Raw genomic sequence first — 114,682 nt, 5'->3', positions numbered from 1 at the left:
ATAGGACGTCGCGGATTCATTCCTCAGTAGCTCAATGGTGGAGCAATCGGCTGTTAACCGGGAGGTTGTTGGTTCGAATCCAACCTGAGGAGCCAAGTTATTCAATGAATAATTAAAAAGTATTCCATTGGAATATAAAATGCTGGTGACTGATAGCTGGTCGCTGGTAGCTAAAAATAAGGCCCTATGGTCAAGCGGTTAAGACATCGCCCTTTCACGGCGGTATCCCGGGTTCGATTCCCGGTGGGGTCACCAAATTTAATTAACAGTGAACAATGAATAATAAACAATTTTCAAAGAGTCACTGAGTATCAAAATATTGTAATGCGGCCTGGTAGTTCAGTTGGTTAGAATGCCAGCCTGTCACGCTGGAGGTCGACGGTTCGAGCCCGTTCCAGGTCGCCATTTTTACAAGTTGTAAGATATAAGTTGTAAGTTCTATGTAAAAGCGCAAGTCACGAAAAGTGACGAAATACTTAGAACTTAAAACATAGAACATAGAACTAATATGCTGGCATGGCTCAACGGTATAAGTAGAGAACCAAAATTTCGATTTTTGAAATTTTTTGTGAGTCACTTAGTTAGGCAAAACAAATATAGTGCATCATTATGGGATAGGTAGTAAATAATATAAGATATGCTGGCATGGCTCAACGGTAGAGCAGCTGACTTGTAATCAGCAGGTTGTAGGTTCGATTCCTATTGCCAGCTCCATTTTTTTATTTAAAGGTAAATTATTAATATAATGATATTTAACCCGGTGGGGTTCCCGAGTGGCCAAAGGGAACAGACTGTAAATCTGTCGGCTCAGCCTTCGATGGTTCGAATCCATCTCCCACCACCAAATAGCAATGAACAGTTAAAAGTGAATAGTAAATAATGAAAAGCATATAATAGAGATTCTTTATGGGGTCTCTTTTTTTATGTAATTGAATCTTTCACCCGTAAGACTTGACTCTAGCACTGATGACTGAAGACTGGCTGCTAGTAGCTAATGCGCCGCAGGCGCTATTCTTCTTATGTGGAAAGGGGAAAGTTGAAAGCGGAATTTAAACTCGTATATAGGCGAACACAATTCTATCATCTCACTATATAGGCTATCAATGATAATCTATAGGCTTTTACATAGAACTTATAACACCAAACTGTTTTACTTATGAAAGTGAGGGTATAAGTAAAATATAACACGAACAAGGGGAGGTTATAATATGAAAAATATTGCAATACCCATAGATGGTTCTGAAGGTTCAAAGAAAGCAATGGCAAAAGCAAAAGAGTTTGCAAGGGTTTTCAACTCTAATATTACTCTCTTAAATGTTAGAGAGATTCCTGTGCAAGAGGGATACTATAACAAAATAGAGGATTATTTAGCATTTGTTAACGAAATGTCCGAAAAGGTATTAAATGAAGGCAAGGAGTTCTTTTCTGATTTAGAATGCAATATAAATACAGTATCAATAGAAGGTAATGCAGCTAGGAGCATCGTCAAATATGTTGAGAATAATGATATCGATTTAGTTATTATTGGATCTGAAGGACTTAATGCTGATGGTATTAAAAGAGTTTTAATTGGTAGTGTTGCAAATAAAGTGCTTCATAGACTGAATAAACCTCTATTAATTGTCAAATAACACAAATAATTGATATTAAAAATGTGAATTTGGGGGGATGGTAATGAAAACTATTTTAGTAACTATTGATGGATCAGACTATTCTAAGAGAGCTATGCTAAAGGCAAAAGAAATTGCCAGAGTCTTTGATAGCAATATTATTCTTTTAAATGTTCGAAATACAATTATACCATATCTTGCATTTGAAGAAACTCAAAAATACTATCATATGTTAAAAGATAATTCAGAAACATTACTACAAGCGGCTAAAAAACATTTTTCTGATATGGAGGACAAAGTAGAACTAGTATCTTTAGAAGGCGATATTGCCACTGAGATAATCGATTATAGCGAAAATAATGATATTGATTTAGTAGTAATGGGATCTATGGGTTTAAGTGCTGGATTAATCCAAGGATTTTTATTAGGAAGTATTGCAAATAAAGTAGTTCACGGTATTAAAAAGCCAATATTAATTGTCAAGTAATTCTTTAGTCATCAGCCATCAGCCATCAGTATTCTAGGGCAGAGCTTTGTGGGTCAAAGGTTTAATAAGCTTGCATATTGCCAATGAGTTAAATAGGAAAAAAATAAAAGGGTTATAAAATCATTTTGATTTTATAACCCTTATTTTATTAACTGATATTTATATGTAGTTAAGTCTTAGACCTGTGAAACTGGACCCTAGTGCTGATGGCTGGCCGCTGGTTGCTTAATAGCTTACTCTACTATCCCACCTTCAACAACTACAGATTCAGGATCTACGGTATCACCATATACAGGTTTTAATGTAGCTTCATAATTCTTGTGCATGAAGTTTTCTTCCCCTAATTTTTTAAGCTCATCATTAACCCAATTTAATAGTTCTGTATCTCCCTTTTGTACTGCAGGTGCGATATAATCTTGGTTTCCAAGTTCAGTAATACCAGTTGTGAAACCTTCATTTTCAACAACCCAAGCAAATACTAATGTATTATCATGAGCTAATGCATCCCCACGTCCATCTTTTAAAGCATTAAATGCTTCTGTGTTTTGATCATATTTTATTAGTTCGATATCTGGGTGATTTTGAGTGAAATACATTTCTGCTGTTGTTCCTTTGTTGACAATCAGTTTTTTACCTTCTAATTGCTCTACATCTGTAATTACAGAACCATCTGGTGATACGATGCCTAAACTAACCTTCATATATGGATTGGCAAAATCAACAGCTTCTTTTCTTTCAGGAGTTACGGTAAAATTAGCCAATATGAGATCTACTTTTCCAGATTGAAGGTATTCAACTCTGTTAGCAGCTTCTGTGACTACAAATTCAACTTTTGATTCATCACCTAGTAGATCTTTTGTTATACGTTTTGCAAGATAAATATCGTATCCTTGATTTTCACCATTTTCGTCAATGTATCCAAATGGTGGCTTGTCTCCAAAGACTCCTATTCGGATTACATCATTTTCTTTGATTTTTTCAAGAGATGATAGTTCTTCTTCAGGTTGGCTACATGCCACAAATAAGCCTGCCATTAAGATCAAAATGAATGCTAAAGATATTAATTTGTTTTTTTTCATTTATTATTGCTCCTTTCATTATCAAAACTAAATGTATTTAAGAATTTTTGTGCTCTCTCTGTATTTGGATTTGTAAAGAATTCTTCAGGAGAAGCGATTTCTGCAATCTTACCTTTATCCATAAAGATGATTCGATCTGCTACTGCTCTGGCAAAAGCCATTTCGTGGGTAACAATAATCATTGTCATCCCTTGATTAGCTAATTCTAGCATAACGTCTAAAACTTCTCGAACCATTTCAGGATCTAGTGCTGCTGTTACTTCATCAAAGAGCATTATTTCAGGATTCATACAAAGTGCTCGAACAATGGCTACCCTCTGCTTTTGTCCACCTGAAAGCTGTCTTGGATAAGCGTCTATTTTGTCTATAAGCCCTACTCTTTCAAGAAGTTGTTTTGCTTCTTTTATAACGTCTTCTCTATTTCGTTTCTGTACTTTAATAGGGCCTAGCAAAACATTTTCTAAGATTGTCATATGAGGAAACAAATCATAACTTTGAAATACCATTCCAATCTTTTGACGTATTTGATGCCATTGAGTTTTGTCTAAGTTTATGATTTTGTTATCTAGTAAGATTTCTCCAGATTGAATCTCCTCAAGTCCATTGATACAGCGAAGCAGTGTACTTTTACCACATCCAGAAGGACCTAATACAACCACAACTTCACCTGAATGAACTTCTAAAGATATATCAGATAAAGCGACTAAATCATCGTATTTTTTGTGTAAGTTTTTAATTTGTAATAAGGGTTTCTGATCTTCTACACCCATACGTAAACCCCCTTTCATTTAAATTACATGCTTTGTTTACAAGTATATACATATTATTAATACGTAACTTAACTTTTATGCTCTCTTAGAAGAATGACCCCAAAGGCATACATAAACACTGATCGTTGATTGATGGTAGCTAAGCGAAGCGCCTAGCTTTGCCATTTTTCTTCTAATTTTCTAGAAAAAATAGTCACAGGATAACAAATAATAAAGTACAGGAAGAAAATAAACCCATAGACCCAAAGAGATGCAGTTGGGGTTTTTAAAATAGAGGACTCAATAATTTGCTGACCTATTTTTAATACTTCTATCACGCCAATTAAGACGGCTAATGAAGTAGTTTTAATCATGCGTGTAGCTAAATTAATTGCTGCCGGGACAAGCCTTCTTACAGCTTGAGGAATAATTATGTACCGATAAATTTGAAGGTCTGTGAGCCCTATTGCCTTACCACTTTCTTTCTGATGGACAGGAAGTGATGTTACGGCCCCTCTTACAATATCACCCATTTCAGCAGTTCCCCAAAGTGTAAACACAATAATGCAGACGACTTCTCCGTCTAAGTGAATGCGAAATGCTTTTGTCACACCAAAATAGAATATGAATAACCAAACGAGCAAAGGTATGATTCGGATGGCTTCTAGGTATATTCTACATAGAATATTGATTATTTTATTTTTTCTAAGCATTAGAAGTCCAAATGCAATTCCTAATACTGTTGAAAGGATAATAGAGACTAAGGCAATTCTACCTGTTATCAAGAGTCCACCAAGGAGGCGTTGCATATTGATTCCTTGAAATAAAACTCTAACGCCCAAATCCTGCATAGCGTATCCTCCTTTCTAGTAGAGTAATCCCTAGGGACATTGGCAGTAAAATAATCAGATATGCGATGACCAAAACCAGAAGTGCCTCATTGGTTTTATAATACATACCAATTAAATCCTTTGCCACAAACATTAAATCAGCTAGGGCGACTGCACTAAAAACGGAAGTTTCTTTTAATAAAAAAATCGCATTGGCGCCAATTCCAGGGATAGCTACAGCTATTGCCTGGGGTAAAATCACATAGCGTATTAATTGTGGATTCGTAAGTCCAATGCTCAAACCAGCTTCTATTTGTGTCTTACTTACAGCCTCTAGTCCACTACGAAAGGCTTCAGCCATATAACTGCCTCCTAAAAAAGTAAGTCCAATTATGGCACAAGTAGTAGACTCTAATTTAATGCCTAACTGAGGTAGCCCGTAATACAGGAAAAATAGCTGAATTAATAAAGGTGTATTTCTTGATAATTCAATATATATAGCTACTATTCTCTTAAGCCCCTTAACTTGGTAATATGTAATAATGCTGCATAATAAACCTAAGAGAAGAGACAAAACAATTCCCAATAAACCTATGACTAGAGTAACTTTCATTGCTTCCACATATAGAGGGATACTTTTTATAATAAATGGAACGTCCGTAAAATCCACCTCCTTAAGAAGATAAGTATAATAAAATTTTAGTTTATATTATTAAAGTATACGTGGATAATCCCTTAATGTCAATGGATTTGAACAAAAAAATATTAAACTTATTTGTTTAGTTGGCATTTTATTATTCTATAGTTTTTACAATTAAAATATAGTAAAATTGAATAGTCTATTAGAGTGTATTGACAATAATTGTTATTGATATTAGACTAAAATTAATAAAATAAAAATATATTATTACAATATATTTAGGCATCTTAAAGGAGACACAAGGATGGAAGATTATAAAAGCAAAAAAGATGCATTACAGAATGAATTATTAATCAGAAAAATGATAAAAGAGCATTTAGACATTAAAGATGAAGAACAAGTGAAGACTATGGAGAAGTTGTTTATCTACAATTTATTAAATTAATCTATTGGTAAATAATAAACATAAAATGATTAAGGGCAATTTATAAATAATACAGTTATATTTTAAGAGTAGCCGTATTGGCTGCTTTTTTGTATGTAAAATTTTTCTAAGACTCAATATGTAGTTGGTTTTCACTATAGAGTTTATAAAAGTTCTTGATATTATGAATTACTTTGTTTATAATTCAGTTTATATATTAAATTTTAAGGGAAATTTTGTGTAAAGGAGTAATGAAAGGAGTAATGAAACGAAAATTGATAGTATGATAAAAATTTAAAATTTTTTATTTGTTCAATTATGCAGCATTAGGACCTACAAAAGAAAAAAAATTTAGGAGAGTTGCTCAGTGATTGTTAAAATATCTGTAATACTTATATATCTATTATGTATGATTGTTAATGGTGTAATTAGTAGAAAGAAAATTGTCGATGCAGATAGCTATTATACTGGAGGGAGGAATGTAGGTGCAATAACCAGTGCTAGTGCATATTTAACTACATTTTTTTCTGCAGTAATGTTTAGTTTATGCGGTTCTTTGGGTTTTGAAATGGGTATAAGCGTTATGTGGATTGGAATTATGAATGCATTTATTACGGGTTTATTTGCTTGGACATTTCTTGCCGGACGTACTCGCCAATTGTCAGAAGATTTAGGAGTATATACATTGCCTCAGATAGTTGAAGCTCGTTTAAACTCACGTTTTTTAAGGATGTTCACGGCATTTGTTATTTTAGCATTCTTGATTCCATACTCTGCAAGTGTTTATCAAGGCATAAGCTTTATTTTTCTAAGATTGTTTGATATTCCTTTTGAGTACTGCATCATAGCTTTGGCAGTTGTTACTGCTTTGTATGTCGCTCTTGGCGGAAATTCAGCAATGATGTCTAACAGCGTAATTCAAGGGGGCTTGATACTTGTATGCGTTTTAATTTATTATATTGTTTTTTTCAAAAATGAAGCTATTGGAGGATTTAAAGTAGGATTACAAACTCTCGTTTCCCTTGAAGGCGGAAGAGATTTAGTTGCACTATTTGGAGGCAAAAATTTTTTAAAAGTTTTTGCTACGGTAATTCTAACAAGTGTAGGAGGATGCGCAACGCCACAACTAATCAGCAAATTTGTTTCTGTTGAAAAAACCCAAATTAAAGCTACCAGTATTATTGCGACTGTTGGTTGTTTGTTGATTGCAGGAGGAATGTATTTTGTTGGTGGTTTCAGCCAGATTTTTTTTCAGAAGGGATATCTAACTCTACCAGATACTACAGATAAAGTAATGGGTACAATCATGTATTTTATAACAAATGATTTCTTTTTTACTTTGATATTTATTATGCTTTTAGCCGCTTCTATGTCTACTTTAGCAGCCCTTGTCCTTACTGGAGCTTCAGCGCTCACAGAAGATCTGTTACCTGTTATATTTAAAAAATATAAATTAAGTGATAATAAAAAAATTATATTAGCACGTATCTTTAGTTCACTATTTATTGTGCTATCCGCGATTATGTCTATAATACCAAATTCTATCATATCTCTTATGTCCATTTCCTGGGGTATGATTGCATCCGTATGTATTGGTCCCTATTGGTATTGTGTGTTTTCAAAACATACTAATAAAATTCCAGCGGTTATTTCATCCATTTATGGTTTTATATTTATGTCAATAGGTGTAGGTATTTATGGCATGCCATCTGCATCAATAATTGCTTCTATATCAATATTAACAACAATAATGATAATGTTTGTTCTTGCATTCATTTGCGATAGAGTGGAAGCCAATAAGAAAGTGCAATGAGAGAAGTAATATAGAACAAATAGTGGATGCACCTTATGTATAAAAGGGGATGCAAAAGGCATCCTCTTTTTTTGTGATTGTACACTTATATTTAAGAAAACACTCATAAATCGGCGTACTATTCAAAGAATTTTAGAATATAAATGTTAAGAGGAGGTGTGAACTTTGATTGATGAATTGTTAACATTACAATCTTTAGCAGAATTCCCTGTATTAGTTTTATTAGTCGGGGTAATCACACAGATTACAAAACGTTTTATTGATTGGATTTTACTAAAATTTTTTGATATCATCTTTATGCCAACGGAGATTATATCCTATGTAATCTCCTTGTTATTGCTTTTATCTATTAGCTACGCAAGTGGGAGTTTTACAGATAAAACAACACAAGAATTGTTTGGAGTAATACTTTTAGACTTAATAAATGCTCTAATTGTATCAATGGCTGCAAATAAAGGTTATGAGCGAATTACGGACAAAGAAACCCTCATTTCAAAAATTCAAAAAAAGAAGTAGGCTGCGGTCTACTTTTTTCTTGAATGATTTTACGGATAATACATAAACTAAAATTCTAGAATCATTAGTTAAAGGGAGGAAGGATTATGGCAACTTGGAAAGATGACAATGAAAAAATGAATTTAACATTAAGGCAAGTTTTAAAGCAAATTGAACACGTCTATGATCCCAATTTTGATTTATGGAATGATTATGTATTAAACGATGAATTTAGTACAGATAACGAAGAATAAAAATTAGTTAGTACTTATAAAGCCAATATGTAGATTATTATAAAACTGCATATTGGTTCTTTAATTTACTTTTAATTTACACTATCTTAAAAAATAATATAAAAACATTGAAATACTTTTAAGTTTATGTTATTCTATTTATTGCAGATAAGTGCCGAAGTGGTGGAATTGGCAGACGCGCTGGACTCAAAATCCAGTGAGGTAACACTCGTGCGGGTTCGACTCCCGCCTTCGGCACCATTATTTTCAAAAGCTTTATTAGATTTAAAAAATAGTTTATATCACATAAAAAACAAATATATATAAAATAAGTAGAAGCCTTCTAAGTTAAAGGCTTTTTTTAGTTGTTAGCAAAGTTCGTTTTCTTGTTTTTACAGCAAAATTATTGAGCTCTTTTATACAATAAAACCATACTTCATTGTTTTAGATTTAGTGTTACCAAATACTTCTAGTAAGGAAATCTGAAAATCAATAAGAATAGTAAAAATAAGCACTCAAAAAAACATTATTATATCAATGTTGTCTGTCTTTTATAACTGTATGTGACTGCAAAAGAAAGAACTAGAATACTATGGAGCGCAGATGGAATAAAAGTCGATAAATTAAACAAGTTCATTAAATATGGTTCTAATGGAGGTACTACCGATGAAAAAAGTAGGATTTATATGTGTGCACAACTCCTGTCGTTCACAAATTGCAGAGGCCTTAGGCAAACATTTTGCCAGTGATGTATTTGAAAGTTATTCCGCAGGGACAGAAACCAAACCTCAGATCAATCAGGATGCTGTTCGATTGATGAAAGAACGATACGGCATAGATATGGAGGAAACTCAACATTCCAAATTAATTGATGAACTTCCACCTATTGATATTGTCGTAACTATGGGTTGTAATGTAGTATGCCCTTACTTGCCTAGTGAAGAAAAAGAAGACTGGGGCCTTGATGATCCTACGGGTAAAAGCGATGAGGAATTCATCGCGGTGATTAATACAATAGAAGAAAAAATCAAGGATTTAGCACAAAGATTAAAAAAATAAAAGCTAGTTTATTTAAAGTATTATTAGATGAAACCGGATTAAGAATTTTAATTTTGTTATACCATAAAATCCTTTGTGTATGTCAGTTGCAGGGAATAATGAGCGAATCGCAACCTAAAATTTGAAAGCATCTGGCAAAATTAAGAGATATGGGATTTGTTAAGCGTGAAAGGCAATCTCACTATTAAAATAAATTTTAAAATAATTGCTCACCTTGTTAAAAAATATTGAACAAATAAAGTTTATATGTTAAGATAAAGTTGTTACAGAAAGTAACGTAAATTGCTGCAAGAATGCAGCCAAAAGATAAACTAGAGCAGTCATTGATTGAAAGTTAAAATAAAAATTAAAAATAAGAGAACACGATGGAACCACGAAGGTACTGTCATCAGAAAGATGACGTATTTTGTGGTTCTTTTATTTTGAGGAGGTTATTATAGTGAAAACATTGTTAAAGGATATCGAATCCTATTGGTCAAAACGCTCTGTATCTTATTCAGATGGAATCAAAAAATGTTTAGAGGATGATAATAAAAAAGTTTGGATAAATGTGTTATTAGAAAATTTTCCAAAGCACGAAGGAAAGGAACTTAAAATACTTGATATTGGAACAGGTCCAGGATTTTTTGCTATTCTACTAGCTAAAGCAGGCTATGATGTAGTTGCTGTAGATTATACTGAAGAAATGTTAAAGCAGGCTGCAAGCAATGCAAAGGATTGTAAAGATAAGATTACATTCCGTCAGATGGATGCGCACTCTTTAGATTTTGACGATGAGTCCTTTGATGTTATTATTACTCGTAATCTTACTTGGAATTTAGAACGACCAGTTGATGCGTATACAGACTGGCATCGTGTTCTTAAAAAAGGTGGTCGTATGCTCAATTTTGATGCCAATTGGTATGGATATCTTTTTGATGACAATAAGGCAGAGCATAGTAATGTTGACATTGATAAACTGTACTGCGATTATCACTTTTATTCAGAGAGCGATATTATGGAGTCTATTAGTAGACAACTTCCTCTTAGCAGGTACCAAAGACCTCAGTGGGATTCAATGATTTTATTAAATATCGGATTTTCAAAGGTATTAACGGATACAACTATATATGAAACAACTTGGACAGAAGAGGAAATTGCACTCTACCCAGATAGTTTGGGCTTTATGATACGAGCAGAAAAATAATATAAATAATCATAATACGAACTTATTTGGCAAATAAAAAAGTGACTTAAAAGGAATGCAAAATGCTGGTAGCTGGAAACGATACCTAATTTGATTATTCAAAAGAGATAAGAATGAAAGGTGTTGTATTAAGGTTGGTTAGACATTAGCAACTGATAACAGATGCCAGCAGTTTTTTGCTTAAGGAGACAAAATGTGGAGATACATTGGAAAACGATTGATTCATCTTGTGCCTGTCATCATTGCTATCAGTTTTATTACTTTTGCATTAATGCAGACTGCTTCGGGGGATGTAATTGATGCAATATACGAAAACGCAGGAGGAACAGCATCAGAAGAAATAGTAGCTGCTAAACGAGCAGAATTAGGTCTTGAGAAGCCATTTTTAGTTCAGTATCTTAATTGGTTGGTGGGAATGCTAAAAGGTGATATGGGCGTGTCTTTTGTATCTGGAAGACCGGTATTTGAAACCTTTGTATCTAAATTACCCTTTACGATTTTATTGACGCTTTCATCCATTATTACTACTATAGTTATTTCTATACCCTTTGGCATTATATCAGCGGTGAGACATAATAGATTTACAGATTATTGCATTCGATTCTTTACTTTTATTGGAAATTCACTGCCAGGCTTTTTTGTATCTCTATTACTAATTTACTTCTTTTCGTTAAAATTAAAGTGGCTGCCTGTAATGGGGAATAATGAATGGAAAAGTCTAGTTCTACCTACACTAACCCTATCGATCTCTATGGCATCAAAATATACGAGACAAGTGAGAACAACGGTTTTAGAAGAATTAGGAAAACCTTATGTTATAGGAGCTAAAGCTAGGGGAGTAAAAGAAAGGACAATTCTCTTTGCTAGTGTATTAAGGGTATCCATGATTACTTTGGTGACATTAATGTCTTTATCAATTGGTTCTCTCTTGGGAGGTACTGCTATTATCGAATCCATTTTTATGTGGGATGGTGTAGGGAAACTAGCAGTAGATTCCATTATGATGCGCGATTATCCTATGATACAAGCTTATGTTGTTTGGATGGCTATTATTTATGTACTCGTAAATTTAATAACGGACATCTTATACCACTACTTAGACCCAAGAGTTCGACTAAATCAGGAGGAGTAGAATGGGTTTTGTAAAGAAAGATAGAACAAAACAATACAGGACAAAAAAATACAGAGGCCCAGTTAAACTTAAGTTAATTATCTTGATTTGTCTAGCCTTGACATTACTACTAGTTGCTCTTTTTGCACATAAAATAGTTCCCTATGATCCCTATGCACAGAATTTGTCTAATGCACTTCAGGCACCAGGAAAAGAGCATATTTTTGGAACAGATCGATATGGTCGCGATATACTTTCTCGGGTAATAATGGGATCTAGAGCTACTATTTTTTCTTCTTTATTATTATTAGGGATGATTTCGATTTCTGGCTCCTTAGTAGGAGTCATTTGTGGATATTTAGGTGGCAAATTCGATTCTTTTATTATGCGAATTTCTGATATTTTCTTAGCCTTTCCTGGAATGGTATTTGCCATTGCAGTAGCAGGTGTTTTAGGTGGAGGCATTATGAATGCAGTTATTGCTCTGGCGGTTATTTCTTGGCCTAAATACGCAAGACTGGCAAGAGGACAAGTACTCACTATAAAAAATATGCCTTATGTTCAAGCTGCTATTCTATCAAATAGTAGTTTTGGCAAAATCATTTTTAAACAAATTCTGCCGAATATCTTTGCCCCTATATTAATAACAGCTACATTAGATTTAGGTACAATGATTATGGAGCTCGCTGGATTATCGTTTTTAGGTCTTGGAGCAATGCCCCCAATGGCAGAATGGGGGTCAATGATGAGCAATGGACGCAGCATGATACAAACTTCACCTTGGGTTATATTCGCACCGGGTTTTGCCATTTTTGTTTCCGTAACGATTTTTAATTTACTAGGAGATACCATACGAGATGTTTTAGATCCCCAAAATTATAATGGAACTTCTGACATAAGTTTTTATTCTGCTACTATGGGTAAAGCCTCAACAATTTTCAAATACATGAAAGAGAGAGATAATAAAATGAAAATAATTAAAAGAATTATGCCCCTATTATTAGTAGCTATTATGATAGTAACACTGTTTACAGGATGTGGACAATCTTCAAACAATGAGGGAATCAGTGAAAAGCCTCAAGAGAAAGTATTTAATTACGGTACAACAGCATATGGACCTGAAATGGGAAATTCAGGGTTAAATCCTCACTTCGATTATTCAGGTTGGTCATCTGTTCGTTATGGTGTAGGTGAGACTTTGTTTAAATTTAATGAATCTATGGAAATTGAACCTTGGCTAGCTACAGACTATGAACAGATAGATGAGTATACAGTTAAGATTAATCTTCGAGATGATGTAAACTTTTCAAGTAGTAGAAAAATGGACGGACAAGCTGTAAAGGAATGTCTCGATAATCTTATTGCAGTTCACGATCGTGCTCCAGGTGACTTAAAAATCAAGGAGATCACTGCTGATGGTCAATCTATTACTATCGTTTCTGAAGAAAAAGTACCAGCACTACTTAATTATTTAAGTGATCCATATGGGGCCATCATCGATATGGAATATGGCGTTACAGAAGATCGTAATGTAGCGGGAACAGGTCCTTATATTGCAGAGAAAGTTTCTGATACTGAAATTAATTTAGTAAAGAATGAAAACTATTGGGGTGGAGAGGTGAAGGTAGACCGTGTAAATGTAAAGACTATTACAGATGGAGATACCCTTACTATGGCTCTTCAATCAGGAGAAATTGATGCAACTCAGGGGCTACCATATGCTAGCTATTCATTATTTGAAGATAATAACGACTATAAAATAAGTTCAACCAATACTTCTCGCGCATTTTTTGCTCAATTAAACTTTGATACACCAGCATTACAGGATCTTAATGTAAGAAAGGCCATTGCCATGGGTATTGACAAGGAAGGCTTTACTGAGGTGCTTTTAAATGGCAATGGTTCACCAGCTGTAGGAGTATTCCCATCTAATTTTAAATTTGGAAATGAAGCAGTTAAAGGGCCTACTTACGATGTTGATGCTGCGAAAAAGCGATTAGAGGAAGCGGGATGGAAAGATACCAATAATGACGGTTTTGTGGACAAGGACGGAAAAAATCTGACTATTAGATGGCTTACATATCCAGGACGCCAAGAATTACCACTCTTAGCAGAATCCGTACAGGCAACTCTAAAAGAAATTGGAATAGACGTTAAAGTAAACTCTACTGAGAATCATAGAGATTTTCTTGAATCCGGCAATTGGGATATCTATGCAAGTGCTTTTGTTACAGCTCCAACAGGAGACCCAGAGTATTTTTTTACAACTCACAGCTTAAAATCATCTGCTAAAAATCGAGGTGGCTATTACAATGAGGAACTAGAAAAACAAGCAGGAGAGTTGAGAAACGAATTCAATAAGGATAAGCGTTCCGATTTAGCAGTTCAAATGCAGCAGATTATCCTTGACGATGTGAGCTTTATATTTGCATCTCATCTACAGATGTCCTTTGTAATGAAGTCAAATATAACAGGGTTTGAAGCACATCCTTCAGATTATTATGAAATCACAGCAAACTTAGAGATACAGTAAACGAAGTCCGTGTTTACAGACACCTAATCTCCCACTTAGCTTTCTCCTCCCCTCTGAAAGCTTTAAGTGGGAGTATTCGTATTTATTCATGCAGAATAAATCAAGCAATGAAAAGTATTAGATGCCTTGGAGATGATCAAATGAGAGAAATATTACTTGCTATGAAGAATGTGGAAATCAGCTATAATGCTCGGCCTTATGTAAGGGATATAAGCTTTCAGGTAAAAGAAGGTGAAATCTTAGGAATCGTTGGTGAATCAGGAAGTGGAAAGAGCACGTTGATAAAAGCTGCTATGGGCCTACTGGGACCTACTGGAGCTGTAACAAAAGGTCATGTTTATTATAAAGGTGAAAATATCTTAGATTATAATTCTCAAGAGTTTCAAAATATTCGAGGCTATGAAATGGGAATGATTTTTCAAAATTCTGAAAGTGCTCTTTGCCCAGTTCGTACTATTGGCGATCAATTATATGAAAGTATGAGTCAACACAAAAAGATTACGAAAGAAGAAGCGAAGTCTAAAGGATTAGCGCTTTTAGATAAATTAAACTTTAAGGATGGAAATCGAATTTTAAAAAGTTATCCCTTTGAACTGTCTGGAGGAATGAACCAACGGGTAGGAATAATGATGGGCATGCTTTTAAAGCCATCCCTCCTTTTTGCAGACGAACCAACCTCTGCTTTAGATGTGACCATACAATTGCAGGTAATCCGAGAAATGATGAAAATGCGGGATGAATATGGTACGGCAATCGTGATTGTCAGCCATAATATCGGTGTTATTTCTTATATGGCAGATACCGTTGTAGTAATGAAAGAGGGAAATATTGTTGAATACGGAACGAAAGACCAAATTGTTTTTCATCCCCAAGAAGAGTATACAAAAAATCTTATCGAAGCAGTACCTAGAATCAGGAGGGAAAATGGTTGAATACAATATTGGAATTAAAAGACATAAGTAAAACCTTTACGAAGAAGAATACTCTCCACAAGGCTCTTGATGATGTTTCTTTTACAATGAAAGAAGGAGAATGTTTAGGTATTGTAGGTGAAAGCGGTTCTGGCAAGAGTACTGTAGCTAAAATAATAACCTGTTTAGAAAGACCAGATAATGGAAGTATTTATTTTAAAGGCAAAGACATTACAGGTTTAACACGGAAAGAACGGAAGAAACTGTACAAAAACATGCAATTGATTTTTCAAATGCCTGTAGATTCCTTTAATCCAAGAATTAAACTAGGATCTAGCATTATAGAAGGAATGCTCAATCAAGGAATCTCTAAATCAGATGCAAAGCTGCGGATGTATGGGTTCTTAGATTTGGTTGGTATACCAAGAGAATACGCTTTGAAATATCCACATGAAGTTAGTGGGGGTGAATGCCAAAGGGCAGCCATTGCAAGAGCTATCATGACAAGCCCTGACCTCTTAATTTGTGATGAAGTCACCAGCGCTTTAGATGTAACAGTGCAAAAGCAGATCATTGAATTGTTAGATAAACTAAAAAAAGAACAAAGTATGTCTTATCTTTTTATTAGCCACGATATCGCATTAGTACAGCAGTTTTGTGATAGGGTACTGGTCATGTATCAAGGTCAAATTGTCGAAGAAGGAACAGTCGACCAAGTAATCATGAATCCTAAGGAAGAGTATACGAAGAAGTTAATTGATGCCGTATTGTTGTAGAAGATGAACTTAAAATATATAAAACACACGAGTGATTAAATCCTCGTGTGTTTTGGTATATATATAAAAGTTCTTGACAAAATAAAGTAGGTCATGTAATCTATAATCACAGACACCCCCCTAGGGGTATAGTTATATAAATGATAATGAGGTGAAAATATGAACCAAAAGTTTAATGTAACGGGCATGACTTGTTCCGCTTGTTCGGCAAATGTGGAAAAGACAGTAAAAAAACTGGATGGGGTCAATTCTGTAGAAGTAAATCTACTTTCAAATAGTATGACTGTGGATTATGATGATGTCCATATAGACAAAACAGAAATCATCAAGGCTGTTGAACACGCCGGATATGGAGCTTCTATATTTGTGCGTGGAGCAAGTGCTGAAAATCAAAAAGAAAAGGCTATAAACCCCGTAGAAGAGGAAATAAAAGAAATGAAGCAACGTGTTATTATCTCCTTTGTCTTGCTAATTCCATTAATGTACGTGTCTATGGGGCATATGTTCGGTCTTCCTCAACCAGATTGGCTAATGGGACCTGAAAATGCTATTACCTTTGCGTTTATACAATTCCTGCTAACACTACCTATTGTGTACGTCAATCGCAAGTACTACCGAGTTGGCTTTAAAAGCTTATTTCATGGTACACCTAATATGGATTCACTGATTGCTATAGGCTCAGGAGCAGCATTAGTGTATGGGGTCTATGCTATTTTTAGAATTGGATATGGTTTAGGACATAATGATTTACACTTAGTACATCAATATACTATGGATTTATATTTTGAGTCTGCAGCAATGATCTTAGCGTTGATTACACTTGGTAAATTATTAGAGACGAGAGCTAAAGGAAAGACTTCTGAAGCTATTTCTAAGTTATTAGATCTTGCACCAAAAACAGCAGCTGTTATTCGCGATGGTCAAGAGACTGAAATTCCCGTAGAAGACGTAGTAATAGAGGATATTATAGTAGTAAGACCAGGTCAGAGCATTCCAGTAGATGGAGTGGTTATTGAAGGAAGTACAGCGATAGACCAATCTGCTTTAACAGGAGAGAGTATCCCTGTAGAGAAAAACGTTGGAGATAAGGTCATAGCTGCTACTATAAACAAAACGGGATTTTTCAAATTTAAAGCTGAAAAAGTTGGCGATGACACTACATTAGCACAGATTATTGAACTAGTAGAAGATGCAAGTTCATCTAAAGCACCTATTTCAAAATTGGCGGATAAGATTAGTGGAATCTTCGTTCCTGTAGTAATTGCTATAGCTATTGTAGCCACTATTGTGTGGTTACTTTTAGGGCAATCCTTTGAATTTGCCTTGTCTATAGGGATTTCCATATTAGTCATATCTTGTCCATGTGCTTTAGGTTTAGCCACACCAGTTGCCATTATGGTTGGAACAGGTAAAGGTGCATCAAATGGAATATTGATTAAATCTGCAGAATCTTTAGAAATTCTTCACACAATTAATACGGTTGTATTAGATAAAACAGGCACCATTACAGAAGGTAAGCCAGTGGTTACGGATATTATAACTATGAATGAAGAAACAGAAAAAAATCTACTGCAAATTGCAGCATCACTAGAAAAACCTTCAGAACATCCCCTAGCTGAAGCCATTGTTGAAAGGTCAAAAGAAGAGGGCATACTAGCAAAAGATGTTACTGAATTTGAGGCCATTTCTGGAAGAGGTATCGTTGGTAAAATTGATGAAAAAGAGTATATTGCAGGTAATTTAGCCTTAATGAGAGAGAAAAATATAGATGTAAGCACCTTCCAAGAGACCTCAGATAGCTTTGCTATGGAGGGTAAGACTCCCTTGTACTTTGCAGATAGTCAAATGCTTTTAGGAATTATTGCTGTAGCAGATGTAGTCAAACCTACAAGCCGTGATGCCATTGAGCAATTTAAAGCTATGGGAATTGACGTAGTAATGCTTACAGGTGATAATCAAAAAACAGCAGAAGCTATTAAAAATCAATTGCACATCGACCGAGTAGTTGCAGAAGTATTACCACAAGACAAAGAAAGAGAAATAAGAAGCATACAAGAAAATGGAAAAAAAGTTGCAATGGTCGGGGATGGAATCAACGATGCTCCTGCTTTGGCGAGAGCAGATGTAGGTGTTGCTATTGGAGCAGGTACAGATATTGCGATTGAATCAGCAGACATTGTACTAATGAAAAGCGACTTACTAGATGCAGTTACAGCTGTTCAATTAAGTAAAGCTACTATTAAAAACATCAAAGAAAATCTATTTTGGGCATTCTTCTACAATACCTTAGGAATACCACTAGCAGCAGGAGTATTCTATACAGCCTTAGGTTGGAAGCTAAACCCAATGTTTGGGGCAGCGGCAATGAGTGTGAGTTCTGTATTTGTTGTATCAAATGCCTTAAGATTAAAATTATTTAAACCAAAACACGTAAATGTAAAATAAATAAATAGGAGAGGTAAATTATGAAAAAGATTATAGACATTAAGGGAATGAGTTGCGAACATTGTGTTGCAAGAGCCACAAAAGCATTAAATAGCATAGATGGCGTAGAGGCAAAAGTAAACCTTAAAAAGAATAATGCGGTGGTACAACTAGCAAAAAATGTAGAGGATCAAGTATTTAAGGATGCATTAGAAGAAGTAAACTTAGAGGCTGTTTCTATTAAAGAAAAGAAGGGTTTATTTGGCTAAAAACATTAACGAACTAAAAAAGGAGAACAAATATGAAATCTGACAAAACAAAAGTGACTCGTCTTTTAAAAACTGCAAGAGGTCAGATAGATGGAATCTTAAAGATGGTTGAAGAAGACCGATATTGTATTGATATCTCTAATCAGCTGATGGCAGCGCAAGCTATTTTGCGAAATATCAACAGAGAAGTCCTTCACGACCACTTAGGAAGTTGTGTACACGAAGCCTTTGAAACAGGCGATCAACGTGAAAAAATTGAAGAGATTATGGCCATTATTGACAAATTGGCAAAATAATTGCCTGCTACCTAGATAATACAATATTAAGAATAAATTACACATAAAAAACAGCTTACAAATTGTCTTCTAAGCTGTTTTTTATTGTACGAAATCCCTACTTTTGACCATAGCTCCTGCTCAGCCATCCTGAATGCAAGCGAAGAATCTTGACCCGAAAGGAATACCTAAATGCTAATGACTAAAGACTAATGACCAGCGACTAATGCTTGCAGGCCTCTTCCTGTATATTAGGAAAGTCCTATTTTTGGCCCTAGTTCCTGCCCAGTCATCTTGAACGCAAGCGAAAGATCTTGACCCGAAAGGAATACCTAAATGCTAATGACTAAAGACTAATGACCAGCGACTAATGCTCGCAGGCCTCTTCCTGTATATTAGGAAAGTCCTATTTTTGGCCCTAGCTCCTGCCCAGTCATCTTGAGCGCAAGCGAAAGATCTTGACCCGAAAGGAATACCCAAATTCTAGTGACTAAAGACTAAAGCGCTCATCTTATTTGATATGCTCCTGCTCAATGTCATTTTAGTATAAGAATTGCAAGGAGAATGACTTTACTTGTATATTGTGGTAAAATTATCAATAAATACGTAGTAGAATGGTAAGACGATAATCTTTATATAGGGGGAAATCATGAAAAGAACATCTTTAGATAGTTGGATTAAAGAGAAGATTGGGCAAGTTTCAAAAGAGGAACTAAAGATTAAAGACCTTGAATCTTATCAGTTGAAAAGATTACGAGAAACACTACAGTACGTCAAGGAAAAAAGCAAGTTTTACAATAAATTGCTAAAAGATGTAAATCTAGAGAAAATATCTAGCTTAAACGATATATCTACTCTTCCATTTACAACATCAGAAGATATTAAAGAGCAAGGAACTCGTTTTATATGCGTATCTCAAAATGAGATAAATCGTATTGTTACACTACAAACCTCTGGAACCACATCCCACCCAAAGAGAATTTTTTTTACAAAAGAAGATCAGGATTTAACAATAGATTTTTTTCATAATGGAATGGCGACTTTAGTAGAGCCAGGAGATAAAGTACTAATCCTTATGCCGGGACAGAAACCTGGAAGCGTAGGAGATTTGTTAAAAAAGGGTTTAGAACGATTAGGAGTAGAAAGCTACATATACGGTCTAGTAGATAATGTAAATGAGGTACTTAAAATTATAACCGAAAAAAATATAAACTCTCTTGTAGGTCTTCCTCAGCAAGTTTTTGCTTTAGCGAAATACTACAAATATAATAAAAATACAGACCCTATTTCTCTTAAAAGTATTTTATTAAGTGCAGATTACGTACCAAATTCAATCATAGATGAGTTGAAAAAGGTGTGGAATTGTCAGGTATATGAACACTATGGCATGACTGAAATGGGACTAGGTGGTGGAGTAGCTTGCGATGCCTTTGAGGGTTATCATGTAAGAGAAGCAGATTTATACTTTGAAGTCGTAGATCCTACAACAAGACTTCCTGTGCCAAATGGACAATATGGAGAAGTAGTATTTACTACGCTTACAAGAAAGGGTATGCCCCTGATTCGCTATCTTACAGGAGATATTAGTAGAATAATAGAAGAACCTTGCCCTTGTGGCTCCCCTTTAAAGAGATTAGATAAAGTTTTGTACCGAATAGAGGAATGCATAAAATTAGAAAGTGAAAAGATTCTGACGATTACTCAACTAGATGAAATTTTGTTTTCTATTGAAGAGGTTATTAATTACGATGCTTATTTAACAAAATTAGGAAACAAAGAGTGCTTAAGCATTAATATAAGTTCCCCATTTTCTACAGGCGACTGCTTAAACAATGCGATTTCTAATAAACTGTTATCTTCAGCAACCTTTGGAGAACTGATTGAAAAGAAAAAACTTGTTTTAGATATTAAGAATAAATTTATAAGCCTTGACCAATCTGATGGTATGCACAAAAGGAAGGTAAAGGATTTGAGGGGTTAGAATCTGTGAAGGAGAAATTTCATATGGAAAGAAGAGTTTACCTTGCTAGACATGGGGCTTTAAATATTTTACAGGATAAAAAAACATACATAGGCCAACTAGATATAAAATTAAGTGAAAAGGGGATAAATCAAGCAGAAAGACTAGCTCTTATTTTTAAAGACATGCTCTTTACCAAGATTTATTGTAGTGATTTATTAAGAACAAAGACCACGGCTAAAATCATCGCAGAAGGCCATAATATGAAACCTATCATTGTAAAAAATCTCAATGAAATTCATTTAGGCGATTGGGAAGGTTTATGTTTTGAAGAAGTAAAAAAGAACTATCCACAAGAATTTGACAAACGGGGAAAGGATATTATCAATTACTGTATACCAGGTGGAGAAAGTTTTTTAGAATGCAGCAGTAGAGTCATGAAAGCTTTTAATGAAATCATATCAAGTACCCAAGGTAATCTTCTAATTGTAGCCCATGCAGGTGTAAATCGCATGATCTTATGCAATATATTAAATATCCCCTTAGAACAACTCTTTACTATTCCACAGGAATATGGTTGCTACAATATTATTCTTCAAAGAGAAGGGAAATTATCAGTAGAAGAAATAAACAAAACATGTTCATCGACAAAAACAAATCTATGTAGTAATTCCTTTTAAAAGCAAATACCTCGCCTTAAAAGCGAGGTGTTTTAATCTTACACTTTGAAATTCTTTAGATGGTTTGAGTAGTACTTTCAACAGTTATTTCTAAAGCAGCTCTTGCCCATTCAAATTTTTCTTTCGTCAGATCAAAATTAGCACCGCTCTTTATAAAATTTCCAGTTCCAGTAATTAAAAAACCTGTGCCTTTGTACATTTTTCCTTGAACTTCTCGACTTCCAATAGTTAATTTGATTTTAGAATTTGCTTCAATATTCTTTTCGGTTTTAGACATCCCAGCAGAGGGAATTAAGAGTTTATCGTCTTCGGTTACATAGATATAGCTGTTCCATGTATTTACCACATGAGGTTCATCTTTACCCTGTGTAACAATAGCCACTATGCCGTCAGATGGGTGAGATAGGACCTCTAGTAATTTTTCGTTTAGCATATTCAGGACTCCTTCTATTATAAACGATTAAGCAATCTCTTTTGCTATTTATGAGCGTCTACAATAGTATATGCTTTTTGGTACATTTCAATCAGCTAAAAGTACCCTTTTAATTTAGTAGTACATTACATGAATAATGAGAAGAATGGAGCGAATAAAGCTATCTTTTATAAATCATCTCATAGGAATATAGCCTGCTTGTTCGATGGATCTTTGACCTTCTTCGCTGAGTATCCATTCTAAGAATTGTCCTGCTGTACCCTCTTTATCGTCACTTCTTATAACACCATAATAATTGGTAGTAAAGGGGTAAGAACCATTTTTTAGATTATCTGATTGGGAAGAAATATTGTTTATTTTTAATACTTTGATATCCTCATTTTTGTACAAAGTATTAATATAATACTGATAAGTATACCCAATACTTGATTTGTTGTTTTCATATTCTCCAACGACTTCTACTAATTCTCCCATCCCTTGGATCACTTTAATTTTATTAGGTGGGAGCATTGTTTTTCCTTTCATGACTAGATTTTCCATGGCCGTTTGGCTCCCAGAGTTTTGCTCTCTTTGATAAGCAGCAATTTTTTCGTCATTACCGCCTACTTGACTCCAGTTGGTAATCTCACCAGAATAGATGCCTTGAATTTGTTCTACAGTCAAACTTTCTATAGGATTATCCTTATGAGTAATAAAAACAAAAGCATCATAACATACAGGGCGAGTAATCAATTGAATATTGTTTTCTTGGGCGAGTTGTAATTCATCCTGAGAAGGTTCTGTAGCCAAAATCAAATCTACAGGGTGATTTTCTTCCATAAATGTATTCGTAGAACGAATCATGCCTAAATGATTTGGCGTAGATAAAATTAAATTTTCGTAGGCTATGTGGGTTGTATTAAAGGCTACAAAATCATTTGCGTCTTGATCAGACAAACCTAAGTGCTGTCTCGCAAATTCGATTGCCATAGGAACAGCAACAGTTGAACCATCTAAACTAGGATACGTTCCATACTTTATTTCGTAGTATTTTTCTTCCTCATCATTTGTGCTCCAACTTCCTTTTACCTTTCTTTCTCCTAATTGAAACGAGCTATTGTCTACGAATTGACGCCAGTTTTGATCTCTTTTGACAATCTGATTGATTTGTGACCAGGAACCCGTTCGATCAGGTTCACCAGTGTATTTTTTCCAATAGTTTACGTATAAGACAATTGCGATGACAATTAGAATTACAAAAATAAGTAGCTTTTTTTTCATGACAATTCTCCTTTAATATTAGTGAGACGGTTATTGAAATGTTTTAATATTTTACATTATTATATCAATTTGTGTATTTTAATACAATGGATGATAAATTATTCTAGAATGCTAAGAGAGGTTTGTTTTTCGTTAAGGGAGTGTATATCGATCATTCTAAGAAAATTAAATGATTTCTAAAAAAATAAATTAAGCATCCTTAAGATGCTTAATTATCCACTACAGTAAAGGATACTGGCTTACTAGTGTCATCTAAAAGATTTTTCAGTGCAATATTCCAGGTATCTTCTTTCTCATTATATTTTATAGAACTGACACCATACAAATCCTTTTTAATTTCATCTGAAGTTAGGAGTTTGTGTAATGCCTCGGATTTCGTTAAGTCTGCACCTTTTGGTTTTTCTTGCTTCACGACCTCTACTTTTATGGCTTGTGATTGCCCGGGAAAAGATTCTGCCACCATATCAAACCACACCTCAACAAAATCCCCCTCCTTTATCTCAGATGGGGCTTCTGAAAACCAAATAGCATTATAAAATTCTTTTACTCCACCTATAGAACTAAAGTCTTGGGTGTCATCATCTACTATTAAAATCCTTTCGCCTTCTTTATCCATGACATAGCCTGTCATACTTTGGCTATCAGGATTTTCATTTTTAGAATTACATCCTACAAGAAGCGCCATAAGCACTAAAAGCATCAATAAATACCATTTCTTCATAACGATCTCTCCATTTCTTACTTAATTAGACGCCAGAAGTATAAATAAGTTCCAGTAAAAGATTATTTTTAACTTAATGGACCTATACTCAAAGATCTGAAGGTGAATAATAGAATGAGATTATAAAGGTGTTTGAATTTTGCAATATTATCCTATATATATGTATGAAAGGTGGGATTTTGATATGTATAAACTTAAAACAAAAGAAAATGACAATAATGTCAAAGAATTTATAGAAAAGGTTGAAAATGCAAAAAAGAGAGAAGATGCGTATAGATTACTAGAGATATTTACAGAAACTACAGGATTAGAGGCCAAAATGTGGGGCGATAGTATGATCGGATTTGGGTCATACCACTATAAATATGCTTCAGGACATGAGGGGGATGCCATGTTAGTAGGATTTTCACCACGTAAAGCAAAGTTTAGTTTGTATTTAGCACTAGAGGATGAAGAGATTGAGGAGCAAATAAAAGATCTAGGTAAGTTTACTGCTGGGAAAGCGTGTGTGTATGTCAATAAATTATTGGATATCAATATTGAAGTGTTAAGGAAGTTAATAAAAAGAACTGTATATGTGACAAAAGAAAGGTATCCAGAAAACATATAAGAATATAGCTATACATATATTTTTTAGTGGAATTTAGAGGTGGGAGTGATACTCAATTTATTTGTGTTAAGAGACAAGAGAAATTGAATCCTAGTATATAAAAAGAATTTGGAAAAAATCTTTCTTTAAAGTAGAATGAGAGTAAAGGGAAGGAGGATATAATGCAAAAAAAGGAAAGTGTTTCTTGCCACTCAGAAAAAAAAGAATCGTCAAATTGCAATCACCATTGTAATGGAGGGGAGATGCACGAATCTTGTGTTTCTTTAGTTCCTATTTTCAATCATTTAGATGGAGAACAAATGAATGTAATCTCAAAGGTGATTCGCTCAAACTCATATAAAAAAGGTGAAATCATCTATAAACCGGGAGATAAATCCGATTCCCTTTACATCGTAAGTAAAGGTAAAATTAAGATTTACCGCTTGTCGGAAATGGGAAAAGAGCAGCTAGTGCGTATTTTAACTGCAGGAGATTTTACAGGAGAGTTGGCAGTGTTTAGTGAATCCATTCACGAATCTTATGCTGAAGCTATGAAGGACACAGAAGTTTGTATGATTACTCGGACAGATTTACAAGAACTTTTAGGAAAATTTTCTTCTATTTCATTAAAACTATTATCGGAATTTTCAAGGCGTTTAGAGGATTCTGAAAAACAGACTACTCGAATTTCTACAGAGAAAGTGGATACAAGAATCGCTCAGTTTTTAATTGAATGCGTAGAAGATCAACAGGAAGGGACTGAATTCCCCTTACCTATGAGTAAAAAAGATTTAGCATCCTATTTAGGAACGACTCCAGAGACCATTAGCAGAAAGCTAACAGAGTTTGAAGAACTAGGGTATATTAAGCAAACGCGAAGAAAGATAAAAATACTAGACGCAGAAAGTTTATTACTCGTTTAAATGCTCTATAAATAATAATAGATTTTATACTGTATATAAAAGAACCCTGCATTTCTAATGATGCAGGGTTCTTCTCATTATTTAAATCTTTTGATAGCCATAAATTATGTTTTTATTTTTGAGTGTTTTGCCCCTGACTTTGGCTAGCCTGACCTTGTTGCCCTTGCTGTTGTTGTCCTTGTTGCTGCTGCCCTTGTTGAGCCTGTTGACCTTGCTTTCCTTGACCCATGCTTGAAACCATTTGTGGGATTTTATCCATAAGTTGACTTGTAGACGCACTATTTACTGGAATCATAGATACATTGTCTTTATCAATCATAAGAACGGCATCAGTGCAAAGTTTTGCGCCTAAACCGAGAGCACCACCTGACATTTTTCCCGATGCAGATGAAGGCATAGGCTGAGCCTTACTAGCAGTGTTACCACTACCATATCCAAGGGTAACAGAAACAATAGGCATAAACGTTTTATTTTCGTGGATAATTGGTTTTCCAATAAGACCTTGACTTTGGGTAAAGCTTTCTAAATTTGAAAAAAGTGTATTTACATTTTGATTTAAATTTGTGTTTTCCATTGGTATATCCTCCTAAAATTTTTTCATCTCAACATTTTTAGTAAAGTAGAACCAATATTAATATTTGCGGTTGCATCTAAATGAATATAATCGTCCCCTGCCATAAAATCTGGTACTTGATTCATAGACTCTACATCTATAAACTCAGAGGTGAAATTCATTAATCCACAAGAAATGCCTGTCATAAAAGGATCTCGAAAACCATATTGAACATTAACATGTACATTTTGAGGATCTGTTTTTTTAACGAAATCCAATCCTTGTGATTTTGTCTTTCGGTTCTTTAGTTTTCGGTTTAAAATTAGTTTATTAAATAGATACAGTTTTAAGTAAATATCTAAGTCTTCAATGGTGATAAAAGCTTTAAAAAAGGGTTCCAACCAAACTAAACTTACATTAATATTGCTTTCATTTGAGTGATATTTTAATCTAATATGCAATGCGATTTTAAATAGCAATATGGTGATGATTACTAAAGATGATGCAATTAAGATTAATAGGATTTTTATGAATATCACCTCCATTTCAAGTACATGAATCTTTAAAAATTCTATCTTCTTTTGTACATTGATTAGTATTTGTAATTAATGCGAAAGAAATCATGAAAGATAATGGAAAATAAAAAATAAAAAAAATGAACTTTTTTGACGGGCGCAAGCTCTAAGATATATAAGGTGGTGATAAGGTGGATATTAATGGACTTGTAGGGCAGGCCAAGGAAGGAAACAAAGAAGCACTAGTTCAGTTGATTATGGCACAAAAGGCTTCGTATTACAGATTAGCTTACGTATATACTCAAAACAAAGAAGATGCAATGGATGCAATGCAGGAGATGATTTTGCTTGTTTATCAAAGAATAAATCAATTAAAAAACAACGACTCTTTTTATACATGGAGTAAAACGATTCTAGTTAATATCGTAAAACGAAGACACAAGAAAAATAGGAAGGTCGTCTCTATGGAAGAAATGAAAGCTGAAACAATTGAAGCGTATAATAGCGAAAATAGATTGGATTTAGAAATGTATTTAAATAAATTAAGCTATAAGCATCAAGAGGTAATACGACTTAGGTATTTTCTCGATTTAGATTACGAAACAATGTCTCAATTATTAAAAATACCACTTGGGACAGTGAAATCTAGACTACATGCTGGAATTAAAATATTAAAAGAGTCATTTGGAGGTGATTATTATGGCGAATAAGATTCATAAAATACTACAGGAAGAAAAAGATAAATTAAATCAAATGGAGGTTCCGGAAGAACTTGAAGGCAAATTACTTGAAGCTCTAGAAAAGACACCAAAGAAAAATAATAAAAGATTTTACAAACGCATTGCAATCATTATTTTGATTTTTTTAATAATAGGCCCTCATATAGATACGGTAGCTTATTATACAGGAAAATTCGTAGGTTATGAGCCTGTCATGACAGGCACTTTACAAAAGTTAAATGAGATGGGCAAAGGTCAATCCATTAATAAATCCTATTCTTTTAGCGATGGTGCATCCATTACACTTGATGGTATTATGCTTGATGACAATGGAGTAAATCTTTTTTATGTAATAAAAGCTCCAAGTGAAGATATCGAAGAAGTGTCTCCACGGATGACTACTCAGTTGATTACAGGCTTTCAAAAAAGATTTTCTGGTGGTGGAGCGGGGGAAACAAACAAAGAAAATAATGAACAAAAGTGGATCATACAAACTCATGGGGCACCTAGTATTTTTGATAATAAAATGAAATTAGGAGTGAACTATACGACAAAAGAAGGAAATGGGGAGTATGCTGAAATTCCCTTCACCTTAGACCGAAGAAAAGCTCTTGGCAAAAGTTTGAGAATCCGTATTAATAAAGAAGTTTCTATTGATAACAGCAGAAATATTAAAATTAAATCTCTAACAGCTTCACCCACAACTACAGTTATTAAAGGTCAGATACAAAATATTTTCCAATTAGGATTTGATCACATAACAAACAATAGGTTTTACCCAGATAACATCGAAATGGCTTTATACGCCAATGGCAAAGAAGTCCCTCTTCAAGGGTCGGGAATGTCTACAAATATGAAGGGGATTCATTACGAGTTGATTTTCGATGCTCTCCCAGAAGATACACAGGAAATAGAAATTACATTTGTCTCTTTTCAAGGGAGATATGAAATAAGTAAAGAGATGGGCTCAGAGGAGAGTAGTGCCATATTTAAAAAAATAAATAAAACAATATTTAAACAAAAAATGAATTGAGGATAATTTGCATTATCCTCTTTGAATTCTTAAAAGACTTTTAGTAGGAATCCTCAGAAGGATGCTGTTAGATCTAATTGTCAGGAAAGAGTGTATAATGTAAAATAAGGTAAGCTTAAAATTATATGAATTATGATTACATTAAATGTACTACATGTTGGATTCTGGACGTATAAACATAGGAGGATATATGGAAAAGATAGGAATTATTAATTGTTACGAAATATCAAAAAAATGCGCTGGAGTTGGATGCATTAATGCGTTTAATGAAAAAAGTGGCGCTTTTGACAAGTATGCTTTTAAAGATGTAGAAATAACTAATTTTGTTCAGTGTAATGGTTGTAATGATAATGCCACTGTAGATATTATTGAAAAATCTAAAAAGATGGAGGCTGAGGGAATTAAGACAATTCACCTTTCTACTTGTATAAAGTCAGATTGCAAGTGGTATGATGAGTTTGTCGAAGAACTTTCAAAAAAATTTCAAGTAATAGATTTTACACATGGAAGTGAATGACAGAATAATTAGAATTGTCAAATAGACCATATGGTTTACTTGACAATTCTAATTTTCTTTTAATAATTCTTACTTTCTACTAAAACATTTACTCTATCAAGCCTCTTGGTATATTTTTCATAATCACTTAAAAGAATTCCCATATATAGCATATCTACAATGGCTAGTTGAGATATCCTTGATACCATAGTTTCACTATAAAATGTGGTTTCATAATCGCCAGTAAGAAGTTCTATATCAGCGTATTTTGAGATAAGAGAAGCTTTATAATTGGTAAGAGCAATAGTTGTTGCACCAGCTTCTTTTGCAAGCTTTAAAGTATCAATAACATCTTTTGTGCTACCAGAGTGGGTAATGGCAATAACCACATCATCATTAGTAAGACTCAAACAACTAAGTTGTTGTAAGTGATTATCTGCATAAAACCGAGCAGTTAAGCCAATACGAATCAATTTACTGATAAAATCCTGTGCTATACTAGCAGAATTTCCTACACCAAAAATATCAATTCGGTTAGCTGAAGAAATAACAGATATTGCTTTTTTAAAATTATCTGTATTAAAAATATTTAAGGTATCATGTAAGCCTTTAATTGTAATATTGATTACTTTTTCAGGTAGATCTTCTAATTTATCTTCTGGACCTATGTGTAAATCAATTAGCAATGAATCATCTGTATTAGAGACTGTCTTTTTTCCCCAATCTTTCATGATTTTTAACTTTAGTTCACTATAGCCAGACAAACCGATATGTTTTGCAAATCTAATAATAGTAGGCTCACTTATACTGATTTCCTGTGCTAAATCGCATAATGACAATTTGGTCACTTCGTGACCATTTAATAGAATATAATCAGCTACTTTTTTTTCTGAGTTACTTAAATTACTGTAACTTGCTTTTATTAATTCTTCATAAGATCTTTCTTTTATCATTGTACATCTCCTTTATTTGGCGATAATTGTAAAGGATATTACTAGGGATATCTACATGCTCAATAAAGTTTTTCCCTTTGGGTCCATACCCATCCTTTGTATCGTGTAATTTTGAAATTTCATTGAAGAGCAAAGAAAAAAAGTACTCTTTTCTCCACCAAATATTTGATTCTTTATTTGTAAATAATAGTTTGGGTTGAAAAGAGATTAATTCTGGAATAACAGGCACAAAATTAGTAAAGCGTATACTATTATTCATCCAAACATGTCTAAAAGTTGCTTTCGTTCTCTTTTGTAAAAGAGGATCTTGTAGTAATAAAATAGACTTTGGATATATTTCCATCTCTTTTAAAATTTCTTTTGAAAAAAGCGCATTCTCTCCCGTATTCGTTGACTGGGTTTCAATGATGAAAAGGTTCTCAGGTAATCGATAGTTGAATACCATGAAGTTTCTTAAAATCTCAGCTTCTGAACGAGCATTTTCATTATCAATATAAAAGGACGGAAAAGATGTCTCTATATTATTAATCAGATGCTCTGTAGCATGGCCGACTCCACCAGTTATTAATACTTTCTGGACGATGTTATTCTCTAATAGTTCATTCACATATTTACCATGGGCGCAAATACTATTTCCCGCCCATATTAACAGATCAAACTGTTGGGAATAGACATTGTATTTCTCTTTATCAGCTAAGAAATGAAGGATTTCATTCATCAATAAGGTAGTATTTTGCATAATTTTTTCCTCCTACTATATAAATTATAGTGTATATGTAGGATAATTACAAATAGAAATTAAGAAATAAGAATAAAAACTACAATAAATGTATTTACAATGTAGTAAAACTACTATATAATAAATGACAAGGAGGACATCTGCGATAATTCAGTTACAAGAATTAAGTATAACAGTAGATGTTGATGAAAAGATGAAACCATTAAAAAAAGCAAGTGAAATGACTGTTAAAGAATTAGGTAGTTATATTGATCAATCCGTATTAAAACCTGAATTTTCAGAGGATGATATTCGTAAATATATACAAGAAGGTATTGATTATGGATGTAGAACTGTATGTATTAATCCATCATCCTTAGATATTGCAGCAGAATTAACGAAAGGAACTGATACAAAAATATGTGTTGTCTGCGACTTTCCTTTTGGAACGAGCACAACGGAGTCTAAGGTAGCGCAAGCTGAATTGTATTGCAAACGAGGCGATGTTTTTGAACTTGATATTGTTGCAAACTATGGTTGGATACTCAGTGGAAAATGGGATGATGTAACAGCAGACATCAAAGCGGTAGTAGACGTTTGCCATAAATATGATGTAGCTGTAAAAGTTATTTTTGAAACAGATACATTAAATGAGGAACAAGTAAGAAAGTCTTGCCAATGTGCAATAGTAGCGGGTGCAGATTTCGTAAAAACTAGTACTGGGTTCTTAACAGGATTCGAAGCTTATGGTGCTACACCAGAAGTAATTAAAATTATGCTTGAAGAATGTGAAGGCAAAGCAAAGGTAAAGGGAAGTGGATGTATCCGTACAAGAGAACACTTCTTACAACTCATTGATATGGGTATTGATAGAATGGGCGTTGGTTATAGATCTACACCAGTTGTACTTGGAATTACAGAAGACGCCAGTGTAGATAAAAATTCAACATACTAAATAATATAGAAATCTGCGCCGGTTGTACTTGGATTTAAAGAAGACTAGTTGTAGATATCATTTTATAAATAAAATATTCAAAATTATTGAAAGTGGAGGAGACAATCTATTTGTTCTTCTCCTTGTTTTTTATTGAATAGAGAAATTCTGCTTTACTTTTCCGAATTTAATAGCTAATTCCCTGCACGTTGTTGGAAATAGGATTACAGAAAGTGGAAAGCAGAAAGCGGAAGTTAATGCATTGAGGACGCTATTCACGCAAATAAAGGGTAGAATTGCCACAGGGAAATCTACATATGTGGTAAGTTTTGGATTGATTATGGTGAATTTTGATAAAAACACGATGAAATTTTAAACAAAATGCAAAGATACATTGAGATATTCTTCAGTGTTATGTATAATAAGAGATATAAGTAGTCGTATATGTCAAAACTAATCATTAGTGTATAAATTTGAATTGTTTTGATAATATTTTGAGATATAATGGGAGGAGATGTTTGAAGTGAAACAATTTTTAGAATTTGTTCCAGAAAATCAGGATATGGATTTAGAAAGAATCCAACGTTTGCAGAATAAAATGCAAAATAGAAAGGCAAATATATGCAGTGAGCGAGCATTATTTTATACAGAGTCTTTTAGAAAGACTGAAGGGGAAGATTATATTCTAAGAAAGGCTAAAGCCTTTGCTCACACCTTAAAAAATATGACTATTTATATTGAAGAAGATAGCTTGATTTTTGGTAATCAAGCCAGTGGAAACTTCGCTGCACCAATTTTTCCTGAGTACTCCTTTGATTGGGTAATTAACGAGTTAGATGAATTCGATAAAAGAAGTGGTGATGTTTTTTATATTCGTGAACAGGTGAAAGATGATCTGCGAAGTATTAAGGATTATTGGATAGGAAATACTCATGCAGACGAAGTAAAACGTACAACGCCAGAAAGAATTGTGACTTCAGAAAAACAGGGGGTCTTACATAGAGGTGGAATATCCAACTCAGGAGACGGTCATATCGTTCCAAATCATGAATTGATTTTTGAAAAGGGTTTTAGAGGGCTTATTAATGAAACAAAAGATAAATTAAAAGACTGTAAGGAATCTAAATCTAAGCTTTTTTATGAATCAGCTATTATTACTCTTGAAGGCGCTTTGGCTTTTATTAAAAGATACGGCAAACTTGCCCAAGAAATGGCAAGCAAAAATGAAAATCCTAAGAGGCGACAAGAGCTATTACATATAAGTAAAATGTGCGAAACCCTACTAGAAAAGCGTGTACAATCTTTTTATGAAGGTTGTCAAGTCTGCTATTTAGTTCATATGCTACAGATGATAGAAAGTAATGGTCATTCTTTCTGTTATGGCAGATTCGATCAGTATATGTATCCTTTATATAAAAATGATATCGAAAAGGGAATCATCACCAAGGAAAAGGCATTAGAAATCACTACTCATATGTTTCTAATGAATAGCAGCAATAACAAGATTAGATCTTATGGTCATACCAAATTTTCACAAGGATATCCTCTTTATTCTAATCTAATGATTGGAGGAAAGAAACCGAATGGTGAAGACGGTACAAATGAGTTATCTTATTTATGCATTGAAGCCATGAATCTCACATCAATGGCAGAACCTAATTTTTCTATGAGATATAATCAAGATACTCCTGATGATTTGTTGCGACTCGCAGCAAAGTTAATTCGAACAGGTTGTGGAATGCCTTCCATGTTTAATGACGATGTAGCAGTAAAAGGGTTAGAAGATTTAGGAATTCCTCGAGAAGACGCTCTTGATTACTGTGCTATTGGCTGCGTAGAAACTGGGGTTCCTGGAAAATATGGACATCGTGCAACAGGGATGACCTATGTAAACTGGGGAAAACTAGTTGAATTAGTACTGAATAACGGAGTAGATCCAGACTCGGGCATCCAAATGATTTCTATTAATGGCAAAGAAGGCAGAGAAATCGAATATAAAAACTATGAAGAATTATGGAATGCTTGGGAAAAAATACTGAAATACTACTCAGACTTAGCCGTAGAATGTGATGCCATTTGTGATAGATCTCTTATAAAATACGATGTGTCACCCTTTGCTTCATGCTTTATTGATAATTGCATGGAACTTGGAAGGACAATTAAAGATGGGGGATGCAAATACGATGTCATTTCTCAATCGAATATTGGACCAAGTGTTGTTGGTAATTCCTTTGCTGCAGTTAAAAAATTAGTTTTTGAAGATAAAGTCGTAAGCTATAAGGAGCTAATGGAAGCTGTAAATGCTAATTGGCAAGGGGAAGAAGCTCAGAAAATTCTTAGGCTTGCAAGAAAAGTTCCCAAGTTTGGAAATGATGAGGACTATGTAGATGAAATTGTAAAAGATGTATTTGATTCTTATCTCACGCTTTTACCAAGCTATCGAACTGAGCGAACAGGGCAAGGGCCAGAGGTAAGTTGCTATACTATGTCTACCAGCAATATTACTTCATATGTCCCCAATGGACTAGATGTTGGAGCAACCCCTGATGGACGTGTAGCAAGAACGCCTTTAAATGAAGGTTGTTCACCTACCCAAGGAACAGATAGAAATGGACCAACAGCAGTTATTAATTCTGTGTCTAAATTGCCTAATGCAAAGGTCGCTGCAGGACAGTTATTAAATATGCGTTTCTCACCTGGTACCTTACAAGGAGATGAAAACTTAGAAAAGTTTATTGGTTTTTTAAAAGCTAGTAGAATAAAAGGAATCTATCATAATCAATTTAATATTGTGGATACAGAGACTTTATTAGATGCTAAAAAACATCCTGAAAATTATACAGATTTAATTGTTCGAGTTGCAGGGTATTGCGCACAATTTGTATCCCTTATGCCAGAGGCGCAAGATGCCATTATTGCTCGGACACAGAATGGGTGGTAAAATGATGAAAGATAAAGCATTGATTTCTACGATACAATTTTATTCTACTAAAGATGGCCCAGGTATACGTACAACTGTTTTCTTTGTAGGATGCAATTTAAAGTGCAAATGGTGTTCTAATCCTGAGTTGATTGAGCCAAAAGTTAAGGATATGTACTTTAAGGAACGCGATACACAGACTTACCCTGATGAAGCTTACGAGAGGGTCGGTTATGAAATAACTGTAGGAGAGTTATTTGAGAGACTAATGAGAGATAAAGTGTTTTATGATACTTCTGGAGGAGGAGTAACCTTCTCTGGAGGAGAAGCAGCACTGCAATCAGAGTTTGTTATAAAGATTTCTCGACGATTAAGAGAAGCAGGAGTTCATGTGGCTCTTGACACAGCGGGAGATATTCCATCATATAAGATGAAAGAATTAGCGGAGTCCGTTGATATGGTTTTATATGATATTAAAGCATATGATGGAGAAATCCACAATAGATGTACAGGAGTAGATAATAAGAGAATATTAGAAAATGCTCAATTGATTTCAGATATGGACAAAGATATGATTATTCGAATGATTATTGTGCCAGGATACAATGATGCTTTAGAAGATGTATATAAGCGAGTAGATTTTATTGAAGGCTTAGGGAAAGCAGTAAAGAGATTAGATATTTTAAGGTATCATAATCTTGGTGCAGGAAAGTATGAACGCTTAGGAATAGAGTATACAATTCCAATAGATCTTGCCTGTGATGAAGAATCCATTGATTTGATTTATTCCTACGCTCTAAATAAAGGATTTCATGTAAATATAGAACCATAAGAAACACGCTTTGCTAGTTTCTTATGGTTACGCGAGCAGTCGCCAAATGTCTGCAAGCAGCCGCTTGGCTCATTGCTTTCACGATAATTAGATTTTGGAGGGTGATTTAAGTTGTTGGGATTAGAAAGAAAAAATTATATTTTATCGGAATTAGACTTGAAAAAAATATTAAAAATTAACGAGGTTGCGCAAGTACTAAAGGCATCACCCTCCACAATTAGAAGAGATTTTGAAGAATTAGCGAATGAGGGTCTAGCGGATAAAATTAGAGGCGGAATAGCAAAAAAGAACTATGAAACAGATGTTTTTCGACTGGAAAAAGGTCAGAGCCCCAAGGATTCTACAGCAGAAATCAAGAGAAGATTATGTCATATGGTAGCTCAAGAGATACAGGATGGACAATGTGTCTTTGTAGATGGTGGAACAACCTTTGCTTATTTGATGGAATTTGTTCAAGAGAAAAAGATAAAAATCATTACCCATAACACTCTCTTAATAGAAAAATTGCCTCCGGTTAAGCCAGAAATCATTTTACTAGGTGGGAATTTTTCTCAAGAGTTTTGTGTAAATACAGGGCAAATTACTCTTGAAGATATGAAAAGATTCCAATTTGATTATGCTCTAATAGGTTGTGAAGGCATGTCTCTAGAAGAAAATGCTACCTATGCGGCAGATATTCATATTGTGGCACCCAAGCAACTTGCTATAGAAAGAGCAGCAACGAGATTTCTCATATTAGATGAGACGAAGATTAATAAACGAGGATTTATGAAATTTGCCACATTAGATCAATTTGACAAGATTTTTATTGATAATGGAACACAGATTAAAAGAATACATGCTGATGTGGTTGAATTTAAAGGAAATGACTAATCTTATAGTACCCCATAATTCTATATTATTAGGCATAATTTGGGGTCATTGTACCATATTAAAAACATAAACCTGTTTAATACTCTAAAAGGTGGTAAGATTATGAACAAAATAGATTTACATATGCACTCTATATACAGTATTGATGGAGAGTATACTCCAAAACAATTGGTGAAAATGTGCGCTCAAAAATCAGTAAAGGTAATGGCACTCACGGATCATAATTCTATAAAGGGTGTAGCAGAAGCTAAAGAATATGCAGAGGAGTCTGGAATTCATTGCATTCCTGCTATTGAGTTAGACTGTACCTTCGAAAGTGCAACTTTACATGTACTAGGTTATGGTATTAATACAGAATTTGAAGATTTTAATCAAATTGAACAGGATATACTCAAACAAGAACAAGTGGCGTCCATAAAGAGGATTGAACTCGTCAAAAAACTAGGTATTGTATTTGATACAAATGAAGCCATAAAGCTATCTAAAGACGGCTATATTTCTGGCGAGATGATAGCTGAAGTGGCTTTAAAGCACGAAGAAAATAGAAATCACCTTTTGATGACTCCTTACTATGAGGGAGGAGACAGATGTGATAATCCTTATGTAAATTTCTATTGGGATATTTGTTCACAAGGCAAAGCAGCTTATGTGCCTGTAGAATATATTACTCTAAAGAAGGCTATAGAGACTATTAAGGCAGCAGGGGGAGTTTCGGTTTTAGCACATCCAGGAAATAATGTAAGAGAAGATAAAGAATTTTTGGAAAGAATCATAAAGGAAGGCATTGATGGCATAGAAGTATATAGCAGCTATCATACTCCCAATCAAATGGCATTTTACAAAGAACAGGTAGAAAAATATTCTTTATTACAAACTGTAGGTAGCGATTTTCATGGAAAGACGAAGCCAGCAATAGAAATCGATTCTGTTCAATGTAATAGTCAAGGAGAAAAAATATATCATTCATTAATGGAAAAGATAAACTCAATTTAATAGATCTATAGAAAATCATTGTAGCCAATGAAAACACTTTGGAAAATATAATATTAAGAATTATATTTTTCAAAGTGTTTTCGAATATTTGCAATAAATTTGCGATTTTATGATGGAAATAAGTACTTTTTATAAAATATAGTAATTTAACTACAAAATTTCTCTTTACGTTGTAGTAAAACTACTGTATAATAGGATTAACAAAAATTAATCAAAATATTTTAATGATAAACGCTTTAAATAGTTTTACTAAGAGAGGAGATGATACGTTTATTAAATATTTCTTTCCAAATAAAGCAATAATAAATAATCGAAAGGAGTGAACTTATGAACTACGTAGTACTCGTTAGTCATGGAATTTTTGCACAAGGAGTTCATAGTGTTTTGGACATGTTGGTAGGTTCAAATAGAAACGATATATTAAGTATTAGTCTTAAGGATGGAATGTCAGGGGACGACTTTTATAACGAATTTGACAAAGTAATCTCAATGTTAACAGAAGAAGATAAAGTCTTACTTCTGGGAGATATTATTGGAGGATCACCACTAACAAATGCTATTAACTGCCTTCATGAAAGAAAATTACTAGATAACACTGTCGTATTTGGTGGTATTAATGTTCCTTTGGCATTGAACGCAGCTTTGTTTAAAGATACTGTTTCTTCTATTGAAGAATTAAAAGAGCAATTAATTTCAGAAGCTACAGGCTCACTAAAGATTGTTACATTTGAAGATGAGAATGATGATGATGACATATAAGGAGATGATTTAAAATGGCGATTAGTTTCTTGAGAATAGATGATAGGATGATTCACGGACAAACTTGTATAGGTTGGTCAATGCAGTATCCTTGTGATGGACTAGTATTAATTAATGATAACGTTGCCACGACGCCTATCTTAAAAAAGGCTTTTAAAAGTGCAACGAGTAAAAAAACCTTCATATGGACTTATGAGGATTGGAAGAAAAAGTGCGACCAAGTAGTAGCAAGTAAGGACAACTATTTTGTAATTACAAAAGAACCTATTCTAATGTCTGAAATTTTAGTGGATGATCAATTTGATCCAGACGGATTAAGACATATTGTAGTTGGCCCATGTAATGAGCGACCAGGCTCTAAAAATATAGGTGGAAATCAATGTCTTCTTCAAAACGAAGCAGATGCAGTAGAGAAAATGTATCAAGCTGGCTATACTATTGAATTTGCTTTATTGAAAGATCAATCCAATGGAACATGGGAAAAATTTAGGGATAAATTTGGGTATACCAAATAAGGGGGAAATGATCAATGGAAATTAATATTTTTCAAGCAATACTACTAGGCTTCTTTGCTAGCTTATCAAGTATGCCTGGGATGGGTGGTACCACAATAGGTAACTATACATTAGGGCGTCCTCTTGTTGGGGGTCTTGTATGTGGTATTATCTTAGGAGACATCCAATTAGGTATTATCGTAGGTGCTGCAGTTCAAGTTGTTTATATTGCTCTAATCACGCCAGGTGGGGCAGTAGCTGCAGATACTCGTGCTATCAGTTATATAGGTGTTCCTTTGGCCATGGTAGCTATTTCTAGTCTTGGCATAGATCCAAATTCAGCTCAAGCAATTCAAATGGCAACAGCTTTTGGTGCTGCAGTAGGTACACTTGGAACAGTACTGTATTATGGAACAGTTACATTTAACTTAATTTGGCAACATAAAGCTTTAAAAGCAGTAAACGAATTCAAATTTAACAAATTAAATGTATATGACATGGCGTATCCATGGATTGGACATATCCTAACTAGTTTTATTCCTACTATAGCTATGACTTTATTAGGTGCTAGCATGGTTGAGTTAATTAAAGAAACCCTTCCTATGGATGGTCTAGTAATGAAAACATTGTTTACAGTTGGTAGTTTATTGCCAGCCGTAGGGATTGGCCTTTTATTAAAACAAGTTGCTCAAGGTCTTAGCGATTTATTAGTCTTTTTAGTTGGATTTACTCTCGCCGCAGTAATGGGTGTCAATCTTATCGGAGCCACAATTCTAGGTGGATTTATTGCCTTAATGAACTACAAAATTGAAATGGCTAAAATGACTAAAGGATTCGCAACAGCCGATGGTGGAGTAATGGATTATGATGATGAAGAGGAGGAAATTTAATCATGAGTGACACAAAAGGAATAAAAAAGATTTCTAAAAAAACACTTAATAAATCTTTTTGGTTATGGTTTTATGGTCATCAAGTTTGTTATTCTCTTGAATTGATGCAAACTCTTGGTTACATGACAGCTATGAATCCTGTTATAGATGAGTTATATGATACAAATGAAGAGAAAAGAGATGCTCTAAATACATATTCAACTTTCTTTAATACTGAGCCACAACTTGGAACCGTCGTCGTTGGTATTACAGCTGGTTTAGAAGAAGCGCGAGCTAATGGTGAAAATGTTGATGATGAAATGATTGCCGGAATTCGTTCTGGACTAATGGGTCCTATTGCAGGTATTGGTGACTCTCTAATCGTTGGAACATTAATTCCAATTCTACTAGGTATTGGATTAGGTCTTTCTACTGGTGGTTCTCCATTAGGTGCGATTTTCTATATTGTCGTATGGAATTTAATTGCTATATTAGGAATGAAATTCCTTTACTTTAAGGGATATGAACTTGGTGGTAAAGCGGTTGAAGTCATTGTAGGTGAGAAAGCTAAGGCTATAAGAGAATCTATTGTAATGGTTGGAACAGTAGTTATCGGTGCAGTATCAGCTTCATGGGTTAATGTTACAACGGCCCTCAAGATGACTAATCCTGAAGGCGAAGTTATTATCGATCTTCAAAACACCCTAGATGGTATTTTTCCAAAATTACTGACTGTGTTAACTGTTTTATTCTGTTGGTGGTTGATGGCTAAGAAGAAAATGGGACCAACAAAGGTAATGGGTTTGTTAGTAGTCATTGCTTTTATAGGTGTATTACTTGGTATCTTTGATCCAGGTCTAACATATTAAAAAGTAATGTATTTGAAATCTCCTGATTTTATGATGTATAGAGCGTTTAGAAGACATTTTATATCATAGCAGGAGATTTCTTTTATTATTTTAGAGTTAGAAAGGAGTCGTTATGGATATCAAGCAAGAAATAGCTAACGAGTATTTACGGTTTTTAAAGGCAAAGAAAAACATGTTTTTTATAGGAATACTATGCGCCTTATGTTTTGTTGTATTTTATATCAGTCACCGATATGAACTAAGATTAATATCTTCAATATTTTTGATTTTAAGCATTTTATTATTTATTACCTTTATAATTTACCGTATTGTTCAGAGTCGAATGAAAAAAAATGCTCTTAAATTAATAGAAGAGTATGAAAAAAGATAAACTTTATTACATAAAAGAGGTGAATAAAGTGAAAATAAAAAATCCAAAGTTATGGCATAAGATGCCTGGTGGTATTATAGAGGGCGAAAACGTCCTATACAGTAGAAAATATCTAAAGGATGTAGAAAATCTCTACAAAAGCAAAGAAATCTCAAATGAGGGTAAGAATACCCTCATGTATGAGGTTTACTCCTATAGTGAAGGTGATGAAACGCAATATGGAAATTTGTTTTGGGGACTTACGATACTTCATCCTGTGTATATTGAAAAGGAATGTAATATGACGAAGGGTCATTTTCATGAGAATCGAAATTGTGTTGAATATTATTTTGGCTTAGAGGGAGAGGGCTTGCTCCTTTTAATGGATGAAATGGGGCAAATGTCGGCAGAAAAGGTATTGCCTGGTTCTCTTCACTATATTGCTGGAAACTTTGCTCATAGGCTAGTGAATATAGGAGAAATTCCACTTAAAATTGGAGCATGCTGGCCTACTACTGCTGGACATGATTATAGAGCAGTTGAGGAAATGCCATTTCCATATAGAATTTACAAAAATAATGGAAAAATAGAGCTTGTAGAGAGATAGAAGTATATTTCTGAATCAATAAAAAAATCACAAGAGGTGAAAGATAATGAATAAAATGACATCTAAGGAGAGAGTTTTAAAAGCACTAAATCATGAAGCTGTTGATCGAGTGCCTATTGACTTAGGGGGAATGGCTTGCAGTATTCATGATGAGGCTTATTTTAAACTAAAAGAGTATTTACATATTAAAGGTGATATTGAACCCATTAGAAAGGGATCTACTTGCAATTACTATGATGAAAGAATCTTAGATTTATTGAGTATAGATATTAGACGAGTATTCGCGAAATCAACTGGAGAATACCCAAAGTATTATGAAGATGGCTCATTTGTCAATGAATGGGGACTAGTCCAAAAGCCAGGAAAATTTGGTATGGAAATGGTTAAGCATCCGTTAGAAAACGCTGAAATTGCCGATTTAGACACTTTTAATTGGCCTAAGGCGAAAGATATTATTGATGTTTCAAATATGAAACAAAGAGCAAAAGAAATATACGAAAAAGGTGAACATGCTCTTTCTATGCGTGCACCGTTAAATGGTATTTTTGAAATAGCCTGTTGGTTGAGAGGAACAGAGACTTTTTTATGTGATATGCTGTTAGAAGAAGAGTTCGCACATAAATTGCTAGATAAAATTTTAGAGGTGCAGATAGACTTTTATGAATTAATGTTGGATGAAGTAGGACCATATGTTGATATTGTGGAGACGGGAGACGATTATGGAAGTCAAAACGACCTTTTAATATCACCAGATTGTTTGAGAGATTTTATCTTAAACAGGCGTAAAATATTAAATCAAAAGATTAAATTAAAAGCTCCAAATTGTAAAATATTCTTGCATTGTTGTGGTGCTATTATGAAGTGTATACCTGATTTAATAGCATGTGGCGTAGGTGTTTTAAATCCAGTGCAGACAAATGCAAAAGGAATGGATCCAAAGGAGTTAAAGACTAAATATGGTGATAAATTATGTTTTCATGGAGGTATAGACTCTCAGAAAAGCTTATGTGGAGATATTTCGGATATTAGAGAAGAAGTAGAAAAAATGTTGACTATTATGAATACAAATGGGGGTTACATACTAACTAGTTGTAATCATATTCAAAATGATGTTTCACCTGAAAATATCATTGAAATGTTTCATTTTGCAAAAAAGTTTAGTAGTCAGCAATAAAATTAATATAGTTGTAGAATTTATTGAAGAAGGATCAAGGAAAAGCAAGGTAGACGATTTTCTTTATGGGATCAAGTAAGAATCGGGAGCAGGCAGAGAGTAATGGGTTGATACAGATATATAGAATAAGTATTCCTGCACCTTCATTGTCTGCTCCTTATCATATTCATTTTGGGTGTTTTATTTATACTTTTCTTCTAATGTACTCATCCAAGCTCCTAGGAGCAAGCCTAGAATGAACAAGATAAAACTATAAATCCCTGTTTGTAATGTAAATCCAGTATAATTTGCTACTGGTGGAAGGATGATTAATAGGGTAGAGGCTATGACGATTCCGATAATAAAGTGGTACATTCGTGAATGAAAATTATGTAGTATCCATTCTATGAATTTTGACAGCAAGATTATGACGAGAATCCCTCCAATGGCAATAGGCAGGAATACGCCTACAAGATCAAAGTTCTTAAATCCATTTAACATAGAATCATACAAACCTAAGACCAGCAAGAGATTAGATGGGCTCAGCCCTGGAACGAGTACACCTAGTGCAATCAAGCCACCTGCAATAATAAATCCAAAGAAATTAGGTGGAATGGTTCCTAAGATATTGTCCATAAAATACAAGAACAAAAACCCTACAATTAAAGAGCCAAATAACCATATGCGGTCAACAGTGTCTCGCCTCTTATATTTAACGGATTCTTTCATTAAAGAAGGTAGCGTTCCAATAATAGCTCCTGCAAACCCCCATAGAACAATAACCTGATAATTTTCTAATAGCCATTCTAATGGTTTTGATAATAGGCCAATTCCTACAATCCCACCAATTCCAACGGGGAGAAAAAACAAGAAATTCTCCTTAAAATCTTTCGTTAAATGAGCCATAAAGCTTAATAATTTCTCGTAAATTCCTAAAATTGCTGCTAAAACCCCTCCTGAAACACCAGGAAGAATAAATCCCAAAGCAATGATAACGCCCTTTAAAAAACGTGACAATACCCCTTCTTCTATTCTTTTTTTCATTTTGATCTCCTTAAATCTATTTTTGGCACTTCTTTTCTTAGCGAATAATCTAATTTTACATTATATTTCTAATCTGGTCTAGTTATTCATTGGTAGGTGGTAAGGTAGTAAATATTTTGTTAACATGGTGACCGTTAAGTAAAAAACTAAAATCTTAGGGTGGGAGTTTTTTTCTCACCTATGGTGAAGGAAACACTAGGATGCGAGATTTTGTATTGAAGTAAAAGAAGCTAGATATTTACCTTCTTTATTGTGTTTCTAAATAAAATAGAGCATACTATATAATATAGTATACGAGGAGTTGAGCATATGAATATAAAATTAAACTTTAATAAGAAATCCTCAAAGATTGATCTTGGTGTGAAACAGGCTAGAGAAGAGGATGGTAGCTATCTTATTGACGTTCGGTCTTCTAAGGAATATAAGGAAGGCCATATTAAAGGAAGTATAAATTTACCCCTTGAGGATATAGAAGATATCGACGTAATAGTGGATGATCCAGAGAGTAAGATTTATCTTTATTGTCGCAGCGGCAAGCGGAGTAGCCAAGGAGCTACCATTCTTCGTTCTTTAGGTTACGAAAATGTAATAAATATTGGTGGCATACTGGATTGGTCAGGAGAAATGGAACTTTAAGTTCAAGTACTACTTTAAATACTAGCTAAGCCCTGTAATATCAACAAATTTAAGCTAGTGTTTTAGATTAATGAGTGTGGTATATAGTGCTAAATAGGATGCTTTTAATGTAATCTCACTTTCACCTAAAGTAACGATGCTTCCTCATAGATAATATTAATATTGGATAAGAATAATGACTAATAAATCAAGTAAACACTAGGAGAAGGGAGTTTCATTAGGAAATACTGTGTTTTTTAATTAGATTTATCTTTATTTTTTCCCACTTTTGGTATAAACTTATATAGTTATAATGATAATGTTAATTATATAATTAAAATAGATAAACATAGGAGTTGGTTTAAATGGCTCGAATGGTAGGTACTGTTGTACGTGGAGTACGAGCTCCAATTATTAATAAGGGAGATTCCCTTGTTGAAATCGTAGTGGATAGCATACAAAAGGCATCTGAATGTGAAGGTTTTTCTATACAGGACAGGGATGTAGTCGCCATTACGGAATCTATAGTAGCACGAGCTCAAGGAAATTACGCCACAATAGATCATATTGCCAAAGATATTAAAACAAAATTTAGCGATGATACAATTGGAGTAATCTTTCCAATCTTAAGTAGGAACCGTTTTTCAACTTGTTTACGTGGTATTGCAAAAGGTGCAAAAAAAATAATCTTAATGCTTAGTTATCCAGCTGATGAAGTAGGTAATCACTTAGTTGAAATTGACGCCCTAGATGAGAAAAATATAAATCCGTGGTCAGATGTTCTAACAGAAAAGGAATTTCGCGGTTTTTTTGGCCATGAAAAACATTATTTTACAGGAGTAGATTATATTGATTACTATAAGTCTATCATTGAAGGATATGGTATAGATTGTGAAATCATTTTCTCTAATAATCCTAAGAGCATATTAAGCTACACCAAAAGCGTACTTACATGTGATATTCATACTCGTTTTAGAACAAAGAGAGTCTTAACACAGGCTGGTGCCCAAAAAGTTTATGGTTTAGATGATATATTATCTTGCTCTATTGATGGTAGTGGATACAATGAAGAATATGGTCTTTTAGGTTCCAATATGGCTACAGATGATTCTGTAAAACTTTTCCCAAGAAACTGTCAACCACTAGTTGAAGAAATACAGGCTATGTTTAAAGAAAAGACTGGAAAAAACGTAGAGGTAATGGTATACGGAGATGGTGCTTTTAAAGATCCAGTAGGTAGAATATGGGAGCTAGCTGACCCAGTAGTGTCTCCAGCCTATACATCTGGGCTAGAGGGAGTACCAAACGAGATAAAATTAAAATACCTTGCTGATAATGATTTTGCACATTTAAGTGGAGACGAACTAAAAGCTGCGATATCTGATTATATTAAGAATAAAGAATCTGATTTAGTGGGTTCTATGGCCTCTCAAGGAACTACTCCAAGAAAAATCACAGATCTATTAGGATCTCTTTCAGATTTAACTTCAGGTAGTGGAGACAAAGGAACACCTTTAGTTTACATTCAAGGTTATTTTGACAACTTTACAGAAGAATAAATTCTTTAAATATAAAATAATAAAATATTTACGCCAATTACTTCGTTGTAATTGGCGTGTTTTTTATTTTAAGCCGAAAGATGAAAGCTGATTTTTATATTTTTCTAGTCTCTTTTTCTAGCCAAGCGGCCTCATCAGGATTTAAATGAGGAGATAGTTTAGAAAACACTTCTCTATGGTAATCATTGATCCATTCTATTTCAAAATCTGTCAGCAAATTCATGTCTATCCCATCTAAATCAATAGGACAGTAGGTAATTGGCTCAAACTTTAAGAACGCACCATATTCTGTCTCTTCATCTTCTACAACAATCATCATGTTTTCCGTTCGAATTCCATACTTTCCTTCATTGTAAATACCGGGCTCATTCGTTAGGATCATACCTTTTTCAAGGATGATTTTATTTGGTGTCTTGCTTAAACTTTGTGGTCCTTCATGAACATTAAGGAAGAAACCTACTCCGTGTCCTGTTCCACATTTATAATCTAAGCCTACCTCCCAAATGGGTCCCCTAGCTAGAACATCTAAATTTGAACCAGTTGCACCATGAAGAAATTTTGCTGAGCTTAAGGCAATATGGCCTTTTAATACTAAGGTAAAATCTCTTTTTTCTTCTTTCGTGAGCAGTCCTAAAACAATTGTTCTCGTAATATCTGTAGTTCCGTTGTAATATTGTCCACCTGAATCTACTAAGAAAAAGCCCTCGTTTTTCAGCGTATATTGAGTATCTTCTTTGGCAGAGTAGTGCATCATAGCCGCATGGTCTTTATATCCAGCAATTGTGTCAAAGCTTGGGCTGACAAAGAATTCTTGCTCAGCGCGGAAGCTCTCTAATTTTTCTGAAGCAGATATTTCCGTGATTACTTCACTTTCTACAGAGGATTTGAGCCATTTGATGAATTTTACCATAGCCACGCCATCATTAATTTCACAAGTTCTTAAATTGCTTAGCTCAGTATTGTTCTTAATAGCTTTAAGTTTTGTGGTGATATTGAGGCTTTCGATTTTTGTTGTATGGTTTGGTATATCATAATATAAGACAGAACTAGTTTTTAATGGATCTAACAGCACTGCATCATTTGGAGTTAGTTTATGTAAAAAATTATGAATATGATTGTATTCTAAACACAATACCTGGTCTTTTTCTAGCTCCTTCTCAACATCTGCTGAAACCTTTGAAAGATTGATAAATAAAGTACACTTATTCTCTTCTACTACAACATAGGAGATAACCACGGGATTGTTTGGTACATCAGAACCTCTAATGTTTAGAAGCCAAGCGATATCATCTAATGAAGACAATAAGTAATAATTAGCCTTCTTTTCTTTCATTTTTTTTCTTACTTGATCAAGTTTTTGGACTCTTGACTGGCCAGCAAACTTTATATCATGAGTAAAAATAAGGTCATCAGGTAAACTAGGGCGATTTTTCCACAATGTATCAATTAAATCGATATCTATCTTTAAAGAAATATTTTTTAAGCTTAAAATCTTCTCCATATTTTTCATTGTGTTTATAGAAAGAACTTTGCCATCAAAGCCTATCACACTGCCTTCTTTCAGAGTATCTCTCAACCACTCTGTATAAGAAGGAACACCAGGATCAACCATTCGAAATAAACGTATGCCTGAATCTAAAAGCTGATTTGCAGCTTGTGTATAATATCTACCATCCGTCCACAAGCCTGCATCGTCTAAAGTGATTACGACTGTACCTGCAGAGCCAGTAAATCCAGAAAGCCATTGTCTTGCTTTGAAATAATCTGCTACATATTCACTTTGATGTGCATCATAGCTTGGAACGATATAAGCATCTATACTATTTTCTTTCATAGATCGTCGTAATGTTTCAATCCAATCTTTTACTTTCATCATAAATTCCTCCTATTTTTTATGCTATTTTAAATAGTACCACATTATTAAAATAGTTACTAAATAATCTTATTAAAGCCAAAAATCACTATTGTTTAAGAGGATGATTTAATTGAGTGTATACCTTTAATTAAAATCTTTTGTTTATTTACGAATTCACTTAATGTATAATTATTAAGAATATATTTATTTAAGGGAGGTACATACTATGAAAAGAAAACTTATTTTAGGAATTTCACTACTTTTAATGATTGGATTAATAGTTGGATGCTCTGGTGGTTCGAATGAAGACCAAGGAGGCGCTCAAACTGAAGGAAAGGTATACCAAATTGCAACGGATACTACATTTGCACCTTTTGAATTTCAAAATGATGCAGGAGAATATGTAGGTATTGACATTGATCTTTTAAAAGCAATTGCAGAAGATCAATGTTTTGAATACAAGCTTAACCCACTAGGTTTTAATGCCGCAGTTGCTGCACTAGAATCGAATCAAGCCGATGCAGTAATCGCAGGTATGAGCATAACAGATGAACGTAAGGAAAAATATAATTTTTCAGAGCCATACTTTGATTCAGGTGTAGTAATGGCTGTTAGCAATTCTAATGAAGATATTACATCTTATAAAGACTTAGAAGGCAAGAAAGTTGCAGTAAAAACCGGTACAGAAGGAGCTGGTTTTGCTGAATCTATTAAAGAACAGTACGGTTTTGAATTAACTTATTTTGAAGAATCTTCATTTATGTATGAAGATGTAAAGACAGGAAATACTGTGGCATGTTTTGAAGATTATCCTGTAATGGCATATGGAATTACACAAAATAATGGACTTAAGATCGTAACAGATATGGAAAAAGGCAATTCATATGGATTTGCTGTTCTTAAGGATAAAAATTCTGAACTTTTAGAAATGTTTGATAAAGGTCTCAGCAATTTAATAGAGAGTGGAAAATATCAAGAAATTCTTGATAAGTACATTTCTGCTAAATAATTTGACAAATGAGGATGTATTAATATGAATTTAGGCAAAGTATTTGGTGAAACATATGAATTATTGTTTCAAGGACTTCAAGTTACAATACAAGTAACTGTTTTATCTCTTCTAATCGCATTTGTATTAGGATTGATTACATCATTATTGGGTTTTTCTAAAACGCCACTTAGATGGATCTCTAAAGTGTACGTATGGTTGATTAGAGGAACACCAGTTATGGTACAGGTATTTTACATCTATTTTGCTTTGCCGCAACTTCTCCAATCTTTAGGTTATGATGTAAGGTTAACTTCTTTTATGGCAGGACTTATCACCCTGACTCTTAATGCTGGTGCATATATGTCAGAAATCTTTAGAGGAGCCATTTTGGCTGTTAATTCAGGTCAAATGGAAGCGGCAAGGAGTTTAGGGCTATCGAAAAGTCAGGCTATGAGAAAAGTTATATTGCCACAAGCGATACGCATATGTTTACCATCATTAGTAAACCAGTTTATTATTACATTAAAGGACTCTTCAATAATATCAGTAATTGGACTAGCTGATATTATGTATCAGGCAAAAATTTATGTAGGCAGATCCATGGAATCTTTTGCTACCTATACATGGGTTGCTGTATTTTACTTAGTGATCATTACTATTCTGACTCAAATAGCGAAACAAGTAGAGAAGAAGGTGATGATATGACAGCTCAAATACAAATTAAAAATCTCCATAAATACTTTGAAAAGCTTGAAGTTCTCAAGGGTATAAACCTTGAAGTGCACAAGGGAGAAGTAGTGTGTTTGATTGGACCTAGTGGCTCAGGAAAATCGACTCTTCTAAGATGCATTAACCGTCTTGAAGATCCTACAAGTGGTGAAATTATTGTCGATGATGTAAAGATTACAGATAGTAGCGTTAATATGAATAATGTGAGAAGACATATTGGAATGGTATTTCAACAATTTAATCTTTTCCCGCATTTAACAGTTAAAGAGAATATTACTATGGCTCCCCTTGAACTAAAGCTTAAAACAAAAGCAGAAGCAGATGATAAAGCAGTAGAACTCTTAAAACGAGTTGGATTACTAGAAAAAATTGATGTTATGCCAAGACAGCTTTCAGGAGGACAACAACAGCGTGTTGCCATTGCAAGGGCATTAGCAATGGAACCAGATATTATGCTCTTTGATGAACCTACTTCTGCTCTTGATCCAGAAATGGTTGGAGAGGTATTAGCGGTAATGAAGGAGCTTGCAGCTATGGGAATGACCATGGTTGTCGTAACTCACGAAATGGGTTTTGCTAAAGATGCAGCAGATAGAGTATTGTTTATGGATGAAGGAATCATCATGGAAGAAGCTACACCAGAAGAGATGTTCAGCAATCCTAAAAACCCTCGTACTATAGAATTTTTAGACAAGGTTTTATCAGCAAAATAGAATAATAAAATACTAAAAAGCCAGCGTCTCATGACGTTGGCTTAAACTTTAATTCTCTATATATTTGTTAATTGTTCATTATTCACTGCGACGTAAATCGCATATTTGACCCCAAAGGAATACCTAAATACTAGTGACTAGTGATTAAACACTAAGAATTAAAAAAAGCGCCAAGGCGCTTTTTTTATGCTATTTTGCGTTTATAGCTTCTCTGATGATGTGGGCTATTTCTATGTTGTCTATGTATCTTCCTCTGACAGAATCAAGTTCATCAGCTGCTTTTTTGAATAAGTTTGCTGAATCGCCTTTTGCAAAGAGAGGAACCAATTGGTTAGTATGGTCACCACTATTCCAAACCATTTCAGGCATCATACCTGCAGCTGTTTTTTGGATAGGTGTTAAAGCACCTTTTGAACCTGAAAGGTATCCAGTTTCGTGGTCACCAGTTACGATTAATAAAGTTTCTCCCCAGTTGCTGTTTTCTTGCACCCATTGGTTTACTGCTTCTACTGCAGTATTAAAATCCGACATTTCTTCGATATTTCTTCCACTTTGATTTGCGTGACCAGCCCAGTCAATTGCTCCCCCTTCTATCATAAGGAAGAAACCTTTTTCATTGTTATCCAATACGTTTAATGCACCGTTTGTCATTTCAGCTAAAGTAGGTACATTATCGTTAAAAGGAACTTCGAAAGCACCTGCCTTTTTGTCGCCGCTTCTATTTTGTTGTAAAGTAGTAGCAGCTTGAGCAATTCCTAATACTCTATCTGGCGTTTCTCCATCTTGAAGAGCTTGGAAAGCTTCTTTTGTTTCGATTAAATTCCATTGATCAGGAGTTCCATCGCCGTTTGCATCAGCTACTGGTAGTATCCCATTCTTTACACCGTTCCAAGTGTCAACTCCACCTACATATTTATAATTCATATTTGTCCTTAAATCACCATTGTCATTAAAATCAGGGTGACCCGCACTCATGATTACGTCAGTTGCACTATCTTTAAGCATTTCATTAGCAATCGCTTCATAGTTATTTCTACTTGTATTGTGTGCTACAAAAGCAGCTGGAGTAGCGTGACTAAATTCTACAGATGTGATAACACCAGTTGACTTGCCTTGAGCCTCAAAATCTTCGGAAATATTTCTTACAGATTTTCCATTTGCATCTACGCCGATACCTGCATCATAAGTTTTATGACCAGTAGACATAGCTGTACCAGCGGCTGCTGAGTCAGTTGGTTTGTTCTTTATATAGTTTGCATTGTTCCAAGCTGTTTCAGAGTCGTATCCACCTGCAGATACTGAATAAGTACTCATGCCAACTTTAGTAGGGAAGTTTTCATAAACTTGAGATCCTAGTTTACCATTTTTAAAGTAATTTGTTGCATCAATTTGATTGTAGCTCCATCCATCAGCAATCATTAATATGACGTTCTTTACCTCTTTATTCCCATTGTTGCCAATTCTCGTCTTAGGTGCTGCCATAGCAACTGTTGGAATTATTGCACTAGTTGCAAGCACCCCTGCCAGTGCACTTGCAACAATAGATTTTTTAATTGAGTTTCTTTTCAATTCTCATTTCCTCCTTGTAATGTATTATGTAGGTATATACTATCAATACAACGTTAAGGCAGTATTAACGAATCGTTAATACTTCGTAAATATATTCCACATGCGGAAAAAAATGGAATGTTATAATGGTTATGTTATCTCATGTAAATATTAAGAACAATATCGTGGTTTTGACATATTATAATACAAGGTTATTAGGTAGAGCAGGCTATGCAATGTAAAATGCATGAAGCCGGGCCATAATGGCAGCAGATATGTGATCTGTGGGACTATATTTATTTCATATAGTATCACAGATTTTTTTATGAGCTGGTAGTGGCTAAATGATCTAAGTTGCTGGTTTGCGATTCAGAAACGCAAGTGATGAAAGGTCCTTACGTTTTAACTATTAAGGTATACACTATATCGGGTAATGTTTTATTTGATAATCTGCATTTTCAATTGTCAATTCTGCTTAAAGCCTATGGATTGATCACCTAGTTTACAAATTGGAGGTAGTAAGATGGATATAATGGATAATTATAAAAAGGTAAAAAAAGTATTATGGATTATTCTTATTGCAAATATGATCGTAGCATTGATAAAGGTAAGCATCGGTACTATTGCCAATAGCACCAGTATTATGGCAGATGGATTTCATTCTTTGGGGGATGGATCATCTAATATTGTTGGTCTTATAGGAATTCATTTTGCATCAAAGCCAGTGGATGAAGACCATCCTTATGGTCATGGGAAATTTGAAATGCTCACAGGATTATTTATTGCAGGGATGTTGTTTATGATTGGCATTAAAATAATGGTAGATGCATTAAGCAGATTTTTTAATCCCACACCTCTGCAGATAAGCTTACAAAGCTTGTTGCTGCTGTTATTTACCCTTTGCATTAATATCTTTGTCAGTCAAATTGAATACCATATGGGAAAAAAGCTTTACAGTCAAATCTTGATTTCAGATTCTATACATACTAGGAGCGATGTTTATGTATCTGCAGGAGTACTTTTCACTCTCCTCTGCATTATTCTTGGATTACCTCCTGTAATTGATTCTATAGCATCCCTCATAGTAGCAGTATTTATCCTTCATGGAGCTTATGAGATATTTAGAGATAATAGCTGTATCCTCCTCGACCAGGCTGCAGTTGATACCTGTGAAATCAGAAATATCGTAATGAGCTTTGATCTGGTAAAAGATGCTCACAATATCCGAAGTAGAGGAAGTCAAAATGAATTATTCATTGATATGCATATTATGACTGAACCCACTTTAAGTGTAGAAAAATCCCATAAGCTGATGCACAATATTGAAGAAAAGATTCAAGAAGAAATTAAAAATAATGTAGAAATAATTATTCATTTAGAGCCTTATAATAAACAAAAGTAAAAACCAACTTTTTTCAGTTGCTTTTGTTAATATGATAAGATAAAAAAAGAGATCTATTTGAAGGAGAGATGACGGGTATGAAAATCGGTATGAGAAAACCCAGTTTAAAAAAATCCATAAAAGCTCGAACTACTGGAAAGGTAAAGAAATCTGTTAAAAAAACGGTAATACCTGGTTATGGAAAAAAGGGAATGGGTTGGATAAAAGATCCTAAAAAGGCGGCATATAATAAAGTCTACAATAAAACCTCTTTTAGTTTATTAGATGTGATAAAGAAGATTTTTAAATAAGAATAGGCAGAGGAAAGTATCCTCACGAGTTTCCTCCTATTACGCAGTACATGGAAGCACGTTATCTTATAATTAATTATGAGATGATGTGCTTTTTGTTTTAACTGAAGGAAACTTAAATAAATTAAAATTATTCAATACCGCTCTATTGCCTATATAAAATATTTATGGTACAATACTAGTAATTTAGTAAATTAGTAAACTACTAGTTAGGAGATGCTTATGAATATACCAACAAGTTTAAAACATAAACCAGTAATCGTTTCAGAAGATTATGAAAACATTGATGGAAGAAATGCGTATCAATCTGATGCAAAGGGACTTTCTTTGGGGTTAGCTCAGTGGAATGATCGAGGAAAGGTAGATATTTCAGCTAAGGTATGGCGTCATACTGGAGAAAAGTGGTCTAGACAATCCGAAGAATTACCTCTTCATCGAGTACTCGACCTTGCCATACTCGTTTGTAGAACAAAGCAATATTTTCGTGATGCTTATCGATATGAAAAGCTATATGATGCAGAAGCTCCTTTAATTGATCGCATCGGCTTGCAAGGAGATGCCATGAGTGTGTCAATCTGTACAGATAATGAGAAGATAGATGAAGATATTCTACTGTTCAATCAAGCTTTAAGCGAAGATGATGAATTAATTGGAGAACGATTGAAAACCCTTTCAGCAATTTTAAAAGAGATGGGATATTGATATGGATTATAGAAGGGAACTAAAGGAACAATACAAGAATATGAAACCAGATATGGGATTGTATATGATTTCATCAAAGTCAAATAATAAATGTTTTATTGAGGCAACCCAAAATTTAAAAGGAACGATAAACGGTGCTAAATTCAAATTAGGAGCAGGAAATCATCCAAATAAAGAGCTTCAAAAGGAATGGAAGCAAAAGGGTGAAAAGGAATTTACTATTGAAATAGTAGAACAACTTTCCTATGACAAAGATGAAAGCAAAACAGACTATTCTGATGAATTAGCCTTACTAAAATTAATATGGGAAGAAAAATTAGAGAAATCAGGAAGAGAATTTTTTAGGAAAAGCCTGATGAGATAAGTTAAAAGGTATTTGAGCAGATACGAATACTGTAGAGTAAATGATTTCAAAAACGGATATAAAACTGCAAGGTTGAAATATTGATAACACAACAAAAAAAGCAGCAGATTGTGATTCTGCTGCTTCATTTATTTAATGAATATTGATAAAAATATTAAAATAATCAGTGCGCCATTTATGAGTACGAGGTTTTTTATGGCAATTGCGAAGGTTGTAGCTTTTTTTTGTTCATGCTGAAAGGCTGCGATGCCCTTATTCACTACAGGCAGTGTTAAAAATACGAAGAGGCATAATAATGGAAGCTTTTGTAGAAGGCACCCTATTGCAACGCCTATATAAATAATATAGTACAAGTATTTATATAATCGAAGAGCTTTTGCTTTACCTATATAGATAGGGAGAGTATATCTCTTGTTGATGATATCATCTTCCATATCACAGAGATTATTAGCAAGCATGATATTAGCAATAGTTAGCACTGGCGCAATGCTTAAGAAAAATATAGAAATAATAAAGTCTAAATTTATTAATATATTAAATAATCCATCGTCTATACTGATGTCAAAAACATGAAAGGGATATACATGTATGTATACAGCTAAAAATGGAATGATAAAGCCCATAGTTCCCCCTGAAAACAACTCTCCGAAAGGAGTGCGAGATATAGGCACAGGGCCGAAGGAATATATAATGCCAATACTAAAAGAGAGTGCGCCTAGAAGCAATACAACGATAGATGTATTAAACCATAAAAGGATTCCGAATGTGACAGCTATAATCAATAGAATCACTAAAAATAATAGTGCAGTAGTCTCAGAAAGCTTGTCTCGGACCATTGCATTGTGCTCTTCATAACCATATCCTGAAGTCTTGATGGCTTTTTTATAGTCCATATAGTTATTGGTAACTGTGGTAGCCATATCAAAGGTAAGCAAAGATAAAAACATAAAGAGAAAATGTAATAGATTAAAATCATCATATCTCCAAAGAGCGTAGACTGTGCCTAAGAGCAATGGCAATTGACTGGCTAGCTTTGTTTGTATTTCTGCTAATTTAAGAAGTGAAAAAATCATAATATTGTAGTTCCTTTCTCATGAGTAGTCTATTTGTTATTTTAGCACGAATTAGAAAACTAGCAAGCTTATTGTTGATAATAACAAGCTTGCTTTTGTTTTTGTGGAAAGCTGAAAAAAGAGCATATTTCTCTTTAAACGAAAAAATATGGGTGTTCACTTTGCTCTGGATGAATTTATATTCTTCTAATTTCTGCTTTTATTTGTAAACAATGATTTAACCATTGTTCAATAACTGCTCAACTAGCGTTCAACTATTATTAATAGTAAACCTCTTCCAAAAATAAGCCCTGTGGAGGCATCGTAATTCCTGCCTTTGATCGTACATTTTTTTCAAGTACTTTATCAATATGTGACAACTCTTTTTCATGAAGCCCTATTTCTACTAGACTTCCCACTATAATTCGAATCATATTATATAAAAATCCATCTCCCACAAAGGTAAAACTCATTAGGTTATCTTGTGAGAGAATGTTTAGTTCGTTAATAGTACGCAAAGTTGACTTCTTTGTCTTTTTCAAGGAGGAAAAACCTATAAAGTCATGAGTACCAATGAATTTAGCTGCTGCTTCTTTCATAAGAGGTACATCTAATTTCTTTGGAAGGTGACAGCTGTACTTCCGATGAAAAGGGGAATGGGTGTAGTGATTCCACACATAATAAGTGTATTTTTTGCTTTTTGCATGATATCTGCTGTGAAAGCGATCTGATACCTGAGTAATTTCTTTCACAACAATATCTTGAGGTAAGTACCTATTAATATAGCGATGCATCTCTTCTAAAGTCATTATAGAGTCTGTGTGAAAATTTGTAATTTGACCCTTTGCATGGACCCCAGCGTCAGTCCTACCTGAACCGATTATTTCTGTATATGACTGAACCATTTCACTAATAACAGATTCTAGCTTGCCCTGAATCGTCTGATCATTATCCTTTAACCTTTGCCAACCGTAATACCTTCCACCATCATAAGCGATTTTTAATTTAATATTTCTCATCTAAAGCTCCTCATTTAGGATATTTTACAACTATTATACACTGAAATGGCATGAAGGATTAAGAAAAGATTGTTTGTTTTATAGTATAGAAATTCTACTATAAGGATTACTTTTTAACATATGTAGATGCTATACAAAATTTATATTATTGACAAATAAATAATTTAAAACTATACTTATTATAACAGAACCAAACAAAATCAAACATAAATGACACCGATATTTGTATGTATATTATTCAATATATTCAATTATAAAGAGTATCTTGATATCTGACATGGAACACGGTTCCTAAGTGGCTTTCTCGAGAATTTGATTCTTTGCTATTTAATGTGGCATCTGCTCTAAATGAGGAGTTTTGGATAGCTATAGGCACTTTTGAAAGATTGTATGTAAAAATCAAAATATGGTTTATTAAGGAGAGGAAGCATAGGCATGCATATCTTTTTAACAGGAGATATACAAATAGGGAAAACCACTGTAATTGATAGGACAACCGCACTATTAAATAAGGCCGTAGGGGGTTTTCAAACCTATTTTGATCTAGATAGAGAGCTTCCTACCAGAAGGCTTTATATAAACTCGGCTCTACAATCTAAAGTCTTTTGTGAAGAAAATATTGTGGTTCAATTTAGGGAGAATGGTTTTCCCCTAGTGCATGATGAAAAGTTTGATGCTTATGGGGTACAACTCATCGAAGAGGCTATAGGAAAATCAGACTTGATTGTAATGGACGAATGTGGAAATTTAGAGCAGTTTGCTACTTTATTTCAACGTAAAATTCTAAACACTCTAAATGGAAATATCCCTATTTTAGGTGTCGTCAAGCAAAATAGTTGGGGCTGGACAGATTATATAAGAAACCATTCAAAGGTAAAGCTTATTACCGTTACAAATGAAAATCGAGATCTACTTCCAGAGGCTATTGCCAATTACATACGAAATTTAGATGAGTGTGTTTAGATTCGCTATAAGGATTGAGAGATAAGTAGTAAGGTGGAAATTTTTTAGCTAAATGCTGGAAATATAAAAACATAAGAATGAGAGGAGGGTTGAAATTGGAAAAATCAAATAAAAAGAGGATGATTGTTCTTGCCCTTATGGTTCTTCTGATTCTTACAATAATTATTTCTTTTCAATTTGGACGATACCCTATTTCTACAAAAGAGTTAATAGGAATTCTCCTATCTAAAGTATACTCTATGGATCCCTTTTGGATAGCCCGTACAGAAGCAGTGCTCTTTAATATACGTATGCCTCGTATCCTTTTAGCTAGTTTAGTAGGTGCTTCGCTTGCAGCTGCAGGGGTAGCTTATCAAGGTGTTTTTCAAAATCCCATGGCAGCTCCCGATGTATTAGGAGCATCTGCAGGAGCAGCTTTTGGAGCAGCATTTGCGATCCTTCATTATAGTAATAGCTACATGATTACCATAAGTGCCTTTGGCTTCAGTCTTTTAACAGTAATTCTAGTATACATTATCAGCAAGAAGGCGAGGGGGAATCCTTTATTAGGTCTTGTCTTATCAGGTATTATGGTAAGTTCCCTTTTTTCTGCAGGAACGTCCTTTATTAAATTAGTGGCAGACCCTAATGATCAACTTCCAGCCATAACCTACTGGCTTATGGGTAGCTTATCTGGAGCGAAGATCAGTGATATTACATTTGTAATCATACCTATCTCTATTGGTCTGATTCCACTTATGCTCTTAAGATGGCGAATGAATGTCCTTACCATGGGAGATGAAGAGGCAAAGACCATGGGCATTAATTCTAAAAGGATTCGACTTATTGTTATTATCTGCTCTACTCTCGTCACTGCAGCTAGTGTATCTGTAAGCGGTATGATTGGATGGGTAGGCCTTGTGATCCCTCATCTCGCTAGGAAGCTTGTAGGAAATAATTATATATATTTAATGCCAGGTAGCATACTATTTGGAGCGATATTTCTCTTACTAGTAGACAATATCTCAAGAAATCTATTGGCAACAGAAATTCCCTTAGGCATTCTCACTGCCTTTGTAGGGGCACCGTTTTTTATATACTTGATTACCAAAGGAGGGGAACATTTTTGAGCATTAAAGTATCGAATCTTCATTTTAGCTATGGACAGCACTCAATCTTAAATGATATCAGTTTTGTAGCAGAAGATGGAGAGTTATTATCTGTATTAGGTCCAAATGGGGTAGGGAAGAGCACTTTATTTCGCTGTATCCTGAGGCTACTTAATGGATATCAAGGAAAAATCCAAATAAATGATGTAGAAACGAATGATTTAAGCATTGAAGAAATGGCCAAGCTCGTAGCGTATATTCCACAGTCTCATTACCCTGCTTTTAATTACAGCGTATTTGACATGGTCTTAATGGGTACCTCAGTACAAGTTTCTGCTATTTCTAGCCCTGGAAAGAAACAAATTCAGTTAGTAGAAGACGCTTTGGAGAGGTTAGAAATTAGCCACTTAAAAAACAGAGGCTGCAGTCAAATAAGCGGAGGGGAACGCCAATTAGTATTAATGGCTAGAGCTTTGGTACAAAAATCAAGAATACTCATATTAGATGAGCCTACAGCAAATCTTGATTTTGGCAATCAGGTTCGAGTATTGACTCAGGTGAAATCTTTGGCAAGTGACGGATATACGGTTATTCAGTCTACGCATAACCCTGATCAGACTTTTCTATTTTCGGATAAGGTCATTGCTATACAAGATGGAAAAATCATTGGATATGGTACGCCAAAAGATATTTATACAGAAGAATTAATACAGAATCTTTATAAAATTGATTCTGAGATTCAAAGTCTCTACGATGATAAGGTAAGGGTATGCATACCTAAAAGCACTATAAAAAGGGAATACTATCATAAGATGTTCTCTTGCCTTTGATATATTAAAACAAAGGGGGAAACAAAATGAAAAAGAAGATTCTTTCTATGTTACTTGTAGTGTTCTTATTGCTATCTATGACAACTGCATGTAACAACAGTAAACCAAGTAGTACAGATGTAGACAAGAAACAAAAGCAAGATGTGACAAGTAAAGATAAAACCACTAGCTTTACGGATTCAGCAGGGAGAGAAGTAGCACTTCCAGCTGATATCACGAGAATTGTGCCTTCTGGCGCATTAGCTCAAATTGTATTATTTGCTATAGCTCCAGATGCCCTAGTGGGAGTTTCAGGAGAATGGAATCCAAGTGCAGAGGAGTATATTGATACAGAGTACTATGAACTTCCTATTCTAGGGCAGTTTTATGGACAAGGTGACCTTAATCTTGAAGAAATCGCCAAGGTAGACCCCCAAGTCATTATTGATATTGGCGAATCAAAACCTTCTGTTGTAGAAGATATGGATGATATATCGGAACAAGTAGGCATACCTACTATACATATCGAAGCCACAACAGACACTATGGGGGATGCCTATAGAACATTAGGTAAGCTCTTAGGAAAAGAGAAAGAAGGAGAAGCATTAGCAAGTTACTGTGAAAAAGTAAATGAGGATACAAAAGCTCTAATAGAAAAGATTGGCGAAGAAGGAAAGGTAGATTTGCTTTACGCTACTGGTGAAGATGGCTTAGGTGTATTAGCAAAAGATTCTTTCCACGCTGAAATCATTGATAGAGTAAGCAATAATGTGGCAGTTGTAGAAGATATTTCTAGTAAAGGTACAGGAAATCCTGTAGATATGGAGCAAATCATTAATTGGAATCCTGAGGTGATTATCTTTGCTCCAGGTAGCGTATACAGCTCTGTAGGAAAAGATAAATCATGGCAACAATTAAAAGCCGTCAAAGATGGAAATTACTATGAAGTGCCAACAGGTCCTTACAATTGGATGGGCTCTCCACCATCTGTTAATCGTTACATGGGCATGCTTTGGATTACTCAATTACTTTATCCTGAAGAAGCAGGCTATGATATGTACGACGAAGCTGCAAAATACTATGAATTGTTCTATCACAGTGAATTGACAGAAGAAGAATACAATAAATTAGTTGCTAATTCATTAGGAAAAACTGCAAAATAATATAAATAAAAAAGGCAAAGCCATATTATTTCTCGGCTTTGCCTTTTTTGGGGGGAGTTTTACTTTGACCCCTAGCTTCTGCTCAATGTAAACCTTAAGTGTAGGGTCGGATCCTGACCCAAAAGGAATCCCTTAATACTAGGGATTAAACAGATGTTTACGATTTCAATCAAAATCATTATAATGATAGAGTGAGGAGCATTCTTAAAGAAAAGCGTACATTTATAAGAAAAATAAGTGTAAAATGCTACTTACATCTAAGGGGGGGGATAAAATGAAACAAACTCGTTTTTTAGGGACAGAAAATTACGTGGCTTCAGATGAGTTGATGAATGCGGTAAACATCGCTATTGCTCTTGAAAAACCTTTGCTAATTAAAGGAGAACCAGGGACAGGGAAGACGATGTTGGCTCAAGCCATTGGAAGAGCACTAAATAAAAAACTTGTCATCTGGAATATCAAGTCTACTACAAAAGCACAAGACGGCCTGTACGTGTACGATGTGGTTCAAAGACTTTACGACAGCCAGTTTGGAAATGAAGGGGTAGATAATATACAAAAGTATATCACACTAGGCAAATTAGGAGAGGCTTTTTGTTCAAAAGAGCAAGTAGTGTTATTGATTGACGAAGTCGACAAAGCCGATTTAGAGTTTCCTAATGACCTTCTTTGGGAACTAGATAAAATGGAATTTTACATACCAGAGACAAAAGAGACTGTTCAGGCAGAAACTAGGCCAATTGTAATCATTACCTCCAATGCAGAAAAGGAACTGCCAGATGCATTTTTAAGAAGATGTATCTTCCACTACATCGAATTTCCAGGTCAAGAATTAATGGAAGAGATTATTAAAGTCCACTTTGACAATCTAGAAAACAAGCTGTTACAAGAAGTACTAGATGCCTTTTACTGGATACGTCAGATACCCCAGATTCAAAAGAAACCGAGTACTTCAGAAATCATAGACTGGATTCAAGCTTTAATCATTGGTGGAATTGATATTGATAGAATAAAAGAAGAAATACCTTTTAGTGGTGTGCTTCTGAAAAAAAATGAGGATGTGGATGTTTTGCAGACAAATATAGGAAGGGCTAGGTAGAGGCTGTGTTCCTTTCATTTTTCTATTTGTTAAGAGCAAAGGGATTAAAGGTTTCTCTTCATGAATGGACGACGCTTATGGGGGCCTTAGACAAAGGCTTGTGTAAAGCTAGTTTGACTCGGTTTTACTACTTATGCCGTGCCGTATTAGTGAAAAATGAGGCAGACTTTGATAAATTAGATGGAGCTTTTTTAGATTACTTTAAGGATGTAGTACCTTTAAGCGAATTGCCTGAAGAATTGCTTTCTTGGTTAGAGAATACCAAAGAAAAAAATAACGAACCTTTTGACATGCATAGAGCTATGCAAAATAAGGACCTATCTTCTGAAGATATTCAAAAAATGTTTCAAGATCGAATCAAAGAGCAAAAGACAGAACACAATGGAGGAAGTTACTGGATAGGAACTGGTGGTGTCTCCGTATTTGGCAATAAGGGTTTTAGCCCAGAAGGTATCCGAGTTGAAGGAGAAGCCCAGTACAAAAATGCTTTAGACGTAGCAGGAAAGAGAAAATTTCGAGACTTTAGAAATGACACTACACTTGATACAAGGCAATTTCAAGTGGCTTTACGTTCATTAAGAGAGTTTTCCAGCCAAGTAAACCAATCAAAGACGGAATTAGACATTGATGATACTGTAGATGCAACTTGTCAGGGTGGAGGACAATTAAAATTGGTCTACGCAAGGCCAAGAGAAAATACAGTAAAAGTCCTTTTGTTGATGGACTCTGGTGGATCTATGGAGTATTACAGTCTTCTCTGTAGTACTTTATTTCAAGCTGTAAGCAAATCGAGTCATTTTAAAGATTTAAAGAAGTACTATTTTCACAATTGCATCTATTCTCATGTTTACACAGAACCTACTTTGCAATATGATAATAAAGTAAAAACCGAGTGGATTATGCAAAATATCAGCAGCGATTATAAAGTTATTATTGTTGGAGATGCTAAAATGCATCCCTCTGAATTACTAGATGAAAATTATTATGTCTACACTGCTCGGGATAAAACAGCAGGAATAGATTGGCTTAAGCGTATAAAAGAAAAATACAAGCACATTGTATGGCTTAACCCATCACCTCGACCTACCCACCGTCTTTTTTCTAATGATACCTATGATATTATTGAGAAGATGTTTTCAATGTATCCTTTAACAGTTAAAGATTTTAGATTGGCTCTAAAAGAGTTGTTGGTAAGAGCGGAATAGAAACACATTTCTGGATTCTAATTTTGTCCGTATTTTTTGTGCAAATAAATAGTAGAGTTAATTAGAATACTTGGAATATTTAAACCACTGAATTAATATATATAAAATATATAATTTAATACATTTGGTTCGGTTGGGCAAATTCTATTTGCTTTCAAGAAATCGTTTCTGGGGTGGGAAACTCTTTTAAAGCTTCTCACCTTTATTTTGTTTATCTATTAATAGGAGATGCTTTTTTATTTTATAAACATCTATAAAACTTTATTCATATTTTATTAAACGGATATGATTATTTTTATTATTAAACCATTAATAAAAGGAGGTATGCACTTTAAATGTATTCATTACTAATAGATTCAAGTATTATTGTTATTTTTATTATATTTTGCATATCATTGTTTTTACTATCAAAGGCAGCAGATTATTTAGTAGATAATGCTGTAAAACTTTCTCAAATATGGGGTTTACCTGAAATAATCATAGGAGCAACCATTGTTTCCTTAGGTACTACTCTACCAGAACTATCTGCATCTATTTCCTCTGCACTAAAAGGAAATGATAGTTTTGCACTTGGGAATGCAGTAGGGTCTATTATTACGAATACAAGCTTAATTTTAGGTATTGGAGCTCTCTTTGGAAAGATCCCGGTAGGTGAAAAATCTTCACAAAAATTCAATCTACTCGTTACAACAGTATTTCTCTTGATTTTTACCACATTACCCTATAAAGTACAAAATGAGGGCAGTTATATCCCTCAATGGGTTGGTTTTATCTATTTAATGCTAGTTATGGTGTACATTGTGTATTTAATCATTCAAGAGAAAAATAGGGTTTCTATTAGCAAAAAAAACAAATCTGGAATACAAGTGAACAAAAATACTAGAAGTGTATTTATGATTATTTTCAGCATTTTTATTTCAGCCCTAGTTATAGCTGTAAGTGCCTCTTCGTTAGTCAATTCAGCAGAAATTCTTGCAAGAAGAATAGGAATTTCTGATGTTATCATCGCTTCAACTTTAGTTGCTTTTGGAACTAGTGTTCCTGAATTAAGTACCTGTATCTCAGCAGCTAAAAGAAATCATGGAGGATTAGTTATAGGAAATATAATGGGAGCTAATATTTTAAATATTCTGTTAGTAGTAGGCGCATCTGCAGCGTTAATTCCTGGTGGAATCGCAGTAACTGAAGAATTTTATCGAATTCATTTTACAACACTAGCCATCGTTTTATCTGTCTTTGGATTCTTTGCATACAATAGTAAAATCAATGAAATTAGCAAACGGGAAGGTATGATATTGATTTTAATTTACATTCTTTATCTCTTCATTAATTTTCTATAGTAGGATTTAGTATAGATACATTGCCTTTTTCTTTATGCTTCTTGGATAGTAACCGTAGCTACCTTTAGCTCTGCAATCTTAGCGATAGGATCTATTACTGGATTGGTAAGGTGGTTTAGCCTAGCATTAATATATTTCGTCATTGGTACATATTGCTGAAGTTAATCCAGCATTGTAATAGTTTTATTTGGAATATAAAGTATAAAAAATACCAAGCAATAATAAAAGCTTGGTATTTTTGTTTGTGCTTAGTGATCTACGCCGATCATAACAGAAGATGCTTTTACTATAGCAGTAGCGTCTGAACCCACTTGCAAGTCTAATTCTTTAACAGAGTCCATAGTAATAATAGAAGTGATCTTATTTCCACCACCGAGATCTATGGTCACTTTAGCATTGACTGCACCATCTTTAATCTCTACAACTTTACCTTTTAATTGATTTCTTGCACTAATTTTCATCTTTAACCTCCTGTAAAAGTATTGTTGATTATATTTACCCATTTTGGCGGCATTTAGACAAAAAAATTCTATTTATAATAGTAATTTATTAATATTTGATTGTTTATATATTATTTTAAAATAGTAAGTGTAACCGTATTGTAGTTATTAAATAATAGAGAGCATAATACTAAAAACGAAATAAAAGTTTATAAATTTTATTGACATTTTATGAATAAGATGATAAATTAAGCTTAACGAAAACGTTTAACGAAAACGTTTGACGAAAACGTTATGCCAAAACGTTTAACTATAGGAGATCATATAATGATACATACGCATTAGTGATTAAAATGGGGCGAAGTTATGAAACCAAAAGTTACGATTAAGGAAATAGCTAAGGAATGTGGAGTATCCATAACAACTGTTTCAAGAGTTATGAATAATATCGAAGGATCCTGTTCTTTAGAAACAGAGAATAAAATTAAAACTGCAATAAAAAAACTAGGATATCATCCTAATCCAGTTGCCAGATCTTTGGTAACAAAAAGAACCAATATCATCGGCATTATTATACCAGATATTTCCAACTTTTTCTTTCAGGATTTTGCAAAAGGTGCAGAAAAGATATTAAATAAGAAAAAATATCGCTTAGTTCTCTGCAGTACGGAGGGCTCTAAAGATAAAGAAGATTCTTTTTTGTTGAGCTTAAGCAATGGATTTGCAGATGGAATCATTGTAACTACACAAAATGCAGAAGAAGAAGATGACAATATTGTCTACTTAAACAATAAAAAATTTCCAATTATTGCAGTGGAACGATATGGTGAGATCATTAAGGATGTAGCTAGTGTAACTCTAGACAATGCTATGGGTTTATATCTAGCGATGAAAAGTTTAGTTGAAAATGGTCACGAAAAGATTGCATTTATTGCAGGACCTGAGAATGCACATAATGCAAATCTTAGAAAAGCAGGATACCTTAAAGCAATTCATGATTTTAACTTGAAAATGGATGAAGATTTGATAATTCATGGCGACTACAAAATTGAATCTGGATATCAATGCATGAAAGATCTTTTGAAAAATAAAAAATTTACAGCATTTGTAGCAGCTAATGATTTAATGGCAATAGGAGCATGTAGGGCAATTAGAGAAGCTGGCATGAGCATTCCAGAAGATATTTCTGCAATTGGATTTGATGGAACTATACTAGCAGAATTACATCAGCCACCGCTAACCACCATATCAATTCATGGTGAAGAAATGGGTAAAATAGCAGCCACAAATTTAATTAAATTAATTGAAGGTAAGAAGTTAAAACAGAAACATGAAATTGTTAAATCAGAAATCAAGCAGGGAGGAAGTGTTAAAAAGTTAAATAAGGTTTCTGTGTAAAATCTTTATATGCTTACATAAAACGTTTTCAGAAAACGTTTTACTAAATAATATAAAAAGGAGAAATATAATGAAATCGAGAGAAAGAGTTTTAATGGCATTAAATCACGAGGAAACAGATCGTATTCCTATTGAGTTAGGTTCTTCAAGATCTACAGGGATAAATGCCAACGCATATAATGAATTAAAAGAATACTTAGGTATGACACACGATACAATTTTGTTTGATGTAAAACAGCTTTTAGCAACTCCTGACCCAGAAGTATTGGAGCGTATAGGATGCGACGTGGTAATGCTTCCAAGATTAATACCATCTATTGGGATAAAGATTGATGAATTTAAAGATGGAGAATTACCTTTAGGCGGAGGAAAATGTAAGTTGGCAAAAGCCTTTAATCCCATTACATTAGAAGATGGGTCACTAGGTGTGACAAATGCAGCAGGGACTGTAATAGCAATAAGGCCAACACAAGGTTTGTATTTTGACGAAGTCTACTCTCCACTAGCAGATGCTGAAGATGAAAGCGATATAGATAGATTATTAGAACTTCCTGTTATGACAGATGAAGAAATTAAATTTGCAACAGCAAAAGCAAAAGATTTATATGAAAATACAGATTATGCAATTTCAGCAGCAACGAGTTTTAGTATTTTTGAAAAGGGAACGAAAGACTGGGGATATCAAACTTTCCTAGAGTATTTATATACTGAACCCGAATTGATTGAGTATTATCTTGATAAACTGACAGATGCATATATTGCTATGATAGATAAGTATATGGATGCTGTAGGTGATTATGTTCATGTACTACAAAATAATGATGATTTTGGACAACAAAGAGCTATGATTATTTCACCAGAGATATATAGAAAGTTCTTTAAACCAAGACATGCAAAAATTAATGAGGCAATTCGTAGAAAGAAAAAAGATATGCATATTTCATTACATTGTTGTGGCAGTATTTATCCAATTATTGGAGACCTTATAGAGTCTGGATATGACATTCTTAATCCAATTCAAAAAGAATGCGATAATATGGATCCAGTTCAAATTAAGAAGGAATTTGGAAAGAACATGACCATTTGGGGAGGCGGCATTAGTACACAAACTACATTAACTCATGGTAGTATTGACGATATCGTCAATGAAGTAAAGGAAATGATAAAGGTTTATGCACCAGGAGGTGGATTTGTCTTTTCACAAATACACAATATTCAAGCAGGAATATCGCCAGAAAAGATTCTAGCCGTGTTTGATACAGCATTAAAGTATGGAAATAAAGATTTTTATAGGGGGTAAAGCTATTGGGCAGTAGAATAGCAGTAATTGGAAGTTATGCAGTTGGAATGACAATTTCAACGGAACGTTTCCCACAAGAGGGAGAAACAGTAAAAGGAAAAAATTTCAAAGCTATGCATGGAGGAAAAGGGTCCAACCAGGCAGTTGCAGCGTCGCGAATGGGAGCAGAAGTCCTTTATGGAGGATGCGTTGGAAATGATAGTTTTGGAGATGGGGCAATCAAGCTATACGAAGAAGAAGGAATAGACTCCTCCTATATTATTAGAAGCAGAGAAAATCAATCAACAGGTGTAGGGTTGATTTATATAAATGCAAAAGGTGAAAATGAAATTGTAATCGACTTAGCAGCAAACTTTGAGCTATCTCCTGCTGATATTGATCGTATGTTACCTGAAATATCTAAGTGCAAACTACTATTGATGCAGTTAGAAATTCATATGGATACCGTTCTTTATGCAGCAAAAAAATGCAAAGAATTAGGAATACCAGTTGTTTTAAACCCTGCTCCTTATAATCAAATGCCAGAAGAACTATTAAAATATTGTGAGTTTTTAGTACCAAATCAAACTGAGGCGAGAGCAATATTAGGATTAGATGAAGATAGTTCTTTATCTGACGAGGAAGTTGCAAAACAGATACATAAATTAGGGGTAAAAAACGTTATTGTCACTCTAGGATCAGAAGGAGCACTTTTAGTAAATGATACAATGTGCAAAAAAATTGAAGGAATACCAGTTAATGCTATTGATACTACAGGAGCAGGGGATACCTTTAATGGATCATTCTGTGTAGCATTAGCGGAAGGACATACAATAGAAGATGCTATAAAATTTGCAAATATCTCTGCAGGTTTAGCCGTTACAAAATATGGAGTTATAGAAGGAATACCTACAAGAGAAGAAGTAATAAAAATAGCTGAAAGCAATATTTGAAGGGATGATATAAATTATGAAAAAGGACGGTATATTAAATAGAAATCTTATAAATGCCATAGCCGATATGGGACATACAGACATTATGATTATTGGAGATGTTGGAGTACCAATTAAAGATGAGAAACAACGAATTGATCTTGCAATATCAGAAGACTTGCCAAGCGTTGGAAAAGTTCTGGAATTAATTATGGATGAGATGATTTATGAAAAAGTGATTGTTGCTGAAGAACAGAAGTTGTACAACCCATTACATTTTAAAAATGTTAGTGAATTAAGCAAACGATGCAAAGTTGATACCATGTCACATGAAGATCTTTTCTCTACTTATCTTAGTAAGGCAAAGTACATAGTAAGGACAGGGGGATTTGAACCCTGGGGTAATGTAGTACTCGTTGCAGGAATTGATGCATGGAAATGGTTTCAAAAAGAAGGAGTTATCACACCTGATTATTATGAGGAGAGAGCCTCTTTCGAAGAGTAAAAGTAATATTTATCCAATTATTTATAATTAAATATATTAAGGAGAGGTTTTTATGAGAAAAAAAGTAATAGTATTAGCGTTATGTGTAGCATTGTTTTTGTCATTAGTAGGATGTGCAAGTAAAGATGCTCCTGCACAAGATGAAGGAACAGACAAAAAAGATATTAAAGTTTCAGTAGTTTTACATGCAATGAACAGCTCATTCTATACAAAGATGGCTGACGGTGCAAAAGCCGCTGGTGAAGATTTAGGTATTACAGTAGATGTATCCGCTCCAAACACTGCTAGTAGCTTAAATGAACAAGTTGATTTAATTGAATCGGCTATTTCTGTAGGATACGATGGCATTGCAACAGTAACATGGGATCCTTCTGGTTTTAATTCAGTTATAGGAAAAGCAAACAAAGCAGGAATTCCCGTTGTAGGATTCAATCAAAATGCTGAAGGCAGTGGTATTTCCGCATTTGTTGGCCAGGATTATGAAGATGCAGGCTATGAAATGGGTATGTATATGTTTGGTGAAGTATTGAATGGAAAAGGAAAGTATGTAGTGGCAAGCTGCGCTCCAGCGGATTCTGCACTTATTGCAAGAACAGCTGGAATCGAAAAAGCTGCAAAAGAATTTCCTGATATTGAATTCGGTGGTGTAATCGATATCGGAACAGACTTAACAAATGCTTATGGTGTTATTGAAAATGCATATTTGAAAGACCCTGAAATTGATGCAATCTTAGGTGTAGATGTATTTAGTGAAGCAATTGGAACGTATATCGGAACAAACAAACTTCAAGACAAAGTAAAGGGTGCAGGATTTGACCTTGTTGAAGGAACACTTGAACATGTGAAAAATGGAGATATGCAGTTAACAATAGGACAAAACCCATTTATGCAGGGATACTATTCTGTATTAGAGCTGTATATGAATAAAGCACATGATACACAATTTATTGACGTCAATACTGGTGCACAAATGGTAACAGCAGAAAATGTTTCAGAGGTAGAGCCAGAATAAGAGTCCAAATTTGCTCCAATAGCTATGTGTTTTGCTACATAGCTATTGGAGGACAAAATATATGGGGGAAATGTGAATGGGAATGACAGAGCTAGGTAAAACAGCAAGAATGAAAAAAATAAAAGTATTTCGCGAATTTGGCGTTTTTATGGTAATGGTTTCGCTTATTGCAATACTATCCATAGCGTCACCCGCATTTTTGCAAATGACAAATTTAATAAACATTGTGAGGCAGACTGTTGAAATAGGCATCATGGCTATTGGGATGACTTTTATTATTGTTTCGGCAGAAATTGATCTTTCAGCTGGTTCAGCCTATGGAGCTACAGCTATGCTGGCCGCATATCTCTACAAGGCAGGTGTAAATCCAACTCTAGTTTTTAGCATTGCTATGCTCGCAGGTGGAGCGATTGGATTTGTAAATGGTTTTTTAATTACTAAGGCAAAAATGCCTGCATTTATTGTTACATTAGGAACAATGCAAATTTTTAGAAGTATTGCTTATTCTATTTCAGGTGGGCAGAATATCAGTGTTTTTCCTGAAAGTGCTGAGAGCAGCTGGATCTTTAAGCTTGGAGGTTCAATAGGTGTAATACCTATTCAGGTTATTGTTATGATTGCTTTCTTTATAATTGCACATATGGTAATGTCTAAAACTAAATTTGGATTTGAAGTATATGCAACAGGTGGGAACAAAAGAGCAGCACAATTGGCAGGAATTAATACGGACCGAATTAAGATTACTTGTATGGTTATTGCAGGAGTTCTTTATGCCTTTGCAAGTCAGGTTAGCATTGCGTACTTAAAATCAGTTCCAACAACGGCAGGAGCATCAAGAGAAATGGATGCTATAGCTGCAGTTATCTTAGGTGGGGCAGCTTTAAGTGGTGGAAGAGGTACGGTCATTGGAACTTTAATTGGGGCAATAATCATGAGCGTTGTAAAAAATGGAATGGTACTGTTAAGCGTTCCAGTCTTCTGGCAGTCTGGCTTTATTGGCGTAATCATTATTCTGGCAGTACTTTTAGACACCTGCATTAGTCGATCAAATAAGAAAGGGTAGGTAGCTAAGCATGGGACCACATATTCAGTTTAAGAATGTTACAAAAAAATTTGGTGGAACTACAGCATTATCAGAAGTTTCATTTGAAATTCAAAAAGGCGAGGTTCACTGTATTTGTGGAGAAAATGGTGCTGGCAAATCCACATTAATCAATTTATGTGCTGGCGTGTTTGAACCAACTTCTGGTGAAATATGGGTTAATGGCAAACATGAAAAAATCAATAGCATTCAGAAGTCAGAAAAGTTAGGTTTCTCAATTGTACATCAAGAAGTGCCATTATGTACTAATATGAGTATTGCTAATAATATTTTTCTTGGCTCCTCTGAAAGCATGAAGGGAATATTCATTAATGAATCATATATGAGAGAGAAGACCCAGGAGCTATTAGATCTTTTTCAACTAAAATTAGAACCAACTCGATTAATCGATAGTCTAAGTATCGCAGAACAGTCTATGATACAGATAGCCAAGGCAATTTACTACAAACCAGATATTTTAATTCTAGATGAACCAACAGCAGCTTTAACAAATGATCAAAGAAATGTAGTATTTGACATAATTAGAAAAATGAAAAGAGAATTAGGAACAACTATTATTTATGTTAGCCATCGACTAGAAGAAGTAATGGAACTAGGAGATCGTACAACCATTTTAAGAGATGGACAGTTTATTACAACAAAAAACATCAAAGATATAACAATGGACGATATTGTTCGATTGATGGTAGGACGAGAAATTGATAATAACAGTTGTTATCAATGTTATGCTACAGATGAAGTACTGCTTCAAGTTAAAGGTTTTTCAAAACATAGACAGTTCGATAATATATCTTTTGAATTAAAGAAGGGTGAAATATTAGGTATTGCTGGATTTGTTGGTGCAGGAAGAACAGAGCTACTTAACTCTATATTTGGAATTAATAAGCCCGATGAAGGTGAAATATACATTCATGGAAAGAAAGTCCCTGTTCATAATTGCTCTCAAGCTGCAATAAAGAATCGAATTGCCTTAATTCCCGAAAATAGAAGAGACGATGCCTTAATGGCAGAATTATCCGTTAAACAAAATGCACAAGTTGTCATACTGAACAAAATGTTAAAAAATGGGGTAATTGATAAAAGAAAATCAAATGAAATTATGGATGAAATGGTAAAAAAATACCATATTAAGACCAGCGATGTAAATAATTGTATTATGACACTAAGTGGAGGAAATCAACAAAAGGTTATAATTGCAAGATGGTTGGCTAATGAACCTGAAATATTAATGTGTGATGAACCTACAAGGGGAATTGATGTAGGAGCAAAGGCTGAGATATATGAACTTCTCAGAGATATTGCACAACAAGGTATAGGAATTATTATGGTTTCTTCTGAATTGCCTGAGCTTCTAACATTATGTGATCGAATTATTGTTATGCATGAAGGAAGAAAAACAGGTGAACTTACAAGAGAAGAAGCCAGCGAAGAACAAATCATGAAGTATGCTGCAGCTATTGCAAATTAATATAGACTATAAAGGATTATACATAAGTGTTATAAAGTTTAATAATGTAAAACGCTTTGTACTTTTAATAATAAAGAGAACATAAAGAAGGGTGGACACAATCCGCCCTTCTTTATGTCACCAACGGTGACTAAAAAATTTTTACTGACCACCTTATTACACACAATATTTCGCTTTAAGAACTTCCATTACAGATAGAATTCTTTCATCATTAATAGAATAAGTAATAGTCTGGCCTTTTTTTATTGAGTCGACTATTTTATGCGCTTTTAAAATGGCAAGATGCTGAGAAAGTGCAGACTGAGTGATGGTAGTAATTTTTAAGGAGAGCTCACTCACTGTCAAAGGCCCTTCTATGAGGTAGCATAAAATTAGTAATCTATTTTCATTGGCAAGTACTTTAAGTAGTTCCGCTACTACTTTTACATGTTCTTCCATTGTAAACCTCTTTTCGTAAAAATTATTTCTTGTCTTATTATATACAATTTAACTTATTTTTTCATTTAGTAGAAAAGTTCTGCTTTTAAAGCTGAATGCGGAAAGCTGAAAGCCGAAAAGTACAGCTCGTTTTAGGAAATAAATGTAATCTACACTTCTATTTAAAAACAATCGTTTAACCATTGTTTAACAACTGTTCAACTACTGATCAACCACTGTTCACTTATCTTTCAACTGGCTGATTCCTTGTGTCATGGTTCCCATTGGGCAGTAAACACACCAAGAGCGAGGTTTGTATAGCACCATGGTAATAAGACCTAAAATGGTGGACGTAAGCATAACACTGTAAAAGCCAAAGGCAAATTGAGCAATCCATGGTGTTGCAGGAGTGGTATAAGCCCAGCTCCATGGCACTTTAAAGGTCCAAAGTAGTGTGACAAATTCTCTTAATCCATTGACTTCAGCGTAAACTAGATATGTAGAGTACAACATATTAATAAACATAGCCATAAAGAAAATCAAAAACCCATATCGAAATTTTTTTGAACGCAAGAAACGTGGAATATCCATATTTCTTGATAATTTAAATTTGTCACCTAATAACTGAAATAGTTTTCCTCTACCGCAGTAGTGATTACAGTAAGCTTTCCCTCCACCAAAAAGGGAGATAACTATGGGAACGATAAAACAAATCAAACCAATCCATGCAAATAAAATATTAAAAAATCCTAGCATTAAGTAAACTAGAGTAAAAATCCACAAATAATCAGACCATTTTTTCTTATCAATATTGTTTTTTTTCATGATCAATTTTCCTCCTTGTGAATTTTGATAACAGAGGCTGGACATGCTTTAGCGCATTTTCCGCAGCCAACACATTTTTCTATATCTACCACAGCGTGGATTCCCTTGTAAATGTTTATAGCATCAAAAGGGCAAACTCGCATACAAACACCACAGGCGACGCATTCATTAGAAACGACGGCATTTCTCTTTACTTTCTTTTTTACAGCTTCCATAATAGCCTCCCATTAAGTATATTAGTAATTACTAATATACTTAATTATGTAGCATTTGTCAATACTTTTTTAGCAGAAAGCAGAAAGCAGAAAGGAAGATCTAACTCGCCTGTAGGCGACAAAATGTAAGATCCTTTGCTACGCTCAAGGATGACCATCGCAGAAGCTAGGGTCATATTTCGTGGACTGTAGGGGGCAGTGTCCGCCAGCATTTAAGCCACCACTGGTGGCTTACCACCTTATTCCAGCATCGTAATCGTCTTTGTATCGTAATCTATCAAGCCATCTTTTTTCATCTTAGTTAATTCCCTCGACAAGGATGTGCGTTGGACGCCAATTTTTTCGGCTAGCGCTTTTTTCGTTATATTTAAGGTAATCTGTTTTGAATCCTGTTTTTTACACTCTATATTGAGAAAATCTATGATGCATTCTCTTATAGTTCTTTTTATGTAACTCTTTAAGGTATGGCCTAAGAGAAATGTTCGATCTGAAGTGTACTGGAGGTAAATTCTAAGAAAAGATGAATTCGTAGTCAATAGTTCAAATAAAGTTTCTTTATCAATTTCAAGAAGGCTAGTTCGAGATTGTGTTACTATAGTCATTGGAAAATACGGATTCTTAGAGTATAAGAGATTACCTCCAACGATATCATCCTTAGAAAATTCTGAGATGGTAAGCAAATTGCCAAATTCATCAATTCTTTCCACAATAACACTTCCAGAAAGGATGATTTCTAAGTTACAACACATATCCCCATCAAAATGTATAACGGTATTCTTTGTATAGGAAACGATTTTGAATTTACCCGTTTTTAAAAATAGCTCTATATCTCGTACAGAAAAACAATTGATTAAAGTTGTATTCTTAATATCATTTATATATTCATCCATAATATCCTCCTAAGTGTTACATTGGTAACACCTTAATTCTTATCATAACGATATAATAAAAAATAATCAATAGGGAGGGGTATTATGAAGTATCTTATTGCTACAGTACGTATTCTGTTTTTAGGTTTATTTCTATTCCTAATTATTATGGGAAAGCCTATGCTTTGGTTGGGAGTGTTTGCCATTAGCCTTATTGCAGCTCTGTTCTTTGGAAGGGTATACTGCGGTTATATCTGTCCTATGAATACATTAATGATTCCTACAGAGTCGCTCTCAAAAAAGCTGAAAATCCAAACGGATAAAACGCCTGATTGGCTTAAGTCTACAAAGTTTAGCGTAATTGCGCTAATAGCAAGTGTAGTTATAGTAATCATTGCACAAAAAGTATTACATAAGAATATTCCAATCTTACCAGTGTGGATTGCTTTGGCGGTAATCGTAACCCTAAAATATAAACCTGCAGTCTTTCACAATCTTGTCTGCCCTTTTGGAGTATTGCAAAAATCATTTGGTAAATCTTCAAAGTTATGTACAATTGTAAATGAAGAGAACTGTATTGGATGTAAAATTTGTGAAAAAACTTGCCCTTCAAATGCAATTTTAGTTGTCGCTGAAAATAAAAAGGCTTCTATTGACACGTCATTATGTTTTCAGTGCACCAGCTGTCAGCAGGTCTGCCCAAAAGATGCTATTCACTATGAACGTGTAAAAACGAGTAGCGAAGTAAGCTAAATAAACAAGATCGCCATCAAATCTATGGCGGTCTTTTATCTTGTATTAGGAGCGTGTCCAGCTAAGCTGGACACTTACAAGTTCTATTTTTGAATTTAACTATTATATAAGCTATCTTTATGTGTAGTTGAATCTTTGACCTGTGAGACTCGACCCTAGCACTGATAGCTGGCAGCTGATTGCTAATGGATGGTTGCTGATGGCTGTGTTTTTGATTTTTGGTGCTTAAAATCACATCAAACTATTCGACATTGTGGTATGCTATGTTCACTTACAATTAGGAGGTGGGATAATGATTAATATAGGGATCATAAATTGCGCGGAAGTGGCAAAAAAGTGTTCGGGAACAGGGTGTATTAATGCTTTTAATGAAAATAGGGGCTCTTTTGACAAATACGTCTTTAAGAATGCGGAAATTGTTAGCTTTGCACAATGTCATGGATGCAGTGAAAATGCTACTGAAGGAGTAGTAATAGAGGCTAATAAGATGAAAGATAAAGGGGTCAAAACAATACATATTTCTACTTGTATTCGTGGAAGATGCAAATGGTACTCTGAATTTGTAGACGAGTTATCAAGGAATTTTGAAGTTGTAGACTATACTCATGGACGTAAAAAATAGGAAGTAGCTTATTGTGCTTTTTCTCAAATTCATGTAAATTATATATTGGTATCTATTTTGTTGGCATTGCATTTAGGGTAGCCATTCTCCTAAAGGGTGAAACAGTAGCATATTAATGAGAGTAATAGGAGGATTTGCTTTGGTGGAATCATCAAAAAAACAGTATTTAATAGGGATTTCATGTACATTACTTGGCGCAATTTTTTGGGGGTTTTCTGGAGCTAGCAGTGAGTATTTAATGGAAGTTTACCATTTGCCCGCGCCATGGATTTCCATGGTTCGTATGTTATGTGCCGGAATCATTTTATTTGTATGGCTTAGTTTTAAACAAATGGATGGTTTAAAGGGCATATGGAAAGACAAAGTATCGTGGAAATCATTATTAGCCTTTAGCATTGTTGGACTTATGGCGAATCAATTAACTTATCTTATGGCCATTTCTCATACAAATGCGGGTACAGCTACTGTATTACAGTACATTGCTCCAGTATTTATTTTAGCTTATATTTGTTTGAAAAGTCACAAAAAACCAAATAGAAAAGAATTAATTGGGATTAGCCTAACCCTAGCTGGTATATTTCTCATCACTACACATGGCAATATACAATCTTTAGTTATTTCGCCTTTAGGTTTATCCTGGGGAATCTTGTCAGCTATTACTTTAGCCATCTATAATTTAGTACCTATCAAGATCATTCGCAAATGGGGTTCTCTTGTGGTTACATGTTATGGCATGTTGATTGGTGGAGTAGTAGGGGCTTTGCTATTTCAACAATGGCGCATAAAGGTTGAACTTGATTTATCAGCGTTAGGAGCTCTTTTCGTCGTTGTAGTGTTCGGTACGGTCATCCCATATACTTTATACTTAAAGGGGGTAGAGCAAATAGGGGCAGTAAAAGCAAGTATGATCGCTTCTGTTGAGCCTTTAGCGGCAACTGTATTTACTGCTATTCTTCTAGGAACAAAATTTACTATGATAGATATTATTGGTTTTCTCCTTATTATTGCAACAGTTATTCTATTAGCTTATAAGGAAGAAAAAAAGCAGCACGAGAAAAAGAAAATAAATAAAACTTCATTGACATAAAGTAATAAAACACCTTTTCTACGAAACACGAACATTATCTAAAAAAAACGATAAAATATTCTTAAAAATGTTGAAATTTAAATTATATTGAACTATAATAATGAAGCAGATGATTTCATTTCAAATAAAGTATTAAAAATAGAGCAATAATGTAATTATGTAACAGATTAAAATGGAAAAGGTGGGAAAGAAAAGTGGAAAAGTTTTTTCAACTGAAAGAGAATAATACAAATGTATCAACAGAAGTCATGGCTGGTTTTACTACATTTTTTGCAATGTCTTATGTTATATTCGTTAATCCAGCAATTTTATCATTAACGGGCATGCCTTCTCAAGCAGTATTTTTAGCAACGCTTATTGCTGCAGCAATCGGTACTTTGGTCATGGGACTTTTTGCCAATGTTCCATACGCTCAGGCACCAGGCATGGGACTAAATGCGTTCTTTACTTATACGGTAGTATTTGCACTAGGTTTTACTTGGCAAGAAGCCTTAGCAATCGTTTTTGTATGTGGAATTTTTAATATTTTAATTACCGTTACTAGGGTACGTAAAGTAATCATTAAATCTATACCTGTTGGTTTGCAAAATGCAATTAGCGGAGGTATTGGCGTATTTATATCTTATATTGGAATCAAAAATGCAGGCTTGCTACAATTTACATCTGATGCAGGCACTATTCAATCCATTAACAATGCAGCATATGATGTAGCTACTACAACATATGAAGGTGGAATAACTTCTGTAGTAACTGGTTCAGGAATTGTTCCTGCGTTAGTAGATTTTACACAAATGGGACCTATACTGGCTTTAATTGGACTTGCAATTACGGTTATTTTATTAGTTAAAAATGTTAGAGGAGCCATTCTTATTGGAATCATATCTACTACAATTATAGGAATACCATTAGGCATTGTAGATTTGTCTACAATTGGTTCTTCTTCTAATTCCTTGGCAAATGCAATTTCAGAATTAGGTGTTACTTTTGGGGCTGCTTTTAGCAGTGAAGGACTAGGTTCATTATTTAGTGATCCAGCTCGATTGCCATTAGTCTTTATGACCATATTTGCTTTTAGTTTATCTGATATATTTGATACGATTGGAACATTTATTGGGACAGGTCGTAAATCTGGAATCTTTAGTGCGGAAGATGAAAAAGCATTAGAGACGAGCACAGGCTTTAATTCTAAAATGGATAAAGCATTATTTGCAGATGCCATTGCAACGTCAGTAGGAGCGGTCTTTGGAACATCTAATACTACTACATATGTGGAAAGTGCTGCAGGTATTGGAGCAGGTGGCCGTACAGGACTTACAAGCGTGGTAGTAGCAGGCTTATTCTTACTATGTAGTTTATTTGCACCAATAATCACCCTTGTTCCTGCACAAGCAACTGCACCAGCCTTGATTTTAGTTGGGGTTATGATGATGTCTTCTTTCTTAGAAATTGATTGGAATAGTTTGGAGGAAGCAATTCCTGCTTTCTTTACTTCCATTTTTATGGGATTTGCATACAGCATCTCTTATGGTATTGCAGCAGGATTTATTTTCTATGTTATTATCAAAGTAGCAAAAGGCAAAACAAAAGAAATCCACCCAGTATTGTGGGTATCTAGCTTATTGTTTGTTTTAAATTTTGTCATAATGGCGAGATTGTAAATAGGATATTTCAAAGAGGTTTGTTATCGGTAGATAGCAAACCTTTTTTTATGCAAAGGAAACTCCTACTTTAGGCTCCAGCTCTTGCTAGTCATCCTGAGCGCAAGCAAAGGATCTCACCAAACCAGCTAGCAAAGTACACACTATATACTATAAAGATTTACATCAATTGAACAATGAAAAATGAACATTGAATATGGAACAATACAAATATGCGATTACTTGTTTGATTTTATACTGTTAATTATTCATCGTTCATTGTTCACTATTCACTGTGACGTAAGTCGCATATTTGACTACCTGACCAGACATTGATAATTCATAAATAAACGAATAAGTGTACATAATGATACTTGCCATTAATTTCATAATTAGATATCATTAATAATAAGTATATATAATATTAATATAGATTACTTATAAGTGAAAGGGGTATGGACGAATGAATATGGTTTCAGTCGAATTTCCTATAATCGGAAAGAGCATAGAAATCGAAAAGGGGAGTAAGATTTCAGATGCATGTGAAAAGATAGGCCACCCTCTAAATTTAGTTTGTGGCGGAAAAGGTAGATGTGGCAAATGTGAGGTTGATATTCAAATAAAGGGAACAACGTCTACAGTTTTAGCTTGCCAAGTAGAAGTATCTGATGGATTAAAAGTTATGATTACAGGCGAGGAAGTAGAAGCTCAAATACTCACATCCAATATGTTAAAGCACACGAATCCAAATCCATCTACGAGAATAGTTCACGTAAAGCATGATGAGTTAGTCACTCCATTATGTGGGAACGATTACGAAACTTTATTAAGTGTAATTGATTTAGATTTAAGCCAGCCACCACTAGAAGTGCTGCAAAAATTTTCAACCATTTACCATAATCCTGAAGGACTAAATATTATTTTATATAATGACGAAATTGTAGATATCCTTCCAGGAGACTCTACTCAAACGATATACGGTTTAGCTTTTGACATTGGTTCTACTTCTGTTGTAGGGTATTTGTTTGATTTGAAAACCTATGAACAGGTTGGGATTAGCTCTAGGCTGAATAAGCAAACAAGCATCGGCGGCGATGTCATCAGTAGAATCGACTATGCTATCTCTAATCCAGATGGTTTAAGAAGATTAAACAAACTGGTTGTTGAATCAGTAAATGAAATCATTGAAAATATTTGTACAGAAAACAATATTGATAAAAATAATATTTACCAAGCAAGTTTCTGTGGTAATAGCACTATGCAGCACTTGTTTTTAGGTTTGTATCCAAGCAATTTAGGTTTAAAGCCTTTTAGCAGTACGACACATAGAGCTGTTTTGACAAATGCCAAAAGCCTTAGTATTAATATCAATTCTAAAGCAAAAATTAATTTCTTGCCTTTATTAGGTGGATTTGTAGGTGCAGATACTGCTGCAGTACTTCTATCTATACAAAATGATGATAAAAACAGGCTGGTTATCGATCTAGGAACCAATGGCGAACTAGGTGTAGGGAAAAATAATGATTATAAAGTCACTTCCTGTGCATGTGGACCTGCCCTTGAAGGTGCTGGTTTAGAGTATGGAATGAGGGGGACAAAAGGTGCTATTGAACGAGTAACAATAGCCAATGGTCAAGTATTTAATAAAGTAATAGGAGGAGTAAAACCTCAAGGAATTTGTGGTTCTGGAATTATCGATATCGTAGCGGAGCTATCTGAAAATAATATTGTAAATTCTGGTGGTACTTTTATAGATCCATCGAAAATAGAAGAGCCAGAATTAGCAAAGAGAGTCATCAAAACTCAAAAGGGAAAAGCATTTATCATAGCTTATGGGGAGGAAACAGAATCTGGAGAACCCCTCTTAATGACCCAGCAAGATATCCGCCAAGTTCAACTAGCGAAGGCAGCAATTTATACAGGGTGCTTAATGCTAATAGAAGAATGTGGACTAAAAGGCGAGGACCTAGAAGAAATCTTAATCGCAGGAGCATTTGGTAATTATATCGATATCAATAAAGCTCAGGCTATTGGCATGATTCCACATTTTGAAAACGTGCCTGTGTATTCCATCGGAAATGCAGCAGCAACAGGAAGCCAAATCTTCTTATTGTCAAGAGAAGAGCAAGAAGAGTGCATTAAATTAGCATCAAAAGCAGAACACATAGAAATCGCATCGAATCCAAATTTTGTTAACGGATTTATAATGAATACGAGTTTAAAATTAGATGAAGAGGACGACGAGTAAAAAGGAGATAAAGAGGACAAATGGTCCTCTTTATCTCCTTTAATTGACAATTATTGTACTTACCTATAGGCGAGGTTTTTGACCCAGGCTCCTTCCACAGTCATCCTGAGCGCTAGCGAAGGATCTTATGCTTTCACTCTGCCCAAACTATACAGTTTCCCTTTCCACAAAAAGTTCTTCCACCCAACAAGCGAATCATCCATTAATTTCCAACCCTCAAACATTGCAACTTTCTACTTTTAGCAATTGAATATTTATTAGTTTTATTGTATTATTATGTTATTAGAAATGGGGAGGATATTAAATGAAAATGAAAAAAGGATTAATCACATTACTTATTGTTGCACTTATGATTGCCTTAGTTGGCTGTAATAGCAACGAAACAACTGAAAAAGAAGAAGGACAAGGTGAAAATACAAGTAAAAGAACTCTTACTGTTGGTACAAGTGCAGATTTTCCACCTTTTGAGACGATTGATACAAAAGGGGAAATCGTAGGCTTTGATATTGACCTTGTAAAAGAAATCGGAAAAGAATTAGATGCTGAAATTGTACTTGAAAATACAGAATTTAGCGGTTTAGTTGCTGCAGTGCAAACTGGAAAAATCGACTTAGCAATTTCAGGAATGTCTGTAGATAAAGAGAGAGCAAAAAAGGTAAATTTCTCTGATCCATATTATGAAGCGTATCAAACTTTAGTCGTAAAATCTGATTCAGAAGGGATAAAAAACATGGACGAACTTACAGGTAAGATAGTAGGTTCTCAGCTGGGTACTACCAGTGATGATGTCATTATGACATTCGAAGGAGTTGAAGTCAAAAAATACAATAAAGCAACAGATGCAATACAAGACTTGAAAAATGGTCGAATTAATGCAGTAATTATTGAAGATTCTATTGCTTCTGAATTTGTTGCAAAGAATACTGAACTAAAAATTGTTACTCCTGAAGGTTTAAACACAGAAACTGTGCCTTTTGCTATGGCGCTACCCAAAGACAGTGATGATTTATTAAAAGAAGTAAATGAAGCTTTACAAAGCATAAAAGAATCTGGAAAATATGATGAGTTACTTTCTAAATGGAACCTAGTTAAATTCGAGAAATAATTAATAATAGGATATAATGAAACAGGTAAGAGATATAGGGCAGTAGGTTTTTATGCTGTCCTAGGATCTGACTTATCTGTTTTTTATCGTAGATTAACAGATAATTTCTCATACAACAGAAAGGATGAAATACATGGATTTTGCTTCAATGGCTCAGTATGCGCCACTGTTTGTGGAAGGTTTGAAGGTTACTGTTCAAATCGCCTTTGTGGCAGTAATTATTGGAGCCATTTTAGGTTTGTTTGTGGCCCTTGGGAGACTGTCGACTAATAAGGTAATTTCGTTTATAGCAACAGGTTATATACAAATTATTAGAGGAACTCCAGTACTAGTGCAATTATATATTATATATTATGCTACGTATCCACTTTTTGGATTTAATATTCCACCTTATATTGCAGCAGTAGCTACCTTTGGTTTGAATAGTTCAGCTTATGTAGCAGAAATTATTCGAGCAGGGATTCAGGCTGTAGATTTTGGACAAATGGAAGCTGGGCGTTCTTTAGGTTTGCCTCATGGTATGGTCATGAGATATATTATTATTCCCCAGGCAATCAAAAACATCTTGCCAGCTCTGGGAAATGAGTTTGTCGTTTTATTAAAAGAAACTTCTGTCGTGTCCATTATTGGAACGACTGATTTAGTGCGACAAGCAGATATCATTAAAGCTGCAACCTATAGTAATTTTGAGCCTTATATTATTATTGCACTTATTTATATTGTTTTGGTATTAGGTTTATCTACATTGATTAACCAATTGGAAAGGAGGTTGAAACGAAGTGATTACCGTTAAAAATCTCCATAAATCCTTCGGAAACTTGCAAGTTCTCAAAGGAATCGATCAAGAAGTAAAGCAGGGAGAAGTAGTAGTCGTCATCGGTCCAAGCGGTTCAGGTAAGAGTACTTTTTTAAGATGTATCAATTTGCTTGAACAACCTACAAAAGGTCAGATCATCATTGATGGCGACGATATTACAGATTCTAAGGTAAACATTAACAAGGTAAGGGAAAAAGTAGGAATGGTATTTCAACACTTTAATCTTTTTCCTCATCTGACTATTTTAGAGAATGTGACCTTAGCACCTATAAAATTAAAGGGAATGTCAAAGGAACAAGCTACAGATTTAGCAAAGAATCTACTCAAAAAGGTAGGACTAATAGATAAGATTGACACTTATCCTGTTCAATTATCAGGTGGTCAAAAACAAAGAATTGCCATCGCTCGTGCCTTAGCCATGGAACCTGAAGTAATGCTCTTTGATGAGCCAACTTCAGCTCTTGATCCTGAAATGGTTAAAGAGGTACTAAGCGTTATGAAAGATTTAGCATTAGAAGGAATGACAATGATGGTGGTAACCCACGAAATGGGCTTTGCAAGAGAAGTTGGAGATCGAATTCTTTTTATGGATGAAGGCAAAGTAGTAGAAGAAGCGAGCCCTGATCAACTATTCAACCATCCAAAGCACTCTCGTTTAAAAGAGTTTTTGAGTAAAGTACTTTAAAAAAGCGCCTTAGGCGCTTTTTTAGGTGGTCAGCTTTAAGCTGGTCAGGTGGTCAGCAAATATGCGACTTACGTCGCAGTGAACAATGAATATTGAACAATATAAATGCTAGATGAACAGTAGCTAAGGTTTAGAGTTCTAAAAAAACAGCCACTTTAGTGGCTAAAATGCTTTTGCTGACCACCTTAAACAGATTGTACATAAAAATAATTTGTAGTATGATAAATGTATTAAATTAATAACTACACATGGAGGGCATTATGACATTACATGAAAAATATAATCGTTTAAAGAAAATACTAAAAGAAGCAAGAAGTGGAGCAGTAGCTTATTCTGGAGGAGTGGATAGTACTTTTTTATTGACAGTTGCTTATGATGTGTTGGGGGATCAAGTTATAGGTGTTACGGCTCGCTCTTCTACATATCCTGAGAGAGAATATAATGAGGCAAAGAGCCATGCAGAAAAATTAGGGGTAAGACATATTACTATCGTATCTGAAGAGCTAGAAATTGAAGGTTTTTCTAAAAATCCAGTAAACCGCTGTTATTTTTGTAAGGCAGAGCTTTTCTCAAAGGTCAAGTCACAGGCTGATAAGTATGGTTTGAAGCATGTCTTTGATGGCTCTAATTTGGATGATACAAGTGATTATAGACCAGGAATGAAGGCAGCTAAGGAGCAAGGGGTTATTAGTCCTCTAAAGGAAGCAGGATTTACAAAAGACGATATTCGAAAACTATCTAAAGAGCTTGATGTACCTACTTGGGATAAACCTGCTTTTGCTTGCCTTTCCTCAAGATTTCCCTATGGAAAAGAAATTACTGCAGAAAAACTCTCTATGGTAGAAAAGGCAGAACAGTATCTCTTAGATATGGGATTTAGACAAATAAGAGTAAGACACCACGATGAAATCGCCCGCATCGAAGTAGAGCCAAATGAAAGAGCAAAGTTTTTTGACGTAAATAAGATGGACCAAATCGGAAATGAATTTAGAAAAATTGGTTTTAAATACGTAACACTTGATATTTTAGGATATCGAACTGGAAGCATGAACGAAGTCCTTTCAGAAGAAGACAAATTATAGCCACCAGCCACCAGCATTAGCTACCTTCGGTAGCTTTAAGAGACCCCAGAGAAATACCCAGAGCTGATAGCTGGCCGCTGACCCAAGAGAAATACCCAGAACTAATGGCTGGCTGCTGGTCGCTGATACCTGACCTAAAAGGAGTGACCCGAGAGAAAGGGCTGACCCAAGAGGAATACCACAGAGGAGAATGTTATGAGTGAAGAGTCTTTAAGAAATTTATTGGAAGATATTAAGTCGGATAAAGTAAGTATCGATGAGGCCATAGAAAGCTTAAGGCAATTGCCTTATAAGGACCTAGGCTTTGCAAAGGTAGATCATCATCGTGAATTAAGACAAGGTTATCCTGAAGTGATCTACTGTGCAGGAAAGACGCCAGAGCAGGTTCAAAGCATTGTGGAGGCTATGATTTCAAGAGGAAGCAATATTATCGGCACAAGGGCTGATGAAACCATGTTTAATGTAGTCAAAGAAATTTGCGATAAAGCCATTTACCATAAGTCCTGCAAGATGATTACAATTGAAAACCATAAGATTACTCTAACAAATTCCTATATTGCCGTAGTAACTGGGGGTACATCGGATATCCCAGTCGCTGAAGAAGCAGCTATAACCGCAGAAATCTTAGGAAATAAAGTGGAAAGAGTCTATGATGTAGGAGTAGCAGGGATACACAGATTATTTGATAAATTAGACATTATTACTGGCGCAAAGGTAGTCATCGCTGTAGCAGGCATGGAAGGTGCACTGGCAAGCGTATTAGGAGGTTTAGTATCCAAGCCTGTTTTAGCTGTTCCAACTAGTGTTGGTTATGGTGCTAATTTTGGCGGATTAGCCGCACTTTTAGCCATGTTAAACAGTTGTGCCAGCGGGACAGCTGTAGTCAATATCGACAATGGCTTTGGCGCAGGATATATGGCAAGTATAATCAATCAATTATAATTTTAAATAGACATTATTTAGTATTGACAAAATTTGCTGTAATATGATATATTTTAATCAATCCATATGAAACCAAGAAGGTTTCTCATAGTTAGAGTAATACATCAACACAAGATATTTTTATTTTTGATTTAAAGACCATGAAGGTTAAGCTGCAATTGAATGCAGTGCTTTTGTGGTCTTTTCTTGTCGGGCAAAACCCGCATAGCGAGTTTTGCCCAGGGTTCTATACACTAACAAAGGGGGATAATATTTTGAAAAAAGGTTTAATCAGTGTAATATTAATTACAATCATGGTACTCAGTTTACTTGTAGGATGTTCTAGCCAACAAACGAATGCTAAGAAAGATGAAAACAATGAAAAAGAAGTAAAAAAAGATTCTATAGTCATGGCTATAGGTTCAGAGCCTGATGGAGGATTCGATCCAGTTATTGGCTGGGGAAGGTACGGTAGCCCATTGATTCAAAGTACTCTTGTAGAAACAAATGCAGATATGAAAATTGTAGGGGATTTAGCTAAAGATTATACCGTTAGTGAAGACGGCTTAACCCTTACTTTTAATCTTAGGGATGATGCTTATTTTACAGATGGAGAGCAAGTTACAGCAAATGATGTAGTCTTTACTTATGAAAGTTCAAAGACAAGTAATTCTATTGTGGATTTTACTGTATTAGATAAAATTTCTGCAAAAGATGATTTTACAGTAGAAATGAAATTAAAAAAACCAGAATCTACATTTATTTATAGCATTGCAAAGACAGGTATTGTTCCAGAACACGCTTATTCTAAAACTTATGGAGACAATCCTATAGGAAGTGGACCTTTTAAATTTGTTCAATGGGACAAAGGACAACAACTAGTCCTTGAAGCCAATGAAGATTACTATGGCACTGTTCCTGAAATGAAAAAAGTAACGGTTTTATTCATGACAGAAGACACAGCATTAGTAGCTGCAAAAGCTGGTCAGCTAGATGTAGCTATGACTGTACCAAGTCTTGCTACAGACGAAATCAAAGGTATGACCATATATAAGGCAGCTACCATCGATAATAGAGGACTTACACTTCCCGTAGTTCCTGCTGAAGGCAAAAAAACAGAAGGCGGTTACCCAATAGGCAATAATGTCACTTCTGATATTGCCATTCGAAAAGCATTGTCTTATGGCATTAACCGAGAAAAATTAGTAGACGAAGTTTTAAATGGATACGGTACTCCTGCGTATACAGAGTCTGATGGTATGCCATGGTTTAATGAAGAATCAAAAATTAAATACGATGTAGAAAAAGCAAAAAAAATATTAGAAGAAGCTGGGTGGGTCGATAAAGACAATGACGGCATTCGAGAAAAAGGAGATCAAAAAGCAGAATTTAATCTTATTTACTCTTCTGGTGATTCTGTAAGACAAGGTCTTGCTTTAGCAGCTACTGCTCAGGCAAAGGAATTAGGCATTTCTATTATAGTAGAAGGCATGAGTTGGGATGAAATTGATAAGAGAATGTATGAAGATGCTGTACTAATGGGATGGGGAGATCAAAACCCTATGGAAACATATCTATTGTATCACAGCAGCAATAAAGGACAACCAAACTACTATAATCCAGAGAATTTTGATAATCCTATTGTAGACAAATACTTAGAAGAAGCTTTGAAAACATCAGATCAAGAAAAGGCAAACGAATTATGGAAAAAGGTACAGTGGGACGGAAAAACAGGAACATCTGCTTTAGGCGAGGCACCTTGGGTTTGGCTTGTAAATGTTGATCACTTATATTATATAAGAGAAGGCCTTGACGTAGGAGAACAAAAAATACATCCTCACGGTCATGCTTGGCCATTGGTGGCAAATTTAAGAGATTGGAAATGGACAGAATAAAATAGATTGGATGAACAGTATGAACATAACCCATTACATCATTAAAAACTTTATGAAAATGATTTTGCTTATTGTATTAGTTTCGGTTGTAACTTTTACTTTAGCAGTAAATTCACCTATTGACCCTATAAGACAGTACATAGGAACGGGAACCGTAACTGATGAGCAAAGAGATTCTATTGAAGAGTATTGGGGGGTAAATGATACAAAGGTGGAGAGATTTGTAAAATGGTCTACAAATCTCCTCCACGGAGATTTTGGAGATTCCATTATCTTTCGAAAAGGGGTATTAAGTGTAATATGGGAGAAGGCCGGAAGCTCCCTCTTCTTAATGTTAAGCACATTTACTTTAACAGGGATCTTAGGATATGTAATAGGATTATTTATGGGGAGATTTCGTGATTCTATAGGAGATCGAATATTAAAATCCATATGTATAACCTTTTCTGCTACACCTACCTTTTGGGTAGGTATGCTCATGTTGATTATATTTTCTGTAAAGCTAGGGATTTTTCCTATTGGATTTAGTATGCCTGTAGGTGTTAGTGCTGATGAAGTCCGTATATTTGATAAAATTTATCATACGATTCTCCCAGCTCTTACCCTAACCTTAGTATTTATCCCTAATATAGCACTGCATACTAGAAGCAAAGTCATTGAAGTTTTAGAAAGTGATTATGTACTATTTGCAAGGGCTAGAGGAGAAAGCCAAAAATCGATTATGAAAAACCATGTCATAAAGAATACAGTCCTTCCTGCAATTACCATTCAATTCGGTTCCTTTAGTGAAATATTTGGAGGGAGTGTTTTGGCAGAAAATGTATTTTCCTATCCGGGGTTAGGCACTACTATTGTAGCAGCAGGTCTAGGCGGAGATATTCCCTTATTGCTTGGCATCACAATTATTATTTCCATATTCGTTTTTGTTGGTAATTTTATAGCAGATCTTCTCCACATATTTATTAATCCAATGATTCGAGAGGAGGAGATATAGATGAATAGGCGAAAGAAAAGTAAAATTATTCTAATGGTTTATTCTAATGGTTATAGTAGCTTTTGTGTTATTAATCATGATTTCAGGCTCAATGATAACGGATGAAATGTTAGCCCCTGATTTTTCACAAAAGAATCAACTGCCTTCTCTAAAGCATTTGTTTGGAACAGATTGGTTGGGAAGAGATATGTTTTTGCGAACGATCAAAGGATTACAAAACAGCATTATTATCGGTTCTATAGCTTCTATAATAAGTTCAATCATCGCTTTAATCGTAGGAGGCTTAGCTGGAACCATGCCTAAATGGGTAGATCATATCGTTCGAATTTCCATCGATTTGGTAATGGGTATTCCTCACTTAATTCTTATCATTTTAATTTCAGTACTTGCAGGCCGAGGGGTGAGAGGATTGCTCATAGGAATAGCCTTGACCCACTGGACATCCTTAGCACGAATTGTGCGAAGTGAAGTCCTTCAAGTTCGTAATGACCACTATGTATTGATATCGAGAAGGTTTGGAAAGAGCAATTTTTATATTTTTAAAGAGCATATGATACCTATTGTCTTACCTCAGTATATTATTGGATTAGTGTTGACTTTTCCCCATGCAATCCTTCACGAAGCAGCTGTGACTTTCTTAGGATTTGGATTATCTCCTGAGGCACCAGCAATTGGTATTATTCTATCTGAAAGTATGAAGTATTTAGTTAATGGAGTATGGCATTTGGCTTTTTTTCCAGGTTTGTCTTTAGTATTATTAGTACTTTTAATAAACAAATTAGGGGATAATTTATCCCTACTCTTAAATCCTCATTTAGCTCGTGAATAAGAAAAATAATAGAATGGAAGGATCCTATGAAAAGACCATTACTTGAAATAAATAATTTATCTGTTGGATTTAAAATCAACGGATCAAAACAAAAGCAAAGTTGGGCTGTTAATGACTTATCTATAAGAGCCTATCCAGGTGAAATACTCACTATTGTAGGGGCTAGTGGCAGTGGAAAGAGCGTTTTAGCAAGTGCTATCTTAGGATTATTACCGGGTAATGCCATATCAAGTGGAGAAATTATTTACGATGGAAAAAATGTAGATAAAAAATTACTTGATGAACTTAGAGGCGAAGAAATCACATTTATTCCACAGAGCATTTCTTCCTTAGATCCATTGGTAAAAGTAGGAAAGCAAGTAAGAAATTTTGCCTCAGATGACGAAACCATAAAAAAACAGAGAAAAATCTTTAAAGAATTTGGATTGAACAGAAGCGTGGAAAAGTCATACCCTTTTCAGTTGTCGGGAGGAATGGCTCGAAGAGTGCTTATCTCGACAACAATGATGAAAAATCCTAGGTTGATTATAGCGGATGAACCAACGCCAGGCCTAGATATTCAATCCGCTAAGAAAACCATGGATTATTTTAAAAGTTTCGCAAAGAAAGATAAAGCCGTCATATTGATTACCCACGATATCGATTTGGCCATTCATTACTCAGATAAATTAGCTATTTTCTATGGAGGAGAAATTGTTGAAATAACAAAGGCAAGGTATTTTCACCATGGAATCCAATATCTAAAACATCCTTATACGAGAGCATTATATAGATCACTTCCAACAAACGGTTTTAAGCCTATACCAGGTTCTCAACCAATTCCTGATAAAGAGAATCAAGGTTGTATATTTAGGGATCGATGTGAGTGCAAGGAGCAAATCTGTGATCATAGCGTAAATACTCAAAAATTTGAAGATGAAATGGTGAGATGTAATGTCGATTTTGCAGGCAAAAAATATAAGCTTTCAGTATAAAAAAGATAGAATGATTTTAGAAGATGTCAACTTTAGCGTAAACTGTGGGGAGAGGGTAGGTTTAGTAGCTAAGAGTGGTTATGGAAAAAGCACCCTTGCAAAAATTCTAGCTGGACATTTAACGCAGACAAAGGGGACTATTTCTATAGATGAAAAAGCTATTGAAAAAAAAGGTTTTTACCCTGTACAGTTAATCTATCAACACCCTGAAAAATCCATAAATCCCAAGTGGAAAATGAAAAGAGCCTTAAAGGAAAACGGAGACATTGATATTAATTTACTAGAAATTTTAGGGATTAAAGATATTTGGATGGATCGTTATCCAAATGAGCTTTCGGGAGGAGAATTGCAGAGAATAGCGATTGCAAGATCTATTACAAAAGATACAAAATTTTTAATAGCAGATGAAATCACTGCCATGTTAGACGGTATTACACAAGCCCAAATATGGCAAGCATTAATGAAAATTGCAGAAGAAAATCATATAGGCATGGCCATAATCACACACAATAAGGCTCTAGCAGAGCAGATTTGTACACGAATTGTATATTTGGAAGAAATCAATAAAAGATAGCCACCAGTAAAAGATAGCATCCAGCGGCCAGCCGCCAGTAAAAGATAACTATCTCTTAGTAGCTAAAAAGACTTCAGAGGAAGGACTCTACTAAAATGTGACCCTAGAGGAATCCTCAAAACTGATGGCTGGCCGCCGACCCTAAAGGAATCCCCTAGACTAGTGGCTGATAGCTAAAACGCAGTAGGAGCTCTTTTTATGTAAAACTTAGAACATAGAGCTTACAGCCTAGAACATAGATGGTGTGCATTACGCCAATCTAAAAATCCTTCTCCTAATCCTCTAAGCAATAGTTCACCTGTGCCAATATTTGTCGCCAAAGGTATTTCATATACATCACTTAGTCGAATTAATGCGCTTACATCTGGTTCATGGGGTTGTGGAGTTAGAGGATCTCTTAAAAAAATCACCATATCTATTTTATCTTCCGATACGAAAGCGCCTATTTGTTGATCCCCACCAAGTGGCCCAGATTTAAAACGAGTTACTTTTAAACCTGTTTCCTCTATTATTCTCTTTCCAGTTGTTCCTGTTGCATATAAATTGTGATTTTTTAAAATATTTCTGTAAGCAAGTGCTAGTTTAATCATATCATCTTTTTTCTTATCATGTGCAATCAGTGCAATATTCAATCAGATCACTCCATTTCTTAGCTGTTAAGAATATATTATCATTAATTTTTTACAAGGTACACGAGAACTTTATTGTAATGGTTTTCTATTTAACGATAAAATTCCATAAAATATTAACTGTACATAAAATGTGATAATATATATCGTTGTTTTTATTTCTGTTTCATAAGTGATTAAAATAATCTGATTCTATATATAAAACTTTAGAAATAAAATATATAAAATGGGAATTAATATATATAATATACTAAATTGGGTAAAATACTATTGTAATCGTAATTTTAATCTTATAACTGAAAAGGAGATTTGTGTGATGAAGATTGGAAGATTAATAATTCAAATTATTGTATCTGCTATTGCCATAGCTATTGCAGCATTTTTTACTCCAGGAATGTCTATTCAAGGTGGAATATGGACCTTGATTGTAGCAGCTATCGTTATAGGTGTACTAGATTGGCTTATTTCTAGATTTACATCTATCAGTGCATCCCCATTCGGTAGAGGATTTATTGGGTTTATCGTTGCTGCAATTGTATTATATGTAACTGGATTGATTGTAGATGGATTTAATGTATCATTTATAGGTGCCATAATAGGTGCATTAGTATTAGGAATCGTAGATGCAATAATACCCGGAGATCAAGTATTGGATAATAAGTAGAAGTTGTACGATAAACTAAAAAACATCGAGCAAGGGCGTTTGTCTTTACTTGGTGTTTTTTTTATTAAGGTGGTCAGGTGGTCAGGTGGTCAGGTGATAAGCAAAACCGCAAAAGAAAAAAGCGTAAAGTTTCCTTTTACCTTTCCACTTTCTGCTTTATAATTTAAGAAGGGAACAAATTAAGGGAATAATCGTCTAATACAAGAGGGATAAGGAGTGAGGGAAATGGATGTTTTGGAACAAGAGTTAATTAGTAAGTCTAAAAAAGGAGATTTCCTTGCCTTTGAAATATTAATAAATAAATACTCAAAGCAAGTTTTTAATATACTTCTACGCCTTCTAGGTAATCGGGAAGACGCAGAGGATGTGTCTCAGGAGGTTTTTGTCAAGGTATATAAAAAATTACACACTTATAAGGGAAATAGCCAGTTTTACACTTGGCTTTTCCGCATTGCTATTAATGCAGGCAAAGATCATTTGAAGAAAAAGAAATGGGAGTACCCTTTAGAAACTCTTGGTGAAGATCGATTTTCATTTCCTCAAGGCCACAGTGTAGGTCCAGAGGCAACTGTAATAAATAAGGAAAAAAAAGAACTGATTTTAAGAGCGTTAATGGAATTAAAACTAGAACAGCGAGTAATTATTATACTTAGAGATATTCAAGGTTTTTCCTATGAAGAAATCAGTCGAATTTTGGGGATTTCTATAGGCACAGTCAAATCTCGTATTAGTCGAACAAGAAAAACGCTAAAAGAAAAGTTAATAAACAAACCTTATGGTTTGGGAAAGGATGAATAAAAATGGACTGCAAACAATTTGAAGAAAAAATAGATGATTATATAGACGAACTCCTTTCCTTAGAAGAAATCATTGAAATTGAAAGACACTTAGAACAATGTGAAAAGTGTCAAAATAATTACATAGAAATAAAGGACATTGTGGGTACTATAAAATCAATAAATCTAGAAAAAGTACCTGAAGATTTTTCCCAGAATGTTATAAAGCAAATAGAAACCAGAAAGAAGGGAAATAAAATGAAGAGATTTTTACCTTACGTAGCTGTTTTTATCGTAGGTGTTTTGATTACAAGTCTATTATTTAAGTCTCCCCTTAGTAATTTTTATATGTCTGAAGGCACATCTTTCGGTGAAGATTCTACTATGGACTCTCGTGTCGTTTTAGATTCCGTTTCTCCTCAAAATGGTGCTACAGATTTTGAAAATAATCAGTCGGCAGGGATTGAGATGGCAAAAGAATCTAGTGAAAAGTCATCTACAGTAGTTAAAGATGAGGTTTTTGATATCGATAAAATTATATATCAAGGTACTCTTAGCCTGGACGTGGAGGATGCCAATAAGGCTATGGAAGGAATTAAAGATTATGTAAAGGCAAATGGTGGTTTTATTGAGAGTTCCGATAATTATAATGGCAACCAGACCGATTCTGAACTTTATATGAGCCATTCATATTTGACCATTCGTGTTCCTGCTGAAAAATTTAATGAAGTAATAGACAAACTAAAACAATTTGGAGAAGAGACTAGTACAAATATTAGCAGTACAAATGTTTCTACTGAGTACAGAGATATTCAAAGCGAAAAAGAATCTTTAGAAATTCAACAAGATAGGCTAGTAGACTATTTGAAAAAAGCAGAAAAAATAGAAGATATGCTGACTATTGAGACAGAGCTCAGTAGAGTTCGAATAGAGCTCAATAGAATCAATACACAATTAGACAATTACGACCGAATGATAAATTATTCGACTATAACGGTAAATCTTAGAGAAACAGGAACCTTGACCACTACCGTAAAATCCCCCTTTGGGAAATTATTAGAGAATATCGGTAAAGGATTTATCCAATCTATTAATCTGCTCTTACAGCTAATTCATTTTGTAATTGTATTCATAGCAAGGATGATCCCCTTTGCCATCATACTCCTTCCGGTAGCTTGGTTTGTGAGGAAGAAGTGGAAGAAATAAGGTGGTTTGTCGTAGGTTGCGGGCTTGTAGCTCCCTATGGTCGCTACAAACCTCGCCAACCTTGACACGGGTAATACCAATTGATTTCTCTCACCCTTCAGGCGAGACAAATCCACAGGTGGTCAGGTGGTCATCAAAACCAATAAGCCACCAATGGTGGCATGGTTTTGATGACCATTTAAAACTTGCAAGTCAGATGAAGTTGGTTAAAAATGCTAATTCCCAGTGAATTAGCATTTTTCCACTTTCCACTTTCCACGTTACTTTTGGAAGAGAAATTGTTATAATCTACTAAGTGGTCTATTATCCTGTTTGAATAAACGAGATCAATTTTGACGACCATAGTATTAAGATTGAGGTGGTAATATTGAAGGAAACAATGGTTATTATTGACGGCAATAGTCTTATGTATAGAACTTTTTATGGAATACGCCCTATGACTAGCAAAAGAGGGGTGCCTACAAATGCTGTATATGGATTTGCAAATATTCTTTTGAATATATTAGAAAAGCATCAGCCACATTATGTAGGGGTAGCTTTTGACGAGAAGAAGCCTACTATTAGACACGAAAAATTTGATGATTATAAAGCAGGTCGCTTAAAAATGCCTGAAGACTTGGTAACTCAGCTGCCGCTTATTCATGAAATGCTGGACAAGTTAAACATTAGGAGAATATCTTTAGAAGGTTTTGAAGCAGATGATTTAATAGGGACCATAGCAAAAACCTATTCTGCAGAGGGAATTGAGGTAAAAATTCTCACCGGAGACCGAGATGCCTTTCAATTAGTAGATAACAATATCAATGTACTGTTTACAAAAAAAGGCATTAGCGATGTAGATATCATAAATGAAGAGGCAATTGAAAAACTCTATGGTGAAGGTATTACGCCAAAAGCCCTTATTGAGGTCAAAGCTTTAATGGGTGATAAATCAGATAATATTCCTGGAGTAGCTGGTGTAGGGGAAAAGACTGCTATTAAGCTTGTACAACAATATAAAAACTTAGAAACAATCTATGAGAATATCCATGAGCAAAAGGGTAAGTTAAAGGAAAGATTAGAAAATGATAAAGAAAATGCTTTCTTAAGCAGACAATTAGGTACCATTATTACTAATGTGCCAGTAGATTTTGAATTAAATGAATTTTCAACGAATGAATACAAAACAAAGGAAGCTACAAACTTCTTTATGGAATTAGATATTATGTCTATTTCAAAGAGATTAGGAAATATAGATGAAGCCAAAGAAGAAAACACAATTGAGTCCTCTAAGGATGTTATTGACGCACTAGATCAATCTACTATGGATTCTATTTTAGAAAAGGCTAAGTCAGCAGGTCAAATCTTTATGACTTGGTATATCTCTAGTCATATGTACAATGAAAGAGTATTACATGGACTGGCCATTGGCATAAAAAAAGAAATCTTCTTTCTTCAGGACAATATAGATAAAAATGACTTTATCTTATTTTTTAAAGAGCTTATGGAAAATGAAGAGATTAAAAAGATTGGTCATAATTTTAAAGACCTTATGGTTTACTGTATGCAAAAAAACATCTCTTTAATAAATGCAGACTTTGATACCTATATTGCGGCATATTTATTAGAGCCATCTGATAGCAGATATAATATAGATGACTTAGCTCAAAAATACCTAGATGTAAATATGAAGAGCAGAGAAGAAGTAGTAGGTAAGAAAAAAAATCAAATCTCTTTTTTAGATATGGATGAAGATAAAAAAGGACTTTTAATTGACAATCTAGAGGCTCTTTATCTTTTACAACCTATCTTTCAAGAAAAAATGGAAGAACTTAATATGGAGCATTTATATAAAGATATTGAAATGCCTTTAGTCGAAGTGCTGTCTTCTTTTGAGTATCAAGGGTTTAAAATTGACGTAGATGGGTTAAATGAATTAGATATTCAATTTGATAAAGAATTAGAGCGCTTGACAAAGGGTATTTACGGTTTGTCAGGTCGGGAGTTTAATATCAATTCACCAAAACAATTAGGAGAAATTCTCTTTGAAGAGTTAAAATTGCCTGTTATTAAAAAGACCAAGACAGGTTACTCTACGAATGCGGAAGTCTTAGAAAAATTAAAGGGAGATCATCCTATTATTGAAAAGATATTAGAATATCGCACTATAGCCAAATTAAGTTCTACCTATATTAAAGGATTTAAGGGAATCATCGATAAAGAACATCATAAATTGTATTCTTCTTTCCATCAGACTATAACCACTACGGGAAGAATAAGCAGTTCTGAGCCTAATCTGCAAAATATTCCAGTGAAGATTGAAATCGGCAGACAAATAAGAAAAATATTCATACCTTCATCAAAAGACAATGTCCTTGTAGATGCAGATTATTCCCAAATTGAGCTTAGAATTTTAGCTCATATTTCTGGAGATGAAACGTTAATTGATTCCTTTAAGAAGGGCGAAGATATTCACAGAAGAACGGCATCAGAAATCTTTAATGTCCCTCTAGAAGAAGTGACTAGTCTTCAAAGAAGTCACGCCAAAGCTATTAACTTTGGACTTATCTATGGAAAACAAGCTTTTGGATTATCACAAGACATTCATGTTACAAGAAAAGAAGCTCAAGAGTATATTGATATGTACTTTGGACGATATCCAAAAGTGGAAAAATACATGAAAGATATTGTGGTAGAGGCAAAGGAAAAAGGGTATGTGACCTCAATATTTGGCAGGAGAAGGTATATTCCAGAAATTAATTCAAGAAATAAAGTTATTGCCAATGCAGGAGAGCGATTAGCTTTAAATACACCTATTCAAGGTAGCGCTGCAGATGTAATAAAAATTGCCATGGTTCGAGTATACAATGAATTTAACAAAAGAGGTTTAAGATCTAAGCTGATTTTACAGGTTCACGATGAGCTTATTGTGGATACAAAAAGGGATGAAATTGATGTGGTAAAAGAAATTATAAAGTCAGAGATGGAAAACGCTGCTGAGCTAGCAGTACCGCTAACGGTAGATATTAATATTGGAGAGAATTGGTACGAATCTAAGTGAGGTCATAATATGAAAGCAATTGAGATTGGAGAAAATGAAGCTGGTCAGCGATTAGACCGATTTTTGTTAAAGTATATGAATAAAGCCTCTAAGGGATTTATTGAAAAAATGATCCGAAAGAAGCGAATAAAAGTAAATAAAGGAAAAGCTCAGCCGAATTACTCTCTGCAAGTAGGAGACGAAGTGCAATTGTATTTAGCTGAGGAAACCGTTGAGAAGTTTACACAAGAAAAATCCATAGATAAAGTATCTAAAAACATCAATATTCTTTACGAAGACGATAAAATCTTAGTATTAAACAAAAGCTCAAATACATTAACTCACGGAGAGGGAAACTCCCTTGTTAATCGAGCTATTACGTATCTCATTCACAGTGGCTCCTACAATCCAAAGGATGAAAAGACCTTTGTCCCTGCGAGCTGCAATAGACTAGACCGCAATACTTCAGGAATTGTCATAATAGGAAAGACTTACGATGGTTTAAAAGAAATCAATCAAAAAATTAAGGACAATCAAGTATCAAAGTATTATTTAACCCTAGTCAAAGGCGTAGTGACGAAGGCTCAAACATTAGAGGGGTATTGGATAAAAGAGGGGAACCAAGTCAAGATTACAAAGACTTCTTTAAATGACGAGGCAAAAAAAGTAATAACAAAAATAGAGCCTCTACATTCAAATGGGAAGGTAAGCTTACTACAAGTTGAATTAGTAACAGGAAGAACCCACCAAATAAGGGCTCACCTTAAATCCATCGGTCATCCTATTATAGGAGACCCTAAGTACGGAGATACAAAATGGAATAAAGAGTACGAGCTAAGCAATCAATTCCTACACGCCTATAAAATTATCATTTTAAACTACAACGAAAAAGAATCGCTCACTATTACAGCCCCACTGCCGAAGAAACTACAGGAATTTCTTAAAAGACAGTCCTTAGACCTTAGTTGTCCTTAGCACATAGCTACCGAAGGTAGCTTAAAAAGACCTAAGAGAAATACATGCAAGCTAGAGACTATTGACTAAAGACTAGCGACTGCTTTTCCGACTGAAAGGAGGAAAAACATGGGTTATTGGAATAGTAGAGGGCTCAGGGGGAGTACTTTAGAAGAGTTTATTAATATAACCAATGATGAATACATTAAAAAAAACTTAGCAGTCATTCAAAAAATCCCGACTTTAATAAAACCTGTAGAATTAGACCAAAACAAGGGGATTATAAAGAAAGCTTATTTCGAACAGAAGAGCACAGTAGATTATATGGGCAATGTTCAGGGGATACCAGTATGCTTTGATGCAAAGGAGACATCAAAGCAAAGCTTGCCCATATCCAATATTCATCGCCATCAAATGCTGTTCATGGAGAAATTTGAAAAGCAAAATGGAATCTCTTTTATTATTGTATACTTTTCTAGTAAGGATCAGTATTTTTTCATACCTTTTAAAGTCATTAAAAGATACTGGGACAATGCACAAAATGAAGGTCGAAAATCTATTCCCTATAAAGAGTGCCTTGAAAAATATGAAATTAAAAAGAAAGGACTATTTTTAGTCCATTATTTAGAAGCATTGAATACATACCTAGGTGAAATGAGCAATGTCTAGGGCCAATCCTTTAGGGTCTTGTTTTACGATCTAAGTTCTATGTAAATGCTTTTGTCACCTCTAGTGAAGAGCATAGAGCTAAATATTTAATATGGAACAAGATCCTTTCTTCAGGATATAAGTAGTCTCAGAGGTGACTTAATACTTAGAACTTACAACGTAGAACTTACGACTTAATTGGGGGGAATAATTATCAATGAAAGAAATAATAATATATACAGACGGTGGTTGTAGAGGGAACGATTCTTCTAAGGATAATGTAGGTGGTTTAGGGATTGTCCTTTTATACCCAGCAAAAAATATCGTAAAAGAATACAAAGAAGGTTTTTATAATACGACAAATAATAAAATGGAGTTATTAGCTGTTATAAAAGCTCTTCAAATGCTAAAAGAGAGATGTAAAGTTACCTTATACAGCGACTCAGCCTATGTAGTAAATGCCTTCAAACAAGGATGGATTGAAGGGTGGAAGAAAAAAGGCTGGACTAGGGGGAAAAGCGGTGAGCTGAAGAACAAAGAACTCTGGATAGAGCTAGACCAGCTGTCTAAAAAGCATGATTTTACCATAGAAAAAGTAAAAGGGCACGCCAATGATAAGTACAATAACAGAGCAGATGAATTAGTAAATCAGGCTATGGACGCGTTATAGCTAAAAGAAGTTACTAGATCTTAGTCCCTAGACCTTTAGCTACCGAAGGTAGCTGTAAAGACCCAAAAGGAATACATTCAAGTTAGCGACTAAAGACTAGTGACTGCATTTAAAGCTAGCGACTAAAACGGGGTGAAAGTTATGGAACAATGTATTACGATAACAGTTCAAGATAAGCAATACCAAGTGAATAATGGAACGCCTGTAGCAGAGTTCATTCAAAGATTAGATTCAAATAATCCTATTATGGGTGTTAGCATTGATAATAGGGTACAGGATCTAAATTTTTTATTAACTAAAGATTGTAAACTAGACTTAATCGATTTAAGTTCTCCTCTTGGTGTAAAAATATATGAAAAGAGCTTGCTTTTTGTATTGATTAAAGCAGCTAAAATTGTTTTGCCACAAGAGGAATTATCTATTGAGCACTCTTTAGGGGGTGGGATTTATTGTCAATTTAAAGGCAATAAAAGGTTAAAAAAATACGAAGTAGATAAAATAGCCAGTATTGTTGACAAAATTATAAAGGCCGATCTTCCCATCAATAGAGTAACATGTAATAAAGAAGAGGCCATAAAAAAATTACCTCAAAAGAAAGATCTTTTTGAGTATATTAATGGAAACCATATTTGCATTTATGAATTAGATGGTCTTTATGGCTACTTTAATGGATATATGTTACCGAGCACTGGATATTTAAAACAGTTCTACTTAAGATATTATTATCCAGGTTTTGTACTCCTTTATCCTAAAACAAATAATCAAAAAGTAGTAAAATTTGAAGATCAAAAGAAGTTGTTTCACGTTTTTTCCGACTATCAAAAATGGTGTAAATTTTTAGATGTTCAAGACGTAGTTTCTCTAAATCGAAAAATTGCAGATAATGATATAGTAGAACTGATTCGAGTAGCAGAAGCTAGGCATGCAAGAGATTTAATGAATATCTCCAATGAAATTGCATCAAATCCGGATAGAGCTAAGTTAATTGTCTTAGCAGGACCCTCATCTGCAGGGAAAACAACTACATCTAAAAGACTTGCAACTAATCTAATGGTTCATGGTTTAAGACCAGTGACTATTGAATTAGATAATTACTTTTTAGATCGGGATAAGACTCCAAAAAACAGCAGGGGAGAATATGATTTTGACAGCATCAATGCCCTCGATATTGAGCTCTTCAACGAAAATCTACTACAATTATTAGAGTACAAGGAAGTAGAAATACCAAAGTATAATTTTATTACAGGTAAGAGGGAAAGAGGATCAAAAATTAAGATTGCCAAAGATAACCCAATTATCGTAGAAGGAATTCATGGTCTCAATGAAAAATTAACGCACTATATTCCAAAAGAAAATAAGTATAAAATCTATCTCAATGCCTTAACTCATCTAAATATTGACTCCTATAATCGAATACCTACTACAGATATTCGTCTTATTAGGAGATTGATTAGAGATTATAATACAAGAGGTCATAATGGGGAAAGCACTTTAACTATGTGGCGCTCCGTCCGAGAGGGAGAAGAAATAAATATCTTTCCATATGGGGAAGAAGCAGATTATATTTTTAATTCCGCTTTATTATATGAAATATCTGTTATGAGAAATTATGCATTGCCTATTTTAAAAGAAGTTAGGGAAGATAGTCCAATGTATATTCATGCTGAAAGAATAATCGGCTTCCTAGAACTTTTCTTACCGATAGATAATACAAGTAAAATTTTAGGAAATTCAATAATTAGGGAATTTATAGGTGGAAGCGTTTATGATTGAGCAAGTCTAGGGTCAGTTCTTTGAGGTCGGCTCTAAGTTGTAAGTTCTATGTATTTGCCACCCGAAGGTGGCTTATTTATTCTAAATTCTATGCAAGTTCTAAATAATTAAGTCACCTTTGGTGACTAAAATGCCTTTACTTACAACTTACTTCATATTCATGTGCTGTACAGAGTCTGTAACAGTATCAAATGCTTTGTTGACGGCTTTTTTTACTTTTCGTCTTGTTTTATTGTTTTGCATTGATTTTACAATCACTGCTCCAGCTACAGCTGTCATAGTACTGATCATAGCATTCCTTGTGGTTTTGTTCATGTTTTTTTGCCACCCTTCCTTCGTATTTTATACTCATTTTATAGTTCGGTTTTATCTTTTGCAGTATTGTATAAATTAATCAGGTATTTTCTGAAAATTGTTAGGAAGATTACTAGAATTTATAAATACAGTAATGATAATATAGAGCTTAAATTAATTTTTTTGTTTAATAATAAAAATGATAAAAATTTTGTATTCTCGTGCTTTTGGAGCCTTAAGAGAGAAATATGAAGAATTGGTATGGGAACAATTATCCATATATTATGGTATAATGAACTTATATATAATTCGGGGGTGTTTTTATTGAATAAGAAAGAATTGAGAAAAAAAGTTTTAGAGGCGAGGGATCGAATAAGTGATGAAGAGTTAAATCGCCGTAGTAAAGTGATACTTGAAAAAGTTAAGGAAATAGACGAGTTTAAAAAAAGCAAAACAATCATGATTTACGTTAGTTATGGTAAAGAAATCAATACTCATGATTTTATATCTGAGTGTATTTCAATGGGGAAAAATGTAATTACACCAATATGCAGATATAGTGATCGAACTTTAATTTTAGGAAAAACGAAGTCGTTTCCAGAAGGTTTTAATATGACTAAATATGGGATTTTAGAACTAGAACCTAATAAATGTGAACAGGTTGATGCAAAAGATATTGATTTAATCATTATGCCAGGAGTGGCTTTTACTAAACAAGGTGATCGAATGGGTTATGGAGGGGGATACTATGACAAGTTATTGTCAAAGGCATCAGATAAGTTAGTAACAATCGCTCCTGTTCTACAAGAATTTATCTTTGATGAAATACCGATAGAAGCTCACGATATTCCCATGGATTATGTGGTTACAGACGAAGATGTATTTAAAATAATTTAAATATTTTAGTTGTATATACAAGTTGGAATGGATTTGTTATAATAAGGTATATATATATTATTAATAAAATCACAATAGCATTAATGAATTTCACTTGTATATCATGAGAAGTCTTGCTTCGTCTTTGTCCAATACACGTTATTAAGAGTAATAAGGAGTCTTTGGCTAGAGTATAAAGACAAAAGCTGTTATATTAGAATTGTGATGCCTTACTAAAAGAATGCAAGGGCATAAGATAAGAGCAAATGACTGAAGAATATATTTTAGACGTCTAGATAGGATCAGAGTGAATTGTATAATGCTTTCGAGTAGACTTTTGTGCTCATAAGATTATTATGTTATATAAAGACAGAGGGAGAGTCAGATGCGAGAGCCAATTTATATTGTTATAGCTGAAGATTTAAAGAAGATGATTAATAGTGGAGAACTTGAGCCGGGTGATTCTATTTGTTCCGAAAATATGCTTTCTGAACAATATAATGTATCAAGAATGACTGTTCGCAAGAGTTTGACTTTACTATCTTCTGAAGGCTATATTTACTCTGTGCCTGGAAAAGGAAACTATGTAAGTGTGCCAAATCAAGATAAGTATATTCTGTATTTTAATGAAATGAAATCCATTGAGGGTAGCGTAGATGAGACAAAGTTACTAGATGTCAATGTTATTAAGCCAACAATGGAAACTATGTATAATATGAAGGCATTTGAAAATAAAAGACTTATACTAGTGCGCAGACTAATGTATATTGATACAAAACCTGTAGCGTATGATTTAAAATATATTCCCTACTATAGGGGGATGCCTGTAGTAGAAAAAGAAATTAACTATGCTACATTTCCTGAGTTAGTTGCCCAAAAAAAATCTCTTTTTGCTATACGCAAAGAGTTGAAAATAAAAGCACAAAGAGCATCTAAAGATGTAGTAGATAATTTGAGAATAAATGATGGGGATCCCATCATGGCTATTGAACAAAAACTTTTAGACGATGAGGATAAAATTGTTGGTTGGGGAACTACTTATTTCTTAAGTGATTATTTCCAATTGCAAGCGATCTCTTCACTGTAGACAAAATAATTCCTGTGTATTACAATAAAACAAGGGTTCACATTATTTAGTAGAAAAGTTCTTCTTTTGGACTTTAGCTACTTCTTAAGTAATCTTATATGCAAGGTCAGATTTATGACTCAGGTCGTTTAACCTTAAGGCACTGGTGACTGGCAGGTGATCGCTGATGGCTAAAGTGTCGAAGGACTCTTTTTAGGAGGGAGATATGAATAATCTACTAGTAGTATGTGAGACCATTCAAGACGAAGTTACAAAGGTTTTGGAAAAAGTTGAATTTACTGGTGATATGGTGTGGATGAATGCGAGCTTACATAATGAACCTAGTCGACTAAGAAGTGAACTTCAAAAAGTTATCGATAATCATATAGGTTATGACAATGTTCTGTTAGGTTACGGTAATTGTGGCAATTCAATAGTTGGCTTAAAGGCAACTCATTCCAATATTGTCTTTCCAGTAACATCTGATTGCATATCTATGTTACTGTGTAATCGCAAGGATATTGATGATATTAGAAAGAATACATATTTTTTAACTAAAGGTTGGATTAATGGAGAGAAGAGCTTATTTGTAGAGTACAAGTATTGTCTAGAAAGATATGGAGAAAAAAGAGCTAAGCGAATTTTTAGTGCAATGCTTAAGCACTATGAAAATTTAATGCTTATTGATACAAATGCTTATGACATTGATTACTATGGTGATATAGCTCAAGATCTTGCTAAAAAGACAAGTTTACGTTTTGTAGTAGAAGAAGGCAGTCTATCCATTTTGGAAAAATTACTGTCTGAGAAATGGGATGAATCTTTTGAAATTATTAAGCCTGGAGAACAAATCATATATAAACATTTTGGCCAAATTGCAGTAGATGAAATGTCTCAAAGATTTTAAGAATTTATATTTGAGTTATAGTATATATTTTTCTTTAATAGACAACATAAGACTTGCATTTTAGGATGCAAGTTTTATGTTTTAATTAAGATATCTTTTTTAATGAACATGTTAATCTCTAAAGGTGAAATCTTTGCCCTGAAGCTTAACCATAGGGTACTGATAGCTGGTGGCAGGTAGATAAAGCGCAAAGGCGCTTTCTTATGGTTGACGGCAAAAAACCTTAAGGTTATAATTGAAAGGATAATTTGATTATCAAATTAATTTGATGGTGATAACTATGAAAAATATATACAGTATATTAAACGAGGCATTAGTAATCGTGTTTAATTTGGTTCTTAAGGCAGAAGAAAAATTCATAAGAAGCTTAGGCGTAAATCTATCGATTACAGAAATTCATACATTAGAGGCAATTGCTAGTGATGTAGAAAAACCTATGAGCGAAATAGCTTCTAGATTAAGTATTACTTTGGGAACGCTTACTACTTCTATTAACAATTTAGAAAAGAAGGGTTTTGTTAAACGTAAAAGAAGTGAAAAGGATCGAAGAGTAGTTATAGTAAACCTTACAGAGAAGGCTCATGATATCATGGAAAAACACACATCTTTTCATGAAAATATGGTACATGAAATTGTGACGGAATTAAACAAACAAGAAGAATATGCTTTAATGAAAGCTTTAAATAATCTGATTGATTATTTTACAAATAAATATGGAGAAGAATAGAGGTGTTACATGGCTATTCAAATTGTCACTGATAGCGCTAGTGATATTAGTGTTGATGAAGAGAAAAAATATAATATAAAGGTTGTACCTTTGACTGTCCATTTTGGATTAGAATCCTATAGAGATCGTGAAGAAATATCCCCTAGTCAATTTTATGAAAAGCTTGAATCCTTTGATGGCATTCCCAGCACTTCTCAGGTAACTCCAGCTGAGTTTATAGATATTTTTAAATCTATCATTCATTCTGGAGATGAAGTTATTGGTATTTTCATGTCCTCAAGTATGAGTGGAACGTATAATTCAGCGATGATAGCAAAAAATACTCTAGATAGCGATAAAATTAGCATTATTGATTCAAAAATGGTAACATTAGGAGAGGCTCTGATGGTTCACTATGCTGCTAAGATGGCTAAAGAAGGGAAGAGCAGAAAAGAAATTGTCAATAAAATAAATGATATGATTCCTAAGAACGAGACTCTTATGATTGTAGACACATTAGAGTACTTAAAAAAGGGTGGGAGATTATCATCAAGCCAAGCTCTCTTAGGTAGTATGCTAAACATAAAACCCATATTGACTTTTTCTAACGGAGAACTTGTAGCAAAAGATAAAGTAAGAGGGAAAAAAAAGGCATTAAATTGGGTGCGAAATTATTTGTCTAAAAATAGAGTAAGCCTCAAAGATAAGCCTGTATATATGCTTCATACAGGAGCGACAGAATACTTAGAAGATTTAAAAAAGATATTAGTAGAAGAATATGATGCAAATTATATCGTTGAATCCATTGTAGGTGCTGTAGTTGGAACACATGCAGGACCAGGAGCTATTGCTATGTCTTATGTTGATGAATAGTACGAAAGTGAATATACGGAGATGATATTTTGAAGAGCATTGGTATAATTGCGAATCCAAATTCAGGAAAAGACGTTCGAAGACTATACTCCTATGCTACTACAATCAGTAATCACGAAAAAGTCAACCTTATGGAGAGAATGATTCTAGGCGCTCAAGATTTAGGAGTAGAAAAAATATTTATAATGCCAGACAATAGCGAGATGGGATCCAATGCAAAATCGAGTTTGGAGCTAAATGGAGATTTAAAGGCAGATGTAGAGATACTAGACTTTAGAATAATGGGTACATATGAAGATACAATACAAGCGACAAATGAGTTTATAAAACTAGGAGTCCATTGTATCATTATACTAGGTGGGGATGGGACCAATAGATTAGTTGCAGCAAAAAATTCTAATATACCTATTATTCCCATATCTACTGGAACCAATAATGTTTATCCACGATTTTATGAAGGTACTACAGTAGGAATGGCTGCAGCAATTTTATGCGAATACGGTATGCAAGATGATTATATTATTCACGATAAGATTATTGAAGTCTACAAAAATGGAGAAATTATTGACTACGCCTTAATTGATGTAGCTATTACCAATCAAATATTTGTAGGAAATAGAGCAATAGAAAATATAAAGGATATTTCAGAACTAATTGTTTCTAGATCACATCCTGCTTCAATAGGATTTTCTTCTATTATCGGTGTTCAAGCACTCTCAACTTATTCGGATGATTTTGGATATCGCACTCGACTACATTGTGGTCGCAAAAAGGTATTGGCTCCTTTTACTGCTGGAAAAATGACTACTGTAGAATGTGAAACCCCTTCAAAGATGGAGTTAAATCAAATGTATGTGTCTAAGCCTACTCAAAAGGGTACCATTGCCTTAGATGGTGAAAGAATTCTACCTTTTGAAAGTGGAGAGCTTCTTGGCTTTGTTATTCGAAGAAAGGGTCCTTTAAGGATTGATGTAGAAGCTGCTTTAGAATATGGATTGAAACGCAAATTCTTTGTATAAACAAATTGAACATTGACATATTAGATGAGTAAGTTTATAATAAATAAAAATATATAAATAGTTTTTCGCTAGGGGAGCCTTTTGGCTGAGATTAACCCTTTGGACCTGATCCAGATAATGCTGGCGTAGGGAAGCGGTTTTTAGTCAATACCTCCAAGCGAAAAAATAGGAGGTTTTTTTATGTTACAAAGTTTTTTTGAGTCTATGCAAGGTCAAATTTTTGTAGTAGTACTCATCGTACTTGCTTTTGCACTTATTTTTAAGCTAAGTAAAAAGGGGGATAATAATATAAAGGCCCTTACATATTCTGCAATTGCTGTAGCTGTAGCTTATGTACTCAACCAGATTACTTTATTTCGCATGCCACAAGGAGGTTCTATTACGCCTTTTTCAATGTTGTTTATTGTAATGATTGGATATTACTTTGGTGTGCGACAAGGAATATTAGCTGGAGTTGCATTTGGATTACTAGATCTTTTAATTAATCCTTATGTTATTCATCCAGTTCAAATGCTGATGGACTATCTCTTAGCGTTTGGCTCTTTAGGCATGGGGGCAGTACTTGCAAAACGGGGCATTATACCTACGTATCTCTTAGGTGTTCTTGGAAGACTTGTGTGCAGTGTATTATCAGGTGTCATCTTCTTTGCATCCTATGCACCAGAAGGGCAAGGGGCATTTATGTACTCTACCATCTACAATGGTTCTTATATGGGGGCAGAAGCCTTATTAACGTGTATACTATTAGCGATACCTACGGTGAGAAATGCAATTAATGAGGTGAAGAATAAGGTGGTCAGGTGACAAGGTGGTCAGGTGGTCAGCAAAACCATAAAAGCTGAAAGCGGAATGCTGAAAGCGGAATACTGAAAGCGGAAAAACAACAAAACTCTCGCCTATAGGCGAGAGTAAGATGGGGTGATCTTCGATCACCCCCTTTGTTATACATCTAGAATATTCTACTTTTGACCCTAGCTACTGCCGAGTCATCCTAGAGCGTTAGCGAAGGATCTGTGACCCCAAAGGAATCCCCTAATGCTAGTGACTAGTGACTGGTTGCTGATAGCTAAATTGCCGAAGGCAATTTTATGCGAAGGCTTCTGCTTCTATCAACTTTGCGCAGGAGCTTTGGCGTAATAGCTCTATGGCTTTTTCGCTGTCGGATACTTTTAGGATGATTACTACTTTGTGTTCATGTACCGGTAAACAACAATAAGAGTATTCTATATCAATATCAGACATAGAGAGGCCTTTGATAACAGTGAGCATAGATCCTGGACTATCATTTACTTCAATAGCTAAAACTTTAGTCTGATTTACTACAAAGCCAGCCTCTTTTAGTTTTTCTGCTGCTTGTTCTGGTTTGTTAGGAATCAATCTCAAAATGCCATAGTCTGTAGTCTCGGCGATGGTCAAAGAGCGGAGATTAATATCATTTTTATGAAGAATTTCTAAGGCTTCTGAGAGACGACCTTTCTTATTTTCTAAAAATACAGAAACTTGTTTAATCATTTTATCACTCCCCTTGTAGATTTCGTTTATCAATTACACGTTTTGCTTTTCCTTCACTTCTTGGTATGCTCTTAGGTTCTACTAACCTGATTTTAGCACTTATCTGTAAAACAGAGTGGATTTTTTGTTTTATCTTGCGTTCTAATTCTTCTAGATTGCTAATTCGATCTGAGAATAATTCCTCAGAAAGTTCTATTTGTATCTCTAGATTATCTAAAGTACCTTCTCTAGTGACGATAAGCAAGTAATGTGGTTCTACATTACCAAATTCCATTAAAACACTTTCGATTTGAGATGGGAATACATTTACCCCTCGAATGATGAGCATATCATCACTTCTTCCGGATACTCTTTCCATTCGGACGTGAGTTCTGCCACATTCACATACTTCTTTATGTAAAACAGAAAGGTCTCTCGTCCTATAGCGCAGAACTGGAATGCCTTCCTTTGTCAAAGTAGTAAATACGAGCTCTCCAGGTGCCCCATATGGTAATGGCTCTAAAGTGTTTGGATCAATAATTTCTGGAAGAAAGTGATCTTCCCAAATATGCATGCCGTTTTTGCATTGGCATTCGATGGCTACTCCAGGTCCCATGATTTCCGATAATCCGTAAATATCATGAGCAGAAATATGAAGTCTTTCTTCAATCTTTTTTCTCATATTTTCAGACCAAGGCTCTGCGCCAAATATACCTGATTTTAGTTTGATCTCTCCAGGATCAATGCCATATTGTTCGATGGCTTCTGCTAAATATATGGCGTAAGAAGGAGTACAAGCTAGCAAGGTGCTGTGAAAATCCTTCATAAGCATAATTTGTCTTTCTGTATTACCGCCAGACATAGGTATAACAGATGCACCAAGCTTTTCTGCACCATAATGAATCCCAAGTCCACCTGTGAATAAGCCATACCCATAAGAGACCTGCACTACTGAATTGGAGTCAGCGCCTGCAGCTACAAAAGCACGTGCACATAGTTCAGCCCAATTACTTATATCCTCTCTAGTATATCCTACAACAGTAGGTTTACCAGTAGTACCAGATGAAGCGTGAATTCGAACGATTTCCGATAATGGCGCTGCAAAGAGTCCGTAGGGGTAACTGTCTCTTAAATCTTGCTTTGTAGTAAAAGGTAATTTAGATAAGTCGCTAATCTCTGTAATATCCTCAGGGGCAAGATCTACACTTTGAAATTGGCTACGATAAAAAGGTACATTATGATAAATTCTTCGTAGCATTTTTTGTAGTCGTTCATTTTGAATATACATCAATTCATCACGAGACATGGTTTCAATTCTTTTATTCCAATACATCTTGATCAACTCCAATTTTATTTATTAAGGTGGTCAGCAAAACCATAATTCGCCTATGGGCGGGTAAGTGTAAGAGACTTCACAGCTCACTTGATAAATTTGCAAACAAATTTCTCAAGTCGCGCCACTCGCTAAATAAAAGCTAAAGCTTTTATCTACGCACCCACATGATTCCACAAACAAATTGGCAAGCCATTTGTTTGTGGAATCATATGTATGCTACAAAAGCTACGCTTTTGCTTAGCTCGTTAGTTCACGCAAAAAACGCCCTTTAATATAAAATTAAAGGACGAGTTTATACCCGCGGTACCACCTTGATTGATTGCTCCACTTTGGGCAAATGGAAAACTCCATTTGCTTATTTGATAACGTTTTGTTATAAACGGTCATACCTACTCTTAGTTCAGCAGACAACTCCGGAATGAACTTCTTCTATATGAAAATGTTAGTTTTCAGCAGCCACTAACTCTCTTTAATTTCTATCATAGAGTACTCTTTCCTTCACAGTCGATTAAATTATTAAACCTAATAATATAATATGAAAAAGAGTAAGTCAAGGAGGTTTTAAAATTTATTTATTTTAAATTCCCCTAAGCCCATATCTACATTAATGTGGTATTTTGAATCAGCGTTGTCATAGTTTTCTGTAATGTACTTGTTATCAGATTGCTTTATAAAGTCTAGTTCAGATATATTGGTAGAGTTTAATGCGCCATCAAATTCTAATAGGATTCCAGCTTCTTTAGGAATATTTAATTCAATTCTAGAAACTCCTGAGTCAATGTCTATAGTACCATCTGTAGATTTATCACTTAGATAGATTTCCATATTGCCTGCTCCTAAATCAATATCTAGATCCTTTAATTTTATATTCTTTAAATCTACTATCCCATTTACAGCTCCTGAATCAATATCAAGGCTCCAAGGGAGCTCCTCATTGAGAGCTAAATCAAGACTATAATCAAATTTAGAATCAGAGAAAAACTTTTGAGTAAAATTTTCATGTGAAATATGTAGATGCTGAAGATTGTTTTCTACAGTGTCTTCAATATCTAATCCAGCTAAATTAGAGTCAATAGTCGCAAAATCTGGGGTTCCTGACCTTATATTAAATTCCATAGCCCCTAAATCTAAGTCTAATTTACCAGCAGAAATGTCGTTCTTCGCCGATATTGTGTAAGATTCCAATTCACCTATTTCATAAGAATGAGGTATAGGAGCTTTTTCTTGAAGATAATAGCCGTAAACGAGAAGTATAACAAAAAACAAAAGCCATAGTAAAGAATTAATCACTTTGTTTTTTACTATAATCGTTAAGCCTACAATTACTAGTATTAAAGGCCATAATTTACTGAAGGCGGTAAATAAGTACCTAAATTCATATTGAATGATATTTAGATTGTTTAAGAGCCAAAAAGCCCCTAATAACACAAATATTAATCCAATGATGATATTGTTTTTATTCTTCATGGTCTCTACTCCCTCCCTTTACAATAATAAATAGTCCCAATACAATGAGTATAACTGGCCAGACATACTTAGAATCTAAAAATGGTGTAAACTGCCTTAACAGAAATAGCACACCGCTAATAATGAGAACAATTCCAATGAGTTTGCTATTGTCAGCATTAAGTATATTTTCTGACTTGTTATCCCCTTCCACTTTTTCATAATCTTCAGATGGAAGTATAATGGCAGCAATAATATAAAGTAAGATACCAGTTCCATAAGCAAAGGCTGCTATTGCCCAAATGATGCGTATAATAGATGAATCCACCCTAAAATATTCGCCAAGGCCTCCACATACACCAGAGATTATTTTGTCTTTTGTTGACTTGTGCAATCGAGTATCCAATTCGATTCCTCCTTTTTATTCATTTATTACTATACCCACTAATAATCATTTGAAAAATGAGAAAGTATAAAATAAATGTGGTAATATAGTAATATGTTAAAAATACTGTAACTTTCCTTCTGAGATAAAAATGATTCACCTTCTCAGAGGATTTGTTTATATTCAGTATACCACGGAGAGGAGATCTTTCAATGCAAGATATGTTTAATGAATTATTAATATTTCGAAATATTCAGCAAAACCCAGTAATCGACCAATTTAGAAAATTTACCACTGCTAGAGAAATTCCTCATAAAGTAGAGCATTTATTTCAAATGCAGTATGAGATTGTTCGTATTTCTGGAAAAAAAGGAATCTCATGGAAGCAAACAGTATTAGATATCCTGCTAATGGACGAAAATCTGTTTACTTTAAAATGCGAGAGGCGAGAGAGAATAGACGAAAATTTGCTTACTCTTGTGGCTGGAGATATTCACATTATTAGAAATCTATACAATTACGACTGGATAACCGTTTTAGAAGAATTGAGTGTAAATCGTAGCACTGTTTTTACACTGGATACAGAGGAATTTGAAAACATAGATATTCATAGCCTTCTTGCGAATAACAATATTGGAGAGCGATTTATTGTAAAAGAGTTATCCAATTATATTAGAGAAAATGGAACAGGTTTATTTTCAAAGGAATCTGTTTTTAAGTGGGACGACGCAAAGCAATGCTTAAGTGAAATAAAGGAATTTGACCGTGTGCGTTTTGAGGATTTAATAGGTTATGAAGGGCAAACCAAGGTCCTAAAAGAAAATACCCTTAGTTTTATAGACCGGGGAAAAGGTAATAATGTATTGCTTTATGGGCAAAGGGGAACAGGTAAATCTTCATCTGTAAAGGCTCTCGTCAATGAATATGCCCACAAGGGTCTAAAAATTATTGAACTTAAAAAAGGACAATTAGATGCCATAGCTTCTATTATTGAGATTACTCGTCATAGAGACTTTAAATTTATTCTTTTTATAGATGATTTGTCTTTTGAAGAGTTTGAGACAGATTATAAAAAGTTTAAAGCTATAATAGAGGGAAGCTTTGAAAAAAAGCCTAATAATGTATTAATCTATGTAACGTCAAACAGACATCATTTAGTTAGGGAAACGTTTAAAGAAAGAGAAGAAGATGTAAATGTAAGCGAAACGGCTCAAGAAAAACTTTCTCTCTTTGATCGATTTGGTCTTACCATTTTATACGAGCAACCAAAAGATGATTTGTACAATGAAATGGTTATAAAATTAGCCAGAAGAAATGGCATCAAACTCCCTGAAAAAGAGCTTTTACAATTAGCCAATGAGTGGAAGGTGAGCAAAGCATCAAAATCTGGAAGAGCGGCACAGCAACTCGTAGACTCGTTGAGTTCTAAGTTGTAAGTTCTATGTAAAACAAGGTGGTCGGGTGGTCAGGTGGTCAGGTGGTCAGAAAAAGCATATCTCGCCTATAGGCGAGTGAGGGTTTTCCCGTCCAACCGTCCAACTTAAAAGACGAAGACTTGGCTAAGCCAAGTCTTCGTCTTTTGTAATTTCCTTTAGTGATGCAGCAAGTGCTGCTAGGTTTTGAATTTCGGAAGGGATGATGATTTTTGTTGATTTGCCATCGGCTACTTTTGTTAAAGTTTCTAAGCTTTTAAGTGCGATGACTTCAGCGCTTGGGTAAGCTTCTTTGATCATTTTAAGACCTTCAGCAGTAGCTTCTTGTACTTTTATAATCGCTTCTGCTCGACCCTCTGCTTCTTTGATTGCAGCTTGCTTCTGAGCTTCTGCAATTAAGATTTGTGATTCCTTTTGTCCTTCTGCTACTAGTATAGAAGATTTCTTTTCTCCTTCTGCTCTAAGAATAGATTCTCGTCTTTCACGTTCCGCTCTCATTTGCTTTTCCATTGCCTGCTGAATGTCTTCAGGAGGGAGAATGTTTTTTACTTCTACTCGATTTACTTTAATTCCCCATGGATCTGTAGCTTCGTCAAGGATACTACGCATTTTAGTGTTGATTAAATCTCTAGAAGTTAGAGTTTCATCTAATTCTAAATCGCCGATAATATTACGTAAAGTAGTGGCAGTTAAATTTTCAATAGCAGCCATAGGTCTTTCTACACCATAGGTATAAAGTTTAGAATCTGTAATTTGAAAGTAGATAACGGTATCAATTTGCATAGTGACATTGTCTTTTGTTATTACTGGTTGTGGAGCAAAATCGATTACTTGCTCTTTTAGAGAAACTTTTTTTGCAATTCGATCCATTAACGGAATTTTTACGTGTAGCCCAACGCTCCATGTATCCATATATGCACCTAATCGCTCGATGACATAGGAATTTGCTTGTGGTACAATGCGGATATTAGGAATGATAATAAACACTATAATAAGAACTAAAAAAATAAGATATGGCATATTTACTCCTCCTCAAGAGTTTTTACAATTAATTTTACACCTTCGATTCTAATTACTTTTACTTTCGTATCTTTTGTGATTGTATTTTTGTCTTCAGTGGTAGCAGTCCAAATCTGTCCATTAACCTTTACTTGCCCAACTTTAAAGGGTTCAATATCTTTAGTAACAATGCCCATAGAGTCAATGATAACGTCTAAATTCGTTTTATGTCGCCCTACGCGAAGATGCTTAACGACAATAGGTCTTGTAAAAGCTAGCAAGGCTAAAGACACGACGATAAACAAGCCGATTTGTACGGGAATAGAGAAGTTTAGTATTGCTGCTAGTACTGCAATAAAAGCTCCGGCTGCAAACCAAATAGTGGCAAGACCTAAAGTAATACCTTCGATAATTGAAAATAGTACAATAGCTACAATCCAAAAGAGAATCATCTGTTCATTATCCATTATCTCCCTCCTTTTAATGGTAATTTTATTATAACATACAAATGAATGAACTACTAGAAATTCTACTGCATTCAAGGCGGAATTTTCTTGACATATAGCCCTTACAGTATATAAAATAACTAATAATTATACTTTTGATAAAGAGAGGAATTAAAACATGGAATACGAACTTGTTCACACATGTATTAGAGTTTTTGACTTAGATAAATCAATAGAATTCTACAATAAAGCATTAGGCTTAAAAGAGGCTAAGAGAGTGGATTATCCTGACAAAAGATTTACACTCGTTTATATGGCTGATGAAATTAGCGGTCATGAAATTGAACTGACTTATAATTACGATCAAAACGGGCCTTATGAACTTGGGAATGGATACAGTCACGTAGCTTTTTACGTAGACGATTTGCAAAAATCATACCAAGCACATAGAAGCGCAGGATATTCAGTATCCGAGCCAAAGAGCCTTGACGATTCAGGATTAAAACTCTACTTCGTCAAAGATCCAGATGGCTATGCAATAGAAATAATTGAACAAGCATAAAAATAGGAAAGTTCTATGTCTTAAGTAATAAGGTTTATTGCTTTTGCATGGAACTTTTTTGCAAAGTGGTCAGGTGGTCAGGTGGTCAGGTGGTCAGGTGGTCAGGTGGTCAGGTGGTCAGGTGGTCAGGTGGTCAGGTGGTCAGGTGGTCAGGTGGTCA

Annotated in this window: 118 protein-coding genes, 6 tRNA genes, 2 riboswitches and 2 other annotated features; of the genes, 95 read left to right on the top strand and 29 right to left on the bottom strand. The window is 34.4% G+C overall.

Annotated features, from left to right (window positions below):
- Positions 1-20 precede the first annotated feature (20 nt).
- From DES36_RS08990 to DES36_RS08960, 7 genes are all read left to right on the top strand, one after another.
- Positions 21-95: transfer RNA gene (locus tag DES36_RS08990), tRNA-Asn, on the top strand.
- A gap of 85 nt (positions 96-180) precedes the next feature.
- Positions 181-255 (top strand) — tRNA-Glu (locus DES36_RS08985).
- Positions 256-328: 73 nt separating this feature from the next.
- Positions 329-405: transfer RNA gene (locus DES36_RS08980), tRNA-Asp, on the top strand.
- 234 nt (positions 406-639) lie between these two features.
- A tRNA-Thr gene (locus DES36_RS08975) sits at positions 640-714 on the top strand.
- Between the two features lie 45 nt (positions 715-759).
- A tRNA-Tyr gene (locus tag DES36_RS08970) sits at positions 760-844 on the top strand.
- Between the two features lie 364 nt (positions 845-1,208).
- On the top strand, positions 1,209-1,631 hold the full coding sequence (locus DES36_RS08965) for a universal stress protein (RefSeq protein ID WP_113920886.1): 423 nt from the start codon (positions 1,209-1,211) through the stop codon (positions 1,629-1,631).
- Positions 1,632-1,674: 43 nt separating this feature from the next.
- Complete coding sequence (locus DES36_RS08960) at positions 1,675-2,097, top strand: universal stress protein (RefSeq protein ID WP_170128253.1); 423 nt, start codon at positions 1,675-1,677, stop codon at positions 2,095-2,097.
- A 233-nt stretch (positions 2,098-2,330) separates the two neighbouring features.
- On the opposite strand, the gene DES36_RS08955 is transcribed toward DES36_RS08960, so the two are convergent.
- From DES36_RS08955 to DES36_RS08940, 4 genes are all read right to left on the bottom strand, one after another.
- Positions 2,331-3,176: a cysteine ABC transporter substrate-binding protein gene (locus DES36_RS08955; protein ID WP_113920884.1), complete on the bottom strand. Its 846-nt coding sequence runs from the start codon at positions 3,174-3,176 to the stop codon at positions 2,331-2,333.
- Positions 3,173-3,946, bottom strand: a complete 774-nt coding sequence (locus tag DES36_RS08950; RefSeq protein WP_113920883.1) for an amino acid ABC transporter ATP-binding protein — start codon at positions 3,944-3,946, stop codon at positions 3,173-3,175. The genes DES36_RS08955 and DES36_RS08950 overlap by 4 nt, the downstream gene beginning before the upstream one ends.
- A gap of 152 nt (positions 3,947-4,098) precedes the next feature.
- A complete protein-coding gene (locus DES36_RS08945) occupies positions 4,099-4,776 on the bottom strand; it encodes an amino acid ABC transporter permease (RefSeq protein ID WP_113920882.1) in 678 nt (225 codons plus the stop codon).
- The gene (locus DES36_RS08940; RefSeq protein ID WP_113920881.1) at positions 4,757-5,425 is read right to left on the bottom strand and encodes an amino acid ABC transporter permease; all 669 of its coding nucleotides are present in this window, start codon (positions 5,423-5,425) and stop codon (positions 4,757-4,759) included. Before DES36_RS08940 ends, DES36_RS08945 begins: the two co-directional genes overlap by 20 nt.
- A 274-nt stretch (positions 5,426-5,699) precedes the next feature.
- Here DES36_RS08940 and DES36_RS14830 point away from each other — a divergent pair, with 274 nt between their 5' ends.
- The 16 genes from DES36_RS14830 (at position 5,700) to cobC (ending at position 21,544) form a co-directional block, all read left to right on the top strand.
- A complete protein-coding gene (locus DES36_RS14830) occupies positions 5,700-5,840 on the top strand; it encodes a hypothetical protein (RefSeq protein WP_170128252.1) in 141 nt (46 codons plus the stop codon).
- A 346-nt stretch (positions 5,841-6,186) separates the two neighbouring features.
- Positions 6,187-7,632 carry a sodium:solute symporter family protein gene (locus DES36_RS08935; protein ID WP_113920880.1) on the top strand — a complete coding sequence of 482 codons (1,446 nt, stop codon included), beginning with the start codon at positions 6,187-6,189 and terminating at the stop codon, positions 7,630-7,632.
- A gap of 165 nt (positions 7,633-7,797) precedes the next feature.
- Positions 7,798-8,148: a hypothetical protein gene (locus tag DES36_RS08930; protein ID WP_113920879.1), complete on the top strand. Its 351-nt coding sequence runs from the start codon at positions 7,798-7,800 to the stop codon at positions 8,146-8,148.
- Between the two features lie 86 nt (positions 8,149-8,234).
- Positions 8,235-8,381 (top strand): hypothetical protein, encoded by a 147-nt coding sequence (locus DES36_RS14825; protein ID WP_170128251.1) that lies wholly within the window; start codon positions 8,235-8,237, stop codon positions 8,379-8,381.
- A 153-nt stretch (positions 8,382-8,534) separates the two neighbouring features.
- Positions 8,535-8,621, top strand: a tRNA-Leu gene (locus DES36_RS08925).
- A 405-nt stretch (positions 8,622-9,026) separates the two neighbouring features.
- Positions 9,027-9,419, top strand: coding sequence for an arsenate reductase ArsC (locus DES36_RS08920; RefSeq protein WP_113920878.1), 393 nt, complete (start codon positions 9,027-9,029; stop codon positions 9,417-9,419).
- Between the two features lie 439 nt (positions 9,420-9,858).
- Positions 9,859-10,605, top strand: a complete 747-nt coding sequence (locus DES36_RS08915) for a class I SAM-dependent methyltransferase (protein ID WP_113920877.1) — start codon at positions 9,859-9,861, stop codon at positions 10,603-10,605.
- A 193-nt stretch (positions 10,606-10,798) separates the two neighbouring features.
- A complete protein-coding gene (gene nikB, locus DES36_RS08910; protein WP_113920876.1) occupies positions 10,799-11,737 on the top strand; it encodes a nickel ABC transporter permease in 939 nt (312 codons plus the stop codon).
- A 1-nt stretch (position 11,738) separates the two neighbouring features.
- Positions 11,739-14,249: a nickel transporter permease gene (gene nikC, locus DES36_RS15375; RefSeq protein WP_341457137.1), complete on the top strand. Its 2,511-nt coding sequence runs from the start codon at positions 11,739-11,741 to the stop codon at positions 14,247-14,249.
- Between the two features lie 140 nt (positions 14,250-14,389).
- Positions 14,390-15,181 carry an ABC transporter ATP-binding protein gene (locus DES36_RS08895; RefSeq protein WP_113920875.1) on the top strand — a complete coding sequence of 264 codons (792 nt, stop codon included), beginning with the start codon at positions 14,390-14,392 and terminating at the stop codon, positions 15,179-15,181.
- Positions 15,178-15,936 (top strand): ABC transporter ATP-binding protein, encoded by a 759-nt coding sequence (locus DES36_RS08890; RefSeq protein WP_113920874.1) that lies wholly within the window; start codon positions 15,178-15,180, stop codon positions 15,934-15,936. The genes DES36_RS08895 and DES36_RS08890 overlap by 4 nt, the downstream gene beginning before the upstream one ends.
- 159 nt (positions 15,937-16,095) lie before the next feature.
- Positions 16,096-18,381 carry a heavy metal translocating P-type ATPase gene (locus DES36_RS08885; RefSeq protein ID WP_113920873.1) on the top strand — a complete coding sequence of 762 codons (2,286 nt, stop codon included), beginning with the start codon at positions 16,096-16,098 and terminating at the stop codon, positions 18,379-18,381.
- 20 nt (positions 18,382-18,401) lie between these two features.
- Positions 18,402-18,629, top strand: a complete 228-nt coding sequence (locus tag DES36_RS15370) for a heavy-metal-associated domain-containing protein (protein ID WP_113920872.1) — start codon at positions 18,402-18,404, stop codon at positions 18,627-18,629.
- A 32-nt stretch (positions 18,630-18,661) separates the two neighbouring features.
- Positions 18,662-18,925: a metal-sensing transcriptional repressor gene (locus DES36_RS08875; protein WP_113920871.1), complete on the top strand. Its 264-nt coding sequence runs from the start codon at positions 18,662-18,664 to the stop codon at positions 18,923-18,925.
- Between the two features lie 628 nt (positions 18,926-19,553).
- Entirely contained in the window at positions 19,554-20,885 is a 1,332-nt protein-coding gene (locus DES36_RS08870) for a DVU_1553 family AMP-dependent CoA ligase (RefSeq protein ID WP_113920870.1), read from the top strand.
- A gap of 23 nt (positions 20,886-20,908) precedes the next feature.
- Positions 20,909-21,544, top strand: a complete 636-nt coding sequence (cobC, locus tag DES36_RS08865; protein ID WP_113920869.1) for an alpha-ribazole phosphatase — start codon at positions 20,909-20,911, stop codon at positions 21,542-21,544.
- 55 nt (positions 21,545-21,599) lie between these two features.
- Here cobC and DES36_RS08860 read toward each other — a convergent pair whose 3' ends face one another.
- The 3 genes from DES36_RS08860 to DES36_RS08850 all read right to left on the bottom strand — a co-directional run bounded on the left by DES36_RS08860 (position 21,600) and on the right by DES36_RS08850 (position 23,958).
- The gene (locus tag DES36_RS08860; protein ID WP_113920868.1) at positions 21,600-21,977 is read right to left on the bottom strand and encodes a pyridoxamine 5'-phosphate oxidase family protein; all 378 of its coding nucleotides are present in this window, start codon (positions 21,975-21,977) and stop codon (positions 21,600-21,602) included.
- Positions 21,978-22,151: 174 nt separating this feature from the next.
- Positions 22,152-23,237, bottom strand: a complete 1,086-nt coding sequence (locus tag DES36_RS08855; RefSeq protein WP_113920867.1) for a PstS family phosphate ABC transporter substrate-binding protein — start codon at positions 23,235-23,237, stop codon at positions 22,152-22,154.
- Between the two features lie 208 nt (positions 23,238-23,445).
- Entirely contained in the window at positions 23,446-23,958 is a 513-nt protein-coding gene (locus tag DES36_RS08850; protein ID WP_113920866.1) for a YobA family protein, read from the bottom strand.
- 184 nt (positions 23,959-24,142) lie between these two features.
- On the opposite strand from DES36_RS08850, the gene DES36_RS08845 reads away from it, so the two are divergent.
- Together DES36_RS08845 and DES36_RS08840 are read left to right on the top strand one after the other, a co-directional pair.
- The gene (locus DES36_RS08845) at positions 24,143-24,568 is read left to right on the top strand and encodes a DUF1801 domain-containing protein (protein WP_113920865.1); all 426 of its coding nucleotides are present in this window, start codon (positions 24,143-24,145) and stop codon (positions 24,566-24,568) included.
- 161 nt (positions 24,569-24,729) lie between these two features.
- Positions 24,730-25,470 (top strand): Crp/Fnr family transcriptional regulator, encoded by a 741-nt coding sequence (locus tag DES36_RS08840; protein ID WP_113920864.1) that lies wholly within the window; start codon positions 24,730-24,732, stop codon positions 25,468-25,470.
- A gap of 112 nt (positions 25,471-25,582) precedes the next feature.
- Here the strand turns inward: DES36_RS08840 and DES36_RS08835 are convergent, their stop codons facing one another.
- On the bottom strand, positions 25,583-26,044 hold the full coding sequence (locus DES36_RS08835) for a GerW family sporulation protein (protein ID WP_113920863.1): 462 nt from the start codon (positions 26,042-26,044) through the stop codon (positions 25,583-25,585).
- A 23-nt stretch (positions 26,045-26,067) separates the two neighbouring features.
- On the bottom strand, positions 26,068-26,568 hold the full coding sequence (locus DES36_RS08830; protein WP_113920862.1) for a hypothetical protein: 501 nt from the start codon (positions 26,566-26,568) through the stop codon (positions 26,068-26,070).
- A 161-nt stretch (positions 26,569-26,729) separates the two neighbouring features.
- Here DES36_RS08830 and DES36_RS08825 point away from each other — a divergent pair, with 161 nt between their 5' ends.
- The 3 genes from DES36_RS08825 to DES36_RS08815 all read left to right on the top strand — a co-directional run bounded on the left by DES36_RS08825 (position 26,730) and on the right by DES36_RS08815 (position 28,807).
- The gene (locus DES36_RS08825; protein WP_113920861.1) at positions 26,730-27,248 is read left to right on the top strand and encodes an RNA polymerase sigma factor; all 519 of its coding nucleotides are present in this window, start codon (positions 26,730-26,732) and stop codon (positions 27,246-27,248) included.
- The gene (locus tag DES36_RS08820) at positions 27,238-28,290 is read left to right on the top strand and encodes a DUF4179 domain-containing protein (protein ID WP_113920860.1); all 1,053 of its coding nucleotides are present in this window, start codon (positions 27,238-27,240) and stop codon (positions 28,288-28,290) included. The genes DES36_RS08825 and DES36_RS08820 overlap by 11 nt, the downstream gene beginning before the upstream one ends.
- 190 nt (positions 28,291-28,480) lie before the next feature.
- Positions 28,481-28,807, top strand: coding sequence for a CGGC domain-containing protein (locus DES36_RS08815; RefSeq protein ID WP_170128250.1), 327 nt, complete (start codon positions 28,481-28,483; stop codon positions 28,805-28,807).
- Positions 28,808-28,866: 59 nt separating this feature from the next.
- Here DES36_RS08815 and DES36_RS08810 read toward each other — a convergent pair whose 3' ends face one another.
- Together DES36_RS08810 and DES36_RS08805 are read right to left on the bottom strand one after the other, a co-directional pair.
- A complete protein-coding gene (locus DES36_RS08810) occupies positions 28,867-29,739 on the bottom strand; it encodes a MurR/RpiR family transcriptional regulator (protein ID WP_113920858.1) in 873 nt (290 codons plus the stop codon).
- Positions 29,717-30,478 (bottom strand): YdcF family protein, encoded by a 762-nt coding sequence (locus DES36_RS08805; protein WP_113920857.1) that lies wholly within the window; start codon positions 30,476-30,478, stop codon positions 29,717-29,719. The genes DES36_RS08810 and DES36_RS08805 overlap by 23 nt, the downstream gene beginning before the upstream one ends.
- A gap of 193 nt (positions 30,479-30,671) precedes the next feature.
- Between DES36_RS08805 and deoC the strand changes: the two genes are divergently transcribed.
- The 12 genes from deoC to DES36_RS08745 all read left to right on the top strand — a co-directional run bounded on the left by deoC (position 30,672) and on the right by DES36_RS08745 (position 42,130).
- A complete protein-coding gene (gene deoC / locus DES36_RS08800) occupies positions 30,672-31,412 on the top strand; it encodes a deoxyribose-phosphate aldolase (protein WP_113920893.1) in 741 nt (246 codons plus the stop codon).
- Positions 31,413-31,905: 493 nt separating this feature from the next.
- Positions 31,906-34,332, top strand: a complete 2,427-nt coding sequence (locus tag DES36_RS08795; protein WP_187387067.1) for a glycyl radical protein — start codon at positions 31,906-31,908, stop codon at positions 34,330-34,332.
- Position 34,333: 1 nt separating this feature from the next.
- Positions 34,334-35,143: a glycyl-radical enzyme activating protein gene (locus DES36_RS08790; RefSeq protein WP_207657441.1), complete on the top strand. Its 810-nt coding sequence runs from the start codon at positions 34,334-34,336 to the stop codon at positions 35,141-35,143.
- Positions 35,144-35,254: 111 nt separating this feature from the next.
- Complete coding sequence (locus DES36_RS08785; protein ID WP_113920855.1) at positions 35,255-36,016, top strand: DeoR/GlpR family DNA-binding transcription regulator; 762 nt, start codon at positions 35,255-35,257, stop codon at positions 36,014-36,016.
- A 102-nt stretch (positions 36,017-36,118) separates the two neighbouring features.
- A complete protein-coding gene (locus tag DES36_RS08780) occupies positions 36,119-37,009 on the top strand; it encodes a PHP domain-containing protein (protein WP_113920854.1) in 891 nt (296 codons plus the stop codon).
- Between the two features lie 327 nt (positions 37,010-37,336).
- Positions 37,337-37,768, top strand: coding sequence for a PTS sugar transporter subunit IIA (locus tag DES36_RS08775; protein ID WP_113920853.1), 432 nt, complete (start codon positions 37,337-37,339; stop codon positions 37,766-37,768).
- A 14-nt stretch (positions 37,769-37,782) separates the two neighbouring features.
- Positions 37,783-38,283 carry a PTS sugar transporter subunit IIB gene (locus DES36_RS08770; RefSeq protein WP_113920852.1) on the top strand — a complete coding sequence of 167 codons (501 nt, stop codon included), beginning with the start codon at positions 37,783-37,785 and terminating at the stop codon, positions 38,281-38,283.
- A 14-nt stretch (positions 38,284-38,297) separates the two neighbouring features.
- The gene (locus DES36_RS08765; RefSeq protein ID WP_113920851.1) at positions 38,298-39,152 is read left to right on the top strand and encodes a PTS mannose/fructose/sorbose/N-acetylgalactosamine transporter subunit IIC; all 855 of its coding nucleotides are present in this window, start codon (positions 38,298-38,300) and stop codon (positions 39,150-39,152) included.
- Between the two features lie 2 nt (positions 39,153-39,154).
- Entirely contained in the window at positions 39,155-40,000 is an 846-nt protein-coding gene (locus tag DES36_RS08760) for a PTS system mannose/fructose/sorbose family transporter subunit IID (protein WP_113920850.1), read from the top strand.
- A gap of 112 nt (positions 40,001-40,112) precedes the next feature.
- Positions 40,113-40,370: a hypothetical protein gene (locus DES36_RS08755; protein WP_113920849.1), complete on the top strand. Its 258-nt coding sequence runs from the start codon at positions 40,113-40,115 to the stop codon at positions 40,368-40,370.
- Positions 40,357-40,956 (top strand): glucose-6-phosphate isomerase family protein, encoded by a 600-nt coding sequence (locus DES36_RS08750; RefSeq protein WP_242981740.1) that lies wholly within the window; start codon positions 40,357-40,359, stop codon positions 40,954-40,956. Before DES36_RS08755 ends, DES36_RS08750 begins: the two co-directional genes overlap by 14 nt.
- Positions 40,957-41,002: 46 nt before the next feature.
- On the top strand, positions 41,003-42,130 hold the full coding sequence (locus DES36_RS08745) for a uroporphyrinogen decarboxylase family protein (protein ID WP_113920848.1): 1,128 nt from the start codon (positions 41,003-41,005) through the stop codon (positions 42,128-42,130).
- 180 nt (positions 42,131-42,310) lie between these two features.
- Here DES36_RS08745 and DES36_RS08740 read toward each other — a convergent pair whose 3' ends face one another.
- Complete coding sequence (locus DES36_RS08740; protein ID WP_113920847.1) at positions 42,311-43,153, bottom strand: DUF368 domain-containing protein; 843 nt, start codon at positions 43,151-43,153, stop codon at positions 42,311-42,313.
- A gap of 309 nt (positions 43,154-43,462) precedes the next feature.
- Between DES36_RS08740 and DES36_RS08735 the strand changes: the two genes are divergently transcribed.
- The gene (locus tag DES36_RS08735; protein WP_113920846.1) at positions 43,463-43,789 is read left to right on the top strand and encodes a rhodanese-like domain-containing protein; all 327 of its coding nucleotides are present in this window, start codon (positions 43,463-43,465) and stop codon (positions 43,787-43,789) included.
- Between the two features lie 344 nt (positions 43,790-44,133).
- Positions 44,134-45,327 carry a coenzyme F420-0:L-glutamate ligase gene (locus DES36_RS08730; RefSeq protein WP_113920845.1) on the top strand — a complete coding sequence of 398 codons (1,194 nt, stop codon included), beginning with the start codon at positions 44,134-44,136 and terminating at the stop codon, positions 45,325-45,327.
- Positions 45,328-45,421: 94 nt separating this feature from the next.
- Here DES36_RS08730 and DES36_RS08725 read toward each other — a convergent pair whose 3' ends face one another.
- Positions 45,422-47,200, bottom strand: coding sequence for an aminopeptidase P family protein (locus tag DES36_RS08725; protein WP_113920844.1), 1,779 nt, complete (start codon positions 47,198-47,200; stop codon positions 45,422-45,424).
- A gap of 208 nt (positions 47,201-47,408) precedes the next feature.
- On the opposite strand from DES36_RS08725, the gene DES36_RS15050 reads away from it, so the two are divergent.
- Genes DES36_RS15050 through DES36_RS08715 form a run of 3 tightly spaced genes read left to right on the top strand, consistent with a single transcriptional unit; the run spans position 47,409 to position 49,615 of the window.
- Entirely contained in the window at positions 47,409-48,191 is a 783-nt protein-coding gene (locus DES36_RS15050; RefSeq protein WP_187387069.1) for a transporter substrate-binding domain-containing protein, read from the top strand.
- A 24-nt stretch (positions 48,192-48,215) separates the two neighbouring features.
- On the top strand, positions 48,216-48,878 hold the full coding sequence (locus tag DES36_RS15045; RefSeq protein ID WP_187387070.1) for an amino acid ABC transporter permease: 663 nt from the start codon (positions 48,216-48,218) through the stop codon (positions 48,876-48,878).
- Positions 48,875-49,615: an amino acid ABC transporter ATP-binding protein gene (locus DES36_RS08715; RefSeq protein WP_113920843.1), complete on the top strand. Its 741-nt coding sequence runs from the start codon at positions 48,875-48,877 to the stop codon at positions 49,613-49,615. The genes DES36_RS15045 and DES36_RS08715 overlap by 4 nt, the downstream gene beginning before the upstream one ends.
- A gap of 189 nt (positions 49,616-49,804) precedes the next feature.
- On the opposite strand, the gene DES36_RS08710 is transcribed toward DES36_RS08715, so the two are convergent.
- Positions 49,805-51,184: an alkaline phosphatase gene (locus tag DES36_RS08710; protein WP_113920842.1), complete on the bottom strand. Its 1,380-nt coding sequence runs from the start codon at positions 51,182-51,184 to the stop codon at positions 49,805-49,807.
- Between the two features lie 191 nt (positions 51,185-51,375).
- Positions 51,376-51,458, top strand: a riboswitch (NiCo riboswitch).
- Between the two features lie 228 nt (positions 51,459-51,686).
- Here DES36_RS08710 and DES36_RS08705 point away from each other — a divergent pair.
- The 4 genes from DES36_RS08705 (at position 51,687) to DES36_RS08690 (ending at position 53,921) form a co-directional block, all read left to right on the top strand.
- Complete coding sequence (locus tag DES36_RS08705; protein WP_170128249.1) at positions 51,687-52,565, top strand: cation diffusion facilitator family transporter; 879 nt, start codon at positions 51,687-51,689, stop codon at positions 52,563-52,565.
- 68 nt (positions 52,566-52,633) lie between these two features.
- Entirely contained in the window at positions 52,634-52,855 is a 222-nt protein-coding gene (locus DES36_RS08700) for a hypothetical protein (RefSeq protein WP_341457135.1), read from the top strand.
- Positions 52,856-53,077: 222 nt separating this feature from the next.
- A complete protein-coding gene (locus DES36_RS08695) occupies positions 53,078-53,557 on the top strand; it encodes a DUF6530 family protein (RefSeq protein WP_113920840.1) in 480 nt (159 codons plus the stop codon).
- Between the two features lies 1 nt (position 53,558).
- Positions 53,559-53,921 carry a GIY-YIG nuclease family protein gene (locus DES36_RS08690; protein WP_113920839.1) on the top strand — a complete coding sequence of 121 codons (363 nt, stop codon included), beginning with the start codon at positions 53,559-53,561 and terminating at the stop codon, positions 53,919-53,921.
- A gap of 128 nt (positions 53,922-54,049) precedes the next feature.
- Here the strand turns inward: DES36_RS08690 and DES36_RS08685 are convergent, their stop codons facing one another.
- Positions 54,050-54,994: a 1,4-dihydroxy-2-naphthoate polyprenyltransferase gene (locus tag DES36_RS08685; protein ID WP_242981739.1), complete on the bottom strand. Its 945-nt coding sequence runs from the start codon at positions 54,992-54,994 to the stop codon at positions 54,050-54,052.
- Positions 54,995-55,254: 260 nt separating this feature from the next.
- Entirely contained in the window at positions 55,255-55,992 is a 738-nt protein-coding gene (truA, locus tag DES36_RS08680; RefSeq protein ID WP_113920837.1) for a tRNA pseudouridine(38-40) synthase TruA, read from the bottom strand.
- A gap of 435 nt (positions 55,993-56,427) precedes the next feature.
- On the opposite strand from truA, the gene DES36_RS08675 reads away from it, so the two are divergent.
- The 7 genes from DES36_RS08675 (at position 56,428) to DES36_RS08645 (ending at position 63,659) form a co-directional block, all read left to right on the top strand.
- Positions 56,428-56,955 carry a nucleoside-triphosphatase gene (locus tag DES36_RS08675; RefSeq protein ID WP_113920836.1) on the top strand — a complete coding sequence of 176 codons (528 nt, stop codon included), beginning with the start codon at positions 56,428-56,430 and terminating at the stop codon, positions 56,953-56,955.
- Between the two features lie 119 nt (positions 56,956-57,074).
- Positions 57,075-58,064, top strand: a complete 990-nt coding sequence (locus tag DES36_RS08670) for a FecCD family ABC transporter permease (RefSeq protein ID WP_423230755.1) — start codon at positions 57,075-57,077, stop codon at positions 58,062-58,064.
- Complete coding sequence (locus tag DES36_RS08665) at positions 58,061-58,873, top strand: ABC transporter ATP-binding protein (protein WP_113920834.1); 813 nt, start codon at positions 58,061-58,063, stop codon at positions 58,871-58,873. Before DES36_RS08670 ends, DES36_RS08665 begins: the two co-directional genes overlap by 4 nt.
- A 26-nt stretch (positions 58,874-58,899) precedes the next feature.
- Complete coding sequence (locus DES36_RS08660; protein WP_113920833.1) at positions 58,900-60,015, top strand: ABC transporter substrate-binding protein; 1,116 nt, start codon at positions 58,900-58,902, stop codon at positions 60,013-60,015.
- A gap of 274 nt (positions 60,016-60,289) precedes the next feature.
- The gene (locus DES36_RS08655) at positions 60,290-61,114 is read left to right on the top strand and encodes an AAA family ATPase (RefSeq protein WP_113920832.1); all 825 of its coding nucleotides are present in this window, start codon (positions 60,290-60,292) and stop codon (positions 61,112-61,114) included.
- A 26-nt stretch (positions 61,115-61,140) separates the two neighbouring features.
- Positions 61,141-62,319, top strand: coding sequence for a VWA domain-containing protein (locus DES36_RS08650; protein ID WP_341457134.1), 1,179 nt, complete (start codon positions 61,141-61,143; stop codon positions 62,317-62,319).
- 131 nt (positions 62,320-62,450) lie between these two features.
- Positions 62,451-62,502: a sequence feature (sodium ion sensor (DUF1646 type); this cis-regulatory element may regulate processes involved in with the transportation of sodium ions), on the top strand.
- 152 nt (positions 62,503-62,654) lie between these two features.
- On the top strand, positions 62,655-63,659 hold the full coding sequence (locus DES36_RS08645) for a sodium:calcium antiporter (RefSeq protein WP_113920830.1): 1,005 nt from the start codon (positions 62,655-62,657) through the stop codon (positions 63,657-63,659).
- 248 nt (positions 63,660-63,907) lie between these two features.
- Here the strand turns inward: DES36_RS08645 and DES36_RS08640 are convergent, their stop codons facing one another.
- Entirely contained in the window at positions 63,908-64,120 is a 213-nt protein-coding gene (locus DES36_RS08640; protein WP_113920829.1) for a TOBE domain-containing protein, read from the bottom strand.
- 345 nt (positions 64,121-64,465) lie between these two features.
- Here DES36_RS08640 and DES36_RS08635 point away from each other — a divergent pair, with 345 nt between their 5' ends.
- The 7 genes from DES36_RS08635 to DES36_RS08605 all read left to right on the top strand — a co-directional run bounded on the left by DES36_RS08635 (position 64,466) and on the right by DES36_RS08605 (position 71,795).
- Positions 64,466-65,497 (top strand): LacI family DNA-binding transcriptional regulator, encoded by a 1,032-nt coding sequence (locus DES36_RS08635; RefSeq protein WP_113920828.1) that lies wholly within the window; start codon positions 64,466-64,468, stop codon positions 65,495-65,497.
- Between the two features lie 70 nt (positions 65,498-65,567).
- The gene (locus tag DES36_RS08630; protein WP_113920827.1) at positions 65,568-66,797 is read left to right on the top strand and encodes a uroporphyrinogen decarboxylase family protein; all 1,230 of its coding nucleotides are present in this window, start codon (positions 65,568-65,570) and stop codon (positions 66,795-66,797) included.
- 5 nt (positions 66,798-66,802) lie between these two features.
- On the top strand, positions 66,803-67,729 hold the full coding sequence (rbsK, locus tag DES36_RS08625; protein ID WP_113920826.1) for a ribokinase: 927 nt from the start codon (positions 66,803-66,805) through the stop codon (positions 67,727-67,729).
- A gap of 16 nt (positions 67,730-67,745) precedes the next feature.
- A complete protein-coding gene (gene rbsD / locus DES36_RS08620) occupies positions 67,746-68,213 on the top strand; it encodes a D-ribose pyranase (RefSeq protein ID WP_113920825.1) in 468 nt (155 codons plus the stop codon).
- Positions 68,214-68,265: 52 nt separating this feature from the next.
- Positions 68,266-69,225: a substrate-binding domain-containing protein gene (locus DES36_RS08615; protein WP_113920824.1), complete on the top strand. Its 960-nt coding sequence runs from the start codon at positions 68,266-68,268 to the stop codon at positions 69,223-69,225.
- 76 nt (positions 69,226-69,301) lie between these two features.
- Positions 69,302-70,288, top strand: coding sequence for an ABC transporter permease (locus DES36_RS08610; protein ID WP_113920823.1), 987 nt, complete (start codon positions 69,302-69,304; stop codon positions 70,286-70,288).
- Positions 70,289-70,298: 10 nt separating this feature from the next.
- Positions 70,299-71,795 carry a sugar ABC transporter ATP-binding protein gene (locus DES36_RS08605; protein ID WP_113920822.1) on the top strand — a complete coding sequence of 499 codons (1,497 nt, stop codon included), beginning with the start codon at positions 70,299-70,301 and terminating at the stop codon, positions 71,793-71,795.
- Positions 71,796-71,951: 156 nt separating this feature from the next.
- On the opposite strand, the gene DES36_RS08600 is transcribed toward DES36_RS08605, so the two are convergent.
- The 4 genes from DES36_RS08600 to DES36_RS08585 all read right to left on the bottom strand — a co-directional run bounded on the left by DES36_RS08600 (position 71,952) and on the right by DES36_RS08585 (position 74,142).
- Complete coding sequence (locus DES36_RS08600; protein ID WP_113920821.1) at positions 71,952-72,233, bottom strand: ArsR/SmtB family transcription factor; 282 nt, start codon at positions 72,231-72,233, stop codon at positions 71,952-71,954.
- A 219-nt stretch (positions 72,234-72,452) separates the two neighbouring features.
- A complete protein-coding gene (locus DES36_RS08595; RefSeq protein ID WP_113920820.1) occupies positions 72,453-73,037 on the bottom strand; it encodes a 4Fe-4S binding protein in 585 nt (194 codons plus the stop codon).
- Between the two features lie 2 nt (positions 73,038-73,039).
- A complete protein-coding gene (locus DES36_RS08590) occupies positions 73,040-73,252 on the bottom strand; it encodes a DUF362 domain-containing protein (protein WP_113920819.1) in 213 nt (70 codons plus the stop codon).
- 239 nt (positions 73,253-73,491) lie between these two features.
- Positions 73,492-74,142, bottom strand: coding sequence for a Crp/Fnr family transcriptional regulator (locus tag DES36_RS08585; protein WP_113920818.1), 651 nt, complete (start codon positions 74,140-74,142; stop codon positions 73,492-73,494).
- Positions 74,143-74,226: 84 nt separating this feature from the next.
- Here DES36_RS08585 and DES36_RS08580 point away from each other — a divergent pair, with 84 nt between their 5' ends.
- The 15 genes from DES36_RS08580 to DES36_RS08510 all read left to right on the top strand — a co-directional run bounded on the left by DES36_RS08580 (position 74,227) and on the right by DES36_RS08510 (position 90,344).
- On the top strand, positions 74,227-74,874 hold the full coding sequence (locus DES36_RS08580; RefSeq protein WP_113920817.1) for a 4Fe-4S binding protein: 648 nt from the start codon (positions 74,227-74,229) through the stop codon (positions 74,872-74,874).
- Between the two features lie 292 nt (positions 74,875-75,166).
- Entirely contained in the window at positions 75,167-75,496 is a 330-nt protein-coding gene (locus DES36_RS08575; protein WP_113920816.1) for a CGGC domain-containing protein, read from the top strand.
- A 142-nt stretch (positions 75,497-75,638) separates the two neighbouring features.
- Complete coding sequence (locus DES36_RS08570) at positions 75,639-76,583, top strand: DMT family transporter (protein ID WP_187387071.1); 945 nt, start codon at positions 75,639-75,641, stop codon at positions 76,581-76,583.
- 194 nt (positions 76,584-76,777) lie between these two features.
- Complete coding sequence (locus DES36_RS08565; RefSeq protein ID WP_113920814.1) at positions 76,778-78,241, top strand: NCS2 family permease; 1,464 nt, start codon at positions 76,778-76,780, stop codon at positions 78,239-78,241.
- Positions 78,242-78,683: 442 nt separating this feature from the next.
- Positions 78,684-80,468: an ASKHA domain-containing protein gene (locus DES36_RS08560; protein ID WP_113920813.1), complete on the top strand. Its 1,785-nt coding sequence runs from the start codon at positions 78,684-78,686 to the stop codon at positions 80,466-80,468.
- A gap of 304 nt (positions 80,469-80,772) precedes the next feature.
- Positions 80,773-81,573: a basic amino acid ABC transporter substrate-binding protein gene (locus DES36_RS08555; RefSeq protein ID WP_113920812.1), complete on the top strand. Its 801-nt coding sequence runs from the start codon at positions 80,773-80,775 to the stop codon at positions 81,571-81,573.
- 133 nt (positions 81,574-81,706) lie between these two features.
- A complete protein-coding gene (locus DES36_RS08550) occupies positions 81,707-82,366 on the top strand; it encodes an amino acid ABC transporter permease (protein WP_113920811.1) in 660 nt (219 codons plus the stop codon).
- Positions 82,353-83,075: an amino acid ABC transporter ATP-binding protein gene (locus DES36_RS08545; protein WP_113920810.1), complete on the top strand. Its 723-nt coding sequence runs from the start codon at positions 82,353-82,355 to the stop codon at positions 83,073-83,075. Before DES36_RS08550 ends, DES36_RS08545 begins: the two co-directional genes overlap by 14 nt.
- A gap of 260 nt (positions 83,076-83,335) precedes the next feature.
- Entirely contained in the window at positions 83,336-84,157 is an 822-nt protein-coding gene (gene larE, locus DES36_RS08540) for an ATP-dependent sacrificial sulfur transferase LarE (RefSeq protein WP_113920809.1), read from the top strand.
- A 195-nt stretch (positions 84,158-84,352) separates the two neighbouring features.
- Positions 84,353-85,099, top strand: a complete 747-nt coding sequence (gene larB, locus DES36_RS08535) for a nickel pincer cofactor biosynthesis protein LarB (RefSeq protein ID WP_113920808.1) — start codon at positions 84,353-84,355, stop codon at positions 85,097-85,099.
- A gap of 254 nt (positions 85,100-85,353) precedes the next feature.
- Positions 85,354-86,973: an ABC transporter substrate-binding protein gene (locus DES36_RS08530; RefSeq protein ID WP_242981738.1), complete on the top strand. Its 1,620-nt coding sequence runs from the start codon at positions 85,354-85,356 to the stop codon at positions 86,971-86,973.
- Positions 86,974-86,992: 19 nt separating this feature from the next.
- Positions 86,993-87,967 (top strand): ABC transporter permease, encoded by a 975-nt coding sequence (locus DES36_RS08525; RefSeq protein WP_242981737.1) that lies wholly within the window; start codon positions 86,993-86,995, stop codon positions 87,965-87,967.
- A gap of 46 nt (positions 87,968-88,013) precedes the next feature.
- Positions 88,014-88,796, top strand: a complete 783-nt coding sequence (locus tag DES36_RS08520; RefSeq protein ID WP_113920806.1) for an ABC transporter permease — start codon at positions 88,014-88,016, stop codon at positions 88,794-88,796.
- Positions 88,797-88,822: 26 nt separating this feature from the next.
- The gene (locus tag DES36_RS08515) at positions 88,823-89,770 is read left to right on the top strand and encodes an ABC transporter ATP-binding protein (RefSeq protein ID WP_113920805.1); all 948 of its coding nucleotides are present in this window, start codon (positions 88,823-88,825) and stop codon (positions 89,768-89,770) included.
- A complete protein-coding gene (locus tag DES36_RS08510; RefSeq protein WP_113920804.1) occupies positions 89,730-90,344 on the top strand; it encodes an ABC transporter ATP-binding protein in 615 nt (204 codons plus the stop codon). Before DES36_RS08515 ends, DES36_RS08510 begins: the two co-directional genes overlap by 41 nt.
- Before the next feature lie 221 nt (positions 90,345-90,565).
- Here DES36_RS08510 and mgsA read toward each other — a convergent pair whose 3' ends face one another.
- Complete coding sequence (gene mgsA, locus DES36_RS08505; RefSeq protein WP_113920803.1) at positions 90,566-90,976, bottom strand: methylglyoxal synthase; 411 nt, start codon at positions 90,974-90,976, stop codon at positions 90,566-90,568.
- Positions 90,977-91,289: 313 nt separating this feature from the next.
- On the opposite strand from mgsA, the gene DES36_RS08500 reads away from it, so the two are divergent.
- The 8 genes from DES36_RS08500 (at position 91,290) to DES36_RS08465 (ending at position 100,683) form a co-directional block, all read left to right on the top strand.
- Positions 91,290-91,637 carry a phage holin family protein gene (locus DES36_RS08500; RefSeq protein WP_207657440.1) on the top strand — a complete coding sequence of 116 codons (348 nt, stop codon included), beginning with the start codon at positions 91,290-91,292 and terminating at the stop codon, positions 91,635-91,637.
- Between the two features lie 225 nt (positions 91,638-91,862).
- On the top strand, positions 91,863-92,435 hold the full coding sequence (locus DES36_RS08495) for an RNA polymerase sigma factor (protein ID WP_113920802.1): 573 nt from the start codon (positions 91,863-91,865) through the stop codon (positions 92,433-92,435).
- A gap of 2 nt (positions 92,436-92,437) precedes the next feature.
- Positions 92,438-93,619 carry a DUF4349 domain-containing protein gene (locus DES36_RS08490; protein ID WP_113920801.1) on the top strand — a complete coding sequence of 394 codons (1,182 nt, stop codon included), beginning with the start codon at positions 92,438-92,440 and terminating at the stop codon, positions 93,617-93,619.
- 358 nt (positions 93,620-93,977) lie between these two features.
- Complete coding sequence (gene polA, locus DES36_RS08485; RefSeq protein ID WP_341457133.1) at positions 93,978-96,659, top strand: DNA polymerase I; 2,682 nt, start codon at positions 93,978-93,980, stop codon at positions 96,657-96,659.
- Between the two features lie 9 nt (positions 96,660-96,668).
- Positions 96,669-97,613 carry an RluA family pseudouridine synthase gene (locus DES36_RS08480; protein WP_113920800.1) on the top strand — a complete coding sequence of 315 codons (945 nt, stop codon included), beginning with the start codon at positions 96,669-96,671 and terminating at the stop codon, positions 97,611-97,613.
- 108 nt (positions 97,614-97,721) lie between these two features.
- A complete protein-coding gene (locus DES36_RS08475; RefSeq protein WP_113920799.1) occupies positions 97,722-98,261 on the top strand; it encodes a Holliday junction resolvase RecU in 540 nt (179 codons plus the stop codon).
- A 196-nt stretch (positions 98,262-98,457) separates the two neighbouring features.
- The gene (gene rnhA, locus DES36_RS08470) at positions 98,458-98,910 is read left to right on the top strand and encodes a ribonuclease HI (RefSeq protein ID WP_113920798.1); all 453 of its coding nucleotides are present in this window, start codon (positions 98,458-98,460) and stop codon (positions 98,908-98,910) included.
- A gap of 141 nt (positions 98,911-99,051) precedes the next feature.
- Positions 99,052-100,683 (top strand): nucleoside kinase, encoded by a 1,632-nt coding sequence (locus DES36_RS08465; RefSeq protein WP_113920797.1) that lies wholly within the window; start codon positions 99,052-99,054, stop codon positions 100,681-100,683.
- Positions 100,684-100,830: 147 nt separating this feature from the next.
- Here the strand turns inward: DES36_RS08465 and DES36_RS14820 are convergent, their stop codons facing one another.
- Positions 100,831-100,998 (bottom strand): hypothetical protein, encoded by a 168-nt coding sequence (locus DES36_RS14820; protein ID WP_170128247.1) that lies wholly within the window; start codon positions 100,996-100,998, stop codon positions 100,831-100,833.
- Positions 100,999-101,301: 303 nt separating this feature from the next.
- On the opposite strand from DES36_RS14820, the gene DES36_RS08460 reads away from it, so the two are divergent.
- From DES36_RS08460 to thiT, 7 genes are all read left to right on the top strand, one after another.
- Complete coding sequence (locus tag DES36_RS08460; protein ID WP_170128246.1) at positions 101,302-101,874, top strand: 5-formyltetrahydrofolate cyclo-ligase; 573 nt, start codon at positions 101,302-101,304, stop codon at positions 101,872-101,874.
- 364 nt (positions 101,875-102,238) lie between these two features.
- Positions 102,239-102,940, top strand: a complete 702-nt coding sequence (locus DES36_RS08455; protein ID WP_113920795.1) for a GntR family transcriptional regulator — start codon at positions 102,239-102,241, stop codon at positions 102,938-102,940.
- A 205-nt stretch (positions 102,941-103,145) separates the two neighbouring features.
- Positions 103,146-103,826 carry a DUF1638 domain-containing protein gene (locus DES36_RS08450; RefSeq protein WP_113920794.1) on the top strand — a complete coding sequence of 227 codons (681 nt, stop codon included), beginning with the start codon at positions 103,146-103,148 and terminating at the stop codon, positions 103,824-103,826.
- A gap of 280 nt (positions 103,827-104,106) precedes the next feature.
- Positions 104,107-104,553, top strand: a complete 447-nt coding sequence (locus DES36_RS08445) for a MarR family winged helix-turn-helix transcriptional regulator (protein ID WP_170128245.1) — start codon at positions 104,107-104,109, stop codon at positions 104,551-104,553.
- 9 nt (positions 104,554-104,562) lie between these two features.
- Positions 104,563-105,405, top strand: a complete 843-nt coding sequence (locus DES36_RS08440) for a DegV family protein (protein WP_113920792.1) — start codon at positions 104,563-104,565, stop codon at positions 105,403-105,405.
- Between the two features lie 29 nt (positions 105,406-105,434).
- Positions 105,435-106,424 (top strand): NAD(+)/NADH kinase, encoded by a 990-nt coding sequence (locus DES36_RS08435; protein ID WP_170128244.1) that lies wholly within the window; start codon positions 105,435-105,437, stop codon positions 106,422-106,424.
- Between the two features lie 60 nt (positions 106,425-106,484).
- A riboswitch (TPP riboswitch) is annotated at positions 106,485-106,573 on the top strand.
- A 31-nt stretch (positions 106,574-106,604) separates the two neighbouring features.
- The gene (gene thiT / locus DES36_RS08430) at positions 106,605-107,228 is read left to right on the top strand and encodes an energy-coupled thiamine transporter ThiT (protein WP_113920790.1); all 624 of its coding nucleotides are present in this window, start codon (positions 106,605-106,607) and stop codon (positions 107,226-107,228) included.
- Between the two features lie 282 nt (positions 107,229-107,510).
- Here thiT and DES36_RS08425 read toward each other — a convergent pair whose 3' ends face one another.
- The 4 genes from DES36_RS08425 to DES36_RS08410 form a co-directional block, all read right to left on the bottom strand.
- A complete protein-coding gene (locus DES36_RS08425) occupies positions 107,511-107,936 on the bottom strand; it encodes an ACT domain-containing protein (RefSeq protein ID WP_113920789.1) in 426 nt (141 codons plus the stop codon).
- Positions 107,937-107,940: 4 nt separating this feature from the next.
- Positions 107,941-109,248, bottom strand: coding sequence for a phenylacetate--CoA ligase family protein (locus DES36_RS08420; protein WP_113920788.1), 1,308 nt, complete (start codon positions 109,246-109,248; stop codon positions 107,941-107,943).
- 282 nt (positions 109,249-109,530) lie between these two features.
- Positions 109,531-109,762 (bottom strand) — a binding site (T-box leader).
- 50 nt (positions 109,763-109,812) lie between these two features.
- Positions 109,813-110,718: a LiaI-LiaF-like domain-containing protein gene (locus DES36_RS08415; protein WP_113920787.1), complete on the bottom strand. Its 906-nt coding sequence runs from the start codon at positions 110,716-110,718 to the stop codon at positions 109,813-109,815.
- Positions 110,708-111,103, bottom strand: a complete 396-nt coding sequence (locus DES36_RS08410) for a PspC domain-containing protein (protein ID WP_170128243.1) — start codon at positions 111,101-111,103, stop codon at positions 110,708-110,710. Before DES36_RS08410 ends, DES36_RS08415 begins: the two co-directional genes overlap by 11 nt.
- 191 nt (positions 111,104-111,294) lie before the next feature.
- Between DES36_RS08410 and DES36_RS08405 the strand changes: the two genes are divergently transcribed.
- Positions 111,295-112,518, top strand: a complete 1,224-nt coding sequence (locus DES36_RS08405; RefSeq protein WP_113920785.1) for an ATP-binding protein — start codon at positions 111,295-111,297, stop codon at positions 112,516-112,518.
- A 123-nt stretch (positions 112,519-112,641) separates the two neighbouring features.
- Here DES36_RS08405 and DES36_RS08400 read toward each other — a convergent pair whose 3' ends face one another.
- Both DES36_RS08400 and DES36_RS08395 read right to left on the bottom strand, forming a co-directional pair.
- Positions 112,642-113,535: an SPFH domain-containing protein gene (locus tag DES36_RS08400; RefSeq protein WP_113920784.1), complete on the bottom strand. Its 894-nt coding sequence runs from the start codon at positions 113,533-113,535 to the stop codon at positions 112,642-112,644.
- A 2-nt stretch (positions 113,536-113,537) separates the two neighbouring features.
- Complete coding sequence (locus DES36_RS08395; RefSeq protein WP_113920783.1) at positions 113,538-113,981, bottom strand: NfeD family protein; 444 nt, start codon at positions 113,979-113,981, stop codon at positions 113,538-113,540.
- Positions 113,982-114,138: 157 nt separating this feature from the next.
- Here DES36_RS08395 and gloA point away from each other — a divergent pair, with 157 nt between their 5' ends.
- A complete protein-coding gene (gloA, locus tag DES36_RS08390; protein ID WP_113920782.1) occupies positions 114,139-114,522 on the top strand; it encodes a lactoylglutathione lyase in 384 nt (127 codons plus the stop codon).
- The last annotated feature ends 160 nt before the right edge of the window (positions 114,523-114,682 follow it).

It is taken from the genome of Alkalibaculum bacchi, assembly GCF_003317055.1.
Lineage (GTDB): Bacteria > Bacillota > Clostridia > Eubacteriales > Alkalibacteraceae > Alkalibaculum > Alkalibaculum bacchi.
This window is presented reverse-complemented; position numbering and strand designations above follow the sequence as displayed.

Excerpts from the sequence above, each read along its gene's own strand:
- DES36_RS08965 (WP_113920886.1), top strand. The coding sequence starts at position 1,209 with ATGAAAAATATTGCAATACCCATAGATGGTTCTGAAGGTTCAAAGAAA.
- DES36_RS08960 (WP_170128253.1), top strand. The coding sequence starts at position 1,675 with ATGAAAACTATTTTAGTAACTATTGATGGATCAGACTATTCTAAGAGA.
- DES36_RS08955 (WP_113920884.1), bottom strand. The coding sequence starts at position 3,176 with ATGAAAAAAAACAAATTAATATCTTTAGCATTCATTTTGATCTTAATG.
- DES36_RS08950 (WP_113920883.1), bottom strand. The coding sequence starts at position 3,946 with ATGGGTGTAGAAGATCAGAAACCCTTATTACAAATTAAAAACTTACAC.
- DES36_RS08945 (WP_113920882.1), bottom strand. The coding sequence starts at position 4,776 with ATGCAGGATTTGGGCGTTAGAGTTTTATTTCAAGGAATCAATATGCAA.
- DES36_RS14830 (WP_170128252.1), top strand. The coding sequence starts at position 5,700 with ATGGAAGATTATAAAAGCAAAAAAGATGCATTACAGAATGAATTATTA.
- DES36_RS14825 (WP_170128251.1), top strand. The coding sequence starts at position 8,235 with ATGGCAACTTGGAAAGATGACAATGAAAAAATGAATTTAACATTAAGG.
- DES36_RS08920 (WP_113920878.1), top strand. The coding sequence starts at position 9,027 with ATGAAAAAAGTAGGATTTATATGTGTGCACAACTCCTGTCGTTCACAA.
- nikB (WP_113920876.1), top strand. The coding sequence starts at position 10,799 with ATGTGGAGATACATTGGAAAACGATTGATTCATCTTGTGCCTGTCATC.
- nikC (WP_341457137.1), top strand. The coding sequence starts at position 11,739 with ATGGGTTTTGTAAAGAAAGATAGAACAAAACAATACAGGACAAAAAAA.
- DES36_RS08895 (WP_113920875.1), top strand. The coding sequence starts at position 14,390 with ATGAGAGAAATATTACTTGCTATGAAGAATGTGGAAATCAGCTATAAT.
- DES36_RS08885 (WP_113920873.1), top strand. The coding sequence starts at position 16,096 with ATGAACCAAAAGTTTAATGTAACGGGCATGACTTGTTCCGCTTGTTCG.
- DES36_RS15370 (WP_113920872.1), top strand. The coding sequence starts at position 18,402 with ATGAAAAAGATTATAGACATTAAGGGAATGAGTTGCGAACATTGTGTT.
- DES36_RS08875 (WP_113920871.1), top strand. The coding sequence starts at position 18,662 with ATGAAATCTGACAAAACAAAAGTGACTCGTCTTTTAAAAACTGCAAGA.
- DES36_RS08870 (WP_113920870.1), top strand. The coding sequence starts at position 19,554 with ATGAAAAGAACATCTTTAGATAGTTGGATTAAAGAGAAGATTGGGCAA.
- cobC (WP_113920869.1), top strand. The coding sequence starts at position 20,909 with ATGGAAAGAAGAGTTTACCTTGCTAGACATGGGGCTTTAAATATTTTA.
- DES36_RS08860 (WP_113920868.1), bottom strand. The coding sequence starts at position 21,977 with ATGCTAAACGAAAAATTACTAGAGGTCCTATCTCACCCATCTGACGGC.
- DES36_RS08855 (WP_113920867.1), bottom strand. The coding sequence starts at position 23,237 with ATGAAAAAAAAGCTACTTATTTTTGTAATTCTAATTGTCATCGCAATT.
- DES36_RS08850 (WP_113920866.1), bottom strand. The coding sequence starts at position 23,958 with ATGAAGAAATGGTATTTATTGATGCTTTTAGTGCTTATGGCGCTTCTT.
- DES36_RS08845 (WP_113920865.1), top strand. The coding sequence starts at position 24,143 with ATGTATAAACTTAAAACAAAAGAAAATGACAATAATGTCAAAGAATTT.
- DES36_RS08840 (WP_113920864.1), top strand. The coding sequence starts at position 24,730 with ATGCAAAAAAAGGAAAGTGTTTCTTGCCACTCAGAAAAAAAAGAATCG.
- DES36_RS08835 (WP_113920863.1), bottom strand. The coding sequence starts at position 26,044 with ATGGAAAACACAAATTTAAATCAAAATGTAAATACACTTTTTTCAAAT.
- DES36_RS08830 (WP_113920862.1), bottom strand. The coding sequence starts at position 26,568 with ATGGAGGTGATATTCATAAAAATCCTATTAATCTTAATTGCATCATCT.
- DES36_RS08820 (WP_113920860.1), top strand. The coding sequence starts at position 27,238 with ATGGCGAATAAGATTCATAAAATACTACAGGAAGAAAAAGATAAATTA.
- DES36_RS08815 (WP_170128250.1), top strand. The coding sequence starts at position 28,481 with ATGGAAAAGATAGGAATTATTAATTGTTACGAAATATCAAAAAAATGC.
- DES36_RS08810 (WP_113920858.1), bottom strand. The coding sequence starts at position 29,739 with ATGATAAAAGAAAGATCTTATGAAGAATTAATAAAAGCAAGTTACAGT.
- DES36_RS08805 (WP_113920857.1), bottom strand. The coding sequence starts at position 30,478 with ATGCAAAATACTACCTTATTGATGAATGAAATCCTTCATTTCTTAGCT.
- deoC (WP_113920893.1), top strand. The coding sequence starts at position 30,672 with ATGAAACCATTAAAAAAAGCAAGTGAAATGACTGTTAAAGAATTAGGT.
- DES36_RS08795 (WP_187387067.1), top strand. The coding sequence starts at position 31,906 with ATGTTTGAAGTGAAACAATTTTTAGAATTTGTTCCAGAAAATCAGGAT.
- DES36_RS08790 (WP_207657441.1), top strand. The coding sequence starts at position 34,334 with ATGATGAAAGATAAAGCATTGATTTCTACGATACAATTTTATTCTACT.
- DES36_RS08780 (WP_113920854.1), top strand. The coding sequence starts at position 36,119 with ATGAACAAAATAGATTTACATATGCACTCTATATACAGTATTGATGGA.
- DES36_RS08775 (WP_113920853.1), top strand. The coding sequence starts at position 37,337 with ATGAACTACGTAGTACTCGTTAGTCATGGAATTTTTGCACAAGGAGTT.
- DES36_RS08770 (WP_113920852.1), top strand. The coding sequence starts at position 37,783 with ATGGCGATTAGTTTCTTGAGAATAGATGATAGGATGATTCACGGACAA.
- DES36_RS08765 (WP_113920851.1), top strand. The coding sequence starts at position 38,298 with ATGGAAATTAATATTTTTCAAGCAATACTACTAGGCTTCTTTGCTAGC.
- DES36_RS08760 (WP_113920850.1), top strand. The coding sequence starts at position 39,155 with ATGAGTGACACAAAAGGAATAAAAAAGATTTCTAAAAAAACACTTAAT.
- DES36_RS08755 (WP_113920849.1), top strand. The coding sequence starts at position 40,113 with ATGGATATCAAGCAAGAAATAGCTAACGAGTATTTACGGTTTTTAAAG.
- DES36_RS08750 (WP_242981740.1), top strand. The coding sequence starts at position 40,357 with ATGAAAAAAGATAAACTTTATTACATAAAAGAGGTGAATAAAGTGAAA.
- DES36_RS08745 (WP_113920848.1), top strand. The coding sequence starts at position 41,003 with ATGAATAAAATGACATCTAAGGAGAGAGTTTTAAAAGCACTAAATCAT.
- DES36_RS08740 (WP_113920847.1), bottom strand. The coding sequence starts at position 43,153 with ATGAAAAAAAGAATAGAAGAAGGGGTATTGTCACGTTTTTTAAAGGGC.
- DES36_RS08735 (WP_113920846.1), top strand. The coding sequence starts at position 43,463 with ATGAATATAAAATTAAACTTTAATAAGAAATCCTCAAAGATTGATCTT.
- DES36_RS08730 (WP_113920845.1), top strand. The coding sequence starts at position 44,134 with ATGGCTCGAATGGTAGGTACTGTTGTACGTGGAGTACGAGCTCCAATT.
- DES36_RS08725 (WP_113920844.1), bottom strand. The coding sequence starts at position 47,200 with ATGAAAGTAAAAGATTGGATTGAAACATTACGACGATCTATGAAAGAA.
- DES36_RS15050 (WP_187387069.1), top strand. The coding sequence starts at position 47,409 with ATGAAAAGAAAACTTATTTTAGGAATTTCACTACTTTTAATGATTGGA.
- DES36_RS15045 (WP_187387070.1), top strand. The coding sequence starts at position 48,216 with ATGAATTTAGGCAAAGTATTTGGTGAAACATATGAATTATTGTTTCAA.
- DES36_RS08715 (WP_113920843.1), top strand. The coding sequence starts at position 48,875 with ATGACAGCTCAAATACAAATTAAAAATCTCCATAAATACTTTGAAAAG.
- DES36_RS08705 (WP_170128249.1), top strand. The coding sequence starts at position 51,687 with ATGGATATAATGGATAATTATAAAAAGGTAAAAAAAGTATTATGGATT.
- DES36_RS08700 (WP_341457135.1), top strand. The coding sequence starts at position 52,634 with ATGACGGGTATGAAAATCGGTATGAGAAAACCCAGTTTAAAAAAATCC.
- DES36_RS08695 (WP_113920840.1), top strand. The coding sequence starts at position 53,078 with ATGAATATACCAACAAGTTTAAAACATAAACCAGTAATCGTTTCAGAA.
- DES36_RS08690 (WP_113920839.1), top strand. The coding sequence starts at position 53,559 with ATGGATTATAGAAGGGAACTAAAGGAACAATACAAGAATATGAAACCA.
- DES36_RS08685 (WP_242981739.1), bottom strand. The coding sequence starts at position 54,994 with ATGATTTTTTCACTTCTTAAATTAGCAGAAATACAAACAAAGCTAGCC.
- truA (WP_113920837.1), bottom strand. The coding sequence starts at position 55,992 with ATGAGAAATATTAAATTAAAAATCGCTTATGATGGTGGAAGGTATTAC.
- DES36_RS08675 (WP_113920836.1), top strand. The coding sequence starts at position 56,428 with ATGCATATCTTTTTAACAGGAGATATACAAATAGGGAAAACCACTGTA.
- DES36_RS08670 (WP_423230755.1), top strand. The coding sequence starts at position 57,075 with ATGATTGTTCTTGCCCTTATGGTTCTTCTGATTCTTACAATAATTATT.
- DES36_RS08660 (WP_113920833.1), top strand. The coding sequence starts at position 58,900 with ATGAAAAAGAAGATTCTTTCTATGTTACTTGTAGTGTTCTTATTGCTA.
- DES36_RS08655 (WP_113920832.1), top strand. The coding sequence starts at position 60,290 with ATGAAACAAACTCGTTTTTTAGGGACAGAAAATTACGTGGCTTCAGAT.
- DES36_RS08645 (WP_113920830.1), top strand. The coding sequence starts at position 62,655 with ATGTATTCATTACTAATAGATTCAAGTATTATTGTTATTTTTATTATA.
- DES36_RS08640 (WP_113920829.1), bottom strand. The coding sequence starts at position 64,120 with ATGAAAATTAGTGCAAGAAATCAATTAAAAGGTAAAGTTGTAGAGATT.
- DES36_RS08635 (WP_113920828.1), top strand. The coding sequence starts at position 64,466 with ATGAAACCAAAAGTTACGATTAAGGAAATAGCTAAGGAATGTGGAGTA.
- DES36_RS08630 (WP_113920827.1), top strand. The coding sequence starts at position 65,568 with ATGAAATCGAGAGAAAGAGTTTTAATGGCATTAAATCACGAGGAAACA.
- rbsD (WP_113920825.1), top strand. The coding sequence starts at position 67,746 with ATGAAAAAGGACGGTATATTAAATAGAAATCTTATAAATGCCATAGCC.
- DES36_RS08615 (WP_113920824.1), top strand. The coding sequence starts at position 68,266 with ATGAGAAAAAAAGTAATAGTATTAGCGTTATGTGTAGCATTGTTTTTG.
- DES36_RS08610 (WP_113920823.1), top strand. The coding sequence starts at position 69,302 with ATGGGAATGACAGAGCTAGGTAAAACAGCAAGAATGAAAAAAATAAAA.
- DES36_RS08605 (WP_113920822.1), top strand. The coding sequence starts at position 70,299 with ATGGGACCACATATTCAGTTTAAGAATGTTACAAAAAAATTTGGTGGA.
- DES36_RS08600 (WP_113920821.1), bottom strand. The coding sequence starts at position 72,233 with ATGGAAGAACATGTAAAAGTAGTAGCGGAACTACTTAAAGTACTTGCC.
- DES36_RS08595 (WP_113920820.1), bottom strand. The coding sequence starts at position 73,037 with ATGAAAAAAAACAATATTGATAAGAAAAAATGGTCTGATTATTTGTGG.
- DES36_RS08590 (WP_113920819.1), bottom strand. The coding sequence starts at position 73,252 with ATGGAAGCTGTAAAAAAGAAAGTAAAGAGAAATGCCGTCGTTTCTAAT.
- DES36_RS08585 (WP_113920818.1), bottom strand. The coding sequence starts at position 74,142 with ATGGATGAATATATAAATGATATTAAGAATACAACTTTAATCAATTGT.
- DES36_RS08580 (WP_113920817.1), top strand. The coding sequence starts at position 74,227 with ATGAAGTATCTTATTGCTACAGTACGTATTCTGTTTTTAGGTTTATTT.
- DES36_RS08575 (WP_113920816.1), top strand. The coding sequence starts at position 75,167 with ATGATTAATATAGGGATCATAAATTGCGCGGAAGTGGCAAAAAAGTGT.
- DES36_RS08560 (WP_113920813.1), top strand. The coding sequence starts at position 78,684 with ATGAATATGGTTTCAGTCGAATTTCCTATAATCGGAAAGAGCATAGAA.
- DES36_RS08555 (WP_113920812.1), top strand. The coding sequence starts at position 80,773 with ATGAAAATGAAAAAAGGATTAATCACATTACTTATTGTTGCACTTATG.
- DES36_RS08550 (WP_113920811.1), top strand. The coding sequence starts at position 81,707 with ATGGATTTTGCTTCAATGGCTCAGTATGCGCCACTGTTTGTGGAAGGT.
- larE (WP_113920809.1), top strand. The coding sequence starts at position 83,336 with ATGACATTACATGAAAAATATAATCGTTTAAAGAAAATACTAAAAGAA.
- larB (WP_113920808.1), top strand. The coding sequence starts at position 84,353 with ATGAGTGAAGAGTCTTTAAGAAATTTATTGGAAGATATTAAGTCGGAT.
- DES36_RS08525 (WP_242981737.1), top strand. The coding sequence starts at position 86,993 with ATGAACATAACCCATTACATCATTAAAAACTTTATGAAAATGATTTTG.
- DES36_RS08520 (WP_113920806.1), top strand. The coding sequence starts at position 88,014 with ATGGTTATAGTAGCTTTTGTGTTATTAATCATGATTTCAGGCTCAATG.
- DES36_RS08515 (WP_113920805.1), top strand. The coding sequence starts at position 88,823 with ATGAAAAGACCATTACTTGAAATAAATAATTTATCTGTTGGATTTAAA.
- DES36_RS08510 (WP_113920804.1), top strand. The coding sequence starts at position 89,730 with ATGTCGATTTTGCAGGCAAAAAATATAAGCTTTCAGTATAAAAAAGAT.
- DES36_RS08500 (WP_207657440.1), top strand. The coding sequence starts at position 91,290 with ATGAAGATTGGAAGATTAATAATTCAAATTATTGTATCTGCTATTGCC.
- DES36_RS08495 (WP_113920802.1), top strand. The coding sequence starts at position 91,863 with ATGGATGTTTTGGAACAAGAGTTAATTAGTAAGTCTAAAAAAGGAGAT.
- DES36_RS08490 (WP_113920801.1), top strand. The coding sequence starts at position 92,438 with ATGGACTGCAAACAATTTGAAGAAAAAATAGATGATTATATAGACGAA.
- DES36_RS08480 (WP_113920800.1), top strand. The coding sequence starts at position 96,669 with ATGAAAGCAATTGAGATTGGAGAAAATGAAGCTGGTCAGCGATTAGAC.
- DES36_RS08475 (WP_113920799.1), top strand. The coding sequence starts at position 97,722 with ATGGGTTATTGGAATAGTAGAGGGCTCAGGGGGAGTACTTTAGAAGAG.
- rnhA (WP_113920798.1), top strand. The coding sequence starts at position 98,458 with ATGAAAGAAATAATAATATATACAGACGGTGGTTGTAGAGGGAACGAT.
- DES36_RS08465 (WP_113920797.1), top strand. The coding sequence starts at position 99,052 with ATGGAACAATGTATTACGATAACAGTTCAAGATAAGCAATACCAAGTG.
- DES36_RS14820 (WP_170128247.1), bottom strand. The coding sequence starts at position 100,998 with ATGAACAAAACCACAAGGAATGCTATGATCAGTACTATGACAGCTGTA.
- DES36_RS08455 (WP_113920795.1), top strand. The coding sequence starts at position 102,239 with ATGCGAGAGCCAATTTATATTGTTATAGCTGAAGATTTAAAGAAGATG.
- DES36_RS08450 (WP_113920794.1), top strand. The coding sequence starts at position 103,146 with ATGAATAATCTACTAGTAGTATGTGAGACCATTCAAGACGAAGTTACA.
- DES36_RS08445 (WP_170128245.1), top strand. The coding sequence starts at position 104,107 with ATGAAAAATATATACAGTATATTAAACGAGGCATTAGTAATCGTGTTT.
- DES36_RS08440 (WP_113920792.1), top strand. The coding sequence starts at position 104,563 with ATGGCTATTCAAATTGTCACTGATAGCGCTAGTGATATTAGTGTTGAT.
- thiT (WP_113920790.1), top strand. The coding sequence starts at position 106,605 with ATGTTACAAAGTTTTTTTGAGTCTATGCAAGGTCAAATTTTTGTAGTA.
- DES36_RS08425 (WP_113920789.1), bottom strand. The coding sequence starts at position 107,936 with ATGATTAAACAAGTTTCTGTATTTTTAGAAAATAAGAAAGGTCGTCTC.
- DES36_RS08420 (WP_113920788.1), bottom strand. The coding sequence starts at position 109,248 with ATGTATTGGAATAAAAGAATTGAAACCATGTCTCGTGATGAATTGATG.
- DES36_RS08415 (WP_113920787.1), bottom strand. The coding sequence starts at position 110,718 with ATGAAGAATAAAAACAATATCATCATTGGATTAATATTTGTGTTATTA.
- DES36_RS08405 (WP_113920785.1), top strand. The coding sequence starts at position 111,295 with ATGCAAGATATGTTTAATGAATTATTAATATTTCGAAATATTCAGCAA.
- DES36_RS08400 (WP_113920784.1), bottom strand. The coding sequence starts at position 113,535 with ATGCCATATCTTATTTTTTTAGTTCTTATTATAGTGTTTATTATCATT.
- DES36_RS08395 (WP_113920783.1), bottom strand. The coding sequence starts at position 113,981 with ATGGATAATGAACAGATGATTCTCTTTTGGATTGTAGCTATTGTACTA.
- gloA (WP_113920782.1), top strand. The coding sequence starts at position 114,139 with ATGGAATACGAACTTGTTCACACATGTATTAGAGTTTTTGACTTAGAT.